The organism is Mycobacterium sp. NGS24, from assembly GCF_059813065.1.
In genome coordinates, this window is sequence record NZ_JCALDW010000013.1 from 1 (window position 1) to 110,002 (window position 110,002).

Sequence of the window (110,002 nt, forward strand, 5' to 3'; positions counted from 1 at the left end):
GCCGACAACCACCCACCACCCCACCCCGACGACGACCCACCACCCTTCTGACCGGCACCGTTTGCACTCGGTGGGCCGGGGTACCCGCTTAGGTATGGCACGGTTCGGCTATACCTTGATGACAGAGCAATGCGGTCCGAAAGAGCTTGTGCGCGATGCCGTTTCGGCCGAACAACGTGGGTTCGACTTCGAAGTATGCAGCGACCATTTCTCACCGTGGCTTGCTACCCAGGGCCATGCGCCCAATGCGTGGGCGGTGCTCGGCGCCGTGGCACACGCGACGGAAAACGTAGATCTCTACTCGTACGTGACCTGCCCGACGATGCGGTATCACCCGGCGATCGTCGCGCAACAAGCCGCCACCGTTCAGATCCTCGCCGACGGGCGGTTCACCCTCGGTCTGGGCAGCGGTGAAAACCTCAACGAGCATGTGGTCGGCAAAGGTTGGCCGACCGTCGAGCGACGGCAGGACATGCTGCGCGAAGCCATCAAGATCATCCGCGAATTGTTCAGCGGGGACTTGGTCGACTGGAAGGGTGACTACTTCCAAGTGGATTCGGCACGATTGTGGGATGTGCCCGACGTGCTGCCCGGCATCGCGGTAGCGCTCGCGGGTGCCAGGGGCGTCGACAAGCTGGGCAAACTCGCCGACCACTTGGTGGCGGTGCAGCCCGACAGCGAACTGGTCGACGCGTGGCATGTGGCGCGGCAGAGCGGCGGGTGGCCCGGGGCCGGGCGGGTGATCGGCCAGATCCCGATCTGCTGGGATCCCGATCGCGACACCGCCATCAAGCGCGCACACGACCAGTTCCGGTGGTTTGCCGGCGGCTGGGCCGTCAACGCCGACCTGCCGACACCCGCGGGTTTCGCCGGCGCGACGCAATTCGTCCGGCCCGAAGATGTCGCCGAGAGCATTCCGTGCGGCCCGGACCTGGACGCCATCGTCGAAGCAGTCAAGCCGTTCTGGGAAGGCGGTTTCAGCGACGTCGCGCTCATCCAAATCGGCGGCGACACACAGCAGCAATTCCTCGAGGAAGCCGCCGAACCACTGCTGGAGTCGTTGCGCGCAGCCTCGACCTAGGCAGGTTTGGCTGGCCAGAGCCCGGGTATGGCTGCCGTAACACGAGCGGGTCGGATCCGCTACCGGGTCTGAACGAGGGGTGTTGGTAATGAATGAGTCCGCTAGCAGGACCGTGGCATTGGTGAAAGGCCTTGGCGTAGCCAGTTTTGGGCTTGGTTTGTCGGAGATATTGGCACCAAGCAAAGTGGCAGACCTCGCCGGTGTCGACGAGACACCGCGGGCTCGGAAGATCATCCAGGCGCTGGGTGTTCGCGAATGTGGCCACGGCGCAGCGCTTTTGCTGGGTTCCGAAAAGCTGGTGTGGACGCGGGTGGCCGGCGACGTACTTGACGTCGCAGTGCTGGCTGCCGGCGTAGCCCGGCGTGGGCCCGGTCGCCGCACCAGAGGCAGCATCGCCCTCGCCGCCCTCACGGTGATCGGCGGCCTCGATCTGTACGCCGCTCTGAGTACCACCGGCGGTCAAAGCCCGCGCCATGCGGGCGGACAACATCATGAATCGCTGCGCGCCGCTGTTACCGTACTGCGTTCTCCCGACGAGGTTTACAACTATTGGCGGGACTTGGAAAACCTGCCCAGCTTCATGCATCACCTGCAGTCGGTCACCATCGACGCCGACGGCCGCTCCCACTGGGTCGCGAACGCTCCGGTGGGGCAACCCATTCGATGGGACGCGCGGATCGTCGACGACGTGCCCGGCAAGCGGATATCGTGGCAGTCGTTGCCCGGCTCGGGAATTGACAACAGCGGCTGTGTTGACTTCACCCCCGACGGCTCCGGCAGGGGCACCGAAATCCGAGTCACCATCGGCTATCAACTGCCGGGTGGCGGTCTGGCCAAGGCGGCGGCCGCGCTACTCGGTGAGTCACCTCAACAGCAGGTCAACGACGATCTCCGTCGATTCAAACAGATCATCGAAACGGGCCAGGTGACGCGCTCGGACGGATCGCCCGGCGGGACAGTCTCCTTCCAGCAGATGCACCAGCAGAACGCCCAACCCGCCAACCAAGGAAGTCAAGCATGAAAGCAACAGTGTGGGCCGGGCGTAATAGCGTTGAGGTGCAAACGGTTCCGGACCCGAAGATCCTCAACGACCGCGATGCCATCATTAGGGTGACCTCGACCGCCATCTGCGGGTCGGACCTGCACCTCTACGACGGATACATCCCCACCGTCAAGCACGGCGACGTGCTCGGACACGAATTCATGGGCGAAGTCGTCGAAATCGGAAAGAATGTCGGCAACCTCACGGTCGGTGACCGGGTGGTGGTCCCCTTTCCGATCGCATGCGGGGCATGTTCGGCGTGCAGCCGCGACCTGTACTCGCTATGCGAGAACTCCAATCCCAATGCTGGGATGGCAGAGAAGTTGCTGGGGCATTCGCCCGCAGGTATCTTCGGCTACTCCCACATGATGGGCGGTTTCGCCGGTGGGCAAGCCGAATACGTGCGGGTGCCGTTCGCCGATGTCGGCCCGTTGAAGGTCGAGGACGATCTGACCGACGATCAGGTGCTCTTCCTCTCCGACATCCTGCCGACCGGGTACATGGGCGCCGAGATGTGCGACATCCAGCCGGGTGATGTGGTGGCCGTATGGGGCGCCGGCCCGGTGGGTTTATTCGCCATGGTCAGCGCCCTGTTGCTGGGTGCTTCGAAAGTCATTGCCATAGACCAGGTCCCGTACCGGCTTGAACTGGCGCAGAAATTGGGAGCCACGACGCTCAACTTCGCTGAGACGTCGGTACTCGATGAGCTACAGGACATGACGGCCGGCCGCGGACCGGACCACTGCATCGACGCCGTCGGGTCGGAGGCCCGCAACGGATCGACCCTGGTCGACGCCTATGACCGGGTGAAACAGGCCGCGCGGCTGGAAACCGAACGGCCACACGCACTTCGAGAGGCGGCCATGAGTTGCCGCAACGGCGGAACGATCTCGATCGTCGGCGTCTACGGCGGGTTGATCGACAAGTTCCCCATCGGCGCGGTCATGAACCGATCGTTGACCATCAAGGCGGGTCAGTGCCACGTCCACAGGTATATGCGACCGTTGCTGGAACGCATCCGCAAGGGCGAGATCGACCCGACCGTCATCATCAGTCACCACCTGCAACTCGACCAGGCGTCGCATGGTTACGAGATCTTCAAGCACAAGCAGGACAGCTGCACCAAGGTGATCCTCAACCCGTAAAGGAGTGGAAACCATGTCAAATGAATTGGACGGCAAGCGGATCGCGTTTCTGGCCGCCGACGGGGTGGAGAAGGTCGAATTCGAGCAACCCCGCCAGGCGCTGCAGGAGGCCGGAGCCCAGACTTACCTGTTGTCGCTGGAAGACGGTGAAATCGAGGCCCGCAACCACGATCTGGAGCCGGCGGGCACAATCAAGGTCGACCGCAAGGTTTCGGACGCATCGGTCGACGAGTACGACGGACTCATTCTGCCCGGCGGCACGGTCAATCCTGACAAGTTACGCGCCAACAAAGATGCCGTCACCTTCGTGCGGGACTTCGTCGACTCCGGGAAGCCCGTCGCCGCCATCTGTCACGGGCCCTGGACGCTGGTGGAAGCCGGCGTGGTTGCCGGCCGCCGGATGACGTCGTATGGCAGCATCCGCACCGATCTGCGCAACGCGGGTGCCCGGGTGGTCGACGAAGAGGTGGTGGAGGACAAAAACATCATCACCAGTCGCTCACCGAAGGACCTCGACGCGTTCTGCAAAGCCGTCATCAAGCAGCTTGCCCAGGCTCCGGCGCGCGCCCGATAGCACCGGGCATTGGCAAAGCAGGTTTAACACGATCGTCTGCGGGCATTAATCTGGCCATGACAGCCACGTTGCCAGCTTCGGATTCGACTCCGATTGCCGAACGGGTTTACCAGCCGCAGCACGACTCGCACCTGCTCGTGGACACCATGCGGTGGACGGGTCTGATCCGGGGCCGTCGGGTGCTGGACCTGTGTACCGGATCGGGCTACGTCGCGATTTCGGCGGCACAGATGGGTTGTGCCAGCATCACCGCCTTCGACATCTGTCCGCAGGCCGTGCGCTATTCACGCAGCAACGCTTCCTGCGTCGGAGCCGATGTCGATGTGCGCCAAGGCTCGTGGGTCGACGCGTTGGATTGCGCCCCGTTCGACGTGGTGGTCTCCAATCCGCCGTATGTGCCCGCCCCTCCGCTCGACGACACCGACCGTATCCCCGCAGCAGCCGGTCCGTCGTGGGCGTGGAACGCCGGCCCCGACGGTCGGCAAGTACTGGACCCGCTGTGCGAAACGGCGTCAAAGTTGTTGTGCAACGGCGGATCTCTGCTCCTGGTGCACTCGGCGCTGGCCGGTGTGCAGCAGTCGATCGACCAGCTGCGTGCCACCGGGTTGGACGCCGACGTCGTTGCCAGTCAACTCATTCCGTTTGGACCGGTGCTGACGGCACGAGCAGAATGGCTCGAGGAACTGGGGCTCATCCGCCCGGGCCATCGGGAGGAAGAAATCGTGGTCATTCGAGCAGACAAGCCATGAGCACCACGCGAGTGCAGGTGATTCCCAACGGTCCGGTACTGGTCTCCGGTCCGGTGCGAATCGAGATGCCCGACGGCAATGTCGTGGAATCGGACCGCTTCATGGTGGCGGTCTGTACCTGTCGGCGCAGCCAGGACTATCCGCTGTGCGATACCAGCCATCGCAGATGCCGGTCGACCATAGTCAAGAACCTGACTAGCTGAGCGGCCGCCGCAGCGACGATTCCCCCCGCTGCCAGGACGCCATGATGACATCTGCCAGGCGGTTCTCCACGGCCGCATTGGCGCGGATGCCGAACACGACATCGCAGTCCAACTGCGGTTCGCGGGAAACGAGATCTCCCACCACGTCGAGGCGCACCACGTGCTCGTGCACGGCGTCCGCCTCCACGTGCTCACGGTAGAACTCGACGCACGCCGCGGGCGCCTGCATGCGGTGCAGGGCGTCGACCATCCGTCGTGACCCCGGCGGCGACGTGATTTCGGTCGCCGCGAAATGACCGACCGCCGCACCCCGCAGCCTGCGGTGCAACCCGAACATCGACATCAGGTTCACCACCGCCAATGCCTCCGCGGGCACCGAATCCAGATAACCCAGGTACGTCGAATCCAGGTCTGCCGCCTCCAGTAGGTCAGCGAACAGCTGCTGGTGCATCTGGGCACCCCGGCCGGCTCCGTACTCGTCGAACTCCACCGCGACGAAGGCTGCCTTGGCGGTACCGGTGAGCCGGGGAATGGCGAAGGCGTGCGGGTCGCCCTCTTTGAGGTGGTACAGCGATCGGTGGACGAAGTACTCCCGCATCTGCTCCCAGGTGCCGCTGTCCCGCAGGTAGTAGGACAGACCCGTGCCGTTCTTGGGTTCGATTGCCAGGGCGTCCATCTCGGCGGCTGCCGTGTCGGTGGGCCCGATGGGTCCCACGTCGCGGCGCACGCCGGCCAGAAAGACCCGCTCCAATTCGGCCCGGAAACCCAGCAGAGCGGGATTCCACTCCCAACCCGGGTCCACCGACGCGAAACCGCGGTAGTGCAGCTCGTAGCACAGGTACAGCGCCAGCTGCAGGTCAAGGCCGTACGGGTCGGAGTCACCTACCGCAGCACTGATCCGGCCGGACTGCTCGCGCGCGGCCGGCGCCGTCAACGCGCGGCACACCGCCGTCGACAGGGGACCGTGTGCCGCGGGCAGGACAGGCTCCACGGCTACCGACACATGAGTCACAACGATCTTTTACCCCGCTATCGGTCAGGCAAACGGAAGACGGCCTCGATCGTGGTGCCGTCGACGCCGTGGTCGACTTCCATCGACTCGCTCATCGCCCGCATCAGCGGCAGGCCACGCCCGCCAGTGCGCGGATTCGCCGCCGGGGGTTTCCAACGACCGGTGTCGACGATCCGCGCCCGGATCTCGCCGTGGTCGGCACGCATCTCGACCAGCATTTTCATGGCGGGTTCCCCGGCATAGGCATGCTCGACGCAGTTGGTGCAGGCCTCTCCGACCACCAGCACGATGTCGCCCGCCAGCTCCTCCGGGACCTCGGCGGCCCGCAACCACGAACGCAGCCACCGTCGCACCGGCGCCAGCTGAGCTGCGGTGGCATCGGTTTCGATGCGCAGCGGCGCCAGTTGGTGCCGGTAGACCACCATCGCGACGTCATCGTCGTAGCCGGCCTGCGGCGCCAGCTTGTCCAGCACCGTTTCGGCCACCGCGTCGACCGGCAACTGAGCCGCGTCGGTCAGCACTTCGGCGACCCGGGCCAGGCCATCGTCGATCGACTCGTGCCGGCGCTCCACCAAGCCGTCGGTGAACAACATCAGCGTCGATCCCGGCGGCAGCACCTCGGCGGCCTGCGGACGACTTGTGTTGCGGCGCACGGCAAGTGGCACCGAACCGGCATTGGTCAGCAGCGTCGTCTCCGAATCCGCCCCCGGTCGGGGCTTGACCAGCACGGCGGGCATGTGGCCGGCATTGCTGTACTCCAGCACCCCGGACTCGGTGTCTAAGATCGCCAGGAACACCGTCGTGCAGTAGGCGTCCGGAATCAGCGACGCCGCCGCGTCGAGCTGCTCGAGCAGCACGGCCGGCTTGGCCCCGGTGAGCAACAAGGCCCGCGACGAGCTGCGCAGCTGACCCATGATCGCGGCCGCCGGCAACCCGCGGCCCACGCAGTCACCGACGACGATCCCGATGCGCCGGTCGTCGATCGCGATCACGTCGTACCAGTCGCCGCTGATTTCCAGCGGTTCGACCGCCGGTTCATACCGCACCGCGAAGCCCGGCGGCGGCTGCATCGGCGGCAGCATGGCCCGCTGCAGCGTCAGCGACGTCACCCGCGCATTCTCGAACTGGCGGACATGCTGAATGGCCAGACTGAGATGGCCGATCAGAACGGTCACCAGCAACCGATCCTCCCCGCTGACCCAGCGCGGCGTACGAAGCTCCAACCACAGCGCGACATCCCCGGTGCCGGACAGCATGACGACCAACCCGCGGGCCTTGCCCGGCGCGTCCGGCCACTCGACCGTCTTGGCCGTCAGCGGCAACTGGTGACGGGCATCCAGGAAAGTCTGCCGCAGAACCGGATCCATTGTGCGCCAGCTCGATTCAGCGGGTTCGCCGGCGACCTCGACGGTCGGCTCGCCATCGCCGCTGGGCCACAACACCGCCACCACGCGCTGCACGTCGACGGCGGTGCGGCACTCTTCGAGGGTCACCTGCAGCACCTCGGCCACACTCTTGGCCACGGCCACCGAGGTGGCCAGTCGCAGCACCGCACCCTCGCGCGCGGCGAATGCGCGCTGGGCGGTGACGTCACGCACCGTGCCGACGTAGACGTCGCCCTCGTCGTCGGGGCTGCGGACTGCGTTGATGCTCACTGCCACCCACAAGAGATGGCCGCTCGGGTGGCGGACCGGAATCTCGTACTGGGCGCTGCCTTCGCTGCGTAGCCGCCGCTGGTGCCGGTAGACGCCCTCCTGATCGACCAGCCAGGGCTGCGGCCACGGGTAGGGCAGGCCTTCGGCGCCGTAGCCGAGGATATCGGCGAACGCGTTGTTCACTTCGATCACCGCACCATCCTGGTCGGCGACGAAGAACCCCTCCTGTAGTGAGTTCACCAGCGCGGTGCGGAATTTGTCACGATCCGCCAGATCCTCTGCCCGGGCCCGCTCGGCCGCGAATTTCTTTGTGCCGTCCAGGAATCCGCGGGTTGCGACGTCCAGCGGCGCCAGTGTCTGCAGCAGGAATTCCAGGGCGGGGGCGCGCTCGGCGGCAGCGGTCCTGGACAGGTCGTTGAGCATTTGGAAGGTGTGCTCGATGATGTCGAGCATGCTGATTCGTTCCTGCAGCGCCCGGCGTCCGAGTTCGTAACCCCGTGCCAGGACGTCCTCGTCGCGGGCATCCAGGTAACTGCTCAGCGCGGACCGGTACTGGGTGTGGAAGTCGTCCGAACTGCTCATGTCGGAATGCCCCGGTGCCGCGCGGCAAGAACCATCGCGTCGTCACTTTCCTTGGCGTGCTTGGTGAGTATCTGCTCGGCGATGTCTTTGGCCGACGCGGCGAAGTCGATGTGGTCGAGGTGATCTTCGGTGATCCCGTCACTGCTGACGACCAGGAGATCCCCGGTGCGGATCGGAACCGTTTGTGCGGGACGGGTTTCCGGTATCCGGTAGCCGACGATGCCGCCGGCCAGTCGGGCGCTGGACCGGATCTGGGCGCCGCTGATGCTTTTGGCGACCAAGTGGGCGCTGACGTTGCCGATGCCGGTCCAGGTGAGTTTCGACGCCTGGAAATCGATCGTCGCCAGGGTTATCGCGGCACCCCTGGTGCCCTCCAGCACCCGGTGGCACAGCTGGATGAGCACCTCGAGGCGTTCGCTACGAGCCCCGTCGAGTGCCTCGATCGCGGTGAGCGCGGCGCTGGCGGCCTCCGGGCCATGACCGAGGCCGTCCAGCACACCGAAGAGTGCGTGGTCGTTGTCGATATCGACGGCGATCGACTGATCGCCGCAGACGTGCTCGCCCGGCCGTGCCCGACTCGCCGTCGCCCACTCGATCGGACCGAACCGGCCCGCGGACCGGACCTGCTCAGGCACGGGCCGGGACCCATTTCCACATCTCGATGACCGTGCCCCGACCGAGCGCGGACTCCACGATCAACCGATCCATCAGCCGCCGCGCACCGGGCAGGCCCATACCCAGCCCGCGCCCGGTGGTGTAACCGTCCTCCATGGCGCGGTCGATGTCGGCGATGCCGGGTCCGTCGTCCTCGGCGCGCACCACCAGCGCCCTGCGGCCCTCCCGGTCGGCGACCGCGACCCGCACCTCGCCGCGGCCGGCGTAGCTGGTGATATTGCGCGCGATCTCGGAGATCGCGGTGGAGATCATCGTGACGTCGGTCAACGAGAAGCCGAGGTCGAGGGCAAGCTGATGCCCGGCTTTGCGGGCGGCGACGATGTCGTCCGAGGTGTTGATGGCGACCACAATCTCACCCGCCACCGTCGCGCCCGATCGTCGACTTATTCAGTCCCAGTTTCTTGTGCAGCACCGCGATGCCTTCTTCCAGGTCCAGCGCGGTGCTCATGTCGTCGAAGGCCAGGCCGAGTTGCACCATGGCGAAGGCGACCTCGGGCTGCAGACCCACGATCACGGTGGTCGCCCCACGCAGCCGGGTCATGTGCGCGATCGTCCGCAGCGAGCGGGCGGCGAACGAATCCATCACGTCGATGGCGGTGACGTCGACAACGATGCCCTGCGCGCGAAACCGGCTGACCCGCTCCATCAGATCTTCGCGCAGGCGCTCGGTGTCCGAGTCGGTCAACGCGGCCTGCACCGTCGCGATCAGAATCGCGCCCTGTTTCAGAATCGGAACTGGCATGCGGAGCTTGGCTACTCGCCGGTGCGGGTGACTTCGTAGCCGAGTAGCCGCTCGGCTTCCTCGATCCCACCCTGCAGGTCGCCGACGGCATTCATCTTGGACAGGTCCAGGCCGATCGTCACCAGCGTCAGGGCGATCTCCGAGGACAGCCCGGTGATGATCACGCTGGCACCCATCAGCCCGGACGCGTCGACCGTCTGCACCAGATGGTTGGCCACCGTGGAGTCGATGGTGGGCACACCGGTGATGTCGATGACGACCACCTTGGCCCGGTTGGCGCGAATCGCCCGCAGCAACTGCTCGGTGACCTGCCGGGCGCGTTGACTGTCCAACACGCCGATGATCGGCAGAATCAGCAGCTGTTCGCGCACCTGCAGCACCGGCGTGGACAGTTCGCGGATGGCCTCCTGCTGCTGGCGGATGATGCGTTCGCGCTCCTGGACGAAGCTGACGCCCACGGTGTTGGCGATCCGGTTGGCGGCGGGCTCATAGGCGTCCAGCACCTGGTTCAGCATGTCGAACTCGGCCTGATACTTCTCGAACAGCGAGCGCGCCAGCACGTCGCGCAACAGCAGCACGATGCCGAGGACTTCGTCGGTTTCCACGCCCCGCGGAATGATCCGCTCAGACAGGTCGCGCGCGTAGTCCTGCAGCGCCTCGACGCTGCCGGTCTCCAGCACCTCGACGTAGTTGTCGTAGACGGCGGTCGCTTCGGAGAAGATCTCCTCCGGCGTCATCGCGGTGAGCAGTTCGGCTTCGGTGATTCTGCGGGCCCACTCTTCGCGCAGCGCGGTCCGGTTCCGTCTCAGGTGCTGGACCAGCTGCGGCAGCAAGCCTTCGCTGGAGACGCCGGCGGCGGCATTGCTGGTGAAATCCGTCGTCGAATCAGACATCGTCGAATCAGACATCGTTGCCTCCAAGGCCTGCCGGGCGCGGGTGCTATGGGGAGACTAGCTTGAGGTGCAGGGTTGAGGATGTTGAGGTCTTCTTCTTCTCGCCATTACCGCAGCAGGTTAGGCTTGCACCACACCCGGACGAAGGATCGCCATTGTCAGCTCCTGATTCGATCACCGCCACGGTCTCTGACCACGACGGAGTAGTCGTGCTCAGCATCGGCGGCGAAATCGACCTGGTTACGGCGCCCGCCCTCGACGAAGCAATCGACGGCGTGTTGGTCGACCGACCGGCCGCGTTGATCATCGACCTGTCCGCGGTGGAATTCCTGGGCTCGGTGGGCTTGAAAATCCTGGCGGCCACCTACGAGAAACTCGGTGACGTTGCGGAGTTCGGCGTGGTGGCCCGGGGTCCGGCGACCCGGCGACCGATTCATCTGACCGGTCTGGACAAGACATTCCCGCTGTACCCGTCTCTCGACGACGCCCTGACCGGCGCGCGGGACGGCAAGCTCAACCGCTGACCCGGGCGGATCGAGATAACGGTTGCGTCACGAATTCAGGTCACGATTCGTTAAGAAACCCGCCGAGTTTCTGAGAATTCTCAGCGTTTGCGTGCACGTTTACTCGTTCGTTTAGCTAATAGGGCAACACGAGTTGCTCGTGTCACATATTTCCCCGAGCCCGGATGGTTTGGTTTGTTCGGCAGCCGCGAACAACAAACGATCGCGATTTTGCTTCCGCTACTTTGGATTTCAGGGACTCGGGAGCCCTGGCGATCAGTTCGCTAATGCGGAGGAACACATCATTATGAAATTCAGCAGTATCGTCGCGCCACGACGAGTGGCCGGTGTCAGCGCCGGTTGTCTGCTCGGGGGAGTCGTTATCGGAATCGTCGGCGCGCCATCGGCCGCGGCGGCACCCGACTGCAGCCCGGAAGGCGTCAACGCCACCGTCTCGTCCGTCACCGGCGCAGCGCAGCAGTACCTCGCCGGTCACCCGGGCGCCAACCGGGTGGTAATGGACGCCTACGGTCAGCCGCGGGGTGAGGCGGCCGCCAACATTCGCGGTTACTTCACCGCGCATCCCAACGAGTACCACGACCTGCGTGGGATTCTGGCGCCGATCGGCGACACCGAACGGCAGTGCAATGTGACGGCGTTGCCGTCGAACCTGGAGTCGGCCTACCACGAGTTCATGGCCGGCTGATTCAACCGCACTGAACCGAACGACCCGCCACCACCCGGTGGCGGGTCGTTCGGCATGATCACGCCATGGATGTCGATCATCCGGAACGGGACCAGAACTGGGATCGCCGCGAACGTGGGGAAACCGAAGTCGAGCGGCTCGACCGCAACTGGAACAGCCTGCTGCAAGAGCTGCGAGTGGTGCAGACCGGTGTGCAACTGCTCACCGGGTTCCTGTTGACGCTGCCGTTCCAAACCCGGTTCGACGTGCTGAACCACGACATGCGGGTGGTGTACCTGGTGACCGTCGGGTGCTCAGTGGGTGCGACGATCATGCTGATCACACCGGTCGGCCTGCACCGCCTGCTGTTCCGGCGGCACCGGACCGCTGTCCTGGTTTCCGCGGCGCACCGCTGTGCGTTCTGGGGGCTGTGCCTGTTGGGGCTGGCGCTGACGGGGATGACGGTGATCATCTTCAGTGCGGTCGCCGGCAACATTGCCGGCATCACCGCGGGGAGCTGTGCACTGGCGTTGCTGGGCGTCGCCTGGCTGCTGGTGCCGCTGGTGCTGCGCAAGGTGTAAGTGCTGGCCGCGCGGGTAATTCAGGCTGCAGCCGACCGCGAGTCGGGGACATGCGGAGGACCCACCATGCGGCTGCGCCGCAGTGTGTTGAGCAAGCCGGGAATCACCCGCAAGCGCCGCGGTAAGGGCTTCGCCTTCTACGGCCCGGACGGTGACCTGCTGACGGATGACAAGACGGTGCAGCGGATCAAGGACCTGGTCATCCCGCCGGCCTGGAAGAAGGTATGGATCTCGCCGTATCCCAACGGTCACATCCAGGCTGTCGGGACCGACGCAGCCGGCCGCCGGCAATACCTGTATCACGAGCTCTGGCAACAGGAACGCGCCGAGGAGAAGTTCGACCGGGTGTTGGAGCTGTCCACCAAATTGCCGGCCTGGCGCGAGCAGATCGCACGCGACCTGGACAGTCGCGGACTGAATCGGGAACGGGTGCTGGCGTTGGGTCTGCACCTGCTGGACCTCGGCTACTTCCGGGCCGGCGGTGAGCAGTACGCCGAGGAGAACGAGTCCTACGGGCTGGCGACGCTGTTGTGTGAGCACGTGACGGTAAGTAAGGACGCGGTGGCGTTCGACTACCCCGCCAAGAGCGGTGTGCAACGTCAGTACGAGGTCAAGAACGCCGAAGTGGTCCGGGCGGTACGCGCGCTGCTACGCAGGACCGACTGCAGCGGTCGATTCCTGGTGTGCCGCAACGGTTCCAACTGGGTCGAGGTGAAGGCTGACGACATCAACACGCGGTTCAAGGAGCTGGTCGGCAGCGAGTACAGCGTGAAGGACCTGCGCACCTGGCACGGCACGGTGCTGGCCGCCGCGGCGTTCGCCGACGCCGACCCCGCGGTATCGGAACGGCAGGCCAAGAAGATCGAAGCCGCCGTCATGCGGGAGGTCGCTGCGGAGTTGGGCAACACCCCGGCGGTCGCGCGCGGCTCCTACGTCGATCCGCGGGTGGTCCGCGGTTACCGGCAGGGAGCGACCATCGAGAAGGCGGTGCAGCGGGCCGCACGGGCCCGTCGTGCTGGCGCCGGTCAACTCATTCTGGAAGAGGCCACCCACAAGCTGATCCGGCGAGTCGCCCGAAGTGACAATGCATCTGGGACTGCGAGGCTGGCCAAAACGGCCTGAGTCGTGCAAAAGGGGTCCGTGCGTACCGGGGCCGAATAATATGAGGCGGGTGTGCGCAGATTCGCGGCGAAAGAAGGGCCGCCGGTGGCCCGCGGTGGGTAGATTCCGCTACCTGACCCGTGAGGACCGTTGGGAGTGGTCCGAAGAGGTCGCCCGGATGCATGGTTACGAACCCGGTACCGTCACGCCGAACACCCAATTGCTGCTCAAGCACAAACATCCCGACGACAAACCCACCGTGCCGGAGCTCATCGAGCAGGTGCGCCGGCACGGTGCCGCGTTCAGCAGCAGACACCGGATCATCGACACCCGGGGCGAGACCCACGTTGTCGTAGTGGTGGGAGACCGATTCTCCGGGCCCGACGGCCGATTGCTCGGAATCGGCGGCTTTTACATCGACATCACCGACCAGTTCGACGCCGACCTGCAAAAGCATCTCAGCGAGGCGCTGCTGGCCGTCGATTCCCGCCGCGCCGTCATCAACCAGGCCATGGGAATCCTGATGCTGCGCTACGGCGTCAACTCCGATTCGGCCTTCGACATACTAGTCAGACTGTCCCAGGAATCCAACGTCAAACTGCGCAATATCGCCGAGCGGGTGGTCGCTGAGATCACCACGCAGGACGACGAAGACGACGCTGCCTATCGGGTCGACCGGCTCTTGCGAACTCCGCGCGACGGGCACTGATCACTGCTGCAGGGTGGTGTGTGGGCTCTGCCCGTAGCTGGCACGATAGATCGAGGCGAATCGGCCGGTGTGGCTGAAGCCCCAGCGTTGCGCGATCTCGGCGACGGTGGTGGTGGACCGGTCGCCGGCGCTGAGGTCTTGATGGGCACGCTGCAACCGGGTGCGCCGCAGATACTCGGTCGGCGTCGTGCCCAGGTGTTGCCGGAACAGGTACTGCACCGCCCGCGGCGTCATGCGCAGCGCGTCGGCAATGTCGTTGACGCCGATACCATCTCCGCAGTGGCGGTGAACGAACGAGACCGCGACCTTCAGGCTGGGCGGCAGGGTCGGGTTGCTCAGCAGTTCGCGGTCGGCGTGCAGATTGGATGGGAAGCACTCGAGCAGCGCAGCACCGAGCAGGCGCGCTGCCGCCGCAACGATCAACGGCTGACTGGTCGTCTCCGCGCGTCCGAAGCTGGCGATGACGTAATCGAGTGCCTGACTCCAGGAATGGGCAACAGCGTCGGTGCGCGGACGGCAGTCCAGGAACTGGAATCGCTGCGCCAGCGGCCCACCTCGCTCGGCCGCAACGTGACTCAACAGCTGCAGATTCATGCTGACGACGTGAAAGCGTGCGGTGTTGGCCTGCAGCACGCAGGGCAGACCGTCGGCGGCGAGCACTGCTGTTTCCAGCCGAGCGCCCGGGTCGCCTGCCACGGTCAGCGAACCCGCGCGCGGCTGAATGGCCACGACAGAGTCGGTGGGTCGGATCTCACACCCCACCCGACCTTCCACCAGCAACTCGTCCACCGTGACGCAATCGGCTTCGAAACGCCGATGGGTGATCGAGGTGCCGCGCGCCAGACTGCTGATCCGCCATCCCGGCTGGTACGCCTCGGCGAAGAACTGGGTCGCGGTCTCGGACGTGGTGGTACGGAATTGCCGGTATCGAATTGCGTTGCTGGAGTAGTAATTCCCGTTTCTTGCGGGTAGCACAGGCATCTGTTCCTATGCCACGGTGTGGAACTTGACGCGGCCTGCCGGGTCTAGTGGCACCCCCAGGTGTCGCGACAGGGTCTGGTGATAGATGCTGAGTGCATCCATCGCGACCCGATTCCAGCTGAACCGCGACACCGCCCGGGAGCGGCCGGCCGAACCCATGCTGTCCCGCTGAAAGCTCTGGTGCTCAAGAGCGCGCAGGGCTGACGCTAATTCGCGAGAATCATCGGGGGACACCAGTAGTCCGGTGACCCCGTTGATCACCACATCGTTCAGAGCGTCCACGGCGGCACCGACTACTACCACTCCGCTGGCCATGGCTTGCAACGCCGTCGTCGCCTGCGGCGCCCGTCGGGGTGTGCACGCAACCACGTGGGCGGACCGCATGAGAGCCGGAACATCTTCGGGGACAACGTGTCCGACGAAGTGCACCCGGTCGCGGACACCGAGTCTGGCGGCGAGTTCCCGCAGCGCTGCCGTCGGTCTGTCTGTTGCGTCCAGGGGGTTCGTCTGCGCAATCACCAACTCCGCGGCGGGAAGTTTGACCAGAGCGCGAACGGACTTGTCGAATCCGTTGCAGGGCATGCTGTTCGGTGCCAGCTGCAGAATGCGAAACGAGCCGTCGTCGACCACCCTCGGTCCGGGCGGCGTGTGAAGATCGACGTCGATTCCGGTGGACAGGACCGAAAGCTGCGCGCGGCGGCGGCGTAACCGGGTCAAGGTAGTTACCTCGGCAGTGCTGCCACCGGTCACCCACGCGGCATTGCGGACCAGCAGCGGTTCGATCCGGGCGCGTTCCGCGTCGGCCGCGGTGCCGTCCGGCGCCGCGAGACCGTAGAAACTCTGCACGACGGGCAACCGGTCCGGTCGGGCGGCCAGTTGTGCCGCCAACCCGCCCAGCCACCCGAAGGCGTGCACGATGTCGGGCGGGTCCGCCGCCCACTGCCGGGTCAGCATCGCAGACCACTGACCGATCCACGGCAAAACCTCCACCGGCGGCACCGAATCGTACGGGCCGACCTCAGCAGAGGCTTGGCGATAAGTTGGTTTGACGGGTGTCGCGATCAATTCGTCTCGACGGCGGCGATGTGCCTGGACGGTCACTCCCTGTTCCGCGAGCGCGGCGCAGAACGATGCCTCGTCGGCGACCCCATATTGTTCGTAATCAGAAAACGCGTCATCCCCGCTGACGACGGCAACTCTCACTGACAGTTCATTTCTCGAGACTCCTTCGTCTGTACTACGAGAAGTCGGAGATACCCCTTTCGATGGTTTGGACAAACGGCGACGGCCCAGCGGTTCGCTTTTCGGATAGATGCGCAGGCTGATCGGGGCATGCAGGAGCGCCGGCGGCGGGCTGTACCTACCGCCGGCGCACCTGACCAGGAACTACTGGTTGGACTTCTGGCGCTCCTCGGCTGCCTCAGCTCCGCCCCGCGCGGATTCGGCTTCGGCTTCCTTCTTCGCCGCGTCCCGCTGGGCGTCGGCCTTGTCCTGCTGCGCCTCACCCTCGTTGGCCAGGTCCTCTTTGCCGGTCACGTTTCCGATGACCTCTTTGGCCTTGCCCTTGATGCCTTCGGCAACGCCTTTGGCGCCTTCTTCGGGTCCGCTGTCGCCCATCGATTCATTCCTTTCGTATGTGGTGCCAGTCCATTTCGGCCAGTCGAGTCCCGTGTTCCCGGTGGCGACCCGGCCAAACCAGCGGCCGTCGGTGAATCTCGGTGAATCACCGGCGCGGTTAGATTGCGCCGTAACGGGGCAACCTAGCTGCGGTTTTCCGAGCACCGGGCAGGAGGGTGATAAGTATGCCGAACTCGTCGATCAAGAACGAGAAACTCTACAAAGACTTGCGTAAACAGGGTGATTCGAAAGAGAAGGCGGCACGGATCTCCAATGCGGCTGCCGGTCAAGGCAAGTCCAAAGTCAGCCGCAAGGGCGGCAAGTCGGGATCCTACGACGACTGGACGGTGCCGGAGTTGAAGAAGCGGGCCAAAGAACTTGGCATATCCGGATATTCAGGTCTGACCAAGGACAAGCTGGTCGCGAAGCTGCGCAACCACTGACCGGAGATCAATCCGGCGGTTCCTGCTTAGCGCTGTCCGGCGGCTCCGGTTCAGCCGCGCGCCTTTCTTCCGCGGTCTCGCCCGTCACGTTTTCCTCGAGGTCGTCGACCACGTTCGCCAGGTCTTCGTCCCGGTCAGGGTGTGAGTCCATGGGTTAGGACATACCCAGCAGCGCACATTTCACGCGCGCACACCGAGTCGATCGACCAGCACGAGGAACGCGACTGCGAAGTCGTTGTCGGCCGTCTCGGCCTCGACCAGGGCCCAGTCGATCTTCTCCCGCACTGCTCGCGCCGCCGGAATGAGATGGCCGAAGTCACAGTAATGCTCGGTCAGAGCGCGTAACCGCTGGATGAACACCACCGTCGGTGGCAGCACGGGCAACGAAAGTCCCAGCACCACACGGTCTTCGGCCGGATCCAGGTCAGCAGGCTCCACCCGTGCGCCGTTGACCCGGTGCAGCACATCGACCACCGCGTCACCGTTGTGTGCCTTGAACAGCCAGTCCTCCGGTGGCCGCTCGATGGTCAGGCCTGTCTTCTCCAGCGCCGAGACAGCAGCGGACACATCGCACTCGGCGACTACGAAGTCGACGTCGTGGGTAGGTTCGGGCGCACCGTAGGCCCACAGCGCATAGCCGCCCGCCAAGGCGAAGGGCGGGCCGTGTTCCTTGAGCGCGGACGCGGCGACTCGGAGTGCCTCGCGCAATTGAGTGGTCATCGCGGTAACCACATACCCGGTGCACCGTCGTTGGCAACCTGACCAGCGCCGTTTAAGCAGTGGGCAAACCGGAAATTCATCTCGCTATGTCAACCGCAGCGCCGCGTCCATACCACCACGCTGCGGTCGTGATTCCCGCCCACAACGAGAGCGCGAGTCTGCCGGCCTGCTTGCGCGCGGTCCTGACCGCGGCATTGTGTGCCCCCATACCGGTTACCGTGGTCGTCGTGTTGGACGCCAGTGAGGACGACAGTGCCGAGCTGGCCGGGCGGTACGGCGCCGACGTGCATTTCGTTCGGGTGGAGGCGCGCAATGTCGGTGCTGCGCGGGCAGCGGGATTCGACTTCGTCCGTACCCAGTTCGGATCCGACGCCGACTGCTGGTACGCGACCACCGACGCCGACAGCACCGTGGAACCGAATTGGCTGGTGCGCCAACTCGATTGCGGCGCCGATATGTATCTCGGCCTGGTGCGGGTGGCTGACTGGCGCCGGCACGGCGTCGAAGTCGCGCGCCGGTATCTGCGGGCCTACAACCAGCGCATCAACGGTGAGCACGATCACGTGCACGGCGCGAATATGGGATTCGATTCCCGGGCGTACTGGGACGTCGGTGGGTTTCGCGCGCTGTCGTCCGGTGAGGACGTCGAACTCGTCGGGCGTTTTGAGGCCGCCGGATACCGGATACGCCGCGACGCTGCGCAGTCGGTGATCACGTCAGCGCGCACCAAGGGCCGCGCACCGCGCGGTTTCGCACACCACTTGCGCACCTTGGCCGGTGCCGGGAAGAAGTCGATGGCAGGGGACCGCTCATGACCGCGGGACTGGTCCAGCACTGGCTGGAATCCGGACTGCTCGAGATGCCGTTGCCCGCCTCGGGACACACGGCCGAACGCTGGCAGCGCCTGGCCAAGCTGGCCGAGGAGGACATCCCGGCCGCCCGCATCGCGGAGGCGCACGTCGACGCGGTCGCAATCCTGGACGAGCTGGGCGGCAAACCACCTGAGCCGCGCCAATTGTGGGGCGTGTGGGCGGCGGAGGCTTCCGACGCCGTGCTGGCCGCGACCGGCATCGCCGGTGACGAATATCTGCTCAATGGCACCAAGGTGTGGTGCTCGGGGGCTGGTTTCTGCACCAATGCGCTGGTCACCGCCCGGTTGCCGGAAGGCGGCCGCGGGTTGTTCGCGGTGACCCTGACCGATACCGGGGTCAAACCGTTGCCCAGCACCTGGTGGAACCCCGGAATGGCCGGCAGCGACACCCGGTCGGTGCAGTTCAACAACGTGCACGCGATCCTGGTCGGCAGGCCGGGTCAGTATCTGACCCGGCCCGGCTTCTGGCACGGGGCGATCGGGGTTGCCGCGTGCTGGTTGGGGGGTGCCCGCCGGGTCGCCGACCCGCTGTACCGCTGCGCCGGCAGCGAGTCGGCCGACGCGTATGCGCTGGCGCACCTGGGGGCGGTCGACGCCGCGCTGGCGGCCGGGGACGCGATGCTGGCGGGCACGGCAGCCCAGATCGACGCGGATCCGTTCGACCGTTCGGGCACAGCGCAATTACTGGCCCGGCGGGTCCGCGCCGTCGTGGAACACGCGGCCGACGAGGCGATCACCCGCACCGGACGCGCACTGGGACCCGGTCCGCTGTGCCAGGACGGGCGGCATGCGCAGCGGGTCGCCGACCTGAGCATCTACATCCGGCAGAGCCATGCCGAGCGTGACCTGGCGGAGATCGGGCGATTGGTCGGGCGGCCCGGCCGTTGAGGACCGTGAGCAACGGACACCGGTTCGCTGCGACTCCGCTGGCCAGCGGTGGGACGTCCGCACAGCAGTGGCTGGCCGCCGACCGGCCGCCACCCCTGGATCTGAGTCCGTGCACGCGACTGGTCGTCGTCGGAGCTCATCCGGACGACGAGACGCTGGGGATGGGCGCCACCATCGCACAGCTCGTCGCGTCGCGGGTGGCGGTCGAAGTGGTCTCGGTCAGCGACGGCGGTGCCGCGCAGCCGCACGCGCCTGCTGAAAAGCGGACCCGTCTCGAAAGCCTGCGTCGAAGCGAATTACGCAGTGCAGCAATGGTATTAGGCGTTGCCGCACCGATATCGCTGGGGTTGCCCGACGGCAGATTGGGCGAGTGTGAGGAGCGAATCGCCGATCTGCTCACCGACATCCTCACTGGGTCCGCGCCCGGTACCTGGTGTGCGGCGACTTGGCGGGGCGACGGGCATCCCGATCACGAGGCGGTGGGTCGCGCGGCCGTCACCGCGTGCGCGCGCAACGGGGTACAGCTGTTGGAGTATCCGGTGTGGATGTGGCACTGGGCCACTCCGGGTGATCCCGACGTGCCCTGGGACAGCGCCCACACGCTGCCGTCGGACCGTCGGGCAATGCAGCGCAAACAACGAGCCGCGCACTGCTTTCGCAGTCAGTTCGAACCGCACGGCCCCGACGCGGTGCTGCCTCCCGTGGTGCTGGATCGGCTGATGGCGGTGGGGGAGTTGGTCTTTCGATGACCGCGCGACTGCCCGACGCGTACTTCGACCGCATGTATGCGAGCGCCGACGATCCTTGGCAGTTGTCGTCACGGTGGTACGAACAACGCAAATACGCGATCACCCTGGCATTGCTGCCAATTCGCCGGTACAGACACGCGTTTGAGCCGGGCTGTTCGATCGGAACGTTGACCACGTTGCTCGCGTCGCGCTGCGCCCACGTCACCGCGATGGACGTGGCCGAGGCGGCAATCCGCGCCGCCGACGCACGGCTTGTCGACCAGGGCTGCCGGGACCGGGTGATACTGTCCCGCGGGTCGCTGGACGAGCCGTGGCCCAATGGGCCCTTCGACCTGCTGGTGCTCAGCGAAGTCGCCTACTACCTCACCGCCGACACGCTGGCTGCCGTGCTGCGCCGGGAATGCCCTCGCTTGCGACCTGGCGCAACCGTGCTCGCCGCCCACTGGCGGCATCCCGTGGCTGACTACCCGCTCACCGGCGACCAGGCACACGACATCCTGCACGCCACCCCGGGGCTCAAATCACTGGGCGGTTACCGCGACGCCGACGTCGTCATCGAGGTATTCGACACCGGCGACGGACGGTCGGTGGCGGCACGAGAAGAAGTACCCGGAGCAGGGGAATAGCCGTGCGGGTGGCGACATTCAACATCCTGCACGGTCGCACCGTGGGCGATGGGGTCGACCTGCAGCGGCTGCAGGACTGCGTGCGGCGACTCGATCCTGACGTGCTTGCGTTACAGGAAGTCGACGTCGACCAGCCCAGGTCCGGCCGGGCCGATCTGACAGCGGCAGCGGCCGAAGCGATGGCCGCGGTCGAGCACCGCTTTGTCGCCGCCATCTCCGGCACGCCCGGGGCAACGTGGATGGCGGCCACCGGACAGGAACAACCCGGCACCGCCGCTTACGGGATCGCGCTGCTCTCCCGGTTCCCGGCGTCGAGTTGGCAGGTGGTGCGGCTACCCCGAATTCCGATGCGCCTACCCGTCTACCTCCCGGGAGCCCGAAAAGTGGTGGTTGTCGACGAGGAACCACGGGCGGCGGTCATCGCGCGGTTGCAGACGCCACTGGGACCGATGACGGTGGCCAATACCCACCTGTCCTTCGTGCCGGGCTGGAACAGGTACCAGTTGCGGCGGCTGGCTCGCGCGCTGCGAGGTTCGCCCGGGCCGCGCCTGCTGCTGGGCGACCTCAATGCGACGCCGGCAGCCGTGCACCGCTGGACGGGCATGCGGCCGTTGGCAACTGCGCTGACGTTCCCCGCGACCGACCCCGTCCGCCAGCTCGACCACATCCTCACCGACGATCGAAAACTTGTCGGTGCTGCCGGGACAGCGGATCTGATGACCATCTCCGACCACCGGCCGCTAATGGTCGATCTACAGCGGTAGCTCAGCCGTCGTTGCTGCGCGCCTCCGCGCCGGTTTCCCCGGCGTCGAAGTCGTCGTCGGCCCCGGTGCGCCCTACGTAGTCGCCGTCCTCTTCGCGCCCAGCGCGTGACTCGGCGACTCTGTCGTCGGAGTCCGCGTCGGACTCGGCGTTCTGCGGCTTGTGTTCGGTCATGAACTGTCCCTTCGGTTTTGCAAGCTGGGCACGTCAGCCCAGGCAGTCGGCAACGGCCAGCAATTCGGCACTCATATTGCGTTCCATCATCTTCAGTGCGGCGGACCCGAGTCCCTCGTCGATGTGAGCCACCGCATCGGGCGGCACGACGACGTCGTAGTGGCGGACATAGCCGTCCAATGCGCTGTAGAGGATGCACTGTTCGGTCACCTGGCCGGTCAGCACGATGCGCTTGGATTCCAACCGGTGCAGCAGATAGTCCACCGATGTGGCGTAGAAGACGCTGTGCCGCACCTTGACCAGAAAATTGCTGCCGGATGCCGGAACCAACGGCTTGACCAGATCCGGTCGCTTGCCCGCCAGCGCCTTGCTGATGATGGCGTCGTGGTCTGCGGTGAAGTCGCCCTGATTGTCGTTGACGTAGATCAGGTCGACGTCGTCGCGGTCGTTCGCCTCGTTGATGAGCCCGGTCAGGGGATCGATGACGGCAGCGACGTTTTCGGCCAACTGCTCGGCATCCGGATGGTCGTAGTCACTGAACATGTCGATGACAAGCACTGCGGTGTCGCTCACCGTCGCAGGCTACCCGCGGATCTGCATTGCACACCTGTTGAAATCTTCTCGGCGATCCGGTTTACCTGACGCGCGGGCGGGTAGATCTCCTGCCAGCGTTGCGGATACCACCGCAGGTCGCGTTGCCAGTCGAACTCAAACAGCCGGTTCGGTCTCAGGCGTCACTATTCATCCATTTCAGGAGTATCACCATGCACAAGATCCTTGCTGTCACGTCTGTCACCGGCGCCCTGCTGTTCGGCGGTGCCGGGGTCGCTTCCGCCGCCACCGAGATCGCTCCCGCGCCGTCGGCGACGACGATCACATTGGCGGACAACGACACCAACCAGCGTCAGGAGGACAACTCGGGCAAGTGGGGACTGCTCGGACTGCTCGGGCTGGGCGGCTTGGCCGGTCTGCTCCGTCGTGACCGCCGGCCGAACGCCAACACCACTGCGACGCACGTCACGGGCCCGGCAACGCGCCCCTGAGTTTCGTCAGCACGTCAGTCCGCACGTAGGGCAGCGGGATTCGCATCCCGTCCCTGCGTGCGGCTGGCGTGCCACCCGCCACTCAGTGCGCCAAGCAACAGTATCCATAGGCTATAGTAGCTGAATACTGGTTTTCGCTTCGGCCTTGGGAGTGCAGCATGGTTCATCTCGGGTCTGACCCGCTCGGGCGCCTAGACACCACGACCGGTGGTCGGGTGATCAGCGTGCCGGGTGTGGCGGCCGCCGCGGTCTGGGTGCTGGGACTGTTGGCTGGTCTGGTGGCGCTGGCGACCGGCCACGAACTGATGGCGGGCGTCGCCCTGGTGGCAGCCATCATGTCGCCGTGGTTCGGGATGGCCTGGGCCTCCCGCACGCAGCGGCGGAAAGCCTACGCGCGCACCACAACCGTCCCTGCGGTGGCGTCCTATGCGGGTGGTTGGCCCGCGCTCTGAGTCCGCGTCACGCAAATTTTGCGGATGTGCAATTTCTTGTTCTCCGGTGGGTGTGAGCAGCATTCGAACGGGGTACTGCCTGAGCCAACGGGCGACCACTAGGTGCCTAGCCCGGTCACTCAGGAGGGAAGAGCTATGCCGACAGTTAGCGATTATGACGCCCGCCGGGTGACCGAGGCCGACGCCGCCGACAAGAATGCGCTCAGCGAACTGGGGTCCATGCCCAAGCTCGCGACGGCGGTCGTCGACGACGACCTCAACGATGCGTCCTTCTTCGAGTTGCCGGGCGCCGACCTGTCCGGCGAGGAGTTGTCGGTGGTGGTGATCCCCCAGCGCTCCGACGAGTTCACTTGCTCCTGCTGCTATTTGGTCCAGCATCGCAACCGGTTGCGCGTCTCCACCGGCGGACGCCAGATCTGCGCGGACTGCGCCTGACACTCAGCCGGCTCAGCCATATGGCATCGGCTATGCAGTAGCGTCACCGACCGTGGGGCTACCTTCGCCGCCCGGTCTGCCCGCACCGCGCGGGTTACGCGGCGCGTGCGCAACCGCGTATGCCGTGATGTACCTCCTCGGCGGCGAGCGGCGGATGATGCGGTTGATCCGTCGATATGGACCGCTGATGACAATGCCGATCCTCAGCCTCGGTGACGTTGCCATCGTGTCCGATCCGGCACTTGCGAAAGAAGTCTTCACCGCCCCGACAGACGTGTTACTCGGCGGTGCGGGAGTGGGGCCCGCCGCAGCGATCTACGGATCGGGATCGATGTTCGTGCAGGAAGAACCGGAACACCTGCGGCGGCGCAAGTTGCTCACGCCGCCGCTGCACGGGTCCGCGCTGAGCGGATACGTGCCCATCATCGAAGAGGCCGCGCGGGCGGCGATGCGGGACTGGCCCGTGGACCGCCCCTTCGAGATGCTGCATGCCGCACGGAAGTTGATGCTGGACGTGATCGTCCGGGTGATCTTCGGGGTCGACGATCCCGACGAAGTCCGGCGGTTGGGACAGCCCTTCGATCGGCTGTTAAACCTTGGTGTCTCAGAGCAATTGACGGTTCGCTACGCGTTGCGAGGCCTCGGTACGTTGCGCATCTGGCCTTCGCGCGCCCGGGCCAACCGGGAGATCGACGACGTCGTCATGCCCCTGATCGCGGCGCGCCGCGCCGACCCCACGCTCGCGACTCAGCGCGACATCCTGGCTCTGTTGATGTGCGCGCGTGGCGACGACGGCCAGGTCTTGTCGGACAGCGAAATTCGCGACGATCTGATCACCCTGATGTTGGCCGGTCACGAAACCACCGCGACGACGTTGGCCTGGGTGTTCGATCTGCTGCTGCATCATCCGGACGCGCTGCGCCGGGTGCGGGCAGAGGCCTGGGCCGGTGAGGAAGCATTCACGACGGCAGTGATCGACGAGACGCTGCGAGTGCGTCCGCCGGCGCCGCTGACTGCGCGGGTCGCCGCGCAGCCGTTCGCACTGGGCGGTTACCTGGTCCCTGCCGGCACCCGCATCGTCGTACACATCGTTGCGATCAATCGGAATCCGGCCGTCTACGACCGCCCGAGCGAATTCCGGCCGGAGCGCTTCCTGGGATCGCGGCCGCAGACATATGCCTGGGTACCGTTCGGGGGCGGCGTAAAACGTTGTCTGGGTGCGGCTTTCAGCATGCGGGAGCTGATCACTGTGCTGCAGGTGCTGGTGCGCGAGGGCGAATTCGATGCGGTGGACAGCACGTCCGAGCGGATCGTGCGTCGCTCCATCATGCTGGCGCCGCGACGCGGCACCAGAGTGCGATTCCGTCCGCACGCCAGCGGTCCAGATCCTCTTGCGCTACCCCGTGATTGAACTGCGCGCAGCGGGGTATTCAACAACTTGTCAGTCAATTAGACAGCGTTCAACAGAAGGGGCGCGACGTGATTATCCTGGGGATCGTGTTGCTGGTGGTCGGTTACTTCACCGGCATCAGCATTCTTTACACAATCGGCGGCATCCTATTGCTCGTCGGCGTGGTGTTGTGGATTCTGGGCGCGGTCGGTCGCCCCATCGGCGGTCGAAAAGTCTGGTACTAGCACCCGAATGCGGCGAAGGCCACCGACAGTGAAAACTGTCGGTGGCCTTGCTCGTCTTCAGCGAGTCGGGGTGGCGGGATTCGAACCCACGGCCTCTTCGTCCCGAACGAAGCGCGCTACCAAGCTGCGCCACACCCCGCTTGAAGCTTGGCCAGCCTATCGCACCGTCCGGCGGCACCGCCAAACGCGTGGCTAGCCCCACCGGCAGGAGCGCTCGAAGACGGCCAGAGCCTGGGCGGGGCCGCCGGGATCGAGCCCCTGAGCAGCCACCCAGTCGTCGTCGAAATAGGTGTCGGCATACCGGTCGCCGCTGTCGGCGAGCAAGGTGACCACCGAACCGCCGCGGCCGTCGGCCACCATCTCGGCCAGCAGACCGAAGGCTCCCCACAGATTGGTTCCCGTGGAGGGGCCCACCCGGCGCCCCAGAACGCTGCTGACGTGTCGCGCGGCGGCTATCGAGGCCGCGTCGGGCACCGCGACCATCCGGTCGACCACCGACGGCAGGAACGACGGTTCGACCCGCGGACGCCCGATGCCCTCGATCCGAGACGACGCTCCCGTCACGACGTCGTAGCGCTGATCGGCGAAGGCCGGAAAGAACGCGGAGTTTTCCGGGTCGACGACGCACAGTCGCGTCGAATGCCGGCGATATCGGATGTACCGCCCGATCGTCGCGCTGGTGCCACCCGTGCCGGCGCCCACCACGATCCAGGTGGGGATCGGGTGGGTTTCCTCACGCATTTGCAGATAGATTGATTCGGCGATGTTGTTGTTGCCCCGCCAGTCGGTAGCGCGTTCGGCGTTGGTGAACTGGTCGAGGTAATGGCCGCCGGTCTCGGCGGCGACCCGTACCGCCTCGTCGTAGACCTCGCTGGAATTGTCCACGAAATGGCAACGGCCACCTTGGGATTCGATCAGCGCGATCTTTGCCGTGCTGGTGGCGGCCGGCATCACGGCGACGAAGGGCAAACCCAGCAGCGCAGCGAAATACGCTTCGGACACCGCGGTGGAACCCGACGAGGCCTCGACCACGGTGGTGCCCTCGTCGATCCATGCGTTGCACAGCGCGTAGAGGAACAGCGAGCGGGCCAGCCGGTGTTTGAGGCTGCCGGTGATGTGGGTCGTCTCGTCTTTGAGATACAGCGCGACGCCGGAGTCGTCACCCCACGCCGAGGGAAGCGGATAGCGCAGCAGATGGGTGTCGGCACTGCGCCGCGCGTCGGCTTCGATCAACCGGATCGCATTGTCGGTCCAGCTGCGAGATTTACTCCGGACCGCGATGCGGGTCCGGTCGGTCAACGAACCGACGTAGCAGTCGGCTGTCGGCCCAGGTTGCTGGTCGAGTCGCGGCCGCCCATCGGGGTGGCGATCAGGGTCAGCAGGGTCGCTTCGGGCCGGCAGCAGAATCGCACCGGCGCGAACGGCGAAGTGCCGAGTCCCGCCGAGACGTGCAGGCGCATGTTGGCGCCCCACTGCGACGGCCCCTTGGCCCGGGACCGGTCCAGGCCGCAGTTGGTCACGATGGCGCCGTAGAACGGCAGGCATAGTTGCCCGCCGTGGGTGTGTCCGGCCATCACCAGCTGGTAACCGTCGGCGGCGAAGCGATCGAGCACGCGTGGCTCGGGTGAGTGGACCAGGCCCAGCTTGAGGTTGGCCGCGGGACTGGCCGGACCCGCGATGGTGTCGTAGCGGTCCCGGTCGATGTGCGGGTCGTCGACGCCTGCGGCCGCGACATGCAGGCCGGCCGCCTCGAACTCGCGCCGAGTGTGGGTGAGGTCGAGCCAGCCGCGTTCGGTGAAGGCCGCGCGCAGATCCTGCCAGGGCAGTGGCTCACCCTTGACGCGGTGGCCGGGGTTGGTCAGGTAGTTGGCCGGATTCTTCGGCCGGGGACCGAAGTAGTCATTGCTGCCGAAGACGAACACGCCGGGCCGGGACAGCAGATCGCCCAGCGACTGCACGACTGCGGGCACCGCCTTGGGGTGGGCGAGGTTGTCGCCGGTGTTGACCACCAGGTCGGGATCCCAACTGGCCAGCTCGCGCACCCAGGCCTGTTTGCGCCGCTGATTAGGGGTCATGTGCAGGTCGCTGATGTGCAGCACCCGCAGCGGTGTGGAACCTGGGCTCAGCACCGGAATCGTCACCTCGCGCAGCACGAACGCGTTACGTTCGACAAGTGAGGCGTAGCCGATTCCGGCAGCCGCCGAGCCGACGACGGCGGCGCCGGCGCGTAGCAGCGTGGGAAGCGGGGCAGTCAGACGGACGTCAGCCATGCCAGGCAGTTTACTGCCCGACCGGCCGCTACGGCGGTGGCGGCGCCGCCGGCGGGGGCGGTGCCAGCAGCGGGATGGTGATAGGTGGCAGACCGGGAATCTCGACCACCTGCGATCCGACCACTTCCGGCGGCAGACTCCCCTCGGGCGGCGGCGGCGGTGCCGGCGGGACGCCATTGCTGATCTGGATGGTCACGATCGAGCCGGGGATGGTCTGGCCGCTGGGCGTGGTGCCGACGACCTCGCCGTACTTGGCAGAGCTGTTGACCGAGGTGGGCTGATCGGCGACCTGGAAACCGGCGTCCCGGAGCCGCTGCCGGGCCTGGTCGACGTCCAGGCCGGCCACACTGGGCACCCGCCCGGCCGGTGAACCGTCCAGGTAACGCGGATCGGTCGGCGGCAGGTGCACCTCACCGAAGTTGTTCGCGATCGGTTGCAGCGCAGTGAACCAGGTTCGCGCCGGCTCGTTACCGCCGTACAGGTCACCGCTGCCGCAATGGCGCAGCGGCGCCGAACACAGGTCGGTCGGTGCCGGGGAGTCGTCGTAGATGTAATTGGCGGCCGCGTACCGGTTGGTGAATCCCACGAAGCCGGACGAACGGTGGGCTTCGGTGGTGCCGGTCTTACCGGACATCGGCAGGTTCCAGCCGGCCGCACCGGCCGAGCCGGCCGCGGTACCGCTGCCGGTGGCGTCCTTGCTCATCGCATTGGCCAGGGTGTTGGCCAGCCCCTCGGGGACCACCTGTTCGCAGGTCTCGGTAGTGACCGACACCTCATTGCCGTTGCGGTCGATCAGCTTGTCGATCGGGCTGGGCGGGCACCACATGCCCCCGGACGCCAGCGTCGCCGCGACGTTGGACAGCTCCAGCGCGTTGACCTCGATGGGGCCCAGGGTGAAGGAGCCGATGTTCTGTCGCTTGACGAAGTCGGCCAGACTTTCGTTGCTGTCCGGGTTGTAGTCGCGGGCGGTGCCGGGGTTGGCGTAGGACCGCAGGCCCAGTTTGATAGCCATGTCCACCGCGCGGGACACCCCGATCTGGGAGATCAACTTGGCGAACGCGGTATTGGGCGAGGTGGCCAGCGCATCGGTCACATTCATCGATCCGCGGTAGTTGCCGGCGTTGACCACGCACCAGGTGTCCTTGGGGCAGCCCTTGGCACCCCCGCTGCCCAGGCCCTTGGCCTGGAACCGGCCGGGGACCTCCAGATTGGCGTTGATGCCCATGCCCATGTCGAGCGCGGCCGCTGTGGTGAACAGCTTGAAGATCGACCCGGCGCCGTCGCCGACAAGGGAGAACGGCTGCGGCCGCATGGTTTCGCCGGCCTCGGTGTCCAGGCCGTACTTGCGGTTGCTGGCCATCGCGACCACTTTGTGCGACGTCTTACCCGGCAGGATCACGCTCATCACGCTCGAAATGCCACTCAGCGTCGGGGGCGCGAACTTGTCGATCGCCGCCTTCACCGGGATCTGCACGTCCGGGTCCAGCGTGGTGCGGATCAGGTAGCCGCCGCGGGCCACTTGTTCCTTACTGATGCCGGCCCGGGACAGGTATTCCTGCACATAGTCGCAGAAGAACGCCCGGTCGCCGGCCGCGATACAGCCGCGCGGCAACTCCTTGGGCTGTTGCAGGACGCCCAACGGCTGCGCTTTGGCTGCGCGTAGCGCATCGGCCTCATTGGGAATGTTCTCGATCATGGTGTCTAGCACCAGATTGCGCCGGGCCAGTGCGCCCTCCGGGTTGGTGTACGGGTTGAGCGAGCTGGTCGACTGCACCATGCCGGCCAGCAGCGCGGCCTGCTGCCAGTTCAGGTCGATGGCGTTGACGCCGAAGTAGGTCTGGGCCGCGTCCTGGATGCCGAACGAGTTGTTGCCGAACGACACCAGGTTCAGGTAACGGGTCAGGATCTCCGGCTTGGTGAAGGTCTTGTCCAGCGTGAGCGCCATCCGGATCTCGCGCAGCTTGCGCGCCGGGGTGGTCTCGACGGCCGCCCGCTTCTCCGCGTCGGTCTGCGCGGTCACCAGCAATTGGTAGTTCTTGATGTACTGCTGCTCGAGGGTCGAGCCGCCGCGGGTCTCGACGTCGCCGGAGGCGTAACCGGCCAGCCCGGTCAGCGTGCCTTTCCAGTCCACACCGTTGTGGTCGGCGAACCGCTTGTCCTCGATGGACACGATCGCCAGCTTCATGGTGTTGGCGATCTTGTCCGACGGCACCTCGAAACGGCGCTGCGAATACAGCCAGGCGATGACGTTGCCTTTGGCGTCCACCATCGTGGACACGGCCGGGACCTGACCCTCGAGAAGTTGCGCCGATCCGTTGGCGACGACTTCCGACGCGCGGTTCGACATCAACCCGACGCCGCCGGCGAAGGGGAACATCAACGCTGTCGCGACCACGCTGGCGAGCACACAGAACCCCGCCAGCTTCAGCAGCGTCAGCGGGACCGGGGGGCGCTCGGACATGCGTACTACAGTAGCGACCTCGCGTCACGTCCCCGCGCCGTGCGGGGTGGGAAAACTTTCTTCGGCAGGTGTTGAACAGGATTCGCACCACGTCGCCGGCCGACCTGGCGGCGATATCACAGGTCAGAGGGCCCAACGGCGGCCCGCGGCGGCCGTCGAGGCCCGCATCACGATCCAGACGGCACGGACGTCCCAGAAAAACCGTTATCGGACTGTTGCGCAATTAGCACCTGACCACCTAACTTAGATACGCATTGAGATTCAGGTAACACCGATATGCGCAGTGTGGCTCAGATCGCATCATCGGCTGGTACCCGAGGAGGCGGTCGCGATTCGCGGCCGGGAGAAAGGGATCAGCTCGTGTCAGGATCGCGCCCGGGCGCTCGTAAGACGAACCTCACGTCCACCGGAAACCTGCTGCGCAGCGTCGAAGCCGATGACCGCGTCGCCTGGGTATCGCAGGCACTGTGCCGGGCAACCGATCCCGACGAACTCTTCGTGCGGGGGGCCGCCCAGCGCAAGGCTGCGGTGATCTGCCGGCACTGCCCGGTGATGCAGGAATGCGGTGCAGACGCCCTGGACAACAAGGTGGAGTTCGGCGTGTGGGGCGGCATGACCGAACGTCAGCGCCGGGCCCTGCTCAAGCAGCACCCCGAGGTGGTCTCCTGGTCCGACTACTTCGACAAGCGTAGGCGTCGCAGCATCATCTGACCCGGGCCGCACGGCACGTCCTTCCCTATTACTTTTCTGTTACAACCTGCCTCAGTATGCTGCGGCCCTAATCTTATATGCGCAGCTCAAAGGCACTTTTTCGGCCTCCTGGGCGGGGTCGCATTTGGTGCATCCGTTGAACGGCCGTCAAATAAAGGCCGGTTACCCCCATATCGGTGCAGGTGGGGGGCCGTGCCGGACGCTGGACTCAGCGGAGTCGGAAACCTGCGAACGCGCAGCGGGTGGACGCTGATTCCGCCCCCGCGCAGCATGCCTGCAGCCCAGCGCGGACCGACGCTACGGCAAGCCTTCATCATGACGAAAGTGTTACAAGTTAGTTGATCGCACCATGAAATGATGCTTATTTGCGCAGGTCAAGCTGCTATTGAGCGTTACTGATGGGGCAAATGGTAACTACTGCCGTTGTAACGGCGTCAAATAAATCGCCCAGGCGGGGTATCGCCGCTGGTTATGCGGTCGAGGTAATCTGGTCGGCCAGAGCGCGCAGCGCTTCGAGGTCGGAGACGTCGAACGGCAGCGACGGCACCCCGATGACGGGCACATGCGGGTTGGCGCCGGTGAACCGCGACAGCAGTCGAATCTCCCGCTTGGCGGTCTGCGCCCGGTCGGCGTGAATCTGCAGCACGGCGGCGGCCAGCGAGGAGGCTTCCAAATCGGTCTCGGCCGCTAACTTCTGGATGGCATCGATGGCCCGTTCGGCCGGCAACGAACACAGCATCGGGTGGGTGCGGTTCAACACCAGGCCCGCCAGCGGCATGGACTCCTCGGACAGCCGGTCCACGAAGAACGACGCCTCGCGCAGCGCGTCCGGCTCGGCGGCCGACACGACCACGAACTGGGTGCCGCGCCGTTTCAGCAACGCATAGGTGCGGTCCGCCTTCTCGCGGAAACCGCCGAATGTCGCGTCCAACGATTGCACGAACGCTGCCGCGTCCCCGAGCATCTGCGAACCCAGGATCGTCGACATCGCCTTCATGGCCAGGCCCATGGCACCCGTCACCAGGCGACCGAGACCCCGTCCGGGCGCGAGCAGCAGGCGCCACAGCCGACTGTCCATGAAACTGCCCAGCCGCTTGGGGGCATCCAGGAAATCCAGCGCGTTGCGCGACGGGGGAGTGTCCACGACCACCAGGTCCCACCGGTCCTGAGCCAGCAGCTGGCCCAGTTTCTCCATGGCCATGTACTCCTGCGTGCCGGCCAGCGAGGTCGCGACGGTCTGATAGAACTGATTGTCCAGAATCGATTGCGCCCGTTCGGAACCCGAGTACTGCATCACCATCTCGTCGAAGGTGCGGCGCATGTCCAGCATCATCGCGTGCAACTCCCCGGGGACCTCGGGTGCCAGCGGTACCCGCTGCGGCGTATTCCCAAGATCGTTGACTCCCAACGCTTGTGCGAGGCGTTTGGCCGGGTCGATCGTCAAAACCACTACGGTGCGGCCATATTCGGCTGCCCGCAGCGCGATGGCTGCGGCAGTCGTGGTCTTGCCCACGCCGCCCGCACCGCAGCACACCACGACCCGGTTGGACGTGTCGGCCAAAAGAGCCGCCATGTCAAGGGTTTCCGGCTTATGGGACTGCGTCGTAGTCATCGAACCCCCTGGTGGGCAAGCGCTTCGGAAAGCTCGTACAGGCTGCCCAGATCGACGCCGTCGGAGATGGTCGGCAATTCCAGCCTCGGCACCTGCAGCGCGTCGAGCTGTTGTGCGGTCTCGGCGCGCGCGGCGATCCGGGTGGCGTGTTGGATGGTCTCGGTCAGCAGGCCGGCGAAGTCGTTGTCGTCCAATTCGATGCCGGCCGTCGCCAGCCCGGCGCGGACCGAGTCCGCGTCGACGACACCTTCGGCGGCCTTGGCCAGGTCGCCGGAGTCGAGGTAGGCCGGAATGTTGCGGTTCACGATGACGCTGCCGATGGGCAACTGCATCTCGGCGAGTTCCTCGATCGCTTCCAGCGTCTCCTGCACCGGCAGCGCCTCCAGCAACGTCACCAGGTGGATGGCGGTCTGGTCGGAGTGCAGCAGTCTGACCACGCCTTCGGCCTGCGAGTGCACCGGGCCGCCCTTGGCGAGGTCGGAGACCGCTTTGGTGACGTCCAGAAAGCGGGCGATCCGACCGGTCGGGGGCGCATCGACGACGATCGCGTCGTAGAGCGGCCGCTTGTTCTTGTCCAGCCGGATGACCGTTTCTTTGATCTTGCCGGTGAGCAACACGTCGCGCAGACCGGGTGCGATGGTGGTGGCGAACTCGATGGCACCGATCCTGCGCATCGCCCGGCCGGCCAGTCCCAGGTTGTAGAACATGTCCAGGTACTCCAGGAACGCGGCCTCGAGCTCGATCGCCAGCGCGTTGACCTGCCCGCCACGTTCGGCGGTGGCGATCTTGACTTCCTGGTATGGCAGCGGCGGTACGTCGAAGAGTTGCGCAATCCCTTGGCGGCCTTCGACTTCCACCAACAAGACTTTGCGGCCGCCGGCCGCCAGCGTCAGTGCCAGCGCGGCCGCGATCGTCGACTTCCCCGTGCCGCCCTTGCCCGTCACGAAATGCAGCCGGGCCTTCGACAGCCGCGACGGCCACCCGACGGAGTTACCGCCGCTCGATGTGTTTGCCACCATCGCATGCTAGCCCTACCGGTTCGGCCGGCCAGCGGGCTGGCCGGAGCTGGTCAACACCGGCCGATAAGCTCGCGTCATGACCCAACCCACGACATGGGAGTACGCGACGATTCCGCTGCTCACCCACGCCACCAAGCAGATTCTCGACCAGTGGGGCGCCGACGGTTGGGAGCTGGTTGCGGTGCTGCCAGGTCCCACCGGCGAACAGCACGTCGCCTATCTCAAACGCCCCAAGTGAGCGTCACTGCCCGGCTCGCGGAGCTGGGCATCACGCTGCCCCAAGTGGCCGCGCCGCTGGCGGCCTACGTTCCCGCGGTGCGCACCGGCAACCTGGTCTACACCGCCGGCCAACTGCCGTTGGTCGACGGTAAGCTGCCCGCCACCGGCGCGGTCGGCAGCGACATCACCCCGGACGTCGGCAAGAGCCTGGCGCGGATCTGCGCGCTCAACGCTCTGGCCGCGGTGGATTCGCTGGTGGGCCTGGACTCGGTGACCAAGGTGGTCAAGGTGGTCGGATTCGTCGCGTCCGCGCCGGGTTTCCACGGTCAGCCGGGTGTGGTCAACGGCGCGTCGGAATTGCTCGCCGAGGTTTTCGGGGACAGCGGCGTGCACGCGCGTTCGGCAGTGGGCGTAGCCGAATTGCCCCTGGGCGCGCCGGTGGAAGTGGAGCTGATCGTGGAGGTCGGGTAACGGGCCGTGACTGAGTCGGCGTTGACGCATCCCGCCTATGGTCAGCTGCGGGCGGTCACTGAGACTGCCTCGGTGCTGCTCGCCGACAACCCGGGTCTGATGACCCTGGACGGCACCAACACCTGGGTGCTGCGCGGCCCGCGCAGCGACGAGTTGGTGATCGTGGACCCCGGGCCCGACGACGACGAGCACATCGCGCGGGTGGCGGCGCTCGGCCGCATCAGCCTGGTCCTGATCAGCCACCGCCACCCGGACCACACCGACGGCATCGACAAGCTGGTCGAGCTGACCGGGGCGACCGTGCGGTCGGCGGGCAGCGGGTTCCTGCGCGGACTCGGCGGTCATCTCACCGACGGCGAGGTGATCGACGCCGCCGGCCTGACGATCAAGGTGATGGCCACTCCCGGCCATACCGCCGACTCACTGTCCTTCATCCTCGACGACGCGGTTTTGACCGCCGACACGGTGCTGGGTCGCGGCACCACCGTGATGGACTCCGAAGACGGAAATCTGACCGACTACCTCGAGTCACTGCAGCGATTGCGCGGACTCGGCCGGCGCACGGTGTTGCCCGGGCACGGGCCCGACCTCGGCGATCTGACCGCCGTCACGCACGACTACCTGGTCCACCGGCACGAGCGGCTCGAGCAGGTGCGCGCCGCATTGCGCGCGCTGGGCGACGACGCGACTGCCCGGCAGGTCGTCGAACACGTCTACACCGACGTCGACGAGAAGCTCTGGGACGCGGCCGAGTGGTCGGTGCAGGTGCAATTGGACTACCTGCGCGCCGAGTCCGGTTAGCGAGCCCGGCGGGCCAGACGTTCGGAGTCCGAGATGAGGACGCTCTTGCCCTCCAGGCGAATCCAGCCGCGGTGCGCGAAATCGGCCAGCGCCTTATTGACGGTCTCCCGGGAGGCGCCCACCAGCTGGGCGATCTCCTCCTGGGTCAGATCGTGGGTGACCCGCATCGCGCCACCCTCCTGGGTGCCGAACCGCTGCGCCAGCTGCAGCAGCTGCTTGGCCACCCGGCCGGGCACGTCCGTGAAGATCAGGTCGGCCAGGTTGTTGTTGGTGCGGCGCAACCGCCGTGCCAACACCCGCAACAGCTGCTCGGCGATCTCCGGGCGGTCAGCGATCCAGGCCCGCAACGCGTCGCGGTCCATCGAGACCGCGCGCACCTCGGTGATCGTCGTCGCACTCGACGTCCGGGGGCCCGGGTCGAAGATCGACAGCTCGCCGAACATGTCCGACGGTCCCATGATGGTCAGCAGGTTCTCCCGGCCGTCCGGGGACCGGCGACCGATCTTCACTTTGCCGGCGACGATGATGTACAGCCGGTCACCCGGCTCGCCTTCAGCGAAAACCGTGTGTCCACGGGGGAAATCAACGGGCTGCAGTTGCTTGGTCAACGCGGCGACCGCGCTGGCCTCAACCCCTTGGAAGATTCCTGCCCTTGCCAGGATCTCGTCCACGTTGCCTCTTCTTGCCTCTTCAGTTGGTGACGAAGTTGATACGGGCAGGCCAACCTGTGACGGCCGACACGATTCTAAAGGTAGGCCAATCTGTGCGGCCTGCCAACGCTACACACGATTGACGTGTCGGATGCGGGTGGGGAGTCCCGTCTCGATTCGTCCGACGACGTCGGCAACGAAGAATGTCTCGGCGTGATGGCGCCCGGTCAGCAACCGGGACTGGGGTGCGGCGGCAAGTCCCAGAGCATGACGGCGGTGCAGATACTCCAGGGCCTCGGGCATGCCCTCGCGGGCCAGGGTGTGCACGTCGACCGCCTCGGCCTGCTCCCGGAATGCGGCGACGTCCGTGCTGCTGACGGCGTCGTGGGCAAGGGTCTTCTCCAGCCGCCCGAGCCCGAGCGCCGCCAGCATCAGCAACCCGGGAATGCAGGCCACCAGCAACCACAACACAAGGGAGAGTAAACACGGACTTCGATCAAGGCGGGGTCTCAGTCAGATCACGAAATAAGTACTCTGTCGTAGGTGACAGCGGCGAAGGCGTCCAAGCGCTGGTCCAATGAGACCCGGACGGGTCTGGTGCGACGGGCGCGGCGGATGAATCGCACTCTGGCGCAAGCGTTTCCGCACGTCTACTGCGAACTGGATTTCACGTCGCCGCTGGAACTGGCGGTGGCTACCGTCTTGTCGGCGCAGAGCACCGACAAGCGGGTGAATCTGACCACCCCGGCGGTGTTCGCCAAGTACCGCACGGCGCTGGATTACGCGCAGGCCGACCGCGCCGAATTGGAGACGTTGATCCATCCCACCGGCTTCTTCCGCAACAAGGCGTCGTCGCTGATCGGGCTGGGGCAGGCCCTGGTCGAGCGGTTCGACGGCGAGGTGCCGCGGACGATGGACGAACTGGTGACGTTGCCCGGGGTGGGCCGCAAGACGGCCAACGTCATCCTGGGCAACGCCTTCGGCATTCCCGGCATCACCGTCGACACCCATTTCGGGCGGTTGGTGCGCCGGTGGCGATGGACCGAGGAAGAGGACCCGGTCAAGGTCGAGCGCGCCGTTGGTGAGCTGATCGAGCGCAAGGAATGGACATTGCTCAGTCACCGGGTGATTTTCCACGGCCGCCGGGTGTGCCACGCCCGCAAACCGGCCTGTGGAGTCTGCGTGCTGGCCAAGGACTGTCCCTCCTACGGGCTTGGCCCGACCGAGCCACTGCTGGCCGCGCCGCTGGTCCAAGGACCCGAAACCGACCACCTGCTGGCCCTGGCCGGGTTGTAACGCGCCCGGATGAAAGCACTTTCCGGCACGGCTCGCTGGACGATCGCGGTCCTGGTGTTGGTGGTCGCGCTGGTGGTCGCTTTCGTGGCCGAACTGCGCGGGGAGCCGGTGCCGCCGGCGCACACGCAGGCGCCGGTGCAGCGTGAACACCGCGACGCCGACACCCCCGCAGCGCTGGCCGGCCCACGCCGGCGCGCCGGACTGCCGGCCTGCCCGGGGCCGGGACCGGGGGAGGGCGAGGGCGCCTTGCGGGGCGTCGTGGTGGAGTGCGCGGCCGACGGTGCGGCCGTGGACCTGGGCAGAGCGTTGACCGGCCGGCGGGTGGTGCTCAACCTGTGGGCGTACTGGTGTGCGCCGTGCACTGCCGAACTGCCCGCGATGGCCGAATATCAGCGCCGGGTCGGTTCCGACGTCACCGTGGTGACGGTGCATCAGGACGAGAACGAGACAGCCGCGCTGCTGCGGTTGACCGAACTCGGCGTGCGGTTGCCGACCCTGCAGGACGGTCGCCGCAAAGTGGCGGCTGCGCTGCGGGTTGTTAACGTGATGCCTGCGACGGTGGTGCTGCGGCCGGACGGTAGCGTTGCCCAAACCCTGCCGCGGGCGTTCGGCAGCGCTGAGGAGATCGCGGCCGTGATCGGAGACGGGGCGGGGTGAGCGAGCCGGGCTGTCGAGACAGGAGGGAGACGCCGGTGAGTGCTGCGACTCCTCTGACTCCCGATATCGGCCCGCCCTGGTTACGACCGCTGGTCGACAACGTCGACCAGATTCCCGACGCCTACCGGCGCCGCCTGCCGGCCGACGTGCTGGCCATGGTGACCGCGGCCAGATCGGTATCGTCGTTGCGCCGTACCGGCCGGGACGCCGCGGTGCTGGTGCTGTTCTCCGGGCCGCAGGACGGCCCGGCGGACGGTCGCGTGCCCGATGACGCCGACCTGCTGCTGACGGTGCGCGCCGCCACACTGCGTCACCACGCCGGGCAGGCCGCGTTTCCCGGCGGTGCGTCCGACCCCGGCGACGACGGACCCGTCGCCACCGCGCTGCGCGAGGCACGCGAGGAGACCGGGATCGACGTCGGCCGGCTGCACGCGCTGGCGACGATGGAGCGGACGTTCATCGCGCCGTCGAATTTTCATGTCGTGCCGGTGCTGGCCTATTCACCGGATCCCGGTCCGGTCACCGTCGTCAACGACGCCGAGACGGCGATCGTGGCGCGGGTGCCGGTGCGGGCCTTCATCAATCCGGAGAACAGGCTGATGGTGTACCGCGGCACCTTGGGCAGGCGCTGGGCCGGTCCGGCGTTTCTGTTGAACCAGATGCTGGTGTGGGGATTCACTGGCCAGGTGATTGCTGCCATTCTCGACGTCGCCGGTTGGGCACAGCCCTGGGACACCAACGACATCCGCGAGCTGGACGAGGCGATGGTGCTGGTGGGCGACCCTGCGGCGCAAACCCCGACGAACAGGGGTGGGTTGCGGTGAACTCGATGAGCCCGTCGCAGTGGCTGGACATCGCGATCCTGGCGGTGGCTCTGATCGCAGCGATCTCCGGGTGGCGGTCCGGCGCGCTGGGGTCGGTGCTGTCGTTCGCGGGTGTCTTGCTGGGCGCGGTCGCCGGGGTGCTGCTGGCGCCGCACATCGTCAGCCATATCGCCGCGCCGCGGGCGAAGTTGTTCGCCGCGCTGTTCCTGATCCTGGCGCTGGTGGTAGTCGGTGAGGTCGCCGGCGTGGTGCTGGGACGCGCGGTGCGCGGGGCGATCCGCAACAAGCCGATCCGCACCATCGACTCGGTGATCGGCGTAGCTATCCAGCTCCAGGTGGTGTTGACCGCGGCCTGGTTGCTGGCCACCCCGCTGACGCAGTCCAAGGACCAGCCCGAACTCGCCGCCGCGGTGAAGGGTTCGCAGGTGCTCGCCACGGTCAATGACGTGGCCCCGTCGTGGCTGAAACAGCCGCTGCGGCAACGGCTCTCGGGCCTGCTGAACACCTCCGGGCTGCCCGCGGTGCTGGAACCCTTCAGCCGCACCCCGGTCATCCCGGTCGCCTCCCCGGATCCGGCGCTGGCCAACAACCCGGTGGTGGCCGCCGTCGCGCCCAGCGTCGTCAAGATCCGCAGCATCGCGCAGAGCTGCCAGAAAGTGCTCGAAGGCACCGGATTCGTGATCTCCCCGGAACGGGTGATGACGAACGCGCACGTGGTCGCGGGGTCCAACAGCGTCTCGATCCAGGCCAACGGCAAGACCCTCGATGCCACCGTGGTGTCCTACGACTCGGCGGTGGACATCGCCATCCTCGCGGTGCCGGGTCTGCAGGCCACGCCGCTGGTCTTCGAGTACTCCCCCGCCAAGACCGGCACCGACGTGGTGGTACTGGGTTATCCGGGTGGCGGCAACTTCACCGCCTCCCCGGCCCGGATCCGCGAGCGGATCAAGCTCAGCGGACCGGACATCTACCGCAGCCCACAGCCGGTCACCCGGGATGTCTACACCATCCGGGCCAATGTGGAACAGGGCGATTCGGGTGGGCCGCTGGTCGACCTCGACGGCAACGTGCTCGGCGTGGTGTTCGGCGCAGCGGTCGACGACGCCGACACCGGATTCGTGTTGACGGCCGACGAGGTGCGCAGTCAGCTGGGCAGGATCGGCGCGAGCCAGCCGGTGGCCACCGGAGCCTGCGTCAACTGACCCGGTGCACCTGATCGAGGAACCGCATGAGGTGTCGGGTGACTTCCCGCGGCGCCTCTTCGTGGCTGAAATGCCCGGCGCCGGTGACCGAGATGTAGCGGCCGTGCGGCGCGTAGCGCTGGGTGCGTTCCACCGGGGCGGCCAGCACATAGGGGTCGGCGTCGCCGCGGATGTGCAGTAGCGGGACAGCGAGCGGGGCGACCATCGATTTGATGAAGCGGTGTCCCTCGCTGCGCAACTGGCTGCGTACCGCCCAGCGCTGATATTCCAGCGCGCAGTGCGCGGCCCCCGGGATCCGGATGGCGGTGCGCAGATAACCGATGGTCTGGGAAAAATCTGCGGAGGCAACCCATGGAGAGCTGCTGCGGCTGCGGACCAGGCGCTCGATCTCGGCACCGTTGTGTTTGGTGAGCGACCGCTCGGGCCACCACGGCGCCTGATACCGCAGCAGGGTGGGCAGCAGCGCGCGACCCTGGTCGCGCCGGGCCAGCGTGGAGCGGCGCAGGGCGGCCGGGTGGGGCGAGCTGATCAGACCGATGGCGCGCACCAGCCGCGAGTGCAGCAGCGCGGTGGCCCAGCATGCCAATCCGCCGTCGGCGTGGCCGATCAGCGTCGCCGAAGAGTGGCCGAGCGCCCGGATGAGACCCGCCGTATCGCCGGCCAACGTCCAGCCGTCGTAGCCGCGGGGCGGCTTGTCGCTACCGCCGTATCCGCGCAGGTCGACCGCGACCACCCGCGCGCCGGTCAAGTCCCGTAGTTGGTGCCGCCAGGACCACCAGAACGAGCCGAAGCCGTGCAGCAGGATCACCAGCGGCCGCCCGGTGGCCGGTATGCCGGCGTCAGCCTCCACGACGTGGAACCGGATGCCGTTGGCATGCACGTCCAGATGCCGCCACGGCCCGTCGATCCGGACCATCGACGGATCGGGAGCCGCCATCTACCAACCCGAGGGATCGGCGGGCGTCTTGGCGTCGGCCGTGATCGCCTTGGACTGCGGTGCCGCGGCAAGGTTCTTGTCGTGCCCCGGAGTGAACGCGGTGCGCGCCTCTTTCACCGATTCGATGGTCTGCTGCGGGCCGCGGATTCGGCGAACCTTGAGGAAACCGAACAGCGCGAGCACGGCGGTGACCACCACCATGATCGCGAAGACGATCAGGAACGCCGCCCAGCGCCACAGCCAGGTGTCGAGGAGTTCGGCGAGGAAGAAGAACAAGAAGAAGGTGGAGTAGAACAAGATGACCAGCGCGGAGATGAAGAAGACGCTGCCGGTCAGCCCTTTCTTGACATCCCGGGTGATTTCGGCGCGGGCCAATTCCACCTCGGCGCGCACCAGCGTCGACATCTGCGTCGTGACGTCCTTGATGAGGTCGCCCACCGACGGGTCGCCGACCCTGGCATGCGGGTCGGCCAGCGGAATCGTGGTCAGAGTGTTGGGCACACCGTTCTTGTCAGGTTTGCTCACAGACGATCCTCTCCGTTGCAACGCCCCTGCAGCTCCGGTGGCGCGTCAGTCGTCGCGGTTCATGTTGCCATGTGGCCCGATGCCCGACGAGGCCAGCCGAACCCGCGGCGAACCCGGCCAATACACTGGGCGGACTGTTCTCCGAACCTCTCATCCATCTTCTTCCTCTTTTCGACCATCCTGACGGGAGTATCACTTTGCAGAAGGCGCCCAGCGGCCGAAAGCCCCTCCGGGTCGCGGCGGTGATGGCCGCGTTCCTGGGCCTTCTGATCCTGCCCGTCAGCACCGCGGCCGCCGACGACAAAGTCCCGCTCGGCGCCGGTGCGGGCATCGTCGTCAACACCGGCACCCTGTGCACGCTGACCGCCATCGGGCACGACAAGTTCGGCGACCTCATCGGGTTCAGCTCCGCGCACTGCGGGGGTCCCGGCGCGCCGGTCGCCGCCGAGGGGGCCGAGAACCGGGGCCAGGTGGGCACCATGGTCGCCGGCAACGACGGTCTGGACTACGCGGTGATCAGGTTCGATCCGGCCAAGGTGACGCCGGTGGCGAACTTCAACGGCTTTGCCGTCAACGGCATCGGCCCCGAACCAACGGCCGGTCAGGTCGCCTGCAAGCAGGGCCGCACCACCGGCAACTCGTGCGGGGTGACCTGGGGACCCGGGCAGGACCCAGGCACCATCCTGATGCAGGTCTGCGGTGGACCGGGGGATTCCGGTGCGCCGGTGACGGTGGACAACATGCTGGTCGGGATGATTCACGGCGCTTTCAGCGACAATCTGCCCACCTGTGTCACCAAGTACATCCCGCTCCACACGCCCGCGGTGGTGATGTCGATCAATGCCGACCTGGCCGACATCAACGCCAAGAACCGGCCCGGTTCAGGATTCGTGCCGATCGCCGACTGAGCTACTTCGCCTCGCGGATCGCGTCGAATACATCGGGGTCCAGCAACGTCGAGGTGTCGCCCAGTTCCCGGTTCTCGGCGATGTCGCGCAACAGTCGCCGCATGATCTTGCCGCTGCGGGTCTTGGGCAGCTCGGGCACGATGTGGACCTCGCGCGGCTTGGCGATCGGGGAGATCTCGTGGGCGACCTCGCCGCGTAGATCCTCGACGGTACGGTCACTGGCTTCGTAGTCTTCCCGCAGCACGACGAACGCGCAGATGGCCTGGCCGGTGGTGTCGTCGGTGACCCCCACCACCGCGGCCTCGGCCACCCCGGAATGTCCGACGAGCGCGGACTCCACCTCGGCGGTGGAGATCCGGTGCCCGGATATGTTCATCACGTCGTCGATGCGGCCCAGGACCCAGATGTCGCCGTCGGGGTCGAACCGGGCGCCGTCGCCGGCGAAGTAGTAGCCGTGCTCGGCGTACTTGGACCAGTAGGTCTTCTGGTACCGCTCCGGGTCGCCCCAAATACCGCGCAACATCCCCGGCCACGGCTGGTCCAGAACGAGGTAACCGGTGACGTGCTCTTCCCCCTCCTTGTCGGGAGGTAGCGGTTCGCCGTGGTCGTCGACGATCTTCGCCGAGATGCCCGGCAGCGCCGCCATCGCCGAACCGGGTTTCGCGGCGGCCACGCCGGGCAGCGGGGAGATCATCGCCGCACCGGTCTCGGTCTGCCACCAGGTGTCGACCACCGGCACCCGCCCGCCGCCGATCACGTCGCGGTACCAGCGCCAGGCTTCGGGATTGATGATCTCGCCGACCGTGCCCAGCAGTCGCACGCTGGACAGGTCATGCGCGTCCGGAATCTCCCGCCCCCACTTCATGAACGTGCGGATCAGCGTAGGAGCCGTGTAATAGATTGTGACGCCGTATCTTTCGATGATCTCGAAATGCCGGTGCTGGCTCGGGGTGTTCGGGGTGCCCTCGTAGAGCACCTCGGTGATGCCGCTGGACAGCGGCCCGTAGACGCCGTAGGTGTGTCCGGTGACCCAGCCGATGTCGGCGGTGCACCAGAACACGTCGCTGTCCGGCTTGACGTCGAAGATCGCGTGCATGGTGTAGGCGCACTGGGTCAGGTAACCGCCGCTGGTGTGCACGATCCCTTTGGGCTTGCCGGTGGTGCCCGAGGTGTAGAGCAGGAACAACGGCTGCTCGGCATCGAAGGCCTCGGCCACGTGCTCCGGGGCGGCCGCGTCGACGACATCGTGCCACCACAGATCGCGGTCGTCGTCCCAGGACACGTCGACCCCGGTGCGCCGCACCACCAGCACGTGCTCGACCGGGCTGCCGTCGACCGAGACTGCCTCGTCGGCGGCCTCTTTCAGCGGTGCGGGCTTGCCGCGGCGGAACTGGCCGTCGGCGGTGATCAACAGCTTGGCGTCGGCGTCGGCGATCCGGGCCTGCAGCGCGTGCGCGGTGAAGCCGCCGAACACCACGGTGTGCATGACGCCCAGCCGGGCGCAGGCCAGCATCGCGATCACCGCCTCGGGGATCAGCGGTAGGTAGATGGCCACTCTGTCCCCGGCCACCAGGCCGAGGTCGGTCAGCGCGTTGGCCGCCTTGCACACTTCTGTCTGCAGGTCCGCGTAGGTGAAGGTGCGCCGGTGGTCGTCGGGCTCGCCTTCCCAGTGGAACGCGACCCGGTCGCCGTGGCCGGCTTCGACATGGCGATCCACACAGTTGTAGGCGACGTTGAGCTTGCCTCCGACGAACCATTTGGCGAACGGCGCGTCCGACCAGTCCAGCACCTCGGTGAACGGCGTCTCCCAGGCCAGCCGGTCGGCCTGTTCGGCCCAGAACGCCAGGCGGTCTTCGGCGGCCTTCTCGTAGAGCTCCGCGCGGGCGTTGGCCTGGTCGACGAAGTGCTCGGGCGGTGGGTAAGTAGACGGGCCTTCGGCGGTGGCGTCTGTCACGTAGCGAGCCTATTAGGGTCGCTGTCATGCGTCGGATGCGGGCCGCGCTGGCCGCCCTGCTGGTGTCTGCTCACTTGGCGGGCTGTGGCGGCGGCATGCTGACACCCGAGGTGGTGGTGGTCAATGGTGCCGAGCCACCCAACCCGCTGATCCCGACCGGCACCAACGACTCCAACGGCGGCCGCATCATCGACCGGTTGTTCGCGGGCCTGATGTCGTACGACGCGGCGGGCCGGCCATCCCCGGAGGTGGCCGAGTCGATCGAGAGCACCGACAACATCAACTACCGCATTGTGCTCAAACCGGGATGGAAGTTCACCGACGGCTCGCCGGTCACCGCTCATTCGTTCGTCGACGCGTGGAACTACGGGGCGTTGAGCGCCAACGCCCAACTGCAGCAGAACTTCTTCAGCCCGATCGCCGGCTACGACGAAGTGGCCGGCCCACCCGGGGACGGCCGGCCTACCAGCATGTCCGGGCTGCGCGTCGTCAACGATCTCGAGTTCACCGTCCGGCTGCAGGCACCGACCATCGACTTCATCATGAGCCTGGGGCACAGCGCCTTCTACCCGTTGCCGCCCATGGCATTTCGCGACATGGCGGCATTCGGCCGCAGCCCGGTCGGCAACGGGCCTTACCGACTCGCCGACAGTGCCCACGGGCCGGCATGGGAACACAACGTCAAGATCGACCTGGTGCCCAACCCCGACTACCACGGCAACCGCAAGCCGCACAACAAAGGTCTGCGGTTCGAGTTCTACGCCAACCTGGACACCGCGTACGCCGACCTGCTGTCGGGCAATCTGGATGTGCTGGATACGATTCCGTCCAGCGCGTTGCCTATCTATCAGCGCGACCTGGGTGGCAATGCCGTCAAGGCGCCGGTCGCGGTCAGCCAGTCGGTGGACACACCGCTGCGGTTGCCCCACTTCGGCGGCGAGGAGGGCCGGTTGCGCCGACTGGCCCTGTCGGCGGCCATCAACCGCCCGCAGATCTGCCAACAGATATTCAGCGGAACACGGCAGCCGGCAAGGGATTTCACTGCCAGCTCGCTGCCGGGGTTCGATCCGAACATTCCGGGAAGCGATGCGTTGGACTTCAATCCTGCTCGCGCGCAGCAACTCTGGGCACAGGCCAATGCCATCTCGCCGTGGACGGGACGGTACGCGATCGCCTACAACGCCGACAGCGGTCATCAGGAGTGGGTGGACGCGGTGGCCAACAGCATCAAGAACGTGCTCGGTATTGACGCGGCCGGGGCGCCACAGCCCACGTTCGCCGGGTTCCGCACCCAAATCACCAACCGGACCATCAATACGGCCTTCCGAGCCGGCTGGATCGGGGACTACCCGTCGATGATCGAATTCCTCGCACCGCTCTACGCCACCGGCGCCGGTTCCAACGATGTGGGGTACTCCAGTCGGGAGTTCGACGCCGCGCTGGCCGCCGCCGAAGCGGCGCCCGACGTGCACGAGGCCGATCTGCGGGTCAACATCGCACAGCGAATTCTGTTGCGCGACATGCCTGCCATTCCGCTGTGGTACTACATCAGTGTGATCGGTTGGTCGGCTCAGGTGAGCAATGTGCAGCCCACCTGGAACGGTCTGCCCGACTACGAGAACCTGCACAAGGGCTGACATGGGCTGGTATGTGCTGCGCCGGATCGCGGTGATGGTGCCGGTTTTCCTGGGCGCCACCCTGCTGATCTACGGCATGGTGTTCCTGCTGCCCGGCGATCCGGTGGCCGCCATCGCCGGCGACCGGCCGTTGAGCCCGGCGGTCGCCGCGCAACTACGCGCCCAATACCACCTCGACGACCCCTTCCTGGTGCAGTACCTGCGCTACCTGGGTGGCCTGCTGCACGGCGATCTGGGCCGCGCGTACTCCGGTCTTCCGGTCAGCGCCGTTCTGGCACATGCCTTTCCGGTGACGATACGGCTGGCGCTGATCGCTCTGGTGGTGGAGGCGGTGCTGGGGATCGGGTTCGGCGTGATCGCCGGACTGCGCCAGGGCGGTGTCTTCGATGCCACGGTGCTGGTCGCCGGACTGGTCATCATCGCGATCCCGATTTTCGTGTTGGGCTTCCTGGCGCAGTTCGTGTTCGGGGTCCGGCTGGGGTGGGCGCCCGTCACGGTCGGGGGACGGGCCAGCTTCGACCGGCTGCTGCTGCCCGGCATCGTTCTGGGTCTGGTGTCCTTCGCCTACGTGGTGCGGCTGACCCGCTCCGCAGTGGCCGCCAATGCCCACGCCGACTATGTGCGCACCGCCACCGCCAAGGGGTTGTCGCGGTCGCGGGTGGTCACCGTGCACATCCTGCGCAATTCGCTGATCCCGGTGGTGACGTTCCTGGGTGCCGACCTGGGCGCGCTGATGGGTGGCGCCATAGTGACCGAAGGGATTTTCAACATCCACGGCGTCGGCGGTGTGCTGTATCAGGCGGTCACCAGGCAGGAGGCGCCTACAGTGGTGTCGATCGTCACGGTGCTGGTGCTGATCTACCTGGTGAGCAATCTGCTGGTGGATCTGCTCTACGCCGCGCTGGATCCCAGGATCCGGTATGTATAGGCGACCCAAGTTCGTCATCGCTGCGGCAATGATCGTGCTGATCCTGCTCGTAGCGGCGTTTCCGTCGTTGTTCACCGGGGCCGACCCCACCTACGCCGACCCGGGTCAGAGCCTGCTGCCCCCGTCGGCCGCGCACTGGTTCGGCACGGACCTGCAGGGCCATGACATCTACGCGCGCACCATCTATGGCGCCCGGGCGTCGGTGATGGTCGGGCTCGGCGCAACGATGGCCGTGTTCGTCGTCGGCGGGGTGTTGGGCGCCCTGGCCGGCTTTTACGGTGGCTGGCTCGACGCGGTGGTGTCCCGCCTGACCGACGTGTTCTTCGGGTTGCCGCTGCTGTTGGCCGCCATTGTGCTCATGCAGGTGCTGCGGCACCGAACGGTGTGGACGGTGATCGCCATCCTGGCGTTGTTCGGCTGGCCGCAGGTGGCCAGGATCGCGCGCAGCTCGATTCTCCAGGTACGGGGCAGCGATTACGTGCTGGCGGCGAAAGCATTGGGGCTGGGCAGGTTTCGTATCCTGCTCCGGCATGCGGTGCCGAACGCGATAGGCCCCGTCATCGCGGTGGCCACCATCGCCTTGGGCGCCTTCATCGTGACCGAGGCGACGTTGTCCTACCTCGGTGTCGGGTTACCGCCGTCGGTGGTCTCCTGGGGTGGCGACATCAACGTGGCGCAGATGCGGCTGCGGGCCGGTTCACCCATCCTGTTCTATCCCGCCGGCGCGCTGGCGATCACGGTGCTGGCGTTCATGGTCATGGGGGACGCGCTGCGCGACGGTCTGGATCCGGCGTCCCGGGCGTGGCGGGCATGAGCGCGCTGTTGTCGGTAGCGGGTCTGGAGGTCCGCTTCGGCGACCAGCAGGCGGTCCGCGGGATGTCTTTCTCGGTGTTGCCCGGGCAGACCGTCGCGGTGGTGGGGGAATCGGGGTCGGGCAAGTCCACCGCGGCGGCGGCCGTTCTGGGACTGCTCGCGCCCGGTGGCCGAATCACCGCCGGCCGCATTGTTTTCGACGGCCGCGACATCACCCGGGCCGGTGAACGCGCGATGCGTGACATCCGGGGCCGGGAGATCGGCTATGTGCCGCAGGATCCGATGACCAACCTCAACCCGGTCTGGAAAGTCGGCTTTCAGGTTCGAGAAGCGTTGCGGGCCAATGCCGATGGGCGTGCGGCGCGACGGCGCGCGGTTGAGCTGCTCGCCGAGGCGGGGATGCGCGACCCGGCCCGGCAGGCCGGCCGGTATCCACACCAGCTGTCCGGCGGGATGTGCCAGCGCGCGCTGATCGCGATCGGACTCGCCGGCCGGCCGCGGCTGCTGATCGCCGACGAACCGACGTCGGCGCTGGACGTCACCGTGCAACGCCAGGTCCTCGACCATCTCGGCCACCTCACCGACGAACTGGGGACTGCGCTGCTGCTGATCACCCACGACCTGGCGCTGGCGGCGCAGCGGGCCGAGTCCGTGATCGTGGTGCATCGTGGTGTCGTGGTGGAATCCGGTGCAGCGCAGGAGATTCTGCGCTACCCGCAACACGAGTACACGCGTCGGCTGGTGGCCGCCGCGCCGTCGCTGCGGGCTCGGGACAAGCGCTCAGCCCAGATTCGGGAACGGGTAGCAGCGACGGCGACCGAGCACGCTGGGGGTTCCGCGGACATCCTCGTCGTGTCGGAGTTGACCAAGACCTACCGCGAATCACCCGGCGTGCCGTGGCGTCGCGCGGAATTTCGCGCCGTCGACGCCGTCTCGTTCCGGCTGGCCCGGGCCGGCACCCTGGCCGTGGTCGGCGAGTCGGGGTCGGGCAAGTCGACGCTGGCGCGGATGGTGCTGGGCCTGTTGCGGCCGACGTCGGGCAGCGTGGTTTTCGACGGGACCGATGTCACCACGCTGGACCGCCGCGCAGAATTGGCGTTTCGCCGTCGGGTGCAGCCGGTCTTCCAGAATCCCTACAGCAGCCTGGACCCGATGTACTCGGTGGCCCGCGCGGTGGAGGAGCCACTGCGGATCCACCGGGTCGGCGACCGTGCCCAGCGTCGGCGGGCGGTGCGCGAATTGCTCGACCAGGTGGCGCTGCCGTCCTCGGTGCTTGACCGGCTGCCCCGCGAACTGTCCGGCGGGCAACGGCAACGGGTGGCGATCGCGCGGGCGCTGGCGCTGCGGCCCGATGTGTTGGTGTGCGACGAGGCGGTCTCCGCGCTCGACGTGCTGGTGCAGGCGCAGATCCTGAACCTGCTGGCCGAACTGCAGGCCGAGCTGGGCCTGACGTATCTGTTCATCAGCCACGATCTGGCGGTGATCCGCCAGATCTCCGACGACGTGCTGGTGATGCGGGACGGGCGGGTGGTCGAACACGCCGCCACTGAACAGGTTTTCACCGCGCCACAGCACGACTACACCCGGCAGTTGTTGGAGGCCATCCCCGGCGCCCCGGCGGCGTCCCGCTAGTTTGGCTCTCTGTGACCGACCCGCTGGCTCCGCTGATGGACCTGCCCGGTGTCGCCGAAGCCAGCGACCGGGCGCGTGAGGCGCTGGGTCGGGCGCACCGGCACCGGGCCAACCTGCGCGGCTGGCCGGTGACCGCCGCCGAGGCGTCGTTGCGCGCGGCACGGGCGTCGTCGGTGCTCGACGGCGGGCCGGTGCGCCTGGACGACGTGGCGGAGGCCGCCACCCAGCACGGTGGCGTCAGTGATCCCGTGTTCGGCGGTGCGCTGCGGGTGGCCCAGGCGCTGGAAGGTGGCAGCGGCCCGCTGATCGCGGTCTGGCAGAAGGCGCCGCTGCAGGCACTGGCCCGATTGCACATGCTTGCCGCCGCCGACCAGGTCGACGCCGACCGGCTCGGCCGGCCGCGGACCGATCCGGAGATCGGTCCGCGCCTCGAGTTGCTGGCCGACCTGGTGACTCGCCCGACAGCAGCATCGGCGGCCGTAGTTGCTGCGGTGGCGCACGGGGAGTTGTTGACGCTCAAGCCATTCGGCAGCGGTGACGGGGTGGTGGCCCGCGCGGTGTCGCGGTTGGTGACGATCGCACGGGGGCTCGATCCGCACGGGCTGGGAGTGCCGGAGGTGAACTGGATGCGGCAGTCCGCCGCGTACCGGGACGCCGCGCTGAAGTTCGCCTCGGGCTCGCCCGACGGAGTCGCGGCGTGGTTGGTGCTGTGTTGCCGGGCGATGAGAGCCGGTGCGCAGGAGGCGCTGATGATTGCTGAATCAGTAACCGGCGGCCCGCCGAAATAACCCTGCGACAAATGCGAAGCGGGCGGCGACACGAAGATTTCGAATCGCCGCCCGCCAACACGGTTCTCGGTTACCAAGCGTGCATTATGTGGGCTGCGTGGGTGGCCTCGGCGCGTTTGCGACACTTCCTGCTGCAGCCCCACCCAAAGGGCCGTCGCGGCATTCCATCTTCGCAATTACGCAGGCCCGCAACACTTCTGCCATTATCGCGGCTATGACTCCGCGTGGGTGCCGGGAACCGTGCTGGGTGCCCGGGTCGGGAGATCGAACCTTCTCTTCCGGATCGACCTTGGCCTCACCGGGCTGCCGTGTCTCCTTTGTACTACTAGAGCACTGGCACAGCAAGGGGCTGACGCCTCAAAGTTGCGCAACGGATTCGGCTCGTGCGCGAAAAGTGTTTGCTGCCGTGGCGTTTGGGAAAGCTGGGGCGACGTCCGTCGGCGCCTGTCGCCGGAGACTAGAACGCGAAGCGCCGCAACAGCGCGTAGGTGACGGCGCCGGCAGCCACCGCGGTGACACCCACCGCGGCCGTCGTCGCGATCGCGGCACCCGACGGCGCCGGGATCCGGTCGCGCAACGAGACCGGCCGGGAGAACGACAACACCGGCCAGCCGCGGTCCAGGGCCTCCCTGCGCAACCCGCGGTCAGGGTTGACGACCGACGGGTGGCCGACGATCTCCAGCATCGGCAGGTCGGTGATCGAGTCGGAGTACGCGTAGCAGTGCTCCAGCGGATACCCCTCGCGCACGGCCAGCTCGCGGATCGCTTGGACCTTGCCTTCGCCGTAGCAGTAGAACGCGATCTCGCCGGTGTACTTGCCATCCTCGACCACCATCCGGGTCGCCATGGCATGCGTGGCGCCCAGGGCACGGGCGATCGGCGCGACGATCTCCTCACCCGATGCCGATACCACCACGACGTCACGGCCACACAATTTGTGCGCAGCGATCAGATCGGCGGCCTCGGCGAACACCAGCGGCGTCACGATGTCGTGCAGCGTCTCGCTGACGATCGACTTGACCTGTTCGACGTCCCACCCGATGCACATATTGGCCAGGTGAGCTCGCATTCGGTCCATCTGGTCATGATCTGCCCCGGAGAGCAGGAAGATGAATTGCGCGTAGCTGGACTTCAAAACGGCACGACGGTTAAGCAGCCCCTGCGCAAAGAAGGGTTTGCTGAACGCCAGCGTGCTCGACTTGGCGATGATGGTCTTGTCCAAATCGAAGAAAGCGGCGGTGCGCAGGCCCGGCACTGTCGGTCCCGGTATTTGCGGCGAGACTTGCTGCTGCGCGGCCGGGTCGGGGACGGTCACCGATCCAGCATAGGTCCGGGATGCGGCAAACCCGTGATCTCCGGCCCGAATTGAGCGCACGAATACGAAGGGTGTCTTTCTCCGGTCGGTGTTTTCACGGCTCAGGCGGCACTTTCGGTTGGTTGAGTACTTGCGTGAAGCCCGGCTGGCATGTGTATAGTAAGCATTACTCGGCCGTGAGCCGAGGGTGTATCAGCCCGACCCCCCGGGGCTGATACACGACGACCCTCGCCTCCTCCCCCCCTGGCGGGGGTCGTCCCTTTTCTGGGGTAAGAAATTCACCGCTACGGGTCTCAGAACCCGTTTGTCGACCATTGCCGAAATAGCGCTTGGTCGCGAAGTCGCGCCATTCAGCGAACATTTGTACACAGACCGGACTTTCTCCACAAATTGGCCTTCGGCACTGGCGGGCAATACCGGTGGCGCGCCAGCGTAGAAGGGTGACCAATTCCCCGCGCACCGCCGGCTCCGGCGTGCTGGCGATGCTGACCGATTCGCATCTGCGCGAGGAGCTGGATCGCGTCGGCGCCGCCGTCGGCGCGCGGGTGGTGCATACCGGTGCCCACACCCCGGTGAGCAGGAAAACGTGGCTGGCCGCGGCCGCGGTGGTGCTCGATTCGGACGCAGCGCAGTGCTGTGCGCAGTCCGCGCTGCCCCGTCGCGCCCACGTGAGCGTGTTGACCGGTGCTGAGTCCGGCACGGCGACCTGGGCGGCCGCCGTCGCCGTCGGCGCCGAGCAGGTGCTGCGGATGCCCGAGCAGGAAGCGGACCTGGTGTGCGCACTGGCGGAAGCGGCCGAATCGGCGCGTGATGTCAGGCGGCGTGGCCAGGTCCTTGCGGTCGTCGGCGGCTGCGGCGGGGCGGGGGCATCGCTGTTCGCCGCCGCCGTCGCGGAGGTCGCCGGAGAGTCGCTGCTACTCGACCTGGATCCGTGGGGTGGCGGCATCGACCTGTTGATGGGCGACGAGGCGTCGCCGGGGCTGCGGTGGCCCGACCTGGCGCTGCAGGGTGGTCGGCTGAACTGGTCGGCGGTGCGGGACGTGCTGCCGCGGCGCCGCGAGATCAGTGTCCTGTCCGGCACCCGGCACGGCCGCGAGCTGGACGCCGCACCGGTGGAGGCGATCGCCGAAGCCGGCCGCCGCGGCGGAGTCACCGTGGTGTGCGACCTGCCGCGGCGTCTGTCCGAGGCCAGCCACGTCGCACTGGCCGCCGCCGATCTGGTGGTGCTGGTCAGCCGGTGTGATGTGCGGGCTTGCGCAGCCACTGCCACGATCGCGCCGGTGCTGGCCGCGATCAATCCGAATGTCGGCGCGGTGGTGCGCGGTCCGTCCCCAGGGGGGTTGCGTGCGGCCGAGGTCGCCGAGATCGCGGGCGTGCCGTTGCTGGCATCGATGCGTGCCGAACCGCACCTCGCCGAACGACTGGAGCACGCCGGGCTGCGGCTGGGGCGGCGATCGGCGTTGGCGGCGGCGGCGCGCCGCGTCGTCGGCGTGTTGGCAAGCGGCCGAACGACGCTGGACGGCCGCGCGGCATGAACGGCCCGCTGATCGAACGCGTCCGGGAACGGCTGGCAACCGAGTCGGGACCGCTGCGGCCCAACGTGGTGGCCGCGGCGATTCGCGCCGAGTCCGGCGGCATTCTCGGCGACACCGAGGTGCTGGCGAACCTGCGGCTGCTGCAGACCGAACTGACCGGCGCCGGCATCCTGGAACCATTGCTGTGCGCCGACGGCACCACCGATGTCATGGTGACCGCGCCCGACTCGGTGTGGGTTGATGATGGAAACGCATTGCGACGCAGCAATATTCGGTTTCCCGACGAGGCGGCGGTGCGGCGGTTGGCGCAACGGCTGGCGCTGGCGGCCGGCCAGCGGCTCGACGATGCCCAGCCGTGGGTGGACGGACAGCTGGCCGGGATCGGCGCACGCGGGTTCGCGGTGCGCCTGCACGCGGTGTTGCCGCCGGTGGCGGCGGGCGGTACCTGCCTGTCCCTGCGGGTGTTGCGGCCGGCAACGCAGGATCTCGCGGCGCTGGCCGCCGCCGGGGCGTTGACCCCCGTAGCCGCCGAGCTGGTGGCCGGGATCATCGCCGCCCGGCTGGCGTTCCTGGTGTGCGGTGGCACCGGGGCCGGCAAGACGACGCTGTTGGCCGCGATGCTCGGCGCGGTCTCACCGGCCGAGCGGATCGTGTGCGTCGAGGATGCCGCCGAGTTGGCGCCGGCACACCCACATCTGGTGAAGCTGGTCGCGCGGCGGGCCAACGTCGAAGGTGTCGGTGAGGTGACCGTGCGCCAACTCGTCCGCCAGGCGCTGCGCATGCGCCCGGACCGGATCGTGGTCGGAGAGGTCAGAGGCGCCGAAGTGGTCGACCTGCTGGCCGCGCTGAACACCGGACACGAAGGCGGTGCGGGCACCGTGCATGCCAACAGCCCGGGTGAGGTACCGGCCCGGCTGGAGGCGCTCGGCGCGCTCGGCGGGCTGGACCGGGCCGCGCTGCACACCCAGCTCGCCGCGGCCGTGCGGGTGCTGTTGCATGTCTCGCGCGACCGGTCCGGACGACGCCGGCTGGTCGAGATCGCCACGCTACGGCAGGCCGGGGACGGGCGGGTGCACGCGGTGCCGGCGTGGCACGCCGATCACGGGATGGCCGCTCCCGCAGCGGATCTGCTCGCGTTGTTGCCGGCCGGGGCGCGGCCATGACGGGTTGGCAGCTCGCCGCTCTGCTGTTGGCGATGGCCTTGCTGGTGGCGCCCGGCTCGCCGCGGCGTCGTCTCAGGGCGGAGGGTGCCGTCCACCGTCGATTCGCGGTCACTGCCCGCGGTGTCGGTTGGTTGTGCGGCTGCGTGTTCATGCTGGCTGCGACGGTTTTGCCGGTGACGGTAGCCGCCGCGCTGGCTGTGGTCGGGGCTACGACGGGGGTGCGGTACCGGCGTCGACGCAACGCCCGCAGTGCGATGGCAGAGGGCGCGGCGCTGGAAGCCGCCCTCGAGGTCCTGGTCGGCGAACTCCGGGTGGGTGCCCACCCGGTGCGGGCCTTCGAGGCCGCCGCCGGGGAAACCGGCGGCGCAGTGTCGGTCGCGCTGCGGGGCGTCGCGGCGCGGGCCAGGATGGGTGCCGACGTGCCGGCCGGCCTACGCGCGGCCGCGCACACGTCGGCAATGCCTGCCCATTGGGAACGCATCGCGGTGTGCTGGCAGCTGGCCAGTGAACACGGCCTGGCTATCGCCGGGCTGATGCGGGCCGCGCAACGCGATATCACTGAGCGGCAACGGTTTTCGGCAAAGGTGGGTGCGGGCCTGGCCGGTGCGCGCGCCACTGCGGTCATTCTGGCCGGGCTGCCGGTGCTCGGCGTGGCGCTCGGGCAACTGATCGGGGCGCGGCCGTTGACGTTTCTGTGCTCCGCGCCCGGGGGGTGGTTCCTGCTTGTCGGTACCACGCTGATCTGCACCGGGCTGTGGTGGTCGGATCGGATCACCGATCGGGTGACTCCGTCATGACTAGCGCCGCGCTCTTGCTGGCCGCCGCCCTGTGGTGCGGGGCGGGACCTGCGGCGGCACGTCATCGGGCCGGGTTGGCTGCCCACGCGGCGCAGTCGCCGCCCCGCGCGTCGGGCGGGCCGGATCCGCTGGGGGCGGCATCCACCTTGGACGTGCTCGCGGTATGCCTGACGGCCGGCATGGCGGTGTCGACGGCAGCGTCCGCCACCGCCGGATCCGCGCCGCCTCGCCTTGCTGCGGTGCTGCGGCGGGCCGCCGACCTGCTGGCGCTGGGCGCTGACGCCGGCGTCGCCTGGTCGGCTCCGGCTGGCCGGGCACCGGATACGCAGGTGGATGGCCTGCTGCGGTTGGCGCGGCGATCGGCGGCATCAGGTGCAGCGCTTGCCGACGGTCTGGCCGAACTGGCTGCCCAGACCCGCCACGATGCCGCGCATGCGGCCGGCGCGGCCGCCGAGCGGGCCGGGGTACTGATCGCCGGTCCGCTGGGCCTGTGTTTTCTGCCGGCCTTCGTGTGCCTGGGCATCATCCCGGTGGTGGCCGGGTTGGCCGGCGGTGTTCTGCAATCAGGTCTGTTGTGAGAAGGGAAATGGTTGATGTTCAATATATTTCGTCTGTTCAGGGCGCGCATGACGCTGTTGGTTGTGGACGAGTCCGGCATGTCCACCGTCGAGTATGCGATCGGCACCATCGCGGCGGCGGCGTTCGGCGCCATCCTCTACACCGTCGTCACCGGCGACTCGGTCGTGTCGGCGCTGAACCACATCATCGGTCGCGCGCTGAGCACCAACGTCTAGTCGCCAGTGCCGGTTCGAGCACCGTCGAGGCCGCGTTGGCGATCGCGGCCCTGGTGGTGGTCCTGGTGTTGTGCCTGGCCGCGATCACCGCGGTGTCGATGCAGGTGCGCTGCGTCGATGCGGCCCGCGAGGCTGCCCGGCTGGCGGCGCGCGGCGACCCGGGCGCTGTCGAGGTGGCCCGAAGCATCGCGCCGCCGGGGGCTCGGGTCGCGGTGCGCCGGGATGGCGATCTGCTGGTTGCCACCGTGGTCGCGCATTCAAAGCTGTTGCCGCACCTTGATATTGCGGCCCGGGCGGTGTCGGCGACTGAACCGGGGTGAGGACGGCGCCGCCACGGTGCTTGCGGTTGCAATCATCGCGGCGCTGCTCTGCGTGACTGCGGCGGGTGCCTGGCTGGGCTGTGTCGTGGTGGCCCGGCATCGCGCCCAGGCCGGCGCCGACCTGGCCGCCCTGGCGGGGGCTGCACAGGTGCCGCAGGGCGCATCCGCGGCCTGTGCCCGGGCCGCGGCGGTGGCCCGGGCGATGGGCGTTGCCACCGCCGGATGCCGGGTGGACGGTCTTGACGTGATCGTCGAGGTCCAGGTGCCGGTCGCGCACGCCGGCACCGCACGGGCCTCGGCGCGGGCCGGGCCGGTCGGTTGAGCCGAGCGGCTCGGATACCTTGCTGCCGCTCCGGCGGCTACGCCGGCGGAAAGTCTGCGTCGGCGATCTCGCCGTCGGTCGGCAACCGCAGCGAGAGGAGCCCGGCGAAGGTGTCCGGCTCGATCTCGACCCGGTTGACGGTGACATGCACCGGCACCCAGTCGGTGTCGGTGCCGGGCAGTCGCAGCACCCGACTGGTCGCACCCTCGGCGAATTCCGTTGTCATGGCGGCCACCAGACCCTCGTCGTCCGGATGGACGCGTTGCCGGTCGTCCTCGTTGCCGCGCCAGTCGTAGAACGGAGCGGGGTCGTCCAGCCATTTGAGCAGGGTCCAGGTCTTGAGGTCGACGAGGGCGCGATGGACACCGGCCTGCGCGAGGCCCTTGAGGATCCGCTGCGCCAGGTCGTCGGTGGCCACCGCTGGACCTTTGCGCTCTGCCCGCCAGTTCATCGCCCGCGCCACCAGATGATCACGGCCGTCAGGTCCGGGTTCGATCGCACTGCGCGCGGTGAACCCGATCCTGATCGGATTGCCCTGCCAATCGGTGAGATCCCAAGTGCTGCACAGCGTTTGACCCGGCTCAGCCCGGATCGCCATGGCCAGGACCTTGGTTTCGTTGGGGTTGAGCTCGCGAGACGGCAGATCCTCGGCGAATGCCCTGCCGTAGGTGACCTCGGCCTCGGGGTTCTTGCCGCTGTTGGCCAGTGATTCGGGAGTGTCGGTAGCCACGCCGCGGGTGAGGTCCCATTTCAGCGGCCCCGGCATTGGTCGCTCGGGCGGTTCCTCGTCGATCGGGCCGCTCCACACGTGCACCCCGTGAATTCGGCCGTCCGACATCACCACCGGTTCGGTGCGGATGACGCGGTCACTCTTGGGGGTGATGCTGCTGAGGGCCTGGCCGGTCTGCACCGACTCGGCGATCGCCGTCTTGATCGACGCGAGATACGGGCTGCGCCGCAGGAACGAGGTGATCGGGACGAGGTTCTTGAGTTGACGCCCCTGCGCTACGACGGCGGGCTCGTCTCCCAGCGTCTCCACGAGCAACCAGTCGTGGCCCATAGGCGCAGTTTACTGATCCGGTGATCGGCCACGGACACCGCCGGGGGGTGGCGCCGGCCGGGAGCCATCGTTGCGTTTGCTGCGTAATAGTGTTGCAGCAAAAGCGGATACAGTGTGCGCCCGCGGGGCGTGGGTCTACCCGTACCGCGCGGCGCCCGTCATGCTGACGACGACGTCAAAACCGTTGTCCCGCAGCCCCGGCGCATCCCGGTCGTCACGCAACGGTCGTTCTATGACCGGCGGTCAGTTGAGTGCGCGGGTAGGTATTTCACGCCCCTGCAACATATCTCGGTTTATTGCCAACTTGTTTGTCATACCGTCTGACGGGTTTGTCTGAATAGACTTCGTAAAATGGGTGCTTGTCGTGTTGCAATTGAGGCTTCACGCCAGGTAGGTTTCTGCTGCGCTGGAGTTTCAGCAGAGTGGACGGATTTGTGTTGGCAGACCGTCGAATAGTGGATCCGTGGAGGTCGACCGTCGAGGGGTCGGTCGCCCGTCCAACGGATTAGTCACCGGGATTGCACAGCAATCCTTTTGATGATCCTCGGCCTAGGGCCGATTGGTTGCCCTCGATTGCGGTGTCGGAACAGGCGGGCAATAGACCCCTCCGGCTCCACCGGAACCGCGACTGGCCATGCTCGTCCGGCAACCATGGGCCATGCCGCCGCTGCCGCCGCCGCGGGAGTTGAGGATCACCACGGTGGCGCCGCCACGGGGTCTGTCGGCGACCGGTCCGGCGAGTTGTCGTGCGGACAACCCGCTGGGTGACGACAGCGGAGAGCTGTCGGACTTTCGGGCGCTGAGCGCGGGGCCGGCGATCCTGGGGCGGCCCGCCTCGGCACCGGACAGCCACCGGGTGGCACGACCGCCCGACTCGCCGGTCGGAACCCCGACTCGGCCCGCTGCGCCGACACCGATCAGACCGGTCGCCGCACTTCTCGACTCACCGCCGGGGGGCGCGCCCGATCCGCGGTTGCCCTCCATCGTGCTGCCGGCGACCTCCGGACGGTGGCCGGCGGCGTGGTTGTCGGAGCGGCCGACGGATTCGCGTTTCGTGGTGACGGCAGGCTCGGCAACGGTGCTGCCGGTGGCGGCGACGTTGTCGGACTCCGCGGCCGCATACGCGCCCGCACCGGATCGGAGCAACTGCACAAAGTCCTGGTGGAACGCCTCCGCCTGAGCGCCGAGCGTCTGGTATCCCTGCGCGTGCCCGTTGAAGAACGCGGCAACCGCGGCCGATACCTGATCCCGGGCCGAGGCCACCAGACCCGTCGTCGGGGCCGCCGCCACGGCGTTGGCCCTGCTGATCGTGGCACCGATGCCGGCCAGGTTGGTGGCCGTGCTGCCTATGGTGCCGGGCGCCGCGTTGACATGAGACATGCGACACCTCCGACTCGATTGTCGACAGACTCGGCCAGTGTCTGATCGCCATCACCGTGCAATGGATAAATGCACTGTAAGGTCATTTCGCCGAATCGAAAAGCAATTCTTTCCGGCTGTGTCGCAAAGCGGCCCAGCGGCCGATTCACCCCACCGCCCGGGCGGCCCCACCGTCCAACGCCGCCAGCACCATTTGCAGCACCAGCACGGCGCCGGCCTTGTCCAACGGGTCGTTGCCGTTGCCGCATTTGGGCGACTGCACACACGACGGACATCCGCTGGGGCATTCGCAGGCTTCGATGGCCGCGGCGGTGGCACCCAGCCAGGTGGCCGCCCGGTGAAAGCCGCGTTCGGCGAAGCCCGCCCCGCCCGGATGGCCGTCGTAAACGAACACCGTCGGCAGCCCGTCGGGACCGACCGCGGTGGACAGCCCGCCGATGTCACCGCGGTCGCAACTGGCTACCAGGGGCAGCAGGCCGATCGCGGCGTGCTCGGCGGCGTGCAGCGCACCGGGTGTCCTGCTGAGGTCAATCCCGTTCGCCTCCAACGCTTCCGGCTCGACGGTGTACATCACCGAGACCGTCGGCAACGAACTCTGCGGCATGCTGAGTTCGACGAAGTCGATCACTTCGCCGTCGATCCGTCGACGTAGGTATCCGACCACCTGGTGGGTCACCGTCACCGGCACCAGACCGAGGGTGACCGCACCGAACGCGGACCGCTCGCCGTATCCGGTGACCGCGATATCGGTGATCTCCCGGGCGAACGTCGCATAGCCGGGGTCCTCTGCATGCACCAACGCGATGCCGTCCTCGAGGTCCAGCGAGTCGACGACGTAGCTCTCACCCTGATGCAGGTAGACCGCTCCGGGATGGATCGAGGCCGGCGCCTGTCCCACGCCGGTGCTGCCCAGCAGACGTCCGGTGTCGGCTTCGACGATCACGATCTGGCCGCCGATGGAACCGCGGATGTCCACGGCCCCATGGGGTTCGACGCCCGGTGCGGGAAAGTACCTGCCGCCCCGGCGTTTCAGCAGTCCGTCGTCGACCAGTCCGTCGGCCACCCGCACCGCGTCCATCGACCGGACCTCGGCTTCTTCGAGTGGCAGTTCCGTTGCAGCACAGAGTAGTTGAGGACCCAGAATGTAGGGATTGGTGGGGTCGATCACGACCCGTTCGACGGGCTTGCCCAGCAGCGCGGCCGGATGGTGGACGAGGTAGGTGTCCAGCGGATCGTCGCGGGCCACCAGCACCACCAGTGCGCCCTGACCGCGCCGTCCCGACCGGCCGGCCTGCTGCCAGAACGACGCGACGGTGCCCGGGAACCCGGCCAGCACCACCGCGTCCAGACCGGCGATGTCGACACCGAGTTCGAGTGCGTTGGTGGTGGCCAGTCCCCGCAGTCGACCGTCGGCCAGGGCCTGTTCCAGCGCGCTGCGGTCCTCGGCCAGATACCCGGCGCGGTAGGACGCCACCAGCGACGACAGCTCCGGGGCGACCTCTTCCAACCGGGCCCGGGCTCCCAACGCCGTCAGCTCGGCACCCCGGCGGGAACGCACGAAAGTCAGCGTCTGCGCTCCCTCCACGATCAGGTCGCCCATCACCCGCGCCGCCTCGGCGCCCGCCGACCCGCGCACCGGGGCGCCGTGCTCGCCGAGCAGGTCGGTGCGCAACGCCGGCTCCCACAACGCCACCGTGCGGCCGCCCTGGGGTGATCCGTCGTCGAGCACTTCGACGACGTGCTGACCGATCAGTTCGGTGGCCGTCGTGCCGGGAGAGTCGGTGGTCGCACTGGCGAAGATCACGGTCGGATACGACGAATAGCGCGCGCAGAGGCGGAGCAACCGGCGCAGCACCATCGCCACATTCGAGCCGAAAACACCGCGGTAGTAGTGGCATTCGTCGACGATCAGGAAGCGCAGACCGCGCAGCAGCACCGCCCACCGGGGGTGGTTGCGCAGGATCGACAGGTGGATCATGTCGGGATTGGAGAACAGCCACCGCGAGCGCTCCCGGGCGAAGCGGCGCACTTCGGCGGCGGTGTCGCCGTCGTAGGCGGTGGGTGCGACATCGGCCAGAGCGGGCACGGCTGCCGTCAGGGCGTGCGCTACCCGCAACTGGTCATGACCCAGCGCCTTGGTCGGCGACAGGTACAGCACCCGCGCGCGGGGGTCGGTTGCCAGCGCGCTGAGCACCGGCAGCTGGTAGGCCAGCGACTTGCCCGACGCGGTACCAGTGCTCACCACCACGTGACGACCCTCGTGGGCCAGTTCGGCGGCCTGCACCTGATGTGACCAGGGTGCGCGGATGCCGCGGTCGGTGAATGCACGCACCACGTCGGGCGGCGCCCAGTGCGGCCAGGCCCCGGGACGCCCCGGTCGCGGTGGCAATTCGGCGACGTGACGCAGCGGATGTTCGCCGGCTGCGGTGCCGGCGAGGGCGGCGGCAAGCAGTTCGCTGCCGAAGCTCGCCATCGCGTGCCTTTCTGGGTCGTAGTGGTGCGCTCCCGGGGTCCGCGGGTGACGCAGACGTAAATTGGGCGACCTGCGCTGACTTCAGGCTGTCGCCGACGCGACGAACGTGGTTGACTGGGTGCGGTCGCAGCTTCTGTGTTCGTGTAAAACTTTCGCAGGATCGACGTTGCGGTCGCGGTTCCTGCGAGGTTATCTGTCGGGTGAAATTCCGGCGACTCCGAGAAGGTATGGCGGTCGCAGCGGGCCCGGGGCACCCGAACAGCGGTGCCCTGCACCCAGAAGAGAAGGAAATATCGAGAAATGCCACAGGGAACTGTGAAGTGGTTCAACGCGGAGAAGGGGTTCGGCTTCATCGCCCCCGAAGATGGATCCGCTGACGTCTTTGTCCACTACACGGAAATCCAGGGGACGGGCTTCCGCACCCTCGAAGAGAACCAGAAGGTCGAATTTGAGATCGGCCATAGCCCTAAGGGCCCCCAGGCCACCGGAGTCCGCTCCGTTTAATCCGAGCAGATTCTGACGTAGCCCCCCGGCGCAGCCCCGCACTCGCGGAAACCGCCGGGGGGTTTTCGTTTCATCGGGGCCTTGCGTCCCACGTCCCCCCGCCGTCGTAGCACGGTGCCGCCGCGCCGCGCGCGGAGCCGCCGCCGACTCCCCGGCTGGCCTACTGTCTGTGGCGTGAGCCAGCTTTCCTTCTTCGCCGCGGAATCGGTGCCGCCCGCGGTCGAAGATTTGTGCGGGCTGCTGGCTGCCCCCGGTCAGATCGTCATGGTCGGCACGGGTGCCAGGTTGTCAGTGGTGGTCGAGCAGTCGTGGCGGGCCGCCGCCCTGGCGGACATGATCACCGAGGCCGGGTTGGTCCCCGAGATCACCCGGACCGACGAAAACCACCCGCTGGTCCGGACGGCGGTGGATGCCCGGCTGTGCAGTATCGCCACCGAGTGGACGCGCGGCGCGGTCAAGACCGTGCCACCGCGCTGGGTGCCCGGCCCGCGGGAGTTGCGGGCGTGGATCCTGGCGGCCGGCGCACCGGATGCCGACCGTTACCTGCTCGGGCTGGATCCGCACGCGCCGGACACACATTCGCCGCTGGCGTCGGCGCTGATGCGGGTCGGGATCGCACCAACCCTGATCGGCACCCGGGGAGCCCGCCCGGCGCTTCGGATCAGTGGCCGTCGCAGGCTATCGCGCCTGGTAGAGAACGTCGGAGAAGCTCCTGACGACCCCGAGGCGGCCGGCCAGTGGCCGCGCGTTTGACGGGTTGCCGGGGCACGGCGGAGAGCCGGTCGGTTTGCGCGGGCGCGCCTATTGGTGCGAAATTGGCAGTTGCCCGCGGGGGCGAACGGACGGCGGCGAGCCTCAACGGACCGGATTATCGGGAATTTCAGGGCGCCGACCTGTCATTCTTCCCCGCGAAGGCGGTTCCGCCAGGGAACCGACACAGGAGATGGAGCGTAGGCGCAGGTGGCTGACCGGAGGGCTAGCAGCGGCAGGAACGGGAGCACCCGGCGATTGGTGATCGTCGAGTCGCCCACCAAAGCGCGCAAACTCGCCGGTTACCTGGGATCCAACTACATCGTCGAATCCTCGCGGGGGCATATCCGCGACCTGCCGCGCGCCGCCGCTGACGTGCCGGCGAAGTTCAAGTCCGAGCCGTGGGCCCGTCTCGGGGTCAACGTCGATGCCGACTTCGAGCCGCTGTACATCATCAGTCCGGAGAAGAAGAGCACCGTCACCGAGCTGAAGGGCCTGCTCAAAGACGTCGATGAGCTCTACCTGGCCACGGATGGCGACCGCGAGGGCGAGGCCATCGCCTGGCATCTGATGGAGACCCTGAAGCCGCGCGTCCCGGTCAAACGGATGGTTTTCCACGAGATCACCGAGCCGGCCATTCTCGAGGCCGCTGCGAACCCGCGCGACCTGGACATCGACCTGGTCGACGCTCAGGAGACCCGCCGCATCCTGGACCGGCTGTACGGCTACGAGGTCAGCCCGGTGTTGTGGAAGAAAGTGGCGCCCAAACTCTCCGCCGGCCGCGTGCAATCGGTGGCCACCCGCATCATCGTCCAGCGCGAACGCGACCGGATGGCGTTCCGCAGCGCTTCCTACTGGGACATCCTGGCCAAGCTGGACGCCAGCGTGTCGGACCCCAAGGCGCAGCCGCCGACCTTCGCGGCGCGTCTGACCAGCGTCGACGGTCTGCGCGTGGCTACCGGTCGCGACTTCGACTCGCTGGGCCAACTCCGCAAGGCCGACGAGGTCACCGTCCTGGACGAAGCGGGCGCCACCGCGATCGCCACCGGACTGCAGGGCGCCCAGCTGGCCGTGGCGTCGGTGGAGGAAAAGCCCTACACCCGGCGGCCGTATCCCCCGTTCATGACCTCGACGCTGCAGCAGGAGGCGGGCCGCAAATTGCGGTTCTCCTCGGAGCGCACCATGAGCATTGCGCAGCGGCTCTACGAGAACGGCTACATCACTTATATGCGGACCGACTCCACGACGCTGTCGGAGTCGGCTATCGGCGCCGCGCGCAACCAGGCACGCCAGCTCTACGGCGAGGAATACGTGTCGCCGTCGCCGCGCCAGTACACCCGCAAGGTGAAGAACGCCCAGGAGGCACACGAGGCGATCCGGCCGGCCGGTGAGACATTCGCCACACCCGATGCGGTGCGCCGCGAACTCGACGGCGACGAATTCCGGCTGTACGAGCTGATCTGGCAGCGCACGGTGGCATCGCAGATGGCCGACGCGCGCGGCACCACGCTGAGCCTGCGCATCGAGGGCCGGTCCGGAGAACGGGACGTGATCTTCTCGGCCTCCGGGCGCACCCTGACGTTCCCGGGCTTCCTCAAGGCATACGTGGAGACCGTCGACGAATTGGCCGGCGGCGAGGCCGACGATGCCGAACGTCGGCTGCCGCAACTCACCCCGGGCCAGCGGTTGGACGCCGTCGAGCTGACCCCGGACGGGCACTCCACCAACCCGCCCGCGCGCTACACCGAGGCCTCGCTGGTCAAGGCGCTGGAGGAGCTGGGCATCGGCCGTCCGTCCACGTACTCCTCGATCATCAAGACCATCCAGGACCGCGGTTACGTGTACAAGAAGGGCAGCGCCCTGGTGCCGTCCTGGGTGGCGTTCGCCGTAATCGGGCTGTTGGAACAACATTTCGGTCGTCTGGTGGACTATGACTTCACCGCGGCGATGGAGGACGAACTCGACGCCATCGCCTCGGGCAGCGAGCGACGCACCAACTGGCTCAACAACTTCTACTTCGGCGGCGAACACGGCGTGCCCGACTCGGTGGCCCGCGCCGGCGGCCTGAAGAAACTGGTCGGTGTCAACCTGGAAGGCATCGACGCCCGAGAAGTCAACTCCATCAAGGTGTTCGACGACGCGCAGGGGCGTCCGGTGTATGTCCGGGTCGGCAAGAACGGTCCGTACCTGGAACGCACGGTGACCGGTGACGACGGCGAACCGACGCCGCAACGGGCCAACTTGAACGACTCGCTGACTCCCGACGAGCTGACTCTGGATGTGGCAGAAGAACTTTTCGCCACTCCGCAGGAGGGGCGGGTGCTGGGCGTGGACCCGCAGACGGGACACGAGATCGTGGCCAAGGACGGCCGCTACGGGCCTTACGTGACCGAGATCCTGCCGAAGTCGCCGGACGACGACGGCGACGCCGCGCCGGCCAAGAAGGGCAAGAAGCCGACGGGTCCCAAGCCGCGGACGGGTTCGCTGCTGCGCAGCATGGACCTGCAGACGGTGACGCTCGAGGACGCGCTGAAGTTGCTGTCGCTGCCGCGGGTGGTCGGGGTGGACCCGGCGTCCGGCGAGGAGATCACCGCGCAGAACGGGCGGTACGGCCCATACCTCAAGCGCGGCACCGACTCTCGATCGCTGACCACCGAGGACCAGATGTTCACCATCACCCTCGACGAGGCGCTGAAGATCTACTCCGAGCCGAAACGGTCCGGGCGCCAAGCTGCTTCGGCCCCGCCGCTGCGCGAGCTGGGCGCCGACCCGGCGTCGGGCAAGCCGATGGTGATCAAGGACGGCCGATTCGGCCCCTACGTCACCGACGGGGAGACCAACGCCAGCCTGCGCAAGGGTGACGACGTCATGTCCATCACCGACGAGCGCGCCGCTGAATTGCTGGCCGACCGGCGGGCCCGCGGTCCGGTGAAGCGGACCGCGAAGAAGACGGCACGCAAGGCGACGTCGGCCGCCAAGAAGGCACCGGCCAAGCGCGCCGCCAAGCGCACTTAGTCGCCGGCCGTTACGGGGTCGCCTGCGTGGCGACCTGCTCGGTTTGCGGCGAAACCTGATCCAGCCCGGCCAGATTCAGTGGACGCGCCAACTGCGTGGGGGCGATGCGGCCGCGCAGTTCGACCACCTCGCCCACGTCCCAGCACAGTGCCTCGGCATCCAGGGCGCCGCTTACCGCGATCGCCGACGCCAGCACGTGGCCTTCTTCCAGCTTGGCCAGTTCGGTAAGACGGGCGGCCTCGTTGACCGGGTCGCCGATGACGGTGTACTCGAAGCGGGCCTGGGCGCCGATGTGGCCGGCGATGGCCCGGCCGGCGGACACCCCGATGCCGAATTCGGCAGATCCCAGCACCGGGATGAGCTCGTCGTGCAGCGCGCGCGCCGCGGCCAGCGCTGCGCCGGCGCCGTCGGGGTGTTCGATCGGCGCACCGAAGATCGCCAGCGCGGCGTCGCCCTGGAACTTGTTGACGAATCCGCCGTACCGCCCGACGGTCTCGACCACAACCCGGAAGAACTCGTTGAGCAGGTGCACCACCTCGGCCGGCGGTCGCGTCGCGGCCAGCTGGGTGGAGCCGACCAGATCCACGAACAGGACCGCGACGTCGCGTTCCTGGCCGCCCAGCTCGGTGCCGCGCTCGAGTGCCCGGCGTGCCACGTCCTCACCCACGTAGCGACCGAACAGGTCGCGCAGCCGCTGCCGCTCGGATAGGTCGCGGACCATGTCGTTGAACCCGGCCTGCAGCAGCCCCAGTTCGCTGGCATCGTAGATCTGCATGTGCGCGTTGTAGTTGCCGCGCTGCACCTCCGACAGGGCCCAGCGCAGCTGGCGCAACGGGTCGGCGATCGACATCGAGACCAGCAGCGTGCTGGCGGCCCCGATGGCCAGCGCCGCCAGCGCCAGCAGCAGGATCGGATTGAACAGGCTCTCCGCCGACGCGTGCAGCAGCGATATCTTGTCCGACACCACGGCCAGGATGATCGCCAGCAGCGGCACCGCGGTGGAGAGCACCCAGGTGAGCATCAGGCGCAGGATGACGCCGGGGGCCCGGACGTTCTCCGGCACGCCGCTGCGCAGCGCGGCGACCGCCACCGGCCGCAACACCCGCTCGGACTGCAGGTAGCCGATGATTCCGGTGGCGGTGGCGCCCAGGGCGTTGGCGACCATCACCACCGGCGCGGCGTGGCGGGCCACCGACCAGCTCGCGATGACGAACACCACGCTGCCGACGGCCCAGGATCCCGCGCTGATCAGGGTGCGGTAGAACGGCATCCGCAGGGCGCGGGTGCGGGCCAATTCGGAAGTGGACGGGTCGGCTTCGACGAGCAGGTTGTCGCGGCGCTGCCAACGGAAGACCGGCACCAGCAACTTGAGGTTCCAGGCGAATCCCGCGAGGAACAGGAACACCACCGAGCAGATGAAGATCGTGACGTTCGTCGGCGGCAGGTCCTGCAGCTGGATGCGGTCGCGGGGCGGCAGGCCGTAGCGCAGGAAGCCGAGCACGAACAGGCCGCCGATGATGTCGGCCTGCAGCATGCTCAGCGAGAACACCGGCCACGGCGTACGTATCACCCAGCGGGCGAATGCGCTGATTCGCCTGGGGAAGCTTGCGGCCGTGGTCACGCAACTACCGTATCGGTCAGCGGGGACAGGCCGGTAACCAAAAATTGCTTCGGCAAGTCGTCCGACGTGGGCAGATGATGGCCGAAGGTCACGAAACTGTCGCGAAACGGATGCTGATCGGTATCTGTCGGGGGTGCTCACTACTGTTGCCGATCATGACGGGCGTGTTTACGCGGCTGGTAGGCCAGCAAGTAGTGGAGGACGAGCTGCTGGCTGCTGCCCGGGCTGCCCGACGTACTGTCCAGGGTGATCAGGGTCACGCAGGCCAGCGAGCCGGGACTATGACACATGCCTGGCTGATCACCGGTCCGCCGGGTTCCGGCCGTTCAGTGGCCGCCTTGTGCTTCGCGGCGGCGCTGCAGTGCACCTCCTCGGCAGATCCGGGGTGCGGCGACTGCCGAGCCTGTACGACGACGATGGCGGGCACCCACGCCGACGTGCGGCGGGTGATTCCGGAAGGCCTGTCGATCGGTGTGGACGAGATGCGCGCGATCGTGCAGATCGCGTCGCGGCGACCGACGACCGGGCACCACCAGATCGTGGTGATCGAAGATGCCGACCGATTGACCGAGGGTGCCGCCAACGCGCTGCTCAAGGTCGTCGAAGAGCCGCCCCCGTCCACGGTATTCCTGCTGTGCGCCCCCTCGGTGGATCCGGAGGACATCGCGATCACGCTGCGCTCCCGGTGCCGGCACGTCGCGCTGGTGACCCCGTCGACCGAGGCCATCGCCCAGGTGCTGATCGGAGGCGACGGCCTCGATGCCGCGACCGCGAACTGGGCGGCGTCGGTCAGCGGCGGCCACGTGGGGCGGGCACGGCGGCTCGCCACCGACCCCGACGCCCGCACGCGGCGACAGCAGGCGCTGGAGTTGGTCCGCGACGCCGCCCGACGGTCGGGGGCCTACGCCGCCGCCGAGGAGTTGGTGGCCGCCGCCGAAGCAGAAGCCGTCGCCCTGACCGCCGAGCGCGCCGAAGCCGAGACCGAGGAACTGCGTACGGCGCTGGGGGCGGGCGGGACCGGCAAAGGCGCCGCCGGCGCGATCCGTGGCTCCGCCGGGGCGATCAAGGACCTGGAGCGACGGCAGAAGTCTCGGCACACCCGCGCCTCACGCGATGCTCTGGACCGGGCCTTGATGGACCTGGCCTCGTATTTCCGGGATGCGGTGCTGGTCTCGGCCGGCGCCGGGTCGGTGCGGCCCAACCATCCCGACATGGCTGAGCGAGTGGGTTCGCTGGCCGCGCACGCCAGCCCCGAGCGGTTGCTGCGCTGTGCGGAGGCCGTGCTGGAATGCCGCGAGGCGCTGGCGATCAACGTCAAGCCCAAGTTCGCCGTCGACGCCATGGTGGCCACGATTGGGCAGGAGCTACGGTAGCCACGTAGACTCGTCCCGCCCGCGACAGGGCACCGCCGCCTTAGCTCAGTCGGTAGAGCGATTCACTCGTAATGAATAGGTCAGGAGTTCGATTCTCCTAGGCGGCTCCATCTACCAGCGGAAATGCAGCTACACAGAACCGCTGGACCCATGAGAACCCGGTCCACCTGATACTTTCCTGATACTTTCAGCCGCCACTTTCCCCGACGCGAATCTGTCCAGCGTGTTCCGCACATCCGGGCCGCGAATGTGACGCTGCAGGTAATGCGCTTCGGTGGTGGCCAGCTTCGAGTGGCTCAGTTGCTGCTGCGCTAACGCCGGCCCAGGTCGTCGCGGACCACGGTGGCCACCGTGCGGCGAAACGAGTGCGGTGTGACCCACCGAAGATCTGCGGGCAGCGCGGTCCGTAGCGCCCGCCGCAGATTGCAAAGCGACATCCAGCCGCCCTCCCTGTTGGCGAACACCGGCCCGGACGGGCCGTCTCGCCCAGGAGTACCGTGAAGGCCTCCACGCCGAACTGGGGCAGCACCACGGTATGCTCCGGAGCGTCGCCCTTGCGGGCTTCCTGGCGGTGCAGCCCCTTGCCTGGGATCCGTTGGTGGTCGACCAGGGTGCCCGAGATTGTCACAGTCGGGGGGTCCGCGAGCAGATCGACATCTGACCACCGCAATGCCAGCACCTGACTCGGGTGTGCGCCGGTCGCGGCCAGCACTTCGATGAACGCCGGCAGCAGTCGGCCGGGCTTCGGGCCGCCATGCCCCTCGCGGCTTGCGTACGCGTCGACCGCGGCCCGCACTCGCTCGAACTCGGCGGGTGTCATCGCGCGGGCTGGCTTCCTGTGCAGCTTCGCGGTCTTGGTCTCCACGATCGGATTCACCGCCAGGACGTCAAAGCGCACGGCCAACGAGAACATCCCGCGCAGAATTATCCGCAGATAGCCGGCCTGAGACGTTGTCGTTGCCGCCACGCCCTGAATGTGCGCGTTGGCCCGCGACGTCGGAAGCTCAGTCACCCGCAGCGCGCCTAGCTGGCCGGCGCCATACTTGGGTCTGCTGCACGGATGGGTGACATCTTGACCTGACCCACCGTCTGGGTTCCAGATTCGGTGACTAACTGGCGGCCTGTACGAAAGGCTGACCGTCATGCCGCGCCCGTATCCTGACCACCGTGGCCGCCGCCATGCTCGACCGCCTGCTGCACCGCTCCGTAGTCATCAACCTCGACGGTGAGTCCTACCGGCTACGCGATCACCACGCCGCCGCGGAAACCCTGCGCCGAACAACCACCGGCACCCGCCAACAACTACACTGACCGCTGCTCACAGGTGAGGAATTTCGGCGAGCACAGCCGGGGATTTTCGATGAGCGCGGTCAACGCACGGTTTCGGTCCTGATGACGCTCGCCGGCATCTACGGCCTGCCCGGTCCGATCCGGGTCAAACGGTTGCGCGGCGTAGTGACCGCCGATGATCTGGTGAACCGCAAGTTCCACCGGCTGGCGCCAAATGAGTTGTGGGTCACCGACATCACCCAACACAGGACCCGGGAAGGATGGCTGTACTGCTGTGCTGTCCTGGATGCGTTCAGCCGCCGCATCGTGGGCTGGTCGATGGACTCGAAGGCCGATGCGACTTTGGTGGTCAATGCGTTGGACATGGCCATCCGCAACCGCCGCCCATCACCCGGTGGCATCGTTCACGCTGATCACGGAACCCAGTTCACCTCTTGGGTTTTCGGCGAGAAGATCCGCGCCGCGGGGCTTTTGCCGTCCTTTGGGACGATCGGCGACGGGCTGGACAATGCCATGATGGAGAGCTTCTGGTCTTCGATGCAAATCGAGCTGCTCGACCGCCAGAAATGGAAGACCCGCGTCGAGCTGGCCAACGCGATCTTCGACTACCTCGAAATCTTCCATAACCGCCGACGCCGCCACTCCGCGCTCGGCTACCGCACCCCGGTCGAATACGAACTATCCTTCACCAACAACACCCTCACCGCCGTCAGTTAGTCACCGAAAATGGAACCCAACAGGTGGGTCAGGTCAAAACTGTCACCTGACGGTGCAGCAGACCCTTTCAGGGTGTTCGGTATCGGACTGAGCGGACGTGGAGGGCGGCGTTCGCGAGGTTCCTGGCGGCCCGTGACGCCTGGGCTCAAGAACATGAGGGCGCGAGGTTGGCGCCGTACGAGAACAACGGTCACTGCCCCTTCGACCATTCGAGATTTTTCGGCGTCGCCCAGTGTGTACGGCGCTCATGACGGCAGGTTGGGTGCGCCCGCCATGGCACTCGGCTTATTCATCATCGAAGCGCTTCGTAGGGAAAGATGGCCAGTCGGGTTCGAGATCGAATACTGACGACGCATCGAGCGTTGCCGCGCTTTCTACGAACTGCCCGCTCTCAAGTGCTGTGGTGGTAGCGAAGCCGTCGCGGTTGTTGATTGGGGTTGCGGCCCATGGATTCAGCCATAAGCGGGGTAAATCTGTTGCGATTCTCCAATACCGAAGGTTGGATCCGATCAGCACAGCCGATACGCGAATTCCACGCTGGTCGTCATCGTCTTTCCAATCACCACGGAAGTAGCCATCGCGTCGTCGCACTTGACGTATCGACGCGGCGTCGCCCTCATTCCATTGAAATTCCCTGCGGCCAAACAATGCGTCGCCGAACTCATCCTCATCCACCCATCCGGTTCCCTCCAACACGGCTACGATCAGCGGCAGCGGCAGCGGGCTATTACCGTAACGCCGCCCTTTCTTAGTGATCTTCTCCTGGATGCGATCAATTGTGTTGGCAGGGAAGCCGAAGACTGCGGGCAGTGTGCCGATTATCCGGCCGCCCTTATGTCTTGCATCAGGCCTAGTCGGGTAGGCAACCAGCTCCAGTGACCAGTCGCGTATCGGAATCGTCCTGCGAGGCAGTTCTTCTCCCGGTTTCGAGAGAATATCGTCAGGGTCAAGCGACGCGAGCCACTGCGCGATAGGTCGGGTGACATCTCTCCGTTTCGGTTTCTTGGTACCGGTTTCGACGCGCTCGACACCGACGAGAAAGTCGCGAGTCTCAACATCGCTTATGCAGTCGTAGATCCATTCAACGTTGCCGCGTGTCCCCCCGGTGCCGGCGACCACGCATTCGATGTAGAAAGAAGCTCCTGGCTTCGTCATAAGGAAGTCGGGCTTGCCCTTAGATCCTTCGATAATGGGGTGTGCGACAACGTCATACCGCAAGTGCCGGAACAAGCTAGCGATATACAGCTCCCACCAAGCCCCCAGGTGCTGACCGCTGTCGTGATCGGTGAACCTGCTGTAGAGGTCACGCTTGGCGTCGCTCGGATGCTCGGCGAACCACCGCTCGAGCAACACCCGCACGCGATCCCAATGCGCACCAGCAACACGGTCAAGGAACTCGAAGTCACCCTCAGAAAACCGGGCCGGACTACGGTCGGTCCGCTTAACGTCACTGAAGAGTTTCACGACGCGTTCCGTAGTCTTCACGCCGCCGAGCGGCGAGTCGGCGGACTGCGCACCGGGGAGCGCGTCACATTGGATACGTGTGGCTTGGGAACACACCTGCTTGCGGCCGGTGTTATCGCTGCAGGGGACGCGATCTGGGGGTTTTCACCAAGACTGAGATCGGACGCAAACTGTGGTCCAAGATCTGGACGGGCAAGCACATCCGTGCAATTGCACGGGACTATGGCGGGATTTCTTCCGATGGACATGGACATTAGCGGCCCTTCGGCATCCGGTCCGAAATGCCTTGCAGTGCTTGCCTGTACAGCTCATCAGGGTGACCACCGAGGGACAGCCACCTGTGCGTCCCGGCCAGGACACAGAGCGACGCCGCGTCCATTGTCGCTGTAATGAACTCGGGATCGGGGAGACGCTGAATCCGGAAGTACCCAGGCTCGTACTCATCTCGGCTGTGCAGCTCGTACCCCTCAATGCCAAACCAATTCTGTCCATGCGCCGCGCCGCTAGCGGCATTCCATATGTAGGCCCACTCGTCGGGATCGCGCTGAACATGCTGCGCCGCATGACGTATGAGCCCTTCGTACCCGGGCGGATTATCCGCCGGCCGCAGCGGCAGCGGCGAGTCGCGAGCACGCCGTTCAAGGTTGTTGATCCGCGACTGGATATAGGACTCGTCGCGCACACCTGCCCGGAGAGCCTGGCGATGGTAACGAAAGTCGCGGTGCAGCAAGCGGACATGGCGACTGGCGCAGTCCTCGGAGATAGGCGAGCTGAGCGGCCAAAGCGCATGGGCGGCGGCTTCCAGACCAGCACGTCCCAGCAGCAGATACGACCGGTACGGCACCTCGTGCGCCGCATCCGGGGCGAACTCGTACGGAGAGAAGTGATCGGCCCAGAAACCGAGAGAGTCACCCGCAGCCAACAAGTACTCGCGCGTCCACGCCGAGACTTTCTCATGCGGGTAATGAAGATCTGCGGTAGCGAGTGCGCTGCCTGGTACCGGGTCGACGGTTCTCTGCATCACGAGTCGGCATGACCGGGCCAATAGCGCCGATGATTTCCATTCCTCTAGGTGCTCGTCGGGAACCGGTGAGGGGGTCGGTGGTTCGGTCATGCGGGCTCGGGGGACTTGATCAGTCGACGAACTCGTAGGGCACACCCGACGCGTACGTGTCAAAGCGATCGCCGCTCTCCAACGCATCGATCAGGCGGGCCACCGCGAACTCATGTCGGGTGATCTCGAGGCCCTGGTGTCCGAGTCCGAGCGGTAGGGCGCAGCGTCCGCCGTCAACGTATACGAAGTTGACTCGATCAACGAGCGACCCCCGCCAGAACACGTCGGCATCGTGCATGGACACCTTGGGATCTGGAAACTCCGCCCACCCGAATTTCAGATCGCGCGACATCAAACCGGATTCTCGCCCGAATGCGATGGTGATGTCGATGTCCGGCTTGTAGACCGCAACGTACGTGTGACCGTGAACCTCGCAACCGGCCGATCCGTCGGCGGGGCTGCTCCAAGTCGCGAAGCTGTCACGATACGTTGGGCCCGAACGGATTCGATGCCAGTCAGAGTTTCTGGATGCGGTGATGAGTGTGCGTAACTCGTCGAACTGCATGCGGGCTCCCTCCAAAGATAATCCAGCGTCGGGCAAGACAACGCGCGTTATTTGTCCCCATCGCGCCGACTTCGGCGTTCCTCGATTTCACGCTCACGGCGATCTCGTTCCTGCGCGAGCTCGGCCTTCTTACGCTCGGCGGCCTCTGCCTTCCTTCGTTCGATCTCTTCGCGCTTGCTCTTGTTGTCCCAATGGTCAGTCACGTGCGGTCCTTCAGTGGAGGGCGATAGCGCAAAGGAGCAGTACGACTTCGACTACGAGCAGCACGACCGCGCAACGGAACGCATTCTGTCTCAGTTCGAGCATGTCGTGGTTAGCCTCGGCTCCGGTGATCATTGCATCGATGACGTACCGGCGGATAGCTGCTTCGTCATCTCCCGCCGCAATCCTGGCCATGATCTTCGAAGCTGACGGGGTGTAGCACCACATCTTGGCCGGCCACACGACCACCAGCACGCTGATACCTAGAGCGACCACGACCAGCAAGAGGATCAGGGCTATGCCGGAACAAAGCGCGGACTCTGAGTCCGGATCGCTCTGGATCAAGCCGACCCCGGCTGAAAAGGAGATAAACAGCGCGGTAGTGGCGAGCAGATTGCTCGCCCTGGTTCGCGTGTTCGCTAGCGTGGCGTCCTGCAGCTTCAGCCGTTCCTGCGCTACGGCATAGGCCAATTCAAGGCGCTTGTCGGAAGCGGGCTCGGCCGACACTAGAACGCGGAATCTTCCGGACCCGGATCTGCGTGACCAACCACTGGCATTGCGACTGGCCCCCGAGTCTCCTCGACGGTCACCCACTGCGCGGGACTGATGTAGAGGGTCTCGCGGTCTGCCTTGCTAATTTTCAGGACGCCGCCGGCGACTACCTCCAACCTGTCCCGGTGTCGAAGCTCAGGGGCGGTTCGCCTGTTATCAGTTGCACCTTGATTGCCATGCGGTCAGTCTCGCTCCAGGGCCGGACACATCGGTCTAAGACTCCGGTGATAACTCGGGAGATTGTTACCTCGGAGTCAGTGGCCGCTCAGCTGTGCAGAATGTGGCCGCCGGCGCCACCGAGGGCTGTGATTGCGATTTTTGAGCCTCCTGACAGCAGGCCGTCAAGCACTTTTCGGGCTCTGCTGCGCTCCGGCTCGTCCAAGTCTTCATCCTCGGCGACAGCCACGTCCAAAGACATGATCGACACCGCCATGACCGCCCAACTCCCACGCCAACGCCAATCCGTCAGAGGCATACCCGGATACACAATCTGATGCCACGGGACTCGATTCGGTCCTCACTGGTCGGCATTAGCGATCACGCTGCTGCCGGCGATGACGCCAGTGTCGCTGGTCACAACCGTCCCACCGCTGCCTTAACATTGCACAATGGGGGGCGTGGCCATTGCACAAGCTCTCCCCTCGTTCAAACTGCCGCCGGTGATCGAGGTGGCCGCGGGCATTCACTTTCTGCAGTTGCCTGGTCTTGACACGGTCGCGTTGGTGCGCCTGGTCGACAGATGGCGAGAGCGTTTCCCGAAAGTTCAGGAACAGGTAGCTCTGCCACCACTGGGGCCGGCCAACTTCATGTTCCAATTCGGCAACTCGGTCGCACCGATTCGGTTGTGGGTTTTGACCGAGGACGAATCACTACTCATTCAGGTGCAACACGACCGCCTACTGATCAATTGGCGTAAGCAACAGGGTGATAACCCGTATCCGCGCTATGACGTGTTACGTGCTGAGTTGTCGTCTATCTGGAGCGACTTCGAGCGTTACATAGAAGGTGCGGGATTTGGCGTTCTCCGGCCAAGTGCCGCAGAGGTGACCTTCTTCAACCGAATCGCGGTAGCCGGCGCATCTGATGTACCGCGGGTGATTGATGCGCTCTCGACCACCTTCACTCTCGACGGTCATGTCGCAACCAGGGTCCAGATGGAGCGCCAACTCAGCGAGACGGACGGCCAACCGTTTGGGCGGCAGACAATATCGCTCGGTTACCCTGCTGACGAGAATGAGCTGCAACTTGAGATCAACTCGATAGTTGCGATAGACGCCGAACTTTCTTCAGTGGACGTCTTCGCCGCCCTTGATGTTGCACATAGGGAAGGCGTAATGATGTTTGACCACGTCACAACGGAGGGCATGCACATCGAATGGGGAAAGACCGATGCCAGTAATTGAACAATCGCCAATCACTTCGTCGCCCAGAACTGTGCCGACGTTTATTCAAGATGCGCATATTCGATGGTGGGCCGCCCAGCCCGGACAACCGCAAGTCTCCCACCCGACGCGGTCAGAAGTCATCGTGTACGCACAGAGCGAGCTGGCCAAGCTAACGCGGCTGCCCCGAGGTTGGGACGGCGCCAGCGGCCGCGCGGTGCACACCGCAGTCGCGAACCTTGCGGTCTCCTTGATCAAGGCACTCACACACGCTGATGGGCTTGCAACGCCGCAGTTCTCGCCGCTCCCCGACGGCGGACTGCATGTCGTCTGGCTCGTTGATGGTGACCAACTCACAATCGCATTTGAGGATGGTGAACTGGCGTTTCGTGGCTACTGGGCCGATGGTCGTGAAGCGTTTGATCATGAACTCGCAGTCAGCAAAGGCCAGACTGACGGGCCTCGACTGCTAGGAGTCGCACTCGATGATTCGCGCATCTTCCTCGAGAAGATCAGTGCAGGAGTTCAACATCAACTGATTCCGCGGTGAAGGCTGACGATCCTCAGATCGGCCCAGAGGAAGTGCTGTACCGATATTCGCCAAGCATCCCTCACGAACACTGGACAGTGACCGACCAGGGAACGAAGAAGGTGTCGATCACCGTGGCTGCAGTGCGCTTTGATGACGACGGCATCTCTTGCTATCGAGACCGAATTCTCGCCGAACACGGACTCAGTTGGGCGGATGTCAAGCGGGAACCCAAGAATGGAGTTTTCTCGATGCTGGTGAAGGATGTCCGGGAGGTCTGCCTCGGCGTGGCGTTCGACCCATACCCTGACACCGAACAGTCACACCCTCGCGACGTCGCCCATTCCCTAGTCGTCGACAACGACCTACCGAAGAAGCAGGGCAGGAAAGCGCGCGAGGACCTAGCCAGGCGGGCGCGGATAATCCACAGCGGTATCACGGAATAGAAGGCGCAGACGCGACGCAAGCCCGGTTCGCCGAGCCGCCCCCCGGCCCGCCCACCTGCGCGTTTTGACACGAACCGGCAGGTCGAAATAGCCGGGAGAGATATAGTTGTCAGAGGTACATGCGACGCTACGAGAAACAAAGCTATCGTTACGAACAGAGGGGGTGTGAGTATGGCAGTCAAGTTTCAGAAGATCAGCGCAGACGGATCGTGGAAGATCTTCGATCAAGCTGCTCACCGTCTGCTCGGCATTGATGGCGCGACGTTCGCGCGGCGTTGGGACAACGGCTCCTATGCGGATGACTCCGACACTGACGTGATGAAGGTCGCCATGCTTCGTCCGAGTGGCCGGTAGGACTCAGGCCGAAGCAGTTAAGGCGTTTGTCGCGCCGATCCAGGCCGCCCTCGGTATGTTCCTCGACGGCAAGGTCACCGCCGACAACTACAGGGCAGGCGAAGAGGGTGTTCTCACCCTCAACAACGGCGAGGTCGTCGGACTCCGCGCCGCCGGCAAGCTGGGCCTGAGTGTGAGTATGCGATACAAAATCGTCGCCTCCGACGATCGTGACCGGGGTCCGTGGAAGGTCACCACGACGGGCTACATGTACGACCTGCTGATCGATGGCACCCCCCAATACGAATATCACTGGCACCCGATTTCGTCGTCGCATGAAGTGCGTCCACATCTTCACTGCTCGGCACTCGGCAAGGGGCACATACCGACCGGCCGGGTCATGATCGAGGATGTACTGAAGTTGGCGTTCCAGCAGGGAGCGGAGCCTCGCGACGAGAAGCGGTGGGAGAAGCTGGATAAGCGCAATCGCGAGATGTTTGCGCGCGGTGCCACCTGGGGGGTAGGGCCGTCCTAGTCTGCTGTCAACGCCGACTCCAGTCGCATGACGGCCTCGTACAAGGCCACCACGACCGCCTCCGACTCCTTGCCGTAGTCCTTGGCGACGTCCCAGACCTTCGCCGAAATCGGCAGTTTCTCTGGTCTGGGGCCAGGGAGGTAGTGCGACGGCTGGCCGGAACCGCCGAATGTGGTGGTCTGGACGCTGATGTCGGTGCTCATGTGGGTGACTGTAATGAAAGGCACCGACAAAATAGACGGGTCTCCACTTTCCTGATACAAACGCCCCTAAATCACCCCGGATCCGTGGGCACGCTAGCGGACGATGAATCGTGTATCACGTTGCGCTGCAATATCTTAGCGGACTCTCTTGAACGCTATCGTTCTACGTCAATATGTGAATAGGTCAGGAGTTCGATTCTCCTAGGCGGCTCCACACTTCACCGGATCGGCGACGCGCCGCGAAGTTTCCGGGCTGGGCGCTCACAGCGGCGCCAGAAACCCCACCGGCCCGGAGGCCAGACACAGCGCGAGTGCAGCGGTGTTGGCCCGCACCGTGATCGCATCGCCGGCACCCGGCAACCGGGCATAGACGCGGTTGAGTCCGGGATGCACCGGGACCTTCACCTCTGGCCCGTCGGACAGGGCCAGCATCATCGAGCCGTCGGTATTGGCCAGGTAGTGCAACTCGACAGTCCAGTCGGCCGGCAGCAGCGGACCGTCCAGGATCAGGCGCGTCGGGCGGTCCGGCTGGGCGAAGTAGCCGCACTGCGCGACCGGCCCCGGCCTGATGGTCCGCACCCAGGTCACCCGGGCGTTGACCAGTTGCCCCTTGCTGTTGAACATCCGCAATTGTGTTGTGGCGGAACTGAATTCAGGTCGATCGCGAAGCAAAGCGAACAGCTGGCTGGCCAGGTTCTGCGGCCATGCCACCCGCTGCAAGACCATCGGGTCCACCTCCTGGTCCAGCAACGGCACCGTCGGGTCCGCCATTGCCAGGCCGGCCCGGGCGTTCTTCAGATAGGGCTCGGCCGGATTGTCGCGCCATACCTGCGCGAACGTCGACGTCGAGTACAGGCTGCTGGCCAAGAAGAGCAGCGCCACAACGGTTGTCGCAGCGGTCCGGAGCCGCGAGGTGTCCAGCCACGCCGCCGACGGCCGGTTGGGGGCGGCGAACGCGATCGCGGCCAGTAGCGCCAGCACCACCACCAGGTCGGGGAAATACCGCAAGGTCTGCGCCAGTTCGAGGGCGGTGAAACGCGACGACCGCATCAGGTAGATCGGAACCTGGCAGGCCACGGCGTAACCGGCGGCGATCAGCCACACCGGTCCGATCCGCTGCTTGCGGATCAGCGAAACCGCCAGCGCCGCAGCAACACTGAGCCATCCGAGCGCCATCACCACGGTCCCCGGGGTGGCCCACGGGGAGGCCGGCGCCCAACGCGCCCAGTGCCAGGGGCCGCCGGCCAGACCGGGCACGATGCCGTGCGTGACGGACCGGCGCAGCAGGGCCCAGGTCATCGCGACGTCCGAACTCCATCGCCGCTGATTCACCACGACCAGATACAGCACCACCCAGCCGGCGGTCACCGCCAGCGACGGCACCCACAGCCGGATGCCGGCCCGCCAGGCGGCCCGCAGCGGCGACGCATCTGCGCGCACATGACCGGCGAGGGCCACGACCGCGAAGGCGACGAACGGGATCACCGCGGCCTTCTCGAAGAACAGCAGGCCACCGAGATACACCGACACACCCGTCAGCGCGTAACGCTGCCTGCCGGTGCGAACCAGCAACACCGCGTCACCGCACACCCACGCCAGCGCCGCCAGCATCGGCAGCGAGTTCAGCGCCGCCGCCCACCACGCGAACCCCGGCACTCCCAGCGGGGTGAACAGCGCGAAGGTCAACGGGAGCAACAACACCGGCCGCCAGCCCAGAATCACCCGCAGCGCCCGCAGCAACGCCAGCGACGCCAGCAGTTGCAGCACCACCAGACTGACCGCCGCCCCGGCCCACTCCAGCGGTGCCAGCCGGATGATCGCACCGGCCAGCAGAAACGCACCGGGCATCACGTGCCCGTCGTGGTCGTCGAACAGATACGACGGGGACACCAGACTGTGGCTGCCCGCGCGGCCGATCAGAATCAGATCGTCCCAGTAGAAATAGCCGCTGAACGCCAGCGCCGCGCGGATTGCCAGCTGCACCGCGATCAGCACACCTGCGGCGACGATGACCGCCCGCGCCACTCGGTATGGTGGGCCGGTGCGCGCACTGGTCACCGGGGCTGCCGGTTTCATCGGCTCGACGCTAGTCGACCGTCTCCTGGCCGACGGTCACACGGTGGTGGGCCTGGACAACTTCGCGACCGGCCGGGCGACCAACCTCGAGCATCTCCTCGACGAGCCGGCGCACACGTTCGTCGAGGCCGACATCGTGACCTCGGACCTGCAGCCCATCTTCGACGAACACCGCCCCGAGGTGGTGTTCCACCTGGCGGCCCAGATCGACGTGCGGCACTCGGTGGCCAACCCGCAGTTCGACGCCTCGGTCAACGTGATCGGCACCATCCGGCTGGCCGAGGCGGCGCGTCGCGCACAGGTACGCAAGGTCGTGCACACCTCCTCGGGGGGGTCGATTTACGGCATCCCGCCGCAGTACCCGACGCCCGAGACGGTGCCGACCGATCCTTTTTCGCCCTATGCCGCGGGCAAGGTGGCCGGGGAGATCTACCTGAACACCTTCCGGCACCTGTACGACCTGGACTGTTCGCACATCGCGCCGGCCAACGTGTACGGTCCGCGCCAGGACCCGCACGGCGAGGCCGGCGTGGTCGCGATCTTCGCCCAGGCGTTGCTCGAGGGCAGCAGCACCAAGGTGTTCGGTGACGGCTCCAACACCCGCGACTACGTCTTCGTCGATGACGTCGTCGACGCCTTCGTCAAGGCGTCCGGCGAGCAGGGCGGCGGGCAGCGGTTCAACGTGGGCACCGGAGTCGAAACCTCCGATCGCCAACTGCACACCGCGGTCGCCGCCGCCGTGGGCGGGCCCGACGACCCGGAGTTCCATCCGCCGCGGCTAGGTGACCTGAAGCGCTCCTGCCTCGACATCGGTTTGGCGGCAGAGATTTTGGGTTGGCGACCGCAGGTCGGGTTAGCCGACGGGGTGCGGCGCACGGTGGAATATTTCCGGCACAAGCACGGGAGTTGAGCCCGCCGGGGCGGGCGGCTGAATTCACTCTCGCGGCGACGAACCCACGCTGGCATCGGGCGGTTGCGCGCCTTCCAGCGCGATCGCCCGCGCCAGGCGCGCGTAGCGCAGTTCCAGATCCTTGAACCGCATGTAGGTGCTCAGCGTGGTGAAACTGAACGCCATGATCAGCGCGTAGAGCATCAGGTCGGTGCCGCGGTTCACCCCGAACCAGTGCGCGACCACCGTCGTATCGTCCGGACGGAGCACCGCGTAGACACCGAGCAGCACGAACAGGACGTAGCCCACCTTCACCCACGCGCGCGCCCGGGCGCTGCGCCGCGACCGCAGCAGGAACATTAAAAGCGCGATGATGGCGCCGATCAGCAGCGGCTGAATCCAGTTCACCGTCGTATCCTCCCGCGCAGGAACCCGTCGAAAATGATGTTCACGCCGTTGAGCAGCGGCTGCCCCTTCGACTTGGAGTAGTCGGTGTAGAGCACCTCGACCGGTTCTTCGGCCACGCGCCAGCGGTTTTCGGCGATCAGCATGACGATCTCGGTGGCGTGGCTCATGCCGCTCATGGTGATGTTCATCCCGTCGGCGACGGTCTTGTTGAAGACCCGCAGGCCGTTATTGGTGTCGGTGAGCCCGAGCCGGCGGCCGCGCCGGCTCAGCCGGGCCGCGGTCTGCAACACGATCCGCTTCAGCAACGGCGGGCGGGTGGCCACCGCCTGGCCGAAACGGGTCCCGATCACGACGTCGACGTCGCCCCGCTTGATCCGCGCGACCATCGTGGCCACGTCTTTGACGCGGTGCTGACCGTCGGCGTCGAATGTCGCGAACACCGCGGCGCCGGGCTGCGCGCGGGCGTACTCGATGCCGGTCTGGATGGCCGCGCCCTGACCCAGGTTGATCGGATGACGCACCAGGTGAGCGCCGGCCCGCCGGGCGATTTCACCGCTGCCGTCGGAGCTGCCGTCGTCCACGCAGACGACGTTGTCGAAAACCGATCGCAGTTCGCTGATCACCGCACCGATGACAGCGCCTTCGTTGAAGTTGGGGACGACGATCCACACGTCATGCGTTTCAGAACCCATGTCAAGCCACAAAGTACACGCCGGGCAGGCCGCGATCAGGTGCCGACGCGTGCGCCGCGCCCGAGCGCAAGCAGGTGGACGGCGATCCCCACCAGGGGTCCACACAGCAGCGCGACCACGGTGCGGGTCTGCAATGCGGTCGGCAGCAGCAGCAACAGCCCCGAGGTCACCGTCGCGCCGACCCACCCGAGCGAATACGCCCGATGCAGGGCGGCCGCGACGGTGGCGGATCCGGTGAGCGTCAACAACCCGATCGCGACGGCGGCGGCGGTCAGCCAGGCCAGCAGTGCACTGCTGGTTGCGTATTGCGACCCGAACGCGAAACGCAGCAGCCACGGGCCCACCACGGCGGCGAGCAGCACCCCGATCCCGCCGATCCCGGCGACCAGCAGCGCCGGGGATACCAGCGCCCGCAGTCGGTGGCCGCGCTCGTCGACGAAGTGTGCGATCAGGTTGCCTTGCATGGCCATCAGCGGCACCAGCAACGGCGCCCGGGTCAACGTGACCGCCAGGATCACCACACCGCCTTCGGTGCCCAGTTCGGCGGAGGTCACTTTCAACAGCACCGGGAAGCCCATCACCAGGATCGCGCTGGCTCCGGCGGCGGTGATCGAGTGTGCGGCGCCGCGCAGGAAGGCGGCGGGGCTGCCCGGGGTCAGCAGCCGTGCCGTGCTGCGTGCCGCGGGCGAGGCGGCCAGGATGATCAACCACGCCACCGAACCCGCGACGGTCGCCCACAGGAACCCGGCCAGGCCCCAGCCGATCACGAAGGTGGCCGCGGCGACCGCCACCCGGATGACGGCGTCGGTCACCATCAGCGCCCCGTAGTGCCCCCATCGGTTGGTGCCGGCCAGCATGCCCTGCAGGGCCGAGTGCAGGCAGAATCCGGTCAGCCCGACGCTGAGCAGCGCCACCGACAACCAGCGGTCCGCGACGAACACCCGCCCGCTCCACAACGGTGAGCTGCCGGCGATCAGGACGGCCGAGACCAGCCCGACCAGGCCGGCCACCTGCAACGGGCGGGTGCGGGGCCGCTCGGGCAGCACGTCGAGGTACTGCATTGCGCGCACCTCGCGCGTCGTTTCCTGCAGCAGGCCGGAGGCGGCGCCGGTGACCAGGCCGAACGCTCCCCAGAAGACGGCGAAGACGGAGAAGCCGCTGGGCGCAAGATGGCGTGCGGCCAGGTAGACCACCGCGTAGCCGCAGCACGCGGTGACCGCGGTGGCCGTGCCGACCCGGGCGACGCTGCCGCGGGTGACCGGTCCCGCCGACACTGCGGGGGTACCCGCGCCGTCCGTCACCGTCGCGACACTAGCGGTCGAGGATGTCGGTCAGTGCCCGCTGGTCTTGAACCGCTCCACCGAACGCTGCACCTCGGCCTCGGCCTCGGCGCGGCCGACCCAGTCCGCGGCCTTGACGAACTTGCCGGGCTCCAGGTCCTTGTAGTGCACGAAGAAGTGCTTGATGGACTCGAGTTCCCACTCCGGAACGTCGCCGATGTCCTGGATGTGGTCCCAGCGCTTGTCGCCGGCCGGCACGCAGAGCACCTTGTCGTCGCCACCGGCTTCGTCGACCATCTGGAACATGCCCACCGGCCGCGCCTCCACCAGCACCCCGGGAAACAGTGGTTGCGGCAGCAACACCATGGCGTCGAGCGGGTCACCGTCTTCACCCAGGGTGTCCTCGATGAAGCCGTAGTCGGCCGGGTAGCCCATCGGGGTGTAGAGGTAGCGGTCCAGGCGCACGCGACCGGTCTCGTGGTCGACTTCGTATTTGTTGCGCTGGCCCTTGGGGATTTCGATGGTCACGTCGAATTGCACGGCTACACAGTAGTCGAGCAGGTGCGGCGGCACTGCTGTGTGGGCGGTTCGGCAGAATGGGACACGACAAGACAGGAGATCGCGCGATCTATGGCTCCCAGACGCTGGCGCAAGACCACCCGGGTGTTCGTCGGGTTGGCGGTGCTGGCGTGCGTGGCTGCGGTGGTGGCGGCGGCCGTGCTGTTCACCACCGGCGGGCACGGCAGCGGCGGGGCGCGTTCCACGGTGCCGCCGCCGCGACCCCCGACGGTCAAGGCAGGCGTGAGCGCGGTGGCCGACAACGCAGAGGCACCCAGCCCGACGGGGGTGGCCGCGGCGCTGGCGGCGGTGGTGGCGGATCCCAATCTGGGCAGACTGGGCGGCCGGATCACCGATGCCATGAGCAATAAGCAGCTCTGGCAACAGCTCGACGACGTACCGCTGGTGCCGGCGTCCACCAACAAGGTGCTGACTGCCGCCGCGGCGCTGCTCACGCTGGACCGCCAAGCCCGGATCAGCACCCGGGTGGTGGCCGCCCCGAATAGCGCGCAGGGTCCCGTTGTGCTGGTCGGTGCCGGGGACCCGACCCTGTCCGCGGCCCCGCCCGGCGTGGACACCTGGTATCGCGGTGCGGCACGGATCAACGACCTGGTCGAGCAGGTGCACCGCAGCGGTATGACGCCCACCTCGGTGCAGGTGGACATCTCGGCGTTCAGCGGTCCCACCCTGGCGCCGGGCTGGGACTCCGCCGACGTCGACAACGGTGACGTCGCCCCGATTGAGGCGGCGATGATCGACGCCGGCCGGATCCAGCCCACCACCGTCAACTCCCGCCGCAGCCGGACGCCGGCCCTGGATGCCGGCCGGGAGCTGGCCATCGCGCTGGGGCTGGATCCGGCGGCGGTGTCTATCGCTTCGGCGCCGTCCGGTGCGCGCCAGCTGGCGGTGGTGCAGTCGGCGCCGCTGGTGCAGCGGCTGTCCCAGATGATGAACGCCTCGGACAACGTGATGGCCGAATGCATCGGCCGCGAAGTGGCAACGGCCATCAACCGGCCGCGCAGTTTCACCGGGGCCGTCGACGCGGTGACCAGCCGGCTGAACACCGCGCACGTCGACACCGGCGGCGCCGCCCTGGCCGACTCCAGCGGACTGTCGGTGAACAACCGTCTGACGGCCCGCACCCTGGACGGCGTGATGCAGGCCGCCGCAGGTCCGGATCAACCATCGCTGCGGGCACTGCTGGATCTGCTGCCGATCGCCGGCGGCAGCGGCACGCTGGGCGAGCGGTTTCTGGACCGGTCCACCGACCAGGGCCCGGCCGGTTGGCTGCGGGCCAAGACCGGCTCGCTGACCGCGGTGAACTCCCTGGTGGGGGTGCTCACCGACGCCAGCGGACGGGTGCTCACGTTCGCATTCATCTCCAACGACGCCGGCCCGAACGGTCGCAACGCGATCGACGCGCTCGCCACCCGGTTGTGGTTCTGCGGGTGTGCGGTATGACCGACAGCGCGGAATTGACGATGGGCAACGCCGTTGACTGGCGTTTCGCGGCCACCGTCGGGGAAAAGCTGACCCGTGGCGGTCCGGTCACCTCTGACTACACCCGACGGCAGGTCGTGGATCAGCTGCTGCGGTCCGCCGAGCAGGCCGAACCGCCGGTCCGCGACGTGACCGGGCTGATCACCGACGGCGCGGTGCCGCCGGCGCGGGTGGTGGACCGGCCGGCGTGGATCCGGGCTGCCACCGAATCGATGAAGGCGATGACCAACGGCAGCGACCAGCCCCGCGGCCGGCTCACCGGCCGGCTCACCGGCGCGCAGACCGGTGCGGTGCTGGCGTTCGTGTCGTCGGGCATCCTCGGTCAGTACGACCCGTTCGGGTCCGAGGGCGGAACGCTGCTGCTGGTGTATCCGAACGTCATCGCCATCGAGCGCCAGCTCAATGTCGATCCGTCGGACTTCAGATTGTGGGTGTGCCTGCACGAGGTCACCCACCGGGTGCAGTTCACCGCCAACCCGTGGATCGCCGGTTACATGTCGAGTTCGCTGGGTCTGCTGACCCGGGAACCCGCTGACGATATCCGCGAGGTGGCCGGCCGACTCGCCGAATTCATCCGGTCGCGCGGTGCCGGGACGGACGATCCCAATGCCACCGGGATCCTGGGCCTGATGCGCGCCGTGCAGTCCGAACCGCAACGCCAGGCGCTGGATCAGCTGTTGGTGCTCGGCACCCTGCTGGAAGGGCACGCCGAGCATGTGATGGACGCGGTCGGGCCGATGGTGGTTCCGTCGGTCGCCACCATCCGGCAACGGTTCGACGAACGCCGCCGCCGCAAACAACCGCCGCTGCAGCGGCTGCTGCGCGCGCTGCTCGGTGTCGATGCCAAGCTCAGCCAGTACACCCGCGGCAAGGTGTTCGTCGACTCGGTGGTGGAGCGGGTCGGGATGAAGCGTTTCAATACGATCTGGACGGGACCCGAGACGCTGCCGCTACCCGCCGAGATCGAGCACCCACAGCGATGGATCGACCGGGTGCTTTAGCCCAGTTGCGTAGGGCTGCAGCAGATTTCGCGCAGACCTATCTGGGTCCTGACGAGCGGTGGTGCATCGGACTCTCCGGTGGCCCGGATTCGCTGGCGCTCACCGCCGTCGCAGCTCGGTTGCGCCCCACTACCGCGCTGATCGTGGATCACGGGTTGCAGTCCGATTCGGCCGAGGTGGCCGAAACCGCACGGGCACAAGCTCTTTCGATGGGATGCGCGGATGCCCGGGTATTGCGCGTGCAGGTCGGCACCGACGGCGGCCCGGAGTCCGCGGCCCGGACCGCCCGCTATGGCGCGCTGGCCGCCCATCGGGACGGGCCGGTGTTGCTGGCGCACACGCTCGACGACCAGGCCGAGACGGTGCTGCTGGGCCTGGGCCGCGGCTCGGGAGCCCGCTCGCTCGCCGGTATGCGTCCGTTTGATCCGCCGTGGTGCCGCCCGTTGCTGGGGCTGCGGCGGGAGGTCACCCACGCTGCCTGCCGCGAGCTGGGCGTCACCGCCTGGCAGGATCCGCACAACGGCGACCGCCGTTTCGCCCGGGTGCGGCTGCGCACCGAGGTGCTGCCGCTGTTGGAAGACGTGCTCGGCGGCGGGGTCGCGGCGGCGCTGGCCCGCACCGCGACCGCCCTGCGCGAGGACACTGAGCTGATCGATGCGCTCGCCGCGGAGGCGCTGAGCGGGGCGACGACCGGTACGGGGCTGGATACCCGGGCGCTCGGCGAGCTGCCCGACCCGGTGCGTCGACGGGTGATTCGCCGTTGGCTGCTGGCCGGCGGTGCGACCGGACTTACCGACCAGCAGATTCGCGGGGTCGACAAACTGGTCACGGGCTGGCGCGGCCAGGGTGGTGTGGCGGTTGGGTCGCAGCTGCGCGGTCGCCGGCTGGTCGCGGGCCGGCGCGACGGCCTACTCGAGTTGCGCCCCGAGACGATTTGACGGTTGCGTTGGTTGTTGACCGGTCGGCGTGGCACGCTGTGGACGTGACGGCGGAGCTGTATCCGGGGGATATCAAGTCGGTGTTGCTGACCCGGGAGCAGATCCAGGCCCGCATCGCCGAGCTCGGGCAACAGATCGGTGACGACTACCGTGACCCGGCGGCCACCACCGGTCAGGATCTGCTGCTGATCACCGTGCTCAAGGGTGCCGTCCTGTTTGTCACCGACCTGGCCCGCGCCATTCCGCTGCCGACCCAGTTCGAGTTCATGGCGGTCAGTTCTTACGGGTCCTCGACATCGTCGTCGGGGGTGGTGCGCATCCTTAAAGATCTCGACCGGGACATCCACGACCGCGACGTGTTGATCGTGGAGGACGTGGTCGACTCGGGGCTGACGCTGTCGTGGTTGCTGCGGAACCTCAGCAGCCGGCATCCGCGCTCGCTGCGGGTGTGCACGCTGCTGCGGAAACCCGATGCGGTGGGGGCCAACGTCGACATCACCTACGTGGGTTTCGACATCCCCAACGACTTCGTTGTCGGCTACGGCCTGGATTACGACGAGCGCTATCGTGATCTGTCCTATATCGGCACTCTGGACCCCCGCGTTTATCAATAACCGCTGGTAGATTACTTTCCGTTCACCTGCTGTTCAGCTGTCGCCGAGGTGAACACCGTCCTAATTGAGTGACCTGGATAACACCCAGCAAACGCCGTTCTGGTTCGAAAGTCGACTGCTGGCCGCTTATGGGGGCAGGTCCGGTTCAACGATTTCACGTTTAAGCAGCGGCGATCCGGTGGGAATCTCGCGTCGTTCGCAAATCTGCGGGTCCGACGCCGGGACCGTCGCCGAGCCTGGACTCCGCCGCCATCGGAGGCGGTGAGCAGCCGCTCGGCGGCGACGAGCCGTCGGTCCGGTCCAGTCTGTTCGCGTGCGCAGGGAAGTCGCAGGCAGTCGCGTCCGGGCTGGAACTGCAGGTCAACGGCGTTCTCTGGGATATCAGGCGGCAGCTTGTGCCCCGATTGGTGGCGGTGTTCGCGGCGGATAGCCGGGGCCGCAGACGCACAGGGTAGCTGCGATTGCACGTGCTTTTTAGAACTTCATATAAAACTCATTTCATATATGAAACATATATGATTCATACCTAGTCTCCACTCCACCTGCGGATTCAATGCAGCAAATGAATAGTTATTGTCCCGCCAGTGAACAAGCCGCTGATGGCCTGGTTTGCGCCCTTTGTCGGACTTAACGTGGTCGAGGAACCAGCTCAGCGACGAGTGACGTGCCACGTCATTGGTCGCTGATTGCTGTTGTGCAACGTAAACGTTGAGGGAGGACTCAAATGTCGACTGTCTTTGCTGAGCCAGAAGTTCTGACCGGTGCGTCGGGGGAGCTCATGTCAATTTTCTCGGCCCACCGTGCCGGCAATTCCGCCGCCGCGGGCCCGACGAGTGCGGTCGTTCCGGCCGCATCCGACGTGGTGTCGCTGATCATGGCCAACCATTTCGTCAACCACGCCACGCTGTTTCAGGCGATCAGTGAGCAGGCCGTGGCGGTCCAGGAGCAGTTGGCGACCACGCTGGGTCTCAGCGGTAGTTCCTACGGCACCACCGAAGCCGCCAACGCTGCCACGATCGGTTAGGACGACAGGTCAATGTTGGATTTCGCAGCTCTTCCGCCGGAGGTCAACTCCGCGCTGATGTATGCAGGTGCGGGGTCGGGGCCGATGCTGGCCGCAGCCGCTGCCTGGGAAGGTTTGGCGGGCGAATTGCAATCCGTTGCAGCCTCCTACGGCGGGGTCGTCACCGGCCTGACCGACGGGCCGTGGGCCGGCCCCTCGGCCGCAGCCATGGCCGCCGCGGCCACGCCGCAAATTGCCTGGTTGACCGCTACGGCCGAACAGGCCGCACAGACCGGCGCGCAGGCTGTCGCCGCGGCGGCAGCCTACGAGGCCGCATTTCTGGCGACGGTGCCGCCACCGGTGATCGAGGCCAACCGGGCACTGCTGGCCGGTCTGCTCGCGACGAACTTTCTGGGCCAGAACACCGCGGCAATTGCCGCCACCGAGGCGCAATATCTCGAGTTCTGGGCGCAGGACGCCGCCGCCATGTACGGCTACTCGGGTGCCTCCGCGGCGGCCGCGGACCTGCCGACTCTGACACCGCAGTCCGTCGCGACCAGCATCGCCGGGCTCAGCAATCAAATCAACGCGCAGATCAACGCGGTCAACTCCGCCCTGGCATCGGCGGGTTATCACGATGTGGTGCGGGCGCTCAACCAGCTGGGCGGCCTGACGAACGTCCCACCGTGGCTGGCCAATCCGCAAGCAGCGCTCGGATTGACCGGAGCGGCCTGGAATGCCAACGGCGACGGGATCGTGTTGAACGGAATCCTGGGCGATGTGGTGGAAGGGCTGACCGGTTCCCAGACGGTGGACTTCAGTTCCGGGTTCGACACCTACATCAGAATGGTCTCTCCATTCCGACTGAGCACCACCGCGATGAAGGATATCGACGGCCTGTTCCACAGCGCGTTCCCCGCGGCCGCAAAAGCGGCAGAGGGCGCGGCAAAGGCGGCGGAGGGGGCTGCGGCGGCTGCTGCACCGACCTTCGGCAGCGGTTTCGGCAACGCTCTCGGCGGGATCACCGGCGCAGTCGGCAACGCGGCCAAGGTCGGGGCGGTCTCGGTCCCGGCCAGTTGGACGGCCACGCCGGGGGCGACGCCGATCAACGTGGCGCTCAACGGCGCTGCAGGTGCGGCCGCCGCCCAACCCGCCACCTCAGCGTTCGGCGGGCTCCCGATGGCGCCCGGGGCCGGCACCGGGCGCAGTGTGGCGAACTTCGCCGCTCCCCGCTACGGCTTCAAGCCCACCGTGATCGCGCAGCCGCCGTCCGGCGGCTAGCGCAGCAGCCGCCTACCTGGCCCCCGCCAATTCGGCGTTGACCCGCCGCTCGACGAGCAACGGGATGAAGTCCCGGATCCGGCTGTGGGCCAGGCTGGCGCGTGCATTCTCGATGGCGCCGGCCACCTGATCGGGCGGCAGATGGCGGTATTGCGTTGCCAGTCGGCGCTCCAGACGGGCGATCATCGCGTCCTCGTTGATCCCGGCCATCGAGTAAGCGTGCGACAGGATGCACCGTCCGTCAACTTGGCATTCAGGCCCGGGGAACGTCGTGGTTGCTAGGGCGTAACCAGGATCTTGCAGTGCCGTTCCGGGTCGGCCAGGTCGTCGAACGCCGCCCCGACGTCGTCCAGTCCGACTTCGCCGGTGATCAGGGGGCTGACGTCGATGTCACCCTCGGCGATCGCTCGCAGCGACTCGCTGAACTCCTCGAAGTCGTAGGCCAACGAGAACTGGATGCTGATCTCGCTGGCGGTGCCGAAGAACGGGTGGATGGTGTCGGGTTCCATGCAGACACCGGCCACCACCAGGCGCGTGCCGCGCCGTGCTCGGAGCAGCACGTCGTCGATGACCCCGGGTCTCCCGACGGCCTCGAACACCACCACCGCCTTCGTGACGTCGAACGGCGAGCCCTGTGCCGGATCCACCGTCCGATGTGCTCCCATCAGGGTCGCCAGCTCGCGACGTTTGGGCGAAAAGTCAGCCGCCACAATGCTTTGCACGCCGCGGACGCGCAGCGCGGCGATGATCGCGATGCCGATCGGCCCGCAGCCCAGCACCAGGGCCGCTTCGTCGACCTTGATGTCGGACTTGTTCACCGCATGCAACCCCACCGCCATCGGCTCGGTGAGGGCCGCGTGCTTGAGGTCCAGACCGTTGGGGATCGGCACCAACAGCGGCGCCGACAGCAGCATCCGCTCGGCATACCCACCGAGCGTGCTGTTGCTGTACACGATCGGCTCGACGCCCTTGTCGGACAACAACACCGGCAGTGAGGTGACCAGTGTTCCCGGCGGATGGGTGTCGGTGTCGGGACCGGCCTCGAGCACCTCGGCGCTGAACTCGTGGCCCATGAAGATGTCCCGGCTCAGGTCGACGTCCATGCCACCCGTATTGCCGGCCACCCGGCGGCTCATTTCCAGCACCTTGCCGCCGTGGGTCGCGAAATGCAGGTCAGAGCCGCAGATTCCGCACGCACGGACCGCGACCAGCACCTGTCCCGGCCCCGGTGTCGGTTCGGGCAGGTCGTCGCGGTAGACCATGCGCCCGTCGCGCAGCACCGATGCCCGCATCAGTTGCCCGTCTCGTCGTGTTCGGCGACGTGCTGAGTGATGGCCTGCACGACGGCCTGACCGGCGCGTCCGATCAACTCCTCGCGCTTGTCCTTGGCCCATTCGTGCGAAGCCCGCGGGGCTTCGAGTTGTCCCTTGAAATGCGGAATAACTCTGCGCGCGAACAGTTCATAGGAATGGAAAGTCGCCGCCGGCGACGCCCAGTCGTGGCCGAGCAGCAGCAATGTACCGAACCCGCCGGAGCGTTCCAGCAGATCCTCGATGTGCGCGATTGCGTCGTCCGGCGTGCCGATGCAGCAATTTCCCTGCGCCGCATAGTCTGCCACGTACTCGCGGGGTGACTGGGTGCCGTCGACCGAGTTGGACAGCGGGACGAATCCGGCGGCGCCGAAATATTCGGCGAAATCCAGCAACCCGTACGTACAGTCCTCGATCGCCTGGTCCCGGGTGTCGGCGATGTGCATGATGCTCAACACCCGCCAGTCGCGCCGCCGGGGTGCTTCGCGGCCGGCTTTGGCGGCCTGGTCGACCACCACCTGCCAGGTTGTCTCCAAAGCTGCATACCCGCCCGGTACCGACATCGACAGGGACAGCAGCGAGGTGCCCAGTGCGCCGGCCAACCTCGGTCCCGACGGCGAAATCATTGCGGCCGTAGATATCTCCGGATATGGCCAGGTATACGGGCGGATGTGCAATTGGGCGTCGCGCAGGGTGAACCACTCGGTGTGCCGGTCGATGCGCTCGTCGGGAGCGGCGCGGAACAAGGCCAGGATCGCCTCCAGCGATTCCTGCATCATCCGCCGCTGGTCGACCGGATCGATTCCCATCATGTAGGCATCCGACGGCAGCGCGCCGGGACCGGTGCCGAACATCACCCGGCCACGGGTCAGGTGATCCAACAGCACCCAGCGGTCGGCCACCATCAGCGGATGGTGATAGGGCAGTGAGACCACACCGGTACCCAACCGGATGTGCTTGGTCCGCTCTGCGGCGGCCGCAATGAACACCTCCGGGCAGGAGATCAATTCGTAACCGCCGGAATGGTGTTCGCCGAACCACGCCTCGTCGAAGCCCAGGCGGTCCAGCGCGACGACCCGCTCCATGTCGTATTCCAGTGCCACCGTGGGTGATTGACCGGTGGGATGAAACGGTGTGATGAAAACACCGAATCGCATTGGCGCACTCACCATTGCACTCCTTTGAGGAAGTCGAGAAGGGTCTCGTTCACCGCTTCGGGTCGCTCCTGCTGTATCCAGTGCCCGGCTCCCTCGAGCATCACCTCGCGGTAGGGGCCGGTGATCACCTCTGCGGCTCGATCGGCGCGGGTGAAGCTGAGGACCGGATCGGCCGTCCCCCCGATGAACAGGCACGGCACCGAGATGGTGGCACCGGCGAGTTCGGGTGTGGTCTCCCAGTTACGGTCGAAATTGCGGTACCAGTTCAGGCCACCGGTGAAGCCGGTACGGGCGAATTCGCTGATGTAGTGGTCCAGTTCGGCCTGGTTGATCCAGTCGGGCAGCCCGTCGGGCTCCGGCAGCCGGTCGATGAAACCTTCGGATCCGGGCGCCACCATGCGCAGCCCCGCACTGTGGTCGTCAGAAAGCCGCAGGCCGCCCATCATCCGGCGGACGGCGCGGGCCGGATCGGCGTCGAACTCCGCATCGGCGACGCCGGGCTGCTGAAAATAGAGGATGTAGAAGAAGTGGTCGCCGAACATGCGCCGCCAGGCCTGGGTGGGCGCGACCTTGGGGCGCGGCGTGACGGGAACACTCAGGGCAGCAACCGCCGCGACACGTTCGGGATGCAACAGCGGTGCGTTCCACACCACGGCGGCACCCCAGTCGTGGCCGACCCACACGGCCTGCTCGGCGCCGACATCGTCGAGCAGCCCGGCCAGGTCGGCGGTCAACTGGTGGATGTCGTAGGCCTCGATCGGCGCCGGGCGCGACGACCCGCCGTAACCCCGCTGATCGGGCGCCAACACGTGGTAGCCGGCATCGGCCAGCGGTTGAATCTGGTGTCGCCACGAGTAGGCCAGTTCCGGAAAGCCGTGACACAGCAGCACCACGGGCGCCCCGGGCTCCCCGGCCTCGACCACTCGCAGCTGCACACCGTTGGTGTCGACTAACCGTTCGGTTGATGAGCCCACCGTCTCACCAAAGCACAGCAGCCCGGGGCTGAGAAGGCCCGCGGGTAGTTTGGACACCGCAGAGGCGACGACATGAAGGTGGGCGCGATGCGGCTGGACCACGTGGTGTTGTGGACGAAGGACCCGCTGGCGGCAATGGACTTCTATACCCGGGTGGTGGGTTTGGAACCGGTCCGGTTCGAAGAGTTCGATGCCGGCCGGGCGCCGTTCCCGAGTGTGCGGGTCTGCGCGGATTCGATCCTCGACCTGATACCGGCCGAGGGCGCCTCCGGCACCGAGGCGATGACCAACGTCGAAGGCAGCGCCGGCCACCGGATCAACCACGTGTGCCTGGCGATGTCGAAGGACGAATACGACGCCCTGGATCGGCGACTGCGCGACGAAGGCATCGACACCAGCTCGCGGCTGGACAATTCGTTCGGCGCGCAGGGATGGGCGCCGCAGGGTTACTACTTTCCCGATCCGGACGGCAATGTGGTGGAAGCGCGTTATTACCGGTAGCCGGGCGCGCTTTTCGGGAACTTCCGCTCGTTGTTCATGCTGCGCCCCGGCTCTGCCGGAGCTTGCTGTCGCCAGGGGCGGTAACCTGGACATTTCCAGCTGCGTGTATCGGGAAGGACCTGGCCGAGCCGGCCGATGATAGATGAACCGTAGAAACGTGATCCGCACAATTACGGTGATCGCCGTATTGGTGCTGTTCGGCTGGTTGTTCTTCTATTTCAGCGACGACACCCGCGGCTACAAACCCGTCGACACCTCGGTGGCGATGGCACAGATCAACAGCGACAACGTCGCGAGCGCGCAGATCGACGATCGCGAGCAGCAGCTGCGACTGACCCTGAAGAAGAGCAACAACGACACCGAGAACTCCGACAAGGTCATCACCAAGTTCCCGGCCGGGTACGGGGTCGAGCTGCTCAAGGCGCTGACCGCCAAGAACGCCAAGGTCAGCACCGTGGTCAACGAAGGCAGTCTGCTCGGCGAGCTGCTGGTCTACGTGCTACCGCTGCTGCTGCTGGTGGGTCTGTTCGTGATGTTCTCCCGCATGCAGGGCGGTGCCCGGATGGGCTTCGGCTTCGGCAAGTCACGGGCCAAACAACTGTCCAAGGACATGCCCAAGACCACGTTCGCCGACGTCGCCGGTGTCGACGAAGCGGTCGAGGAACTCTACGAGATCAAGGACTTCCTGCAGAACCCGTCCCGGTATCAGGCGCTGGGCGCCAAGATTCCCAAAGGCGTGCTGCTCTACGGCCCGCCGGGGACCGGCAAGACGCTGCTGGCCCGCGCCGTGGCGGGCGAAGCCGGTGTGCCGTTCTTCACCATCTCCGGCTCGGACTTCGTCGAGATGTTCGTCGGCGTCGGTGCGTCCCGGGTGCGGGATCTCTTCGAGCAGGCCAAGCAGAACAGCCCGTGCATCATTTTCGTCGACGAGATCGACGCGGTGGGCCGCCAGCGCGGCGCAGGGCTCGGCGGTGGGCACGACGAGCGCGAGCAGACCCTCAACCAGTTGCTGGTGGAGATGGATGGCTTCGGTGACCGTGCCGGCGTCATCCTCATCGCGGCCACCAACCGTCCCGACATCCTGGACCCGGCGCTGCTGCGGCCCGGTCGCTTCGACCGGCAGATCCCGGTGTCCAACCCGGACTTGGCCGGTCGCCGCGCGGTGCTGCGGGTGCACTCCAAGGGCAAGCCCATCGCCGACGACGCCGACCTGGACGGGCTGGCCAAGCGGACCGTCGGGATGACCGGCGCCGACCTGGCCAACGTCGTCAACGAGGCGGCGCTGTTGACCGCCCGCGAGAACGGCACCGTCATCACCGGCCCGGCCCTGGAAGAGGCCGTCGACCGGGTCATCGGCGGCCCGCGCCGCAAGGGCCGCATCATCAGCGAGCACGAAAAGAAGATCACCGCCTACCACGAGGGCGGGCACACGCTGGCCGCATGGGCGATGCCGGACATCGACCCGGTCTACAAGGTGACGATCCTGGCCCGTGGGCGCACCGGCGGGCACGCGGTCGCGGTACCCGAGGAAGACAAGGGTCTGCGCACCCGCTCGGAGATGATCGCCCAGCTGGTGTTCGCGATGGGTGGTCGCGCGGCCGAGGAACTGGTGTTCCGGGAGCCCACCACCGGTGCGGTGTCCGACATCGAGCAGGCGACCAAGGTGGCCCGCGCGATGGTCACCGAGTACGGCATGAGTGCCCGCTTGGGAGCGGTGAAATACGGCACCGAACACGGCGACCCGTTCCTGGGACGCACCATGGGCAACCAGCCGGACTACTCCCACGAGGTTGCCGGCGCCATCGACGAGGAGGTGCGCAAGCTGATCGAGGCGGCGCACACCGAGGCCTGGGAGATCCTCACCGAATACCGCGATGTGTTGGACACGCTGGCCGGCGAGTTGCTGGAAAAGGAGACCCTGCACCGCCCCGAATTGGAGGCGATCTTCGGCGACGTCGAGAAGCGGCCCCGACTGACCATGTTCGACGACTTCGGGGGCCGGATCCCGTCGGACAAACCGCCGATCAAGACGCCGGGGGAACTGGCGATCGAACGCGGCGAGCCGTGGCCCCAGCCGGTGCCGGAGCCGGCGTTCAAGGCCGCGATCGCACGGGCCAGCAAGGCTGCCGAACAAGCTCAATCCGAGACGCAGGGCAACGGCGACAGCGGTTCTCAGGGTGCCAACGGTTCGCACGGCAGCACCCAGCCGGACTACGGCGCCCCCGCCGGCTGGCACGCCCCCGGGTGGCCGCCCAAGTCGTCCAATCGTCCACAACCAGCTCCCAGTTATCCCAGCCCGGATACCGAGACGGACCCCGCCGAGTCCGACCAGCGCGAGAAGGACGTGACTCGGTCCAACCCGCCGGCCCACGGCTGAATAACGGAGGCTTCAATGACGCAGCTGGATTCCAGGAGTACCCGGGTGCGGGAATTCGACCAGGCCCGCGCCGAGGCCGCGGTTCGCGAACTGCTCGTTGCGATCGGCGAGGACCCAGACCGAAATGGCTTGCGGGACACCCCTGCTCGCGTTGTCCGGGCCTATCGGGAGATATTCGCCGGCCTCTACACCGATCCGGCCTCGGTGCTGACCGCGATGTTCGACGAGGACCACGACGAACTGGTCATCGTTAAAGAGATCCCGATGTACTCCACCTGCGAACACCACCTGGTGTCCTTTCACGGGGTGGCCCACGTCGGCTACATCCCCGGGGTGGACGGCAGAGTCACCGGCTTGTCCAAGATCGCCCGCCTGGTCGACCTCTACGCCAAGCGCCCGCAGGTCCAGGAACGGCTCACCAGTCAGATCGCCGACGCGCTGGTGCACAAGCTGAATCCACGCGGGGTGATCGTGGTGATCGAGGCCGAGCATCTGTGCATGGCAATGCGCGGGGTGCGCAAGCCCGGATCGACCACCACGACGTCGGCGGTGCGGGGTCAGTTCAAGACCGACGCCGCTTCTCGGGCCGAAGCGCTCGATCTCATCCTGCGCAAGTGAGTCCGGCGCCCGTGCAGGTGATGGGAGTGCTCAACGTCACCGACGACTCGTTCTCCGACGGCGGGCGTTACCTGGACGCCGGTGGTGCCGTCGAGCATGGCCTGGCGCTGGCCGCCGACGGTGCGCAGATCGTCGACGTCGGGGGCGAGTCGACCCGGCCCGGCGCGGCGCGGGTGGACCCTGAGGTCGAGTCGAATCGCGTGGTACCAGTAGTCAAAAAGCTTGCTGCACAAGGTATTACAGTCAGTATCGACACTATGCACGCGTGCGTGGCGCGGGCCGCGCTGGAGAACGGCGCACAGCTCGTCAACGACGTATCGGGAGGGCGGGCCGACCCGGCGATGGCCCCGCTGCTGGCCGAAGCGCAGGTGCCGTGGGTCTTGATGCACTGGCGGCCGGTGTCGGCGGACCACCCGCACCGGGTCCCCGACTACGCCGATGTGGTCGCCGACGTGCGCGCGGATCTACTGGCCAGTGTCGACGACGCCGTGGCCGCCGGCGTCGATCCGGCCAATTTGGTGATCGATCCCGGTCTGGGATTCGCCAAGACCGGTCAACACAATTGGGCGTTGTTGCACGGCTTGTCCGAGTTGGTCGCCACCGGGCTGCCGGTGCTGGTGGGCGCCTCGCGCAAGCGCTTTCTCGGGACGTTGCTGGCCGGGCCGGACGGAACGCCCCGGCCGCCGGACGGGCGTGAGACGGCGACCGCGGTGATCTCGGCGCTGGCCGCCCTGCACGGGGCGTGGGGTGTTCGGGTGCACGATGTGCGCGCCTCGGTCGACGCCCTGCGGGTGGTCCGTGCCTGGCAGGGCGGGAACGGGACCGGGCCCGATGGCTGATCGAATCGAGTTGCGCGGCTTGCGGATTCGCGGCCGGCACGGTGTGTTCGAACACGAGCGGCGCGATGGGCAGGAATTCGTCGTCGACATCACCGTGTGGATCGACCTGGCGCAGGCCGCCGCTGGCGACGACCTGGCCGACACCTACGACTACAGCGTGCTGGCCCAGTTGGCTGCCGACGTGATCGGGGGCACGCCGCGGAACCTGATCGAAACGGTCGGAGCCGAGATCGCCGACGACGTCATCAAGGACGAGCGGGTGCACGCCGTCGAGGTGACGGTGCACAAACCGCAGGCTCCCATTGCGCAGCAGTTCGACGACGTCGCGGTGGTGACCCGACGGTCGCGTCGCGGCGGTCGGGGTTCGGTGATCCCGGCGGACCGAGCGGTATGACGCGCCGATGAGTCGCGTCGTGCTGTCCATCGGCTCCAACGTCGGTGACCGGGTGGCCGCGTTGCAATCGGTGGTCGACGGACTCGGCGACGCGGTCACCGCGGTATCCGGTGTCTACGAGACCGACCCGTGGGGTGGTGTGCCGCAGGACCCGTTCCTCAACGCCGTGCTGGTCGCCGACGATCCGGCCCGCACCGCGACCGACTGGCTGAGCTGCGCCCACGAACTCGAGCAGGCGGCGCAGCGTATCCGCGAACAACGGTGGGGTCCGCGAACGCTCGACGTGGACCTGGTGGCCTGTCACGATGCCGGCGGCGAAGTCGACTGCCGCAGCAGCGAGTTGACGCTGCCCCATCCGCGGGCCCACCTGCGGGCCTTCGTCCTGGTTCCGTGGCTGGAGGTCGATCCCGGCGCCGAGTTGGGGCTCGACGGGAGTTCGCGCCCCGTCGCGGAGTTGATCGGCGCACTACGGCCCGCCGACCGGGCCGGCGTGCGGCCGACGTCGCTGAAGCTGGAGCGTTGATGGGCCCGACCCGCAAGCGCGACCTCACCGTGGTGGTGATCGGGGCGGCGGTGGTCGGCTACCTGCTGATCACGGTGCTCTACCGGTGGTTTCCGCCGATCACGATCTGGACGGGGATCTCGCTGCTGGTGGTCGCGTTCGCCGAGTGGCGGTGGGGGCGCTACGTGCGCACCAAGATCGACGACGGGGAGATCGGCGACGCGCCAGGCTGGCTGCACCCGCTGGCGGTGGCGCGCAGCCTGGTGGTGGCCAAGGCCTCAGCGTGGATGGGCGCGCTGGTGCTGGGGTGGTGGTTGGGCGTGCTGGTGTACTTCCTGCCGCGGCGGTCGTGGCTGCGGGCAGCCGCAGCCGACACCTCCGGCGCGGTGGTAGCCGCCGTGAGCGCGTTGGCCCTGATCGTCGCGGCGCTCTGGCTACAGCATTGCTGCAAGTCCCCGCCGGATCCGACCGAGCACGGCGAGGGCGTCGAAACCTGACGAAAGTCGGCTCGGCCGGAGAATCGCCGGACCGGCACGACACGCTGACTGACCTCGCCCGGGTACAGTTTCTGGCCATGACCGTTCTGTCCCGCGGCGCCCGAGTCCGGCGCGGCGGCCGCAGGCCGGGTTGGGTGCTCTTGACGGCGTTGCTGGTCCTGGCTATCGGGGCCAGTTCCGCGCTGGTTTTCACCGATCGCGTGGAACTGCTCAAGCTCGCTGTGATCCTGGCGCTGTGGGCCGCCGTCGCCGGTGCGTTCGTGTCGGTGCTGTATCGCCGGCAGGCCGAGGCCGACCAGGCACGCGCCCGCGACATGAAGCTGGTTTACGACCTGCAGTTGGATCGCGAGATCTCCGCTCGTCGTGAGTACGAACTGACGGTGGAATCCCAGTTGCGCCGGGAGCTGGCCGCGGAGATACATGCGCAGGCCGCCGACGAGATTGCGGCGCTGCGGGCCGAACTGGCTTCGTTGCGCACCAACCTGGAGATTCTGTTCGACACCGATCTCGAACAGCGGCCGGCGCTGGAGACCCTGGGCAGGGACGGCACCCGTGCGTTGACGGACCGGGCCCCCGCCCAGAACGGCGAAATCCCCCCCGCGGACTGGGTGACCAGTGATCGGGTGACGGCGGTGCGGCGGGACGACCGGATCGTGCGCAGCGACGACACCGCCATCATCGATGTACCGGAGGAACCGCTGCTGCCGCCCCGCCCGCCCGCGCCGGTGCGCGAGCAACCCGCGCCGGTGCCGCAGTTCGCAGCCCCGGCACCCCCGGAAACGCCCGCCGAACCACGCCACCGCCCGCCGCCACAGGCTCCGCAACAGCCGGCGTGGCCGCAGCCGCCGGCGGCGTGGCCGCAGCCGCAGACGCCGCCACCTGCACCTTTGTCGCCGGAGCCGCGGCCGGAGCGTCCGGCCGAATGGCAGCCCGTCGCCGCCGAAGGGCAGTGGCTGCCACCCGGGACACCCGGCAGTCGGTGGGCACCCTCCGACCCGGCCCCGCCCGGACAATCGGGCCGCAGAAGGCGCTACCGGGATGCCGAGGACGAGCCCGCCGGCGCTCACGGCGAGGCACCGTCCCAGTACGGCGGTCGTCGGTCCCGGTCGCGGCACTCCGCGGAGTACCGGGACCACGGGGTCGGCAGCTTCGCCCGGACCGAGGATTCCGGACCGGACGAGTCCGTCGCGCCGGCCGAGCCTGCGTCCCCGCGGTTGGCGCCCGCCCCCCCGGCATCCAGGCATCGCAGCGCCGACGCCGACGCGTCCGATGTCCCGGAGGAGCCGGCGGGTGGGCAGACGGTCGCAGACCTGATGGCGCGGCTCCAGGTCCAGCCGGGCGGTGGGCGCCGGCGGCGGCGTGACGGCTGACACGCTGTGCTGCGTCCGGCGGATCGACTAGAGTCTTGGTGACCGTCCGGTACCCGAATTGCGGGACTGGAACGAACAAAGACATCTGTGAGGTCGTCTGCGATGGTGCAGTTCGACGGTTTGCGCCCGGCCAGGCTCAAGGTGGGGATCATCTCCGCCGGCCGGGTGGGCACCGCACTGGGAGTCGCGCTGGAGCGCGCCGATCACGTCGTGGTCGCGTGCAGCGCCATCTCCCGCGCATCGTTGCTCCGGGCACAGCGTCGGCTGCCCGACACCCCGGTCCTGCCGCCGCCCGACGTCGCAGCCGCCGCTGAGCTGCTGGTGCTGGCGGTCACCGACAGCGAACTGCCCGGCCTGGTGTCCGGCCTGGCGGCCACCTCGGCGGTGCGGCCCGGGACCATCGTGGCGCACACCTCCGGCGCCAACGGCGTCGCGGTCCTGTCCCCGCTGAGCGAGCAGGGCTGCATTCCGCTGGCGATTCATCCGGCGATGACCTTCACCGGCGCCGATGAGGACATCGCCCGGTTGGCCGACACCTGCTTCGGCATCACCGCGGCCGACGACGTCGGCTACGCCATCGGGCAGTCGCTGGTGCTGGAAATGGGTGGCGAGCCGTTCAGTGTGCGCGAGGACGCCCGTGTTCTCTATCACGCCGCGCTGGCCCACGCCTCCAACCACCTGGTCACGGTGCTGGCCGACGCGCTGGAGGCGCTGCGGGCCGCGATCCGCGGCGGCGAACTGCTGGGGCAGCAGCCCGTGGAGAACCAGCCGGGTGGCATCGCCGAGCGCATCGTCGGACCGTTGGCCCGCGCGGCCCTGGAAAACACCCTGCAACGCGGACAGGCCGCACTCACCGGGCCGGTCGCCCGCGGGGACGCCGCCGCCGTCGCCGGGCATCTGCGCGCGCTGGAAGGCGCGGATCCGCACCTCGCCCAGGCGTACCGGGTGAATGCGCTGCGCACCGCGCAGCGTGCCCATGCCCCCACCGACGTCGTCGAGGTGCTGGCGCGATGACCGCCGGCAAGGCGCCGACGTTCGACCGCGGCCGGCTGAACGTGTACGCCGTCCCGCGCGAGGTCTCTGAGGTCACCCGGGCGCTGCGGCATACCGGCCGTCGAGTCATGTTGGTGCCCACCATGGGAGCCCTGCATGACGGCCACCTGACGCTGGTACGCGCCGCCAAGCGGGTGCCGGGCTCGGTGGTGGTGGTGTCGATTTTCGTCAACCCGTTGCAGTTCGGTGCCAACGAAGACCTCGACGCCTACCCGCGCACCCTCGACCAGGACATCGCGATGTTGCGGGAGGAAGGCGTCGAGATCGTGTTCGCACCGACCGCCGCGGCCATGTACCCCGACGGCATGCGCACCACCGTGCAGCCCGGTCCGCTCGCCGCCGAGCTCGAGGGCGCCTCGCGCCCAACGCACTTCGCTGGGATGCTGACCGTCGTGGTGAAACTGCTGCAGATCGTGCGTCCCGATCGGATTTTCTTCGGCGAGAAGGACTATCAACAGCTGGTCCTGGTCCGGCAGATGGTCGCCGACCTGAATCTGGATGTGCGGGTGGTCGGAGTGCCCACGGTGCGCGAATCCGACGGGCTGGCGATGTCGTCGCGCAACCGCTACCTCGACCCGGCGCAACGTGAACTCGCGGTGGCACTTTCGTCGGCCCTGACGGCCGGGGCACACGCCGCGACGTTCGGTGCGCAGGCCGCGCTGGACGCGGCACAGGCGGTGCTCGACGCGACATCCGGCCTGCAGGTCGACTACCTGCAACTGCGCGACACCGAGCTGGGCCCGGTACCCACCGGCGGATCCGGCCGGCTGCTGATCGCGGCGCGGCTGGGCGCCACCCGCCTGCTGGACAACGTTGCAATTCAAATCGGAAATGTCGCCGACACCGCTGGGTCGGACGAATCACATTGGAGGAACTGATGTTACGGACGATGCTGAAGTCGAAGATCCACCGCGCCACCGTTACCCAGGCCGACTTGCACTACGTCGGATCGGTGACCATCGACGCAGATCTGATGGATGCCGCCGACCTGCTCGAAGGTGAACAGGTCACCATCGTCGACATCGACAACGGCGCCCGGCTGGTGACCTACGCGATCACCGGTGAACGCGGTAGTGGGATAATCGGAATCAACGGTGCCGCAGCACATCTCGTCCACCCGGGCGATCTGGTGATCCTGATCGCCTACGGAGCCATGGAGGATGCCGAGGCGCGCGCCTACCAGCCGCGGATCGTATTCGTCGACGGGGCGAACAAGCAGATCGACCTGGGCCACGACCCGGCCTTCGTGCCCGACGGCGTGGATGAGCTACTCGATCCGCGGATCGGCGTGCGATAACCGTGCTGCTGGCGATCGACGTCCGCAACACCCACACCGTCGTCGGCTTGCTGGCCGGGGTCAAAGATCACGCAAAAGTGGTGCAGCAGTGGCGGATTCGTACCGAGTCCGAGGTCACGGCCGACGAGCTGGCGCTCACCATCGACGGCCTGATCGGTGAGGATGCCGAGCGGCTGACCGGTGCCGCCGCGCTGTCCACCGTTCCGTCCGTGCTGCACGAGGTGCGCATCATGCTCGAGCAGTACTGGCCGTCGGTGCCGCATGTGTTGATCGAGCCCGGCGTCCGCACCGGCATCCCGCTGTTGGTCGACAACCCCAAAGAGGTCGGCGCCGACCGGATCGTCAACTGCCTGGCGGCATTCAGCAAGTTCGGCAAGGCCTCGATCGTCGTCGACTTCGGCTCGTCGATCTGCGTGGACGTGGTGTCGGCCAAAGGGGAGTTTCTCGGGGGCGCGATCGCGCCCGGCGTGCAGGTGTCCTCGGACGCCGCGGCGGCCCGCTCGGCGGCGCTGCGCCGGGTCGAACTGACCCGGCCGCGGTCCGTGGTGGGCAAGAACACCGTCGAGTGCATGCAGGCCGGCGCGGTGTTCGGTTTCGCCGGCCTGGTCGACGGACTGGTCGGCCGCATCCGCGACGATGTGCAGGGTTTCGCGGCCGGTGAGGACGTCGCGGTGGTGGCCACCGGACACACCGCACCCCTGCTGTTGCCGGAACTGCACACCGTCGAGCACTACGACAAACACCTGACCCTGGATGGCCTGCGGATGGTCTTCGAGCGCAATCAGGACGCCCAGCGCGGCCGGCTCAAGACCGCGCGCTGACAGTCGCAATTGGGGCGCACGCCGCGGGTTCATTTAAGCTGGCACGTCGTGAGTGCCCCCGATCGAGAATCCGCCGCGGACCTTCCCGAACAGTTTCGGATTCGCCGGGACAAGCGCGCTCGCCTGTTGGCTGAAGGCCACGATCCCTACCCGGTGGCCATCGAGCGCACGCACACGCTGGCCGAAATCCGGGCCGCCTACCCCGATCTGCCGACCGATACCGCCACCGAGGACGTCGTCGGCGTCGCCGGCCGGGTGGTCTTCGCGCGCAACACCGGCAAGCTGTGTTTCGCGACTTTGCAGGACGGCGACGGCGCGCAGTTGCAGGCGATGATCAGCCTGGACAAAGTCGGCCGGGAGTCCCTGGACGCGTGGAAGGCCGACGTCGACCTCGGCGACATCGTGTATGTACACGGCACCGTGATCAGTTCACGTCGCGGCGAATTGTCCGTTCTCGCCGATTCCTGGCAGATGGCCGCCAAGTCGCTGCGGCCGCTGCCCGTTGCACATAAAGAGATGAGCGAGGAGGCGCGGGTACGGCAACGCTACGTCGACCTGATCGTGCGCCCGCAGGCGCGCAGCGTGGCCAGGCAGCGGATCGCCGTCATCCGGGCGCTGCGCAACGCGCTGGACCGGCGCGGATTCCTCGAAGTCGAAACGCCCATCCTGCAGACGCTGGCCGGTGGTGCGGCGGCGCGACCGTTTGTCACCCATTCCAATGCCCTCGACATCGACCTGTACCTGCGGATCGCGCCGGAACTGTTCCTCAAGCGCTGCATCGTCGGTGGTTTCGACAAGGTCTTCGAACTAAATCGAGTGTTCCGAAACGAGGGAACCGATTCCACGCATTCCCCGGAATTCTCTATGCTGGAGACCTACCAGACCTACGGCACCTATGACGATTCGGCACTGGTCACCAGAGAGCTTATTCAAGAGGTTGCCGACGAGGCGATCGGAACCAGAGAACTTCCGATGCCGGATGGCAGTGTGTACAACATCGACGGAGAATGGGCAACTCTGGAGATGTATTTATCGTTGTCCGATGCGCTCGGTGAAGAGATCACACCGCAGACTTCGGTGCAGACCTTACGTGCGATCGCGGCCCGACTAGATGTCGAGATTCCGGACGATCGTGGCTTTGGTCACGGCAAACTCGTCGAAGAACTCTGGGAGCACGCAGTGGGCAAGAGCTTGACCGCGCCCACATTTGTCCGGGATTTCCCGGTGGAGACCACGCCTTTGACGCGCCAGCACCGCAGTATTGCCGGAGTCACCGAGAAGTGGGACCTCTACCTGCACGGAGTCGAGCTGGCAACCGGCTACTCGGAATTGAATGACCCGGTAGTGCAACGCGAGAGATTTGCCGATCAAGCACGCGCGGCAGCCGCCGGTGACGACGAGGCTATGGTTCTCGATGAGGATTTCCTGGCCGCTCTGGAGTTTGGTATGCCGCCGTGCACTGGTACCGGAATGGGTATCGATCGGTTGTTGATGTGTTTGACCGGTCTGTCAATTAGGGAGACTGTTTTGTTCCCGATTGTTCGGCCGCACTCCAACTGAACTGCTCTTGTGTCGGATTGAGTATTTCCACTTCCTATGGCAGATTAGAGAACCGGGGAGTCTATCCGAACTGCATCTCTAACTGCACAGGAAGAACATGAGGGTAAGCCAATGGCGAAAAAAGTGACCGTCACCTTGGTCGATGATTTCGACGGTGCCGGCGCCGCCGACGAAACCGTCGAATTCGGGCTTGACGGGGTGACCTATGAGATCGACCTTTCCAGTAAAAATGCGGCGAAACTGCGTAACGACCTGAAGGGTTGGGTCGCGGCCGGACGTCGGGTCGGCGGCCGGCGGCGCGGGCGTTCGGGTTCCGGGCGCGGTCGCGGCGCCATCGACCGCGAACAGAGCGCCGCGATCCGGGAATGGGCGCGTCGCAATGGTCACAACGTCTCGACCCGGGGGCGCATCCCGGCCGACGTCATCGACGCCTTCCACGCGGCCACGTAGTCGCGACCGATCGGCACTGCTAGTACGCGCGATCCGGCGTCCAGGTATTAAACCTGGGCGCCGGTTTTTTGCATTTCGCTTGTGGCGTAGCGATCACCGCCGGAGATGGGAAACGCATTGTCGCTTTTCCCCGTTATTCTCTTGTGCTCCGGCGTCGCTGCGCACCGTGAGGTTAGTGCCCTGACGGGCCGAGCATTAGAGTGGATGGCAGGTACGCGGTAGTCGGCCCCTGTGCCGGCAGATGTCTTTGCACGACGGAGCTACCGATGGTGAGGGAGAGCAGGTAATAACCGATGTTTGAACGTTTTACCGACCGTGCCCGCAGGGTGGTCGTTCTGGCTCAAGAAGAAGCCAGGATGCTCAACCACAACTACATCGGCACCGAGCACATCCTGCTGGGTCTCATTCACGAGGGCGAAGGCGTCGCGGCCAAGTCGCTGGAATCGCTGGGAATCTCCCTGGAGGGTGTCCGCAGCCAGGTCGAGGAGATCATCGGACAGGGTCAGCAGGCACCGTCCGGGCACATCCCGTTCACCCCGCGCGCCAAGAAGGTCCTCGAGCTGAGCCTGCGGGAGGCCCTGCAGCTCGGCCACAACTACATCGGCACCGAGCACATCCTGCTGGGCTTGATCCGCGAGGGTGAGGGCGTGGCGGCGCAGGTCCTGGTCAAGCTGGGTGCCGAGCTGACCCGGGTGCGTCAGCAGGTCATTCAGCTGCTCAGCGGCTATCAGGGCAAAGAGGCCGCGGAGGCCGGTACCGGTGGTCGCGGCGGCGAATCCGGCAGCCCGTCGACGTCGCTGGTGCTCGACCAGTTCGGTCGCAACCTGACCGCGGCCGCCATGGAAGGCAAGCTGGACCCGGTCATCGGCCGCGAAAAGGAAATCGAGCGGGTCATGCAGGTGCTGAGCCGCCGCACCAAGAACAACCCGGTGCTGATCGGCGAGCCCGGCGTCGGCAAGACCGCCGTCGTGGAGGGCCTGGCGCAGGCCATCGTGCACGGCGAGGTTCCCGAGACGCTGAAGGACAAGCAGCTCTACACCCTGGACCTGGGATCGTTGGTGGCCGGCAGTCGCTACCGCGGTGACTTCGAGGAACGCCTGAAGAAGGTGCTCAAGGAGATCAACACCCGCGGTGACATCATCCTGTTCATCGACGAGCTGCACACGCTGGTGGGTGCCGGTGCTGCCGAGGGTGCGATCGACGCGGCCAGCATCCTGAAGCCGAAGCTGGCCCGCGGTGAGCTGCAGACCATCGGCGCCACCACGCTCGACGAGTACCGCAAGTACATCGAGAAGGACGCCGCCCTGGAGCGCCGCTTCCAGCCGGTGCAGGTGGGTGAGCCGACGGTGGCCCACACCATCGAGATCCTCAAGGGGCTTCGGGACCGGTACGAGGCCCACCACCGGGTCTCCATCAGCGACTCCGCGATCGTGGCCGCGGCCACCCTGGCCGACCGCTACATCAACGACCGGTTCCTGCCGGACAAGGCAATCGACCTGATCGACGAGGCCGGCGCCCGGATGCGTATCCGGCGCATGACCGCTCCGCCAGACCTGCGCGAGTTCGACGAGAAGATCGCCGACGCGCGCCGGGAGAAGGAGTCGGCGATCGACGCCCAGGACTTCGAGAAGGCCGCCAGCCTGCGGGACCGGGAGAAGCAACTGGTCGCCCAGCGCGCCGAGCGGGAAAAGCAGTGGCGCTCCGGGGACATGGACGTGGTCGCCGAGGTCGATGACAACGAGATCGCCGAGGTGCTGGGCAACTGGACCGGTATCCCGGTGTTCAAGCTCACCGAGGCCGAGACCACCCGGTTGCTGCGCATGGAGGACGAGATCCACAAGCGGATCATCGGCCAAGTGGATGCCGTCAAGGCCGTCTCCAAGGCCATCCGCCGTACCCGCGCCGGGCTGAAAGACCCCAAGCGCCCGTCGGGTTCGTTCATCTTCGCCGGCCCGTCCGGGGTCGGGAAGACCGAGCTGTCTAAGGCGCTGGCCAACTTCCTGTTCGGCGACGACGACGCGCTCATCCAGATCGACATGGGCGAGTTCCACGACCGCTTCACCGCGTCGCGGCTGTTCGGTGCCCCTCCGGGCTACGTCGGCTATGAAGAGGGTGGCCAGCTCACCGAGAAGGTGCGGCGCAAGCCGTTCTCGGTGGTGCTGTTCGACGAGATCGAGAAGGCGCACCAGGAGATCTACAACAGCCTGTTGCAGGTCCTCGAAGACGGACGACTCACCGACGGTCAGGGCCGCACGGTGGACTTCAAGAACACCGTGCTGATCTTCACGTCGAACCTGGGCACCTCCGACATCTCCAAGCCGGTCGGCCTCGGGTTCAGCCAGAGTGGCGGGGACAACAACTACGAGCGGATGAAGCAGAAGGTCAACGACGAGCTGAAGAAGCACTTCCGCCCGGAGTTCCTGAACCGCATCGACGACATCATCGTCTTCCACCAGTTGACTCGCGAAGAGATCATCCAGATGGTCGACCTGATGATCGAGCGGGTCGGCAAGCAGCTCAAGACCAAGGACATGTCGATGGAGCTCACCGACAAGGCCAAGGCACTGCTGGCCAAGCGCGGCTTCGACCCGGTGCTGGGTGCCCGTCCGCTGCGGCGCACCATCCAGCGCGAGATCGAGGACCAGCTCTCGGAGAAGATCCTGTTCGAGGAGGTCGGTCCGGGGCAGGTCGTCACCGTCGACGTCGAGAACTGGGACGGCGAAGGCTCGGGCGAGGAAGCGAAGTTCACCTTCACCGGTGCGCGTAAGCCGACCGAGCCGGACTTGGCCAAGGCCGGGGCGCACGAGGCCCAGTAGCAGGAGTCGTCTGACGACGGCTGCTCCGCTGGCCCGGCGCCGCTCGTAAAACTATCGGCCGGCGACCAGGTCCTCGGGGTCAGCGCGGTTCGATCAGCGCGAAGGCCTGCTTGGCGACCTTGAGCATCCAGCTGGTCACCGTCGGCCCGTGATCGCGCGGCCAGTTCAGCTGGAAGCTGACCACCCAGGGTTGGCCGGTCTTGTCGACGGCGTACCAGCTGAACGTCAGATCTCCGGGCAGGCCGCCGGCTTTCGCGCCGATGTACGGCCACACATTGCGGTCCAGCTGGATGCCGGCAACGGCGGACAGGATCTTCCGCACAGGTGCGGCGGGACCGACCGCGTCGGCCTGCAGCGCCAGATGCACCCGGCAGATGTCCTCAGCGGTGCCGTACCATTCGGCGCCGAACGCCGAGGCCGGAGTGTGCGCACGAGTCGGATCAGGTTGATAGACAGTGGAATTCGCCTGCGCGAGCAGCGCGGCGCGCTCCTGCTGGGAGGCGTGCTGCCACTGCTCCCGCAGATCGGGCTGTCCCCAGCCGACCGAGAACAGCTCGTACATGGTGGGGAAGGGCGTCATGCTGGCCGGATCGTGGTGGCCGGCGGTGGCCAGGGCTTCCTCGACAGCGTGGGTGCCCAACCTGTCGATCAGCAGATCGGTCGCCATGTTGTCGCTGTTGGCGATCATCTTCTCCGCCGCCGTGCGCACCGAAACGTGATCGCCGGGGGCCAGTTCCAGCCCGGAGGACCCGACGGCTTTGCTCTTGCTGGTCACGGTCAGCTGGTCCTCCCAGGACACCGTGCCGCGCGTGACCGCGGTGGCGAGAGCATGCAGCACGTACAGCTTGAAGATCGACGCCAGCGGCAGCGCTGTCTCGGTGTTGGCGCCGGCCACCCGGGCACATTGGCCGTTGTCGATCTTGGCCACCTGGTAGGAGTAGCGGGCGCCGGTCTTGCTCAGCACAGCGTCGACATCACGCCACGCGGTGATCGGCGGGGGTGGTTGGGTGTCGAGATCGAACCGGTCGACCTGGCCGGTGTCGTCGGTGTGTATCCGGATGTCCTGTCGCGCACCGTAGGACGAGATCAGGTGCAGGGTGGCCACGTTGGCGCCGATGTCCACGCTGTTGAGGTCGAACGGCCGGTCCCACCAGAGGCTTTCCATGGTGGCTTGCACCGAGTCGACCTTGTCCGGGGTGGCCAGGGTGCCGACGCCCACCGGTCCGATCGGCCAGTCGGAGTTGAGCATGTCCAGCGTCTGCTGGGCCCGCAGACCTGGGGGAGTGGTGGTTTCGATCCGGCGCCCCGGGTTCGCCGCGTTCGCCGAGGGCGTCGGGGACGACGCGCACCCGGGGGTCAGCGTCACCACCAGCGCGGCGGTCGCGGCCAGCGCCGCGACGCGGCGCCGGTTACTCAGCGGGCGCGTTGCCTGCAACGTCGAGCACGACCTCGAATTCCAGCAGCGAAGCGCCGGTGGCCACCGGGTTCTTGTTCATCCCGGCGTGGGCCTGGATGGCCGGCCCACTGGCCCACGCCTGGAACGCTTCATCGGATTCCCAGTGCGTCACGACGAAGTAGCGGTCTTCACCCTTGACCGGACGCAGCAGCTGAAAGCCGAGGAAACCCGGCGAGTTCTCCACCGCGTGGGCGCGATGAGCAAACCGCTTTTCCAGCTCCGGACCAGCGTCGGCAGGCACCTCGATTGCGTTGATCTTCACCACTGGCATTCCGTTAGGTTACCGTGCCCGGCATGGCCCCCGATCTGTTGACCCACCGCGGCGGACAGGGCAGGCCACTGGTCCTGGTGCACGGCCTGATGGGCCGCGGGACCACCTGGTCCCGCCAGTTGCCGTGGCTCACCCGGCTGGGCGCGGTCTACACCTACGATGC

The 110,002-nt window shown here is 66.8% G+C and carries 121 protein-coding genes, 2 tRNA genes and 3 pseudogenes (1 of these 126 cut by a window edge); 78 read left to right on the forward strand and 48 right to left on the reverse strand.

Annotated features, from left to right (window positions below; all coding sequences use genetic code 11):
* The first annotated feature begins 94 nt into the window (after window positions 1-94).
* The 6 genes from AC5Y6Y_RS17040 to AC5Y6Y_RS17065 all read left to right on the forward strand — a co-directional run bounded on the left by AC5Y6Y_RS17040 (window position 95) and on the right by AC5Y6Y_RS17065 (window position 4,794).
* A complete protein-coding gene (locus tag AC5Y6Y_RS17040; RefSeq protein ID WP_463828715.1) occupies window positions 95-1,081 on the forward strand; it encodes an LLM class F420-dependent oxidoreductase in 987 nt (328 codons plus the stop codon).
* A gap of 184 nt (window positions 1,082-1,265) precedes the next feature.
* Window positions 1,266-2,102 (forward strand): SRPBCC family protein, encoded by an 837-nt coding sequence (locus AC5Y6Y_RS17045; protein ID WP_473139911.1) that lies wholly within the window; start codon window positions 1,266-1,268, stop codon window positions 2,100-2,102.
* Window positions 2,099-3,268: a zinc-dependent alcohol dehydrogenase gene (locus AC5Y6Y_RS17050; RefSeq protein ID WP_473139910.1), complete on the forward strand. Its 1,170-nt coding sequence runs from the start codon at window positions 2,099-2,101 to the stop codon at window positions 3,266-3,268. The genes AC5Y6Y_RS17045 and AC5Y6Y_RS17050 overlap by 4 nt, the downstream gene beginning before the upstream one ends.
* Before the next feature lie 13 nt (window positions 3,269-3,281).
* A complete protein-coding gene (locus tag AC5Y6Y_RS17055) occupies window positions 3,282-3,842 on the forward strand; it encodes a type 1 glutamine amidotransferase domain-containing protein (protein WP_463828718.1) in 561 nt (186 codons plus the stop codon).
* Window positions 3,843-3,898: 56 nt separating this feature from the next.
* Window positions 3,899-4,591, forward strand: coding sequence for a HemK2/MTQ2 family protein methyltransferase (locus AC5Y6Y_RS17060; protein WP_463828719.1), 693 nt, complete (start codon window positions 3,899-3,901; stop codon window positions 4,589-4,591).
* The gene (locus AC5Y6Y_RS17065) at window positions 4,588-4,794 is read left to right on the forward strand and encodes a CDGSH iron-sulfur domain-containing protein (protein ID WP_473139909.1); all 207 of its coding nucleotides are present in this window, start codon (window positions 4,588-4,590) and stop codon (window positions 4,792-4,794) included. Before AC5Y6Y_RS17060 ends, AC5Y6Y_RS17065 begins: the two co-directional genes overlap by 4 nt.
* Here the strand turns inward: AC5Y6Y_RS17065 and AC5Y6Y_RS17070 are convergent.
* Genes AC5Y6Y_RS17070 through AC5Y6Y_RS17095 form a run of 6 tightly spaced genes read right to left on the reverse strand, consistent with a single transcriptional unit; the run spans window position 4,787 to window position 10,353 of the window.
* Window positions 4,787-5,806: an iron-containing redox enzyme family protein gene (locus AC5Y6Y_RS17070; RefSeq protein ID WP_463828721.1), complete on the reverse strand. Its 1,020-nt coding sequence runs from the start codon at window positions 5,804-5,806 to the stop codon at window positions 4,787-4,789. The two genes, AC5Y6Y_RS17065 and AC5Y6Y_RS17070, sit on opposite strands and share 8 nt — an antisense overlap.
* A 17-nt stretch (window positions 5,807-5,823) precedes the next feature.
* Entirely contained in the window at window positions 5,824-8,043 is a 2,220-nt protein-coding gene (locus AC5Y6Y_RS17075; RefSeq protein WP_473139908.1) for a SpoIIE family protein phosphatase, read from the reverse strand.
* Window positions 8,040-8,639 (reverse strand): SpoIIE family protein phosphatase, encoded by a 600-nt coding sequence (locus tag AC5Y6Y_RS17080; protein WP_463828766.1) that lies wholly within the window; start codon window positions 8,637-8,639, stop codon window positions 8,040-8,042. The genes AC5Y6Y_RS17075 and AC5Y6Y_RS17080 overlap by 4 nt, the downstream gene beginning before the upstream one ends.
* Window positions 8,640-8,670: 31 nt before the next feature.
* Window positions 8,671-9,081, reverse strand: a complete 411-nt coding sequence (locus tag AC5Y6Y_RS17085; RefSeq protein WP_463828723.1) for an anti-sigma regulatory factor — start codon at window positions 9,079-9,081, stop codon at window positions 8,671-8,673.
* Complete coding sequence (locus tag AC5Y6Y_RS17090; RefSeq protein ID WP_463828724.1) at window positions 9,071-9,460, reverse strand: STAS domain-containing protein; 390 nt, start codon at window positions 9,458-9,460, stop codon at window positions 9,071-9,073. Before AC5Y6Y_RS17090 ends, AC5Y6Y_RS17085 begins: the two co-directional genes overlap by 11 nt.
* A gap of 11 nt (window positions 9,461-9,471) precedes the next feature.
* Complete coding sequence (locus AC5Y6Y_RS17095; RefSeq protein ID WP_463828767.1) at window positions 9,472-10,353, reverse strand: STAS domain-containing protein; 882 nt, start codon at window positions 10,351-10,353, stop codon at window positions 9,472-9,474.
* 155 nt (window positions 10,354-10,508) lie between these two features.
* On the opposite strand from AC5Y6Y_RS17095, the gene AC5Y6Y_RS17100 reads away from it, so the two are divergent.
* From AC5Y6Y_RS17100 to AC5Y6Y_RS17120, 5 genes are all read left to right on the forward strand, one after another.
* Window positions 10,509-10,877, forward strand: a complete 369-nt coding sequence (locus AC5Y6Y_RS17100) for an STAS domain-containing protein (RefSeq protein ID WP_463828725.1) — start codon at window positions 10,509-10,511, stop codon at window positions 10,875-10,877.
* Between the two features lie 286 nt (window positions 10,878-11,163).
* Window positions 11,164-11,562 (forward strand): heme-binding protein, encoded by a 399-nt coding sequence (locus AC5Y6Y_RS17105; RefSeq protein ID WP_473139907.1) that lies wholly within the window; start codon window positions 11,164-11,166, stop codon window positions 11,560-11,562.
* Window positions 11,563-11,627: 65 nt separating this feature from the next.
* On the forward strand, window positions 11,628-12,122 hold the full coding sequence (locus AC5Y6Y_RS17110) for a DUF6328 family protein (RefSeq protein WP_463828727.1): 495 nt from the start codon (window positions 11,628-11,630) through the stop codon (window positions 12,120-12,122).
* A 66-nt stretch (window positions 12,123-12,188) separates the two neighbouring features.
* Window positions 12,189-13,244 (forward strand): DNA topoisomerase IB, encoded by a 1,056-nt coding sequence (locus AC5Y6Y_RS17115; RefSeq protein WP_463828728.1) that lies wholly within the window; start codon window positions 12,189-12,191, stop codon window positions 13,242-13,244.
* Between the two features lie 49 nt (window positions 13,245-13,293).
* Window positions 13,294-13,932 carry a PAS and ANTAR domain-containing protein gene (locus AC5Y6Y_RS17120; protein WP_463828729.1) on the forward strand — a complete coding sequence of 213 codons (639 nt, stop codon included), beginning with the start codon at window positions 13,294-13,296 and terminating at the stop codon, window positions 13,930-13,932.
* Here the strand turns inward: AC5Y6Y_RS17120 and AC5Y6Y_RS17125 are convergent, their stop codons facing one another.
* The 3 genes from AC5Y6Y_RS17125 to mbp1 all read right to left on the reverse strand — a co-directional run bounded on the left by AC5Y6Y_RS17125 (window position 13,933) and on the right by mbp1 (window position 16,530).
* Complete coding sequence (locus AC5Y6Y_RS17125) at window positions 13,933-14,913, reverse strand: helix-turn-helix transcriptional regulator (protein WP_473139906.1); 981 nt, start codon at window positions 14,911-14,913, stop codon at window positions 13,933-13,935.
* Between the two features lie 6 nt (window positions 14,914-14,919).
* Entirely contained in the window at window positions 14,920-16,116 is a 1,197-nt protein-coding gene (locus tag AC5Y6Y_RS17130) for a glycosyltransferase (RefSeq protein ID WP_473139905.1), read from the reverse strand.
* A 183-nt stretch (window positions 16,117-16,299) separates the two neighbouring features.
* Window positions 16,300-16,530, reverse strand: coding sequence for a microaggregate-binding protein 1 (gene mbp1, locus AC5Y6Y_RS17135; protein WP_463828732.1), 231 nt, complete (start codon window positions 16,528-16,530; stop codon window positions 16,300-16,302).
* Window positions 16,531-16,715: 185 nt separating this feature from the next.
* Between mbp1 and AC5Y6Y_RS17140 the strand changes: the two genes are divergently transcribed.
* The gene (locus AC5Y6Y_RS17140; RefSeq protein ID WP_473139904.1) at window positions 16,716-16,973 is read left to right on the forward strand and encodes a DUF7218 family protein; all 258 of its coding nucleotides are present in this window, start codon (window positions 16,716-16,718) and stop codon (window positions 16,971-16,973) included.
* A 7-nt stretch (window positions 16,974-16,980) separates the two neighbouring features.
* Here AC5Y6Y_RS17140 and AC5Y6Y_RS17145 read toward each other — a convergent pair whose 3' ends face one another.
* Together AC5Y6Y_RS17145 and AC5Y6Y_RS17150 are read right to left on the reverse strand one after the other, a co-directional pair.
* A complete protein-coding gene (locus AC5Y6Y_RS17145; RefSeq protein WP_463828734.1) occupies window positions 16,981-17,124 on the reverse strand; it encodes a hypothetical protein in 144 nt (47 codons plus the stop codon).
* A 29-nt stretch (window positions 17,125-17,153) separates the two neighbouring features.
* A complete protein-coding gene (locus AC5Y6Y_RS17150) occupies window positions 17,154-17,693 on the reverse strand; it encodes a hypothetical protein (RefSeq protein WP_473139903.1) in 540 nt (179 codons plus the stop codon).
* 86 nt (window positions 17,694-17,779) lie between these two features.
* On the opposite strand from AC5Y6Y_RS17150, the gene AC5Y6Y_RS17155 reads away from it, so the two are divergent.
* Genes AC5Y6Y_RS17155 through AC5Y6Y_RS17175 form a run of 5 tightly spaced genes read left to right on the forward strand, consistent with a single transcriptional unit; the run spans window position 17,780 to window position 21,591 of the window.
* On the forward strand, window positions 17,780-18,508 hold the full coding sequence (locus AC5Y6Y_RS17155) for a glycosyltransferase family 2 protein (protein WP_463828736.1): 729 nt from the start codon (window positions 17,780-17,782) through the stop codon (window positions 18,506-18,508).
* On the forward strand, window positions 18,505-19,452 hold the full coding sequence (locus AC5Y6Y_RS17160; protein ID WP_473139902.1) for an acyl-CoA dehydrogenase family protein: 948 nt from the start codon (window positions 18,505-18,507) through the stop codon (window positions 19,450-19,452). Before AC5Y6Y_RS17155 ends, AC5Y6Y_RS17160 begins: the two co-directional genes overlap by 4 nt.
* On the forward strand, window positions 19,449-20,201 hold the full coding sequence (locus tag AC5Y6Y_RS17165) for a PIG-L deacetylase family protein (protein WP_473139901.1): 753 nt from the start codon (window positions 19,449-19,451) through the stop codon (window positions 20,199-20,201). Before AC5Y6Y_RS17160 ends, AC5Y6Y_RS17165 begins: the two co-directional genes overlap by 4 nt.
* Complete coding sequence (locus AC5Y6Y_RS17170) at window positions 20,198-20,827, forward strand: SAM-dependent methyltransferase (protein ID WP_473139900.1); 630 nt, start codon at window positions 20,198-20,200, stop codon at window positions 20,825-20,827. Before AC5Y6Y_RS17165 ends, AC5Y6Y_RS17170 begins: the two co-directional genes overlap by 4 nt.
* Before the next feature lie 2 nt (window positions 20,828-20,829).
* Entirely contained in the window at window positions 20,830-21,591 is a 762-nt protein-coding gene (locus tag AC5Y6Y_RS17175; RefSeq protein ID WP_473139899.1) for an endonuclease/exonuclease/phosphatase family protein, read from the forward strand.
* Window position 21,592: 1 nt separating this feature from the next.
* Here AC5Y6Y_RS17175 and AC5Y6Y_RS17180 read toward each other — a convergent pair whose 3' ends face one another.
* The gene (locus AC5Y6Y_RS17180; protein ID WP_473139898.1) at window positions 21,593-21,763 is read right to left on the reverse strand and encodes a hypothetical protein; all 171 of its coding nucleotides are present in this window, start codon (window positions 21,761-21,763) and stop codon (window positions 21,593-21,595) included.
* Window positions 21,764-21,796: 33 nt separating this feature from the next.
* A complete protein-coding gene (locus AC5Y6Y_RS17185) occupies window positions 21,797-22,336 on the reverse strand; it encodes a cysteine hydrolase family protein (RefSeq protein WP_463828742.1) in 540 nt (179 codons plus the stop codon).
* A 191-nt stretch (window positions 22,337-22,527) separates the two neighbouring features.
* Here AC5Y6Y_RS17185 and AC5Y6Y_RS17190 point away from each other — a divergent pair, with 191 nt between their 5' ends.
* The 5 genes from AC5Y6Y_RS17190 to AC5Y6Y_RS17210 all read left to right on the forward strand — a co-directional run bounded on the left by AC5Y6Y_RS17190 (window position 22,528) and on the right by AC5Y6Y_RS17210 (window position 25,328).
* Window positions 22,528-22,806, forward strand: coding sequence for a WGxxGxxG family protein (locus AC5Y6Y_RS17190; protein WP_473139897.1), 279 nt, complete (start codon window positions 22,528-22,530; stop codon window positions 22,804-22,806).
* A 158-nt stretch (window positions 22,807-22,964) separates the two neighbouring features.
* Complete coding sequence (locus AC5Y6Y_RS17195; protein ID WP_473139896.1) at window positions 22,965-23,258, forward strand: hypothetical protein; 294 nt, start codon at window positions 22,965-22,967, stop codon at window positions 23,256-23,258.
* Between the two features lie 135 nt (window positions 23,259-23,393).
* Complete coding sequence (locus AC5Y6Y_RS17200; protein WP_463828745.1) at window positions 23,394-23,693, forward strand: DUF4193 domain-containing protein; 300 nt, start codon at window positions 23,394-23,396, stop codon at window positions 23,691-23,693.
* 25 nt (window positions 23,694-23,718) lie between these two features.
* Window positions 23,719-25,104, forward strand: coding sequence for a cytochrome P450 (locus AC5Y6Y_RS17205; RefSeq protein ID WP_473139917.1), 1,386 nt, complete (start codon window positions 23,719-23,721; stop codon window positions 25,102-25,104).
* 68 nt (window positions 25,105-25,172) lie between these two features.
* Window positions 25,173-25,328 (forward strand): hypothetical protein, encoded by a 156-nt coding sequence (locus AC5Y6Y_RS17210; RefSeq protein ID WP_463828746.1) that lies wholly within the window; start codon window positions 25,173-25,175, stop codon window positions 25,326-25,328.
* 65 nt (window positions 25,329-25,393) lie between these two features.
* On the opposite strand, the gene AC5Y6Y_RS17215 is transcribed toward AC5Y6Y_RS17210, so the two are convergent.
* The 4 genes from AC5Y6Y_RS17215 to ponA2 all read right to left on the reverse strand — a co-directional run bounded on the left by AC5Y6Y_RS17215 (window position 25,394) and on the right by ponA2 (window position 30,059).
* Window positions 25,394-25,467 (reverse strand) — tRNA-Pro (locus AC5Y6Y_RS17215).
* 53 nt (window positions 25,468-25,520) lie between these two features.
* Window positions 25,521-26,627 carry an L-cysteine desulfhydrase Cds1 gene (gene cds1 / locus AC5Y6Y_RS17220; protein WP_473139895.1) on the reverse strand — a complete coding sequence of 369 codons (1,107 nt, stop codon included), beginning with the start codon at window positions 26,625-26,627 and terminating at the stop codon, window positions 25,521-25,523.
* A complete protein-coding gene (locus AC5Y6Y_RS17225) occupies window positions 26,624-27,583 on the reverse strand; it encodes a metallophosphoesterase (RefSeq protein ID WP_463828769.1) in 960 nt (319 codons plus the stop codon). The genes cds1 and AC5Y6Y_RS17225 overlap by 4 nt, the downstream gene beginning before the upstream one ends.
* Before the next feature lie 43 nt (window positions 27,584-27,626).
* A complete protein-coding gene (gene ponA2 / locus AC5Y6Y_RS17230; RefSeq protein WP_463828748.1) occupies window positions 27,627-30,059 on the reverse strand; it encodes a transglycosylase/D,D-transpeptidase PonA2 in 2,433 nt (810 codons plus the stop codon).
* A gap of 360 nt (window positions 30,060-30,419) precedes the next feature.
* On the opposite strand from ponA2, the gene AC5Y6Y_RS17235 reads away from it, so the two are divergent.
* The gene (locus AC5Y6Y_RS17235) at window positions 30,420-30,770 is read left to right on the forward strand and encodes a WhiB family transcriptional regulator (RefSeq protein ID WP_463828749.1); all 351 of its coding nucleotides are present in this window, start codon (window positions 30,420-30,422) and stop codon (window positions 30,768-30,770) included.
* A gap of 469 nt (window positions 30,771-31,239) precedes the next feature.
* Here the strand turns inward: AC5Y6Y_RS17235 and bagB are convergent, their stop codons facing one another.
* Both bagB and bagA read right to left on the reverse strand, forming a co-directional pair.
* The gene (gene bagB, locus AC5Y6Y_RS17240) at window positions 31,240-32,382 is read right to left on the reverse strand and encodes an ATPase BagB (RefSeq protein WP_473139894.1); all 1,143 of its coding nucleotides are present in this window, start codon (window positions 32,380-32,382) and stop codon (window positions 31,240-31,242) included.
* Complete coding sequence (gene bagA, locus AC5Y6Y_RS17245; RefSeq protein WP_463828751.1) at window positions 32,379-33,401, reverse strand: ATPase BagA; 1,023 nt, start codon at window positions 33,399-33,401, stop codon at window positions 32,379-32,381. Before bagA ends, bagB begins: the two co-directional genes overlap by 4 nt.
* A 76-nt stretch (window positions 33,402-33,477) precedes the next feature.
* Here bagA and sp36 point away from each other — a divergent pair, with 76 nt between their 5' ends.
* Genes sp36 through AC5Y6Y_RS17260 form a run of 3 tightly spaced genes read left to right on the forward strand, consistent with a single transcriptional unit; the run spans window position 33,478 to window position 34,892 of the window.
* Window positions 33,478-33,639, forward strand: coding sequence for a Sp36 family protein (gene sp36 / locus AC5Y6Y_RS17250; protein ID WP_120794267.1), 162 nt, complete (start codon window positions 33,478-33,480; stop codon window positions 33,637-33,639).
* Window positions 33,636-34,091 carry a RidA family protein gene (locus AC5Y6Y_RS17255; protein WP_463828752.1) on the forward strand — a complete coding sequence of 152 codons (456 nt, stop codon included), beginning with the start codon at window positions 33,636-33,638 and terminating at the stop codon, window positions 34,089-34,091. Before sp36 ends, AC5Y6Y_RS17255 begins: the two co-directional genes overlap by 4 nt.
* 6 nt (window positions 34,092-34,097) lie before the next feature.
* Window positions 34,098-34,892 carry an MBL fold metallo-hydrolase gene (locus AC5Y6Y_RS17260; protein WP_463828753.1) on the forward strand — a complete coding sequence of 265 codons (795 nt, stop codon included), beginning with the start codon at window positions 34,098-34,100 and terminating at the stop codon, window positions 34,890-34,892.
* On the opposite strand, the gene crp is transcribed toward AC5Y6Y_RS17260, so the two are convergent.
* Together crp and AC5Y6Y_RS17270 are read right to left on the reverse strand one after the other, a co-directional pair.
* Window positions 34,889-35,563 carry a cAMP-activated global transcriptional regulator CRP gene (crp, locus tag AC5Y6Y_RS17265; protein WP_463828754.1) on the reverse strand — a complete coding sequence of 225 codons (675 nt, stop codon included), beginning with the start codon at window positions 35,561-35,563 and terminating at the stop codon, window positions 34,889-34,891. The genes AC5Y6Y_RS17260 and crp overlap by 4 nt on opposite strands.
* Window positions 35,564-35,671: 108 nt before the next feature.
* Window positions 35,672-35,974: a hypothetical protein gene (locus tag AC5Y6Y_RS17270; protein WP_463828770.1), complete on the reverse strand. Its 303-nt coding sequence runs from the start codon at window positions 35,972-35,974 to the stop codon at window positions 35,672-35,674.
* Between the two features lie 183 nt (window positions 35,975-36,157).
* On the opposite strand from AC5Y6Y_RS17270, the gene nth reads away from it, so the two are divergent.
* From nth to marP, 4 genes are read left to right on the forward strand one after another with little or no spacing between them, the layout of a single operon-like run.
* The gene (gene nth / locus AC5Y6Y_RS17275) at window positions 36,158-36,838 is read left to right on the forward strand and encodes an endonuclease III (RefSeq protein WP_463828771.1); all 681 of its coding nucleotides are present in this window, start codon (window positions 36,158-36,160) and stop codon (window positions 36,836-36,838) included.
* A 9-nt stretch (window positions 36,839-36,847) separates the two neighbouring features.
* On the forward strand, window positions 36,848-37,495 hold the full coding sequence (locus AC5Y6Y_RS17280; RefSeq protein ID WP_473139893.1) for a TlpA family protein disulfide reductase: 648 nt from the start codon (window positions 36,848-36,850) through the stop codon (window positions 37,493-37,495).
* Window positions 37,492-38,319 carry an NUDIX hydrolase gene (locus AC5Y6Y_RS17285; protein WP_463828756.1) on the forward strand — a complete coding sequence of 276 codons (828 nt, stop codon included), beginning with the start codon at window positions 37,492-37,494 and terminating at the stop codon, window positions 38,317-38,319. Before AC5Y6Y_RS17280 ends, AC5Y6Y_RS17285 begins: the two co-directional genes overlap by 4 nt.
* A 5-nt stretch (window positions 38,320-38,324) precedes the next feature.
* Window positions 38,325-39,521, forward strand: coding sequence for an acid resistance serine protease MarP (gene marP / locus AC5Y6Y_RS17290; RefSeq protein ID WP_463828757.1), 1,197 nt, complete (start codon window positions 38,325-38,327; stop codon window positions 39,519-39,521).
* Here the strand turns inward: marP and AC5Y6Y_RS17295 are convergent.
* Together AC5Y6Y_RS17295 and AC5Y6Y_RS17300 are read right to left on the reverse strand one after the other, a co-directional pair.
* Window positions 39,514-40,458: an alpha/beta fold hydrolase gene (locus tag AC5Y6Y_RS17295; protein ID WP_463828758.1), complete on the reverse strand. Its 945-nt coding sequence runs from the start codon at window positions 40,456-40,458 to the stop codon at window positions 39,514-39,516. The genes marP and AC5Y6Y_RS17295 overlap by 8 nt on opposite strands.
* Window positions 40,459-40,983: a phage holin family protein gene (locus tag AC5Y6Y_RS17300; RefSeq protein WP_463828759.1), complete on the reverse strand. Its 525-nt coding sequence runs from the start codon at window positions 40,981-40,983 to the stop codon at window positions 40,459-40,461.
* A gap of 245 nt (window positions 40,984-41,228) precedes the next feature.
* Here AC5Y6Y_RS17300 and AC5Y6Y_RS17305 point away from each other — a divergent pair, with 245 nt between their 5' ends.
* A complete protein-coding gene (locus AC5Y6Y_RS17305; RefSeq protein ID WP_463828772.1) occupies window positions 41,229-41,891 on the forward strand; it encodes a S1 family peptidase in 663 nt (220 codons plus the stop codon).
* Window position 41,892: 1 nt separating this feature from the next.
* On the opposite strand, the gene acs is transcribed toward AC5Y6Y_RS17305, so the two are convergent.
* A complete protein-coding gene (gene acs / locus AC5Y6Y_RS17310) occupies window positions 41,893-43,845 on the reverse strand; it encodes an acetate--CoA ligase (RefSeq protein WP_473139892.1) in 1,953 nt (650 codons plus the stop codon).
* Between the two features lie 26 nt (window positions 43,846-43,871).
* On the opposite strand from acs, the gene AC5Y6Y_RS17315 reads away from it, so the two are divergent.
* Genes AC5Y6Y_RS17315 through AC5Y6Y_RS17335 form a run of 5 tightly spaced genes read left to right on the forward strand, consistent with a single transcriptional unit; the run spans window position 43,872 to window position 49,643 of the window.
* The gene (locus AC5Y6Y_RS17315; protein ID WP_473139891.1) at window positions 43,872-45,482 is read left to right on the forward strand and encodes a peptide ABC transporter substrate-binding protein; all 1,611 of its coding nucleotides are present in this window, start codon (window positions 43,872-43,874) and stop codon (window positions 45,480-45,482) included.
* A 1-nt stretch (window position 45,483) separates the two neighbouring features.
* Window positions 45,484-46,410 (forward strand): ABC transporter permease, encoded by a 927-nt coding sequence (locus AC5Y6Y_RS17320; protein ID WP_463828762.1) that lies wholly within the window; start codon window positions 45,484-45,486, stop codon window positions 46,408-46,410.
* The gene (locus AC5Y6Y_RS17325; protein WP_463828763.1) at window positions 46,403-47,224 is read left to right on the forward strand and encodes an ABC transporter permease; all 822 of its coding nucleotides are present in this window, start codon (window positions 46,403-46,405) and stop codon (window positions 47,222-47,224) included. Before AC5Y6Y_RS17320 ends, AC5Y6Y_RS17325 begins: the two co-directional genes overlap by 8 nt.
* Window positions 47,221-48,855 (forward strand): dipeptide ABC transporter ATP-binding protein, encoded by a 1,635-nt coding sequence (locus tag AC5Y6Y_RS17330; protein ID WP_473139890.1) that lies wholly within the window; start codon window positions 47,221-47,223, stop codon window positions 48,853-48,855. Before AC5Y6Y_RS17325 ends, AC5Y6Y_RS17330 begins: the two co-directional genes overlap by 4 nt.
* A gap of 35 nt (window positions 48,856-48,890) precedes the next feature.
* Window positions 48,891-49,643, forward strand: coding sequence for a Fic family protein (locus AC5Y6Y_RS17335; RefSeq protein WP_463828773.1), 753 nt, complete (start codon window positions 48,891-48,893; stop codon window positions 49,641-49,643).
* 457 nt (window positions 49,644-50,100) lie between these two features.
* Here AC5Y6Y_RS17335 and AC5Y6Y_RS17340 read toward each other — a convergent pair whose 3' ends face one another.
* On the reverse strand, window positions 50,101-50,958 hold the full coding sequence (locus tag AC5Y6Y_RS17340) for an HAD-IB family hydrolase (RefSeq protein ID WP_463828765.1): 858 nt from the start codon (window positions 50,956-50,958) through the stop codon (window positions 50,101-50,103).
* A gap of 482 nt (window positions 50,959-51,440) precedes the next feature.
* Between AC5Y6Y_RS17340 and ssd the strand changes: the two genes are divergently transcribed.
* Genes ssd through AC5Y6Y_RS17375 form a run of 7 tightly spaced genes read left to right on the forward strand, consistent with a single transcriptional unit; the run spans window position 51,441 to window position 55,889 of the window.
* A complete protein-coding gene (gene ssd, locus AC5Y6Y_RS17345; protein ID WP_463828774.1) occupies window positions 51,441-52,493 on the forward strand; it encodes a septum site-determining protein Ssd in 1,053 nt (350 codons plus the stop codon).
* The gene (locus tag AC5Y6Y_RS17350) at window positions 52,490-53,656 is read left to right on the forward strand and encodes a TadA family conjugal transfer-associated ATPase (protein ID WP_473139889.1); all 1,167 of its coding nucleotides are present in this window, start codon (window positions 52,490-52,492) and stop codon (window positions 53,654-53,656) included. Before ssd ends, AC5Y6Y_RS17350 begins: the two co-directional genes overlap by 4 nt.
* Window positions 53,653-54,453, forward strand: a complete 801-nt coding sequence (locus AC5Y6Y_RS17355; protein WP_473139888.1) for a type II secretion system F family protein — start codon at window positions 53,653-53,655, stop codon at window positions 54,451-54,453. The genes AC5Y6Y_RS17350 and AC5Y6Y_RS17355 overlap by 4 nt, the downstream gene beginning before the upstream one ends.
* Window positions 54,450-55,031: a type II secretion system F family protein gene (locus AC5Y6Y_RS17360; RefSeq protein WP_473139887.1), complete on the forward strand. Its 582-nt coding sequence runs from the start codon at window positions 54,450-54,452 to the stop codon at window positions 55,029-55,031. Before AC5Y6Y_RS17355 ends, AC5Y6Y_RS17360 begins: the two co-directional genes overlap by 4 nt.
* A gap of 15 nt (window positions 55,032-55,046) precedes the next feature.
* The gene (locus tag AC5Y6Y_RS17365; RefSeq protein WP_463828518.1) at window positions 55,047-55,247 is read left to right on the forward strand and encodes a DUF4244 domain-containing protein; all 201 of its coding nucleotides are present in this window, start codon (window positions 55,047-55,049) and stop codon (window positions 55,245-55,247) included.
* A 35-nt stretch (window positions 55,248-55,282) separates the two neighbouring features.
* Window positions 55,283-55,567 (forward strand): TadE family type IV pilus minor pilin, encoded by a 285-nt coding sequence (locus AC5Y6Y_RS17370; protein WP_463828519.1) that lies wholly within the window; start codon window positions 55,283-55,285, stop codon window positions 55,565-55,567.
* A 16-nt stretch (window positions 55,568-55,583) separates the two neighbouring features.
* Window positions 55,584-55,889, forward strand: a complete 306-nt coding sequence (locus AC5Y6Y_RS17375; protein WP_463828520.1) for an Rv3654c family TadE-like protein — start codon at window positions 55,584-55,586, stop codon at window positions 55,887-55,889.
* A gap of 37 nt (window positions 55,890-55,926) precedes the next feature.
* Here AC5Y6Y_RS17375 and AC5Y6Y_RS17380 read toward each other — a convergent pair whose 3' ends face one another.
* The 3 genes from AC5Y6Y_RS17380 to AC5Y6Y_RS17390 all read right to left on the reverse strand — a co-directional run bounded on the left by AC5Y6Y_RS17380 (window position 55,927) and on the right by AC5Y6Y_RS17390 (window position 60,802).
* Window positions 55,927-56,949, reverse strand: coding sequence for a PAS domain-containing protein (locus tag AC5Y6Y_RS17380; protein ID WP_473139886.1), 1,023 nt, complete (start codon window positions 56,947-56,949; stop codon window positions 55,927-55,929).
* Window positions 56,950-57,498: 549 nt separating this feature from the next.
* A complete protein-coding gene (locus AC5Y6Y_RS17385; RefSeq protein ID WP_473139885.1) occupies window positions 57,499-58,329 on the reverse strand; it encodes a PE family protein in 831 nt (276 codons plus the stop codon).
* A gap of 145 nt (window positions 58,330-58,474) precedes the next feature.
* The gene (locus tag AC5Y6Y_RS17390) at window positions 58,475-60,802 is read right to left on the reverse strand and encodes a DEAD/DEAH box helicase (RefSeq protein WP_473139884.1); all 2,328 of its coding nucleotides are present in this window, start codon (window positions 60,800-60,802) and stop codon (window positions 58,475-58,477) included.
* 300 nt (window positions 60,803-61,102) lie between these two features.
* On the opposite strand from AC5Y6Y_RS17390, the gene cspA reads away from it, so the two are divergent.
* The 3 genes from cspA to topA all read left to right on the forward strand — a co-directional run bounded on the left by cspA (window position 61,103) and on the right by topA (window position 65,071).
* Entirely contained in the window at window positions 61,103-61,306 is a 204-nt protein-coding gene (gene cspA, locus AC5Y6Y_RS17395) for a cold shock protein CspA (protein WP_036363014.1), read from the forward strand.
* Window positions 61,307-61,480: 174 nt separating this feature from the next.
* Complete coding sequence (locus AC5Y6Y_RS17400; protein ID WP_473139883.1) at window positions 61,481-62,059, forward strand: hypothetical protein; 579 nt, start codon at window positions 61,481-61,483, stop codon at window positions 62,057-62,059.
* Between the two features lie 207 nt (window positions 62,060-62,266).
* Window positions 62,267-65,071, forward strand: coding sequence for a type I DNA topoisomerase (topA, locus tag AC5Y6Y_RS17405; RefSeq protein ID WP_463828525.1), 2,805 nt, complete (start codon window positions 62,267-62,269; stop codon window positions 65,069-65,071).
* Between the two features lie 10 nt (window positions 65,072-65,081).
* On the opposite strand, the gene AC5Y6Y_RS17410 is transcribed toward topA, so the two are convergent.
* Window positions 65,082-66,737 (reverse strand): adenylate/guanylate cyclase domain-containing protein, encoded by a 1,656-nt coding sequence (locus AC5Y6Y_RS17410; RefSeq protein WP_473139916.1) that lies wholly within the window; start codon window positions 66,735-66,737, stop codon window positions 65,082-65,084.
* 110 nt (window positions 66,738-66,847) lie between these two features.
* Here AC5Y6Y_RS17410 and AC5Y6Y_RS17415 point away from each other — a divergent pair, with 110 nt between their 5' ends.
* A complete protein-coding gene (locus AC5Y6Y_RS17415; protein ID WP_473139882.1) occupies window positions 66,848-68,065 on the forward strand; it encodes a DNA polymerase III subunit delta' in 1,218 nt (405 codons plus the stop codon).
* A gap of 34 nt (window positions 68,066-68,099) precedes the next feature.
* Window positions 68,100-68,175: transfer RNA gene (locus AC5Y6Y_RS17420), tRNA-Thr, on the forward strand.
* A 19-nt stretch (window positions 68,176-68,194) separates the two neighbouring features.
* On the opposite strand, the pseudogene AC5Y6Y_RS17425 reads toward AC5Y6Y_RS17420, so the two are convergent.
* Window positions 68,195-69,107: pseudogene (locus AC5Y6Y_RS17425) on the reverse strand (tyrosine-type recombinase/integrase); the annotation flags it as partial.
* A gap of 119 nt (window positions 69,108-69,226) precedes the next feature.
* On the opposite strand from AC5Y6Y_RS17425, the pseudogene AC5Y6Y_RS17430 reads away from it, so the two are divergent.
* Window positions 69,227-69,376: pseudogene (locus AC5Y6Y_RS17430) on the forward strand (ATP-binding protein); the annotation flags it as partial.
* Window positions 69,377-69,439: 63 nt separating this feature from the next.
* Window positions 69,440-70,072 (forward strand): annotated as a pseudogene (locus tag AC5Y6Y_RS17435) (IS3 family transposase); the annotation flags it as partial.
* Window positions 70,073-70,357: 285 nt separating this feature from the next.
* On the opposite strand, the gene AC5Y6Y_RS17440 reads toward AC5Y6Y_RS17435, so the two are convergent.
* The 6 genes from AC5Y6Y_RS17440 to AC5Y6Y_RS17465 all read right to left on the reverse strand — a co-directional run bounded on the left by AC5Y6Y_RS17440 (window position 70,358) and on the right by AC5Y6Y_RS17465 (window position 74,341).
* Window positions 70,358-71,536, reverse strand: a complete 1,179-nt coding sequence (locus tag AC5Y6Y_RS17440; RefSeq protein ID WP_473139881.1) for a hypothetical protein — start codon at window positions 71,534-71,536, stop codon at window positions 70,358-70,360.
* A gap of 253 nt (window positions 71,537-71,789) precedes the next feature.
* Entirely contained in the window at window positions 71,790-72,650 is an 861-nt protein-coding gene (locus tag AC5Y6Y_RS17445; RefSeq protein ID WP_473139880.1) for a hypothetical protein, read from the reverse strand.
* 19 nt (window positions 72,651-72,669) lie between these two features.
* The gene (locus AC5Y6Y_RS17450) at window positions 72,670-72,942 is read right to left on the reverse strand and encodes a hypothetical protein (protein ID WP_499918763.1); all 273 of its coding nucleotides are present in this window, start codon (window positions 72,940-72,942) and stop codon (window positions 72,670-72,672) included.
* A 260-nt stretch (window positions 72,943-73,202) separates the two neighbouring features.
* Window positions 73,203-73,358 carry a hypothetical protein gene (locus tag AC5Y6Y_RS17455; protein ID WP_473139878.1) on the reverse strand — a complete coding sequence of 52 codons (156 nt, stop codon included), beginning with the start codon at window positions 73,356-73,358 and terminating at the stop codon, window positions 73,203-73,205.
* Window positions 73,359-73,368: 10 nt separating this feature from the next.
* Window positions 73,369-73,863: a hypothetical protein gene (locus AC5Y6Y_RS17460; RefSeq protein ID WP_473139877.1), complete on the reverse strand. Its 495-nt coding sequence runs from the start codon at window positions 73,861-73,863 to the stop codon at window positions 73,369-73,371.
* Window positions 73,864-74,173: 310 nt separating this feature from the next.
* On the reverse strand, window positions 74,174-74,341 hold the full coding sequence (locus AC5Y6Y_RS17465; RefSeq protein ID WP_473139876.1) for a hypothetical protein: 168 nt from the start codon (window positions 74,339-74,341) through the stop codon (window positions 74,174-74,176).
* Between the two features lie 184 nt (window positions 74,342-74,525).
* Here AC5Y6Y_RS17465 and AC5Y6Y_RS17470 point away from each other — a divergent pair, with 184 nt between their 5' ends.
* The 5 genes from AC5Y6Y_RS17470 (at window position 74,526) to AC5Y6Y_RS17490 (ending at window position 77,133) form a co-directional block, all read left to right on the forward strand.
* Window positions 74,526-75,311, forward strand: coding sequence for a TIGR04255 family protein (locus tag AC5Y6Y_RS17470; protein WP_473139875.1), 786 nt, complete (start codon window positions 74,526-74,528; stop codon window positions 75,309-75,311).
* On the forward strand, window positions 75,298-75,840 hold the full coding sequence (locus AC5Y6Y_RS17475) for a hypothetical protein (RefSeq protein ID WP_473139874.1): 543 nt from the start codon (window positions 75,298-75,300) through the stop codon (window positions 75,838-75,840). The genes AC5Y6Y_RS17470 and AC5Y6Y_RS17475 overlap by 14 nt, the downstream gene beginning before the upstream one ends.
* On the forward strand, window positions 75,837-76,265 hold the full coding sequence (locus tag AC5Y6Y_RS17480) for a hypothetical protein (protein WP_473139873.1): 429 nt from the start codon (window positions 75,837-75,839) through the stop codon (window positions 76,263-76,265). The genes AC5Y6Y_RS17475 and AC5Y6Y_RS17480 overlap by 4 nt, the downstream gene beginning before the upstream one ends.
* Before the next feature lie 171 nt (window positions 76,266-76,436).
* Window positions 76,437-76,619: a hypothetical protein gene (locus tag AC5Y6Y_RS17485; RefSeq protein WP_473139872.1), complete on the forward strand. Its 183-nt coding sequence runs from the start codon at window positions 76,437-76,439 to the stop codon at window positions 76,617-76,619.
* Window positions 76,609-77,133 (forward strand): hypothetical protein, encoded by a 525-nt coding sequence (locus tag AC5Y6Y_RS17490; protein ID WP_473139871.1) that lies wholly within the window; start codon window positions 76,609-76,611, stop codon window positions 77,131-77,133. Before AC5Y6Y_RS17485 ends, AC5Y6Y_RS17490 begins: the two co-directional genes overlap by 11 nt.
* Here AC5Y6Y_RS17490 and AC5Y6Y_RS17495 read toward each other — a convergent pair.
* Both AC5Y6Y_RS17495 and AC5Y6Y_RS17500 read right to left on the reverse strand, forming a co-directional pair.
* Entirely contained in the window at window positions 77,130-77,336 is a 207-nt protein-coding gene (locus tag AC5Y6Y_RS17495; protein WP_473139870.1) for a hypothetical protein, read from the reverse strand. The genes AC5Y6Y_RS17490 and AC5Y6Y_RS17495 overlap by 4 nt on opposite strands.
* 261 nt (window positions 77,337-77,597) lie before the next feature.
* Window positions 77,598-79,412 (reverse strand): hypothetical protein, encoded by a 1,815-nt coding sequence (locus AC5Y6Y_RS17500; protein WP_473139869.1) that lies wholly within the window; start codon window positions 79,410-79,412, stop codon window positions 77,598-77,600.
* Between AC5Y6Y_RS17500 and AC5Y6Y_RS17505 the strand changes: the two genes are divergently transcribed.
* Window positions 79,378-80,322, forward strand: coding sequence for an NAD-dependent epimerase/dehydratase family protein (locus tag AC5Y6Y_RS17505; RefSeq protein ID WP_463828528.1), 945 nt, complete (start codon window positions 79,378-79,380; stop codon window positions 80,320-80,322). The genes AC5Y6Y_RS17500 and AC5Y6Y_RS17505 overlap by 35 nt on opposite strands.
* 24 nt (window positions 80,323-80,346) lie before the next feature.
* Here AC5Y6Y_RS17505 and AC5Y6Y_RS17510 read toward each other — a convergent pair whose 3' ends face one another.
* The 4 genes from AC5Y6Y_RS17510 to AC5Y6Y_RS17525 are packed head-to-tail and all read right to left on the reverse strand — an operon-like array spanning window position 80,347 to window position 83,221.
* Window positions 80,347-80,709, reverse strand: a complete 363-nt coding sequence (locus tag AC5Y6Y_RS17510) for a DUF2304 domain-containing protein (RefSeq protein WP_473139868.1) — start codon at window positions 80,707-80,709, stop codon at window positions 80,347-80,349.
* A complete protein-coding gene (ppgS, locus tag AC5Y6Y_RS17515; protein ID WP_463828530.1) occupies window positions 80,706-81,401 on the reverse strand; it encodes a polyprenyl-phospho-N-acetylgalactosaminyl synthase PpgS in 696 nt (231 codons plus the stop codon). The genes AC5Y6Y_RS17510 and ppgS overlap by 4 nt, the downstream gene beginning before the upstream one ends.
* A gap of 35 nt (window positions 81,402-81,436) precedes the next feature.
* Window positions 81,437-82,702 (reverse strand): hypothetical protein, encoded by a 1,266-nt coding sequence (locus AC5Y6Y_RS17520; RefSeq protein WP_473139867.1) that lies wholly within the window; start codon window positions 82,700-82,702, stop codon window positions 81,437-81,439.
* 30 nt (window positions 82,703-82,732) lie between these two features.
* On the reverse strand, window positions 82,733-83,221 hold the full coding sequence (locus AC5Y6Y_RS17525) for an inorganic diphosphatase (RefSeq protein ID WP_473139866.1): 489 nt from the start codon (window positions 83,219-83,221) through the stop codon (window positions 82,733-82,735).
* 90 nt (window positions 83,222-83,311) lie between these two features.
* On the opposite strand from AC5Y6Y_RS17525, the gene dacB reads away from it, so the two are divergent.
* The 6 genes from dacB to AC5Y6Y_RS17555 all read left to right on the forward strand — a co-directional run bounded on the left by dacB (window position 83,312) and on the right by AC5Y6Y_RS17555 (window position 89,576).
* Window positions 83,312-84,700, forward strand: coding sequence for a D-alanyl-D-alanine carboxypeptidase/D-alanyl-D-alanine endopeptidase (dacB, locus tag AC5Y6Y_RS17530; protein WP_473139865.1), 1,389 nt, complete (start codon window positions 83,312-83,314; stop codon window positions 84,698-84,700).
* Window positions 84,697-85,740, forward strand: coding sequence for a zinc-dependent metalloprotease (locus AC5Y6Y_RS17535; RefSeq protein ID WP_463828534.1), 1,044 nt, complete (start codon window positions 84,697-84,699; stop codon window positions 85,738-85,740). The genes dacB and AC5Y6Y_RS17535 overlap by 4 nt, the downstream gene beginning before the upstream one ends.
* A complete protein-coding gene (tilS, locus tag AC5Y6Y_RS17540; RefSeq protein ID WP_473139864.1) occupies window positions 85,719-86,678 on the forward strand; it encodes a tRNA lysidine(34) synthetase TilS in 960 nt (319 codons plus the stop codon). The genes AC5Y6Y_RS17535 and tilS overlap by 22 nt, the downstream gene beginning before the upstream one ends.
* A complete protein-coding gene (gene hpt / locus AC5Y6Y_RS17545) occupies window positions 86,675-87,292 on the forward strand; it encodes a hypoxanthine phosphoribosyltransferase (protein WP_473139863.1) in 618 nt (205 codons plus the stop codon). Before tilS ends, hpt begins: the two co-directional genes overlap by 4 nt.
* Window positions 87,293-88,016: 724 nt before the next feature.
* On the forward strand, window positions 88,017-88,316 hold the full coding sequence (locus AC5Y6Y_RS17550) for a PE family protein (protein WP_463828537.1): 300 nt from the start codon (window positions 88,017-88,019) through the stop codon (window positions 88,314-88,316).
* Window positions 88,317-88,328: 12 nt separating this feature from the next.
* Window positions 88,329-89,576 carry a PPE family protein gene (locus tag AC5Y6Y_RS17555; RefSeq protein ID WP_463828538.1) on the forward strand — a complete coding sequence of 416 codons (1,248 nt, stop codon included), beginning with the start codon at window positions 88,329-88,331 and terminating at the stop codon, window positions 89,574-89,576.
* A 12-nt stretch (window positions 89,577-89,588) separates the two neighbouring features.
* Here the strand turns inward: AC5Y6Y_RS17555 and AC5Y6Y_RS17560 are convergent, their stop codons facing one another.
* The 4 genes from AC5Y6Y_RS17560 to AC5Y6Y_RS17575 form a co-directional block, all read right to left on the reverse strand.
* Complete coding sequence (locus AC5Y6Y_RS17560; RefSeq protein WP_463828539.1) at window positions 89,589-89,786, reverse strand: three-helix bundle dimerization domain-containing protein; 198 nt, start codon at window positions 89,784-89,786, stop codon at window positions 89,589-89,591.
* A gap of 68 nt (window positions 89,787-89,854) precedes the next feature.
* Complete coding sequence (locus AC5Y6Y_RS17565) at window positions 89,855-90,868, reverse strand: zinc-binding dehydrogenase (protein ID WP_463828540.1); 1,014 nt, start codon at window positions 90,866-90,868, stop codon at window positions 89,855-89,857.
* The gene (locus AC5Y6Y_RS17570; RefSeq protein WP_473139862.1) at window positions 90,868-92,055 is read right to left on the reverse strand and encodes an LLM class flavin-dependent oxidoreductase; all 1,188 of its coding nucleotides are present in this window, start codon (window positions 92,053-92,055) and stop codon (window positions 90,868-90,870) included. The genes AC5Y6Y_RS17565 and AC5Y6Y_RS17570 overlap by 1 nt, the downstream gene beginning before the upstream one ends.
* A complete protein-coding gene (locus AC5Y6Y_RS17575) occupies window positions 92,052-93,017 on the reverse strand; it encodes an alpha/beta fold hydrolase (RefSeq protein WP_473139861.1) in 966 nt (321 codons plus the stop codon). Before AC5Y6Y_RS17575 ends, AC5Y6Y_RS17570 begins: the two co-directional genes overlap by 4 nt.
* An 87-nt stretch (window positions 93,018-93,104) precedes the next feature.
* Here AC5Y6Y_RS17575 and AC5Y6Y_RS17580 point away from each other — a divergent pair, with 87 nt between their 5' ends.
* The 15 genes from AC5Y6Y_RS17580 (at window position 93,105) to clpC1 (ending at window position 108,112) form a co-directional block, all read left to right on the forward strand.
* A complete protein-coding gene (locus AC5Y6Y_RS17580) occupies window positions 93,105-93,518 on the forward strand; it encodes a VOC family protein (RefSeq protein WP_473139915.1) in 414 nt (137 codons plus the stop codon).
* Window positions 93,519-93,660: 142 nt separating this feature from the next.
* Entirely contained in the window at window positions 93,661-95,895 is a 2,235-nt protein-coding gene (gene ftsH, locus AC5Y6Y_RS17585; RefSeq protein ID WP_473139860.1) for an ATP-dependent zinc metalloprotease FtsH, read from the forward strand.
* Between the two features lie 15 nt (window positions 95,896-95,910).
* A complete protein-coding gene (gene folE / locus AC5Y6Y_RS17590) occupies window positions 95,911-96,513 on the forward strand; it encodes a GTP cyclohydrolase I FolE (protein WP_463828544.1) in 603 nt (200 codons plus the stop codon).
* Window positions 96,510-97,352 carry a dihydropteroate synthase gene (gene folP / locus AC5Y6Y_RS17595; protein WP_463828545.1) on the forward strand — a complete coding sequence of 281 codons (843 nt, stop codon included), beginning with the start codon at window positions 96,510-96,512 and terminating at the stop codon, window positions 97,350-97,352. Before folE ends, folP begins: the two co-directional genes overlap by 4 nt.
* On the forward strand, window positions 97,345-97,746 hold the full coding sequence (folB, locus tag AC5Y6Y_RS17600) for a dihydroneopterin aldolase (protein ID WP_473139859.1): 402 nt from the start codon (window positions 97,345-97,347) through the stop codon (window positions 97,744-97,746). The genes folP and folB overlap by 8 nt, the downstream gene beginning before the upstream one ends.
* Window positions 97,747-97,753: 7 nt before the next feature.
* The gene (gene folK / locus AC5Y6Y_RS17605; protein WP_473139858.1) at window positions 97,754-98,269 is read left to right on the forward strand and encodes a 2-amino-4-hydroxy-6-hydroxymethyldihydropteridine diphosphokinase; all 516 of its coding nucleotides are present in this window, start codon (window positions 97,754-97,756) and stop codon (window positions 98,267-98,269) included.
* The gene (locus AC5Y6Y_RS17610) at window positions 98,269-98,745 is read left to right on the forward strand and encodes a DUF3180 domain-containing protein (RefSeq protein ID WP_463828548.1); all 477 of its coding nucleotides are present in this window, start codon (window positions 98,269-98,271) and stop codon (window positions 98,743-98,745) included. Before folK ends, AC5Y6Y_RS17610 begins: the two co-directional genes overlap by 1 nt.
* Window positions 98,746-98,822: 77 nt before the next feature.
* A complete protein-coding gene (locus AC5Y6Y_RS17615) occupies window positions 98,823-100,115 on the forward strand; it encodes a DUF6779 domain-containing protein (protein ID WP_473139857.1) in 1,293 nt (430 codons plus the stop codon).
* 102 nt (window positions 100,116-100,217) lie between these two features.
* Complete coding sequence (locus AC5Y6Y_RS17620) at window positions 100,218-101,129, forward strand: Rossmann-like and DUF2520 domain-containing protein (protein ID WP_473139856.1); 912 nt, start codon at window positions 100,218-100,220, stop codon at window positions 101,127-101,129.
* Window positions 101,126-102,046 carry a pantoate--beta-alanine ligase gene (panC, locus tag AC5Y6Y_RS17625; protein WP_463828551.1) on the forward strand — a complete coding sequence of 307 codons (921 nt, stop codon included), beginning with the start codon at window positions 101,126-101,128 and terminating at the stop codon, window positions 102,044-102,046. The genes AC5Y6Y_RS17620 and panC overlap by 4 nt, the downstream gene beginning before the upstream one ends.
* Window positions 102,046-102,465, forward strand: coding sequence for an aspartate 1-decarboxylase (gene panD, locus AC5Y6Y_RS17630; RefSeq protein ID WP_473139855.1), 420 nt, complete (start codon window positions 102,046-102,048; stop codon window positions 102,463-102,465). Before panC ends, panD begins: the two co-directional genes overlap by 1 nt.
* Window positions 102,466-102,467: 2 nt before the next feature.
* On the forward strand, window positions 102,468-103,286 hold the full coding sequence (locus AC5Y6Y_RS17635) for a type III pantothenate kinase (RefSeq protein ID WP_463828553.1): 819 nt from the start codon (window positions 102,468-102,470) through the stop codon (window positions 103,284-103,286).
* Window positions 103,287-103,334: 48 nt separating this feature from the next.
* The gene (gene lysS / locus AC5Y6Y_RS17640; protein ID WP_473139854.1) at window positions 103,335-104,846 is read left to right on the forward strand and encodes a lysine--tRNA ligase; all 1,512 of its coding nucleotides are present in this window, start codon (window positions 103,335-103,337) and stop codon (window positions 104,844-104,846) included.
* 111 nt (window positions 104,847-104,957) lie between these two features.
* Window positions 104,958-105,296 carry a histone-like nucleoid-structuring protein Lsr2 gene (gene lsr2, locus AC5Y6Y_RS17645; RefSeq protein WP_236978550.1) on the forward strand — a complete coding sequence of 113 codons (339 nt, stop codon included), beginning with the start codon at window positions 104,958-104,960 and terminating at the stop codon, window positions 105,294-105,296.
* A gap of 293 nt (window positions 105,297-105,589) precedes the next feature.
* Window positions 105,590-108,112: an ATP-dependent protease ATP-binding subunit ClpC gene (gene clpC1 / locus AC5Y6Y_RS17650; RefSeq protein WP_463828555.1), complete on the forward strand. Its 2,523-nt coding sequence runs from the start codon at window positions 105,590-105,592 to the stop codon at window positions 108,110-108,112.
* A gap of 79 nt (window positions 108,113-108,191) precedes the next feature.
* Here the strand turns inward: clpC1 and AC5Y6Y_RS17655 are convergent, their stop codons facing one another.
* Together AC5Y6Y_RS17655 and mhuD are read right to left on the reverse strand one after the other, a co-directional pair.
* Window positions 108,192-109,547, reverse strand: coding sequence for a serine hydrolase (locus tag AC5Y6Y_RS17655; protein ID WP_473139853.1), 1,356 nt, complete (start codon window positions 109,545-109,547; stop codon window positions 108,192-108,194).
* Complete coding sequence (gene mhuD / locus AC5Y6Y_RS17660; protein ID WP_463828557.1) at window positions 109,522-109,839, reverse strand: mycobilin-forming heme oxygenase MhuD; 318 nt, start codon at window positions 109,837-109,839, stop codon at window positions 109,522-109,524. The genes AC5Y6Y_RS17655 and mhuD overlap by 26 nt, the downstream gene beginning before the upstream one ends.
* A 23-nt stretch (window positions 109,840-109,862) precedes the next feature.
* On the opposite strand from mhuD, the gene AC5Y6Y_RS17665 reads away from it, so the two are divergent.
* Window positions 109,863-110,002 carry the 5' end (the start) of an alpha/beta fold hydrolase gene (locus AC5Y6Y_RS17665; protein WP_473139852.1) on the forward strand. The gene runs 622 nt beyond the window's last position, so only the first 140 of its 762 coding nucleotides appear in the window; it begins with the start codon at window positions 109,863-109,865; the stop codon falls past the right edge of the window.

Bases quoted from the DNA above. Each gene is read 5' to 3' on its own strand.
- AC5Y6Y_RS17115 (WP_463828728.1), top strand. From the start codon at position 12,189: ATGCGGCTGCGCCGCAGTGTGTTGAGCAAGCCGGGAATCACCCGCAAG.
- AC5Y6Y_RS17355 (WP_473139888.1), top strand. From the start codon at position 53,653: ATGACGGGTTGGCAGCTCGCCGCTCTGCTGTTGGCGATGGCCTTGCTG.
- AC5Y6Y_RS17065 (WP_473139909.1), top strand. From the start codon at position 4,588: ATGAGCACCACGCGAGTGCAGGTGATTCCCAACGGTCCGGTACTGGTC.
- mhuD (WP_463828557.1), bottom strand. From the start codon at position 109,839: ATGCCAGTGGTGAAGATCAACGCAATCGAGGTGCCTGCCGACGCTGGT.
- AC5Y6Y_RS17195 (WP_473139896.1), top strand. From the start codon at position 22,965: ATGGTTCATCTCGGGTCTGACCCGCTCGGGCGCCTAGACACCACGACC.
- AC5Y6Y_RS17620 (WP_473139856.1), top strand. From the start codon at position 100,218: ATGGTGCAGTTCGACGGTTTGCGCCCGGCCAGGCTCAAGGTGGGGATC.
- AC5Y6Y_RS17560 (WP_463828539.1), bottom strand. From the start codon at position 89,786: ATGGCCGGGATCAACGAGGACGCGATGATCGCCCGTCTGGAGCGCCGA.
- AC5Y6Y_RS17335 (WP_463828773.1), top strand. From the start codon at position 48,891: ATGGACCTGCCCGGTGTCGCCGAAGCCAGCGACCGGGCGCGTGAGGCG.
- AC5Y6Y_RS17270 (WP_463828770.1), bottom strand. From the start codon at position 35,974: ATGCTGGCGGCGCTCGGGCTCGGGCGGCTGGAGAAGACCCTTGCCCAC.
- AC5Y6Y_RS17125 (WP_473139906.1), bottom strand. From the start codon at position 14,913: ATGCCTGTGCTACCCGCAAGAAACGGGAATTACTACTCCAGCAACGCA.
- ftsH (WP_473139860.1), top strand. From the start codon at position 93,661: ATGAACCGTAGAAACGTGATCCGCACAATTACGGTGATCGCCGTATTG.
- AC5Y6Y_RS17485 (WP_473139872.1), top strand. From the start codon at position 76,437: ATGGCAGTCAAGTTTCAGAAGATCAGCGCAGACGGATCGTGGAAGATC.
- AC5Y6Y_RS17350 (WP_473139889.1), top strand. From the start codon at position 52,490: ATGAACGGCCCGCTGATCGAACGCGTCCGGGAACGGCTGGCAACCGAG.
- AC5Y6Y_RS17380 (WP_473139886.1), bottom strand. From the start codon at position 56,949: ATGGGCCACGACTGGTTGCTCGTGGAGACGCTGGGAGACGAGCCCGCC.
- AC5Y6Y_RS17055 (WP_463828718.1), top strand. From the start codon at position 3,282: ATGTCAAATGAATTGGACGGCAAGCGGATCGCGTTTCTGGCCGCCGAC.
- AC5Y6Y_RS17565 (WP_463828540.1), bottom strand. From the start codon at position 90,868: ATGCGGGCATCGGTGCTGCGCGACGGGCGCATGGTCTACCGCGACGAC.
- cspA (WP_036363014.1), top strand. From the start codon at position 61,103: ATGCCACAGGGAACTGTGAAGTGGTTCAACGCGGAGAAGGGGTTCGGC.
- AC5Y6Y_RS17190 (WP_473139897.1), top strand. From the start codon at position 22,528: ATGCACAAGATCCTTGCTGTCACGTCTGTCACCGGCGCCCTGCTGTTC.
- AC5Y6Y_RS17180 (WP_473139898.1), bottom strand. From the start codon at position 21,763: ATGACCGAACACAAGCCGCAGAACGCCGAGTCCGACGCGGACTCCGAC.
- folB (WP_473139859.1), top strand. From the start codon at position 97,345: ATGGCTGATCGAATCGAGTTGCGCGGCTTGCGGATTCGCGGCCGGCAC.
- AC5Y6Y_RS17475 (WP_473139874.1), top strand. From the start codon at position 75,298: ATGCCAGTAATTGAACAATCGCCAATCACTTCGTCGCCCAGAACTGTG.
- bagB (WP_473139894.1), bottom strand. From the start codon at position 32,382: ATGACTACGACGCAGTCCCATAAGCCGGAAACCCTTGACATGGCGGCT.
- AC5Y6Y_RS17535 (WP_463828534.1), top strand. From the start codon at position 84,697: ATGACCGACAGCGCGGAATTGACGATGGGCAACGCCGTTGACTGGCGT.
- dacB (WP_473139865.1), top strand. From the start codon at position 83,312: ATGGCTCCCAGACGCTGGCGCAAGACCACCCGGGTGTTCGTCGGGTTG.
- ssd (WP_463828774.1), top strand. From the start codon at position 51,441: ATGCTGACCGATTCGCATCTGCGCGAGGAGCTGGATCGCGTCGGCGCC.
- AC5Y6Y_RS17465 (WP_473139876.1), bottom strand. From the start codon at position 74,341: ATGGCGGTGTCGATCATGTCTTTGGACGTGGCTGTCGCCGAGGATGAA.
- AC5Y6Y_RS17105 (WP_473139907.1), top strand. From the start codon at position 11,164: ATGAAATTCAGCAGTATCGTCGCGCCACGACGAGTGGCCGGTGTCAGC.
- AC5Y6Y_RS17160 (WP_473139902.1), top strand. From the start codon at position 18,505: ATGACCGCGGGACTGGTCCAGCACTGGCTGGAATCCGGACTGCTCGAG.
- panD (WP_473139855.1), top strand. From the start codon at position 102,046: ATGTTACGGACGATGCTGAAGTCGAAGATCCACCGCGCCACCGTTACC.
- AC5Y6Y_RS17365 (WP_463828518.1), top strand. From the start codon at position 55,047: ATGTTCAATATATTTCGTCTGTTCAGGGCGCGCATGACGCTGTTGGTT.
- AC5Y6Y_RS17610 (WP_463828548.1), top strand. From the start codon at position 98,269: ATGGGCCCGACCCGCAAGCGCGACCTCACCGTGGTGGTGATCGGGGCG.
- AC5Y6Y_RS17360 (WP_473139887.1), top strand. From the start codon at position 54,450: ATGACTAGCGCCGCGCTCTTGCTGGCCGCCGCCCTGTGGTGCGGGGCG.
- bagA (WP_463828751.1), bottom strand. From the start codon at position 33,401: ATGGTGGCAAACACATCGAGCGGCGGTAACTCCGTCGGGTGGCCGTCG.
- AC5Y6Y_RS17150 (WP_473139903.1), bottom strand. From the start codon at position 17,693: ATGACCACTCAATTGCGCGAGGCACTCCGAGTCGCCGCGTCCGCGCTC.
- nth (WP_463828771.1), top strand. From the start codon at position 36,158: ATGAATCGCACTCTGGCGCAAGCGTTTCCGCACGTCTACTGCGAACTG.
- AC5Y6Y_RS17495 (WP_473139870.1), bottom strand. From the start codon at position 77,336: ATGAGCACCGACATCAGCGTCCAGACCACCACATTCGGCGGTTCCGGC.
- AC5Y6Y_RS17095 (WP_463828767.1), bottom strand. From the start codon at position 10,353: ATGTCTGATTCGACGACGGATTTCACCAGCAATGCCGCCGCCGGCGTC.
- AC5Y6Y_RS17320 (WP_463828762.1), top strand. From the start codon at position 45,484: ATGGGCTGGTATGTGCTGCGCCGGATCGCGGTGATGGTGCCGGTTTTC.
- ppgS (WP_463828530.1), bottom strand. From the start codon at position 81,401: ATGGGTTCTGAAACGCATGACGTGTGGATCGTCGTCCCCAACTTCAAC.
- folE (WP_463828544.1), top strand. From the start codon at position 95,911: ATGACGCAGCTGGATTCCAGGAGTACCCGGGTGCGGGAATTCGACCAG.
- AC5Y6Y_RS17550 (WP_463828537.1), top strand. From the start codon at position 88,017: ATGTCGACTGTCTTTGCTGAGCCAGAAGTTCTGACCGGTGCGTCGGGG.
- AC5Y6Y_RS17110 (WP_463828727.1), top strand. From the start codon at position 11,628: ATGGATGTCGATCATCCGGAACGGGACCAGAACTGGGATCGCCGCGAA.
- AC5Y6Y_RS17040 (WP_463828715.1), top strand. From the start codon at position 95: ATGGCACGGTTCGGCTATACCTTGATGACAGAGCAATGCGGTCCGAAA.
- AC5Y6Y_RS17060 (WP_463828719.1), top strand. From the start codon at position 3,899: ATGACAGCCACGTTGCCAGCTTCGGATTCGACTCCGATTGCCGAACGG.
- AC5Y6Y_RS17555 (WP_463828538.1), top strand. From the start codon at position 88,329: ATGTTGGATTTCGCAGCTCTTCCGCCGGAGGTCAACTCCGCGCTGATG.
- tilS (WP_473139864.1), top strand. From the start codon at position 85,719: ATGGATCGACCGGGTGCTTTAGCCCAGTTGCGTAGGGCTGCAGCAGAT.
- AC5Y6Y_RS17325 (WP_463828763.1), top strand. From the start codon at position 46,403: ATGTATAGGCGACCCAAGTTCGTCATCGCTGCGGCAATGATCGTGCTG.
- lsr2 (WP_236978550.1), top strand. From the start codon at position 104,958: ATGGCGAAAAAAGTGACCGTCACCTTGGTCGATGATTTCGACGGTGCC.
- AC5Y6Y_RS17445 (WP_473139880.1), bottom strand. From the start codon at position 72,650: ATGACCGAACCACCGACCCCCTCACCGGTTCCCGACGAGCACCTAGAG.
- AC5Y6Y_RS17500 (WP_473139869.1), bottom strand. From the start codon at position 79,412: ATGAAACCGGCAGCCCCGGTGACCAGTGCGCGCACCGGCCCACCATAC.
- mbp1 (WP_463828732.1), bottom strand. From the start codon at position 16,530: ATGGGCGACAGCGGACCCGAAGAAGGCGCCAAAGGCGTTGCCGAAGGC.
- panC (WP_463828551.1), top strand. From the start codon at position 101,126: ATGACCGCCGGCAAGGCGCCGACGTTCGACCGCGGCCGGCTGAACGTG.
- AC5Y6Y_RS17050 (WP_473139910.1), top strand. From the start codon at position 2,099: ATGAAAGCAACAGTGTGGGCCGGGCGTAATAGCGTTGAGGTGCAAACG.
- marP (WP_463828757.1), top strand. From the start codon at position 38,325: ATGAGCCCGTCGCAGTGGCTGGACATCGCGATCCTGGCGGTGGCTCTG.
- AC5Y6Y_RS17280 (WP_473139893.1), top strand. From the start codon at position 36,848: ATGAAAGCACTTTCCGGCACGGCTCGCTGGACGATCGCGGTCCTGGTG.
- AC5Y6Y_RS17075 (WP_473139908.1), bottom strand. From the start codon at position 8,043: ATGAGCAGTTCGGACGACTTCCACACCCAGTACCGGTCCGCGCTGAGC.
- AC5Y6Y_RS17305 (WP_463828772.1), top strand. From the start codon at position 41,229: ATGGCCGCGTTCCTGGGCCTTCTGATCCTGCCCGTCAGCACCGCGGCC.
- AC5Y6Y_RS17390 (WP_473139884.1), bottom strand. From the start codon at position 60,802: ATGGCGAGCTTCGGCAGCGAACTGCTTGCCGCCGCCCTCGCCGGCACC.
- AC5Y6Y_RS17450 (WP_499918763.1), bottom strand. From the start codon at position 72,942: ATGTCGCGCGATCTGAAATTCGGGTGGGCGGAGTTTCCAGATCCCAAG.
- AC5Y6Y_RS17155 (WP_463828736.1), top strand. From the start codon at position 17,780: ATGTCAACCGCAGCGCCGCGTCCATACCACCACGCTGCGGTCGTGATT.
- AC5Y6Y_RS17615 (WP_473139857.1), top strand. From the start codon at position 98,823: ATGACCGTTCTGTCCCGCGGCGCCCGAGTCCGGCGCGGCGGCCGCAGG.
- AC5Y6Y_RS17170 (WP_473139900.1), top strand. From the start codon at position 20,198: ATGACCGCGCGACTGCCCGACGCGTACTTCGACCGCATGTATGCGAGC.
- AC5Y6Y_RS17330 (WP_473139890.1), top strand. From the start codon at position 47,221: ATGAGCGCGCTGTTGTCGGTAGCGGGTCTGGAGGTCCGCTTCGGCGAC.
- AC5Y6Y_RS17385 (WP_473139885.1), bottom strand. From the start codon at position 58,329: ATGTCTCATGTCAACGCGGCGCCCGGCACCATAGGCAGCACGGCCACC.
- clpC1 (WP_463828555.1), top strand. From the start codon at position 105,590: ATGTTTGAACGTTTTACCGACCGTGCCCGCAGGGTGGTCGTTCTGGCT.
- AC5Y6Y_RS17145 (WP_463828734.1), bottom strand. From the start codon at position 17,124: ATGGACTCACACCCTGACCGGGACGAAGACCTGGCGAACGTGGTCGAC.
- AC5Y6Y_RS17415 (WP_473139882.1), top strand. From the start codon at position 66,848: ATGACGGGCGTGTTTACGCGGCTGGTAGGCCAGCAAGTAGTGGAGGAC.
- AC5Y6Y_RS17295 (WP_463828758.1), bottom strand. From the start codon at position 40,458: ATGGCGGCTCCCGATCCGTCGATGGTCCGGATCGACGGGCCGTGGCGG.
- AC5Y6Y_RS17580 (WP_473139915.1), top strand. From the start codon at position 93,105: ATGCGGCTGGACCACGTGGTGTTGTGGACGAAGGACCCGCTGGCGGCA.
- AC5Y6Y_RS17200 (WP_463828745.1), top strand. From the start codon at position 23,394: ATGCCGACAGTTAGCGATTATGACGCCCGCCGGGTGACCGAGGCCGAC.
- AC5Y6Y_RS17315 (WP_473139891.1), top strand. From the start codon at position 43,872: ATGCGTCGGATGCGGGCCGCGCTGGCCGCCCTGCTGGTGTCTGCTCAC.
- AC5Y6Y_RS17140 (WP_473139904.1), top strand. From the start codon at position 16,716: ATGCCGAACTCGTCGATCAAGAACGAGAAACTCTACAAAGACTTGCGT.
- folK (WP_473139858.1), top strand. From the start codon at position 97,754: ATGAGTCGCGTCGTGCTGTCCATCGGCTCCAACGTCGGTGACCGGGTG.
- AC5Y6Y_RS17090 (WP_463828724.1), bottom strand. From the start codon at position 9,460: ATGCCAGTTCCGATTCTGAAACAGGGCGCGATTCTGATCGCGACGGTG.
- sp36 (WP_120794267.1), top strand. From the start codon at position 33,478: ATGACCCAACCCACGACATGGGAGTACGCGACGATTCCGCTGCTCACC.
- ponA2 (WP_463828748.1), bottom strand. From the start codon at position 30,059: ATGTCCGAGCGCCCCCCGGTCCCGCTGACGCTGCTGAAGCTGGCGGGG.